General features: G+C 42.2%; 105 protein-coding genes (2 of these 105 cut by a window edge). 38 read left to right on the top strand and 67 right to left on the bottom strand.

Features of this window, described 5'->3' with window-relative positions; all coding sequences use genetic code 11:
• The 7 genes from WFY05_RS05310 to WFY05_RS05280 form a co-directional block, all read right to left on the bottom strand.
• Positions 1–789, bottom strand: the start of a protein-coding gene (locus WFY05_RS05310; RefSeq protein ID WP_340111696.1) for a YfhO family protein. 1779 nt of this gene lie to the left of the window's left edge; 789 of the gene's 2568 nt are visible here — the first part of the coding sequence; the start codon lies at positions 787–789; its stop codon lies beyond the left edge, outside the window.
• Between the two features lie 104 nt (positions 790–893).
• Positions 894–2429 (bottom strand): glycine--tRNA ligase, encoded by a 1536-nt coding sequence (locus tag WFY05_RS05305; RefSeq protein ID WP_340111695.1) that lies wholly within the window; start codon positions 2427–2429, stop codon positions 894–896.
• Between the two features lie 226 nt (positions 2430–2655).
• A complete protein-coding gene (locus WFY05_RS05300; RefSeq protein WP_340111694.1) occupies positions 2656–2934 on the bottom strand; it encodes a DUF4834 family protein in 279 nt (92 codons plus the stop codon).
• A 7-nt stretch (positions 2935–2941) separates the two neighbouring features.
• Positions 2942–4315: a DUF5723 family protein gene (locus WFY05_RS05295; protein WP_340111693.1), complete on the bottom strand. Its 1374-nt coding sequence runs from the start codon at positions 4313–4315 to the stop codon at positions 2942–2944.
• A 104-nt stretch (positions 4316–4419) separates the two neighbouring features.
• Positions 4420–5124 (bottom strand): head GIN domain-containing protein, encoded by a 705-nt coding sequence (locus WFY05_RS05290; RefSeq protein ID WP_340111692.1) that lies wholly within the window; start codon positions 5122–5124, stop codon positions 4420–4422.
• Between the two features lie 64 nt (positions 5125–5188).
• The gene (locus tag WFY05_RS05285) at positions 5189–5899 is read right to left on the bottom strand and encodes a head GIN domain-containing protein (RefSeq protein WP_340111691.1); all 711 of its coding nucleotides are present in this window, start codon (positions 5897–5899) and stop codon (positions 5189–5191) included.
• A 359-nt stretch (positions 5900–6258) separates the two neighbouring features.
• Positions 6259–6747, bottom strand: coding sequence for a Spy/CpxP family protein refolding chaperone (locus tag WFY05_RS05280; protein ID WP_340111690.1), 489 nt, complete (start codon positions 6745–6747; stop codon positions 6259–6261).
• Between the two features lie 283 nt (positions 6748–7030).
• Here WFY05_RS05280 and WFY05_RS05275 point away from each other — a divergent pair, with 283 nt between their 5' ends.
• From WFY05_RS05275 to WFY05_RS05260, 4 genes are all read left to right on the top strand, one after another.
• On the top strand, positions 7031–8701 hold the full coding sequence (locus WFY05_RS05275) for a S41 family peptidase (protein ID WP_340111689.1): 1671 nt from the start codon (positions 7031–7033) through the stop codon (positions 8699–8701).
• Positions 8702–8919: 218 nt separating this feature from the next.
• Positions 8920–9885: a mechanosensitive ion channel family protein gene (locus WFY05_RS05270; protein ID WP_340111687.1), complete on the top strand. Its 966-nt coding sequence runs from the start codon at positions 8920–8922 to the stop codon at positions 9883–9885.
• 2 nt (positions 9886–9887) lie between these two features.
• Entirely contained in the window at positions 9888–10301 is a 414-nt protein-coding gene (locus WFY05_RS05265) for a nucleoside 2-deoxyribosyltransferase (protein ID WP_340111686.1), read from the top strand.
• A gap of 306 nt (positions 10302–10607) precedes the next feature.
• On the top strand, positions 10608–15077 hold the full coding sequence (locus WFY05_RS05260; protein ID WP_340111685.1) for a lamin tail domain-containing protein: 4470 nt from the start codon (positions 10608–10610) through the stop codon (positions 15075–15077).
• A gap of 35 nt (positions 15078–15112) precedes the next feature.
• Here the strand turns inward: WFY05_RS05260 and WFY05_RS05255 are convergent, their stop codons facing one another.
• The 26 genes from WFY05_RS05255 to WFY05_RS05130 all read right to left on the bottom strand — a co-directional run bounded on the left by WFY05_RS05255 (position 15113) and on the right by WFY05_RS05130 (position 41478).
• Entirely contained in the window at positions 15113–16015 is a 903-nt protein-coding gene (locus WFY05_RS05255; protein WP_340111684.1) for a cation diffusion facilitator family transporter, read from the bottom strand.
• A 21-nt stretch (positions 16016–16036) separates the two neighbouring features.
• Positions 16037–17215 (bottom strand): TolC family protein, encoded by a 1179-nt coding sequence (locus WFY05_RS05250; protein WP_340111683.1) that lies wholly within the window; start codon positions 17213–17215, stop codon positions 16037–16039.
• 142 nt (positions 17216–17357) lie between these two features.
• A complete protein-coding gene (locus tag WFY05_RS05245) occupies positions 17358–20465 on the bottom strand; it encodes an efflux RND transporter permease subunit (protein WP_340111682.1) in 3108 nt (1035 codons plus the stop codon).
• A gap of 11 nt (positions 20466–20476) precedes the next feature.
• Complete coding sequence (locus WFY05_RS05240; protein WP_340111681.1) at positions 20477–22024, bottom strand: efflux RND transporter periplasmic adaptor subunit; 1548 nt, start codon at positions 22022–22024, stop codon at positions 20477–20479.
• Positions 22025–22103: 79 nt separating this feature from the next.
• The gene (locus WFY05_RS05235) at positions 22104–22538 is read right to left on the bottom strand and encodes a DUF6769 family protein (RefSeq protein WP_340111680.1); all 435 of its coding nucleotides are present in this window, start codon (positions 22536–22538) and stop codon (positions 22104–22106) included.
• Positions 22539–22591: 53 nt separating this feature from the next.
• Complete coding sequence (locus tag WFY05_RS05230; protein WP_340111679.1) at positions 22592–23896, bottom strand: APC family permease; 1305 nt, start codon at positions 23894–23896, stop codon at positions 22592–22594.
• The gene (locus tag WFY05_RS05225) at positions 23897–24286 is read right to left on the bottom strand and encodes a DUF302 domain-containing protein (protein ID WP_340111678.1); all 390 of its coding nucleotides are present in this window, start codon (positions 24284–24286) and stop codon (positions 23897–23899) included.
• A 200-nt stretch (positions 24287–24486) separates the two neighbouring features.
• Complete coding sequence (locus WFY05_RS05220; RefSeq protein WP_340111677.1) at positions 24487–24861, bottom strand: heavy-metal-associated domain-containing protein; 375 nt, start codon at positions 24859–24861, stop codon at positions 24487–24489.
• Between the two features lie 48 nt (positions 24862–24909).
• Complete coding sequence (locus WFY05_RS05215; protein ID WP_340111676.1) at positions 24910–27360, bottom strand: copper-transporting P-type ATPase; 2451 nt, start codon at positions 27358–27360, stop codon at positions 24910–24912.
• Between the two features lie 21 nt (positions 27361–27381).
• Entirely contained in the window at positions 27382–27603 is a 222-nt protein-coding gene (locus tag WFY05_RS05210) for an SHOCT domain-containing protein (RefSeq protein ID WP_340111675.1), read from the bottom strand.
• 19 nt (positions 27604–27622) lie between these two features.
• Positions 27623–28117, bottom strand: a complete 495-nt coding sequence (locus WFY05_RS05205; RefSeq protein ID WP_340111674.1) for a hypothetical protein — start codon at positions 28115–28117, stop codon at positions 27623–27625.
• A gap of 32 nt (positions 28118–28149) precedes the next feature.
• A complete protein-coding gene (locus WFY05_RS05200; protein WP_340111673.1) occupies positions 28150–28380 on the bottom strand; it encodes a heavy metal-binding domain-containing protein in 231 nt (76 codons plus the stop codon).
• A gap of 94 nt (positions 28381–28474) precedes the next feature.
• Positions 28475–29035, bottom strand: a complete 561-nt coding sequence (locus tag WFY05_RS05195) for a helix-turn-helix domain-containing protein (protein ID WP_340111672.1) — start codon at positions 29033–29035, stop codon at positions 28475–28477.
• 31 nt (positions 29036–29066) lie between these two features.
• On the bottom strand, positions 29067–29519 hold the full coding sequence (locus tag WFY05_RS05190) for a heme-binding domain-containing protein (protein ID WP_340111671.1): 453 nt from the start codon (positions 29517–29519) through the stop codon (positions 29067–29069).
• Positions 29516–30106: a DUF3347 domain-containing protein gene (locus tag WFY05_RS05185; RefSeq protein ID WP_340111670.1), complete on the bottom strand. Its 591-nt coding sequence runs from the start codon at positions 30104–30106 to the stop codon at positions 29516–29518. The genes WFY05_RS05190 and WFY05_RS05185 overlap by 4 nt, the downstream gene beginning before the upstream one ends.
• Positions 30107–30153: 47 nt before the next feature.
• The gene (locus WFY05_RS05180) at positions 30154–30495 is read right to left on the bottom strand and encodes a P-II family nitrogen regulator (RefSeq protein ID WP_340111669.1); all 342 of its coding nucleotides are present in this window, start codon (positions 30493–30495) and stop codon (positions 30154–30156) included.
• A 94-nt stretch (positions 30496–30589) separates the two neighbouring features.
• A complete protein-coding gene (locus WFY05_RS05175) occupies positions 30590–30787 on the bottom strand; it encodes a hypothetical protein (protein WP_340111668.1) in 198 nt (65 codons plus the stop codon).
• Positions 30788–30904: 117 nt separating this feature from the next.
• Positions 30905–31438 carry a hypothetical protein gene (locus WFY05_RS05170; protein ID WP_340111667.1) on the bottom strand — a complete coding sequence of 178 codons (534 nt, stop codon included), beginning with the start codon at positions 31436–31438 and terminating at the stop codon, positions 30905–30907.
• Positions 31439–31493: 55 nt separating this feature from the next.
• Entirely contained in the window at positions 31494–31814 is a 321-nt protein-coding gene (locus WFY05_RS05165) for an LDCC motif putative metal-binding protein (protein WP_340111666.1), read from the bottom strand.
• A gap of 63 nt (positions 31815–31877) precedes the next feature.
• Positions 31878–33659 carry an efflux RND transporter periplasmic adaptor subunit gene (locus tag WFY05_RS05160; RefSeq protein WP_340111665.1) on the bottom strand — a complete coding sequence of 594 codons (1782 nt, stop codon included), beginning with the start codon at positions 33657–33659 and terminating at the stop codon, positions 31878–31880.
• Positions 33660–33755: 96 nt separating this feature from the next.
• Complete coding sequence (locus tag WFY05_RS05155; protein ID WP_340111664.1) at positions 33756–34988, bottom strand: TolC family protein; 1233 nt, start codon at positions 34986–34988, stop codon at positions 33756–33758.
• A gap of 2 nt (positions 34989–34990) precedes the next feature.
• The gene (locus WFY05_RS05150) at positions 34991–38845 is read right to left on the bottom strand and encodes an efflux RND transporter permease subunit (RefSeq protein WP_340111663.1); all 3855 of its coding nucleotides are present in this window, start codon (positions 38843–38845) and stop codon (positions 34991–34993) included.
• An 80-nt stretch (positions 38846–38925) separates the two neighbouring features.
• Positions 38926–39297 (bottom strand): HYC_CC_PP family protein, encoded by a 372-nt coding sequence (locus WFY05_RS05145; protein WP_340111662.1) that lies wholly within the window; start codon positions 39295–39297, stop codon positions 38926–38928.
• 59 nt (positions 39298–39356) lie between these two features.
• Complete coding sequence (locus WFY05_RS05140) at positions 39357–39566, bottom strand: heavy-metal-associated domain-containing protein (RefSeq protein WP_340111661.1); 210 nt, start codon at positions 39564–39566, stop codon at positions 39357–39359.
• Positions 39567–39653: 87 nt separating this feature from the next.
• Complete coding sequence (locus WFY05_RS05135) at positions 39654–40226, bottom strand: helix-turn-helix domain-containing protein (protein ID WP_340111660.1); 573 nt, start codon at positions 40224–40226, stop codon at positions 39654–39656.
• A 76-nt stretch (positions 40227–40302) separates the two neighbouring features.
• Positions 40303–41478 (bottom strand): hypothetical protein, encoded by a 1176-nt coding sequence (locus WFY05_RS05130; protein WP_340111659.1) that lies wholly within the window; start codon positions 41476–41478, stop codon positions 40303–40305.
• Positions 41479–41686: 208 nt separating this feature from the next.
• Here WFY05_RS05130 and WFY05_RS05125 point away from each other — a divergent pair, with 208 nt between their 5' ends.
• Together WFY05_RS05125 and WFY05_RS05120 are read left to right on the top strand one after the other, a co-directional pair.
• Positions 41687–43093 carry a Gfo/Idh/MocA family protein gene (locus WFY05_RS05125; RefSeq protein WP_340111658.1) on the top strand — a complete coding sequence of 469 codons (1407 nt, stop codon included), beginning with the start codon at positions 41687–41689 and terminating at the stop codon, positions 43091–43093.
• A 203-nt stretch (positions 43094–43296) separates the two neighbouring features.
• Complete coding sequence (locus tag WFY05_RS05120; RefSeq protein ID WP_340111657.1) at positions 43297–44238, top strand: sugar phosphate isomerase/epimerase family protein; 942 nt, start codon at positions 43297–43299, stop codon at positions 44236–44238.
• Positions 44239–44312: 74 nt separating this feature from the next.
• Here the strand turns inward: WFY05_RS05120 and WFY05_RS05115 are convergent, their stop codons facing one another.
• Entirely contained in the window at positions 44313–44759 is a 447-nt protein-coding gene (locus tag WFY05_RS05115; protein ID WP_340111656.1) for a hypothetical protein, read from the bottom strand.
• Between the two features lie 370 nt (positions 44760–45129).
• Positions 45130–47133: an FAD-dependent oxidoreductase gene (locus tag WFY05_RS05110; protein ID WP_340111655.1), complete on the bottom strand. Its 2004-nt coding sequence runs from the start codon at positions 47131–47133 to the stop codon at positions 45130–45132.
• Positions 47134–47631: 498 nt separating this feature from the next.
• On the opposite strand from WFY05_RS05110, the gene WFY05_RS05105 reads away from it, so the two are divergent.
• Genes WFY05_RS05105 through WFY05_RS05095 form a run of 3 tightly spaced genes read left to right on the top strand, consistent with a single transcriptional unit; the run spans position 47632 to position 53204 of the window.
• Positions 47632–48873, top strand: a complete 1242-nt coding sequence (locus tag WFY05_RS05105) for a TolC family protein (protein ID WP_340111654.1) — start codon at positions 47632–47634, stop codon at positions 48871–48873.
• A gap of 20 nt (positions 48874–48893) precedes the next feature.
• Positions 48894–50090, top strand: a complete 1197-nt coding sequence (locus tag WFY05_RS05100) for an efflux RND transporter periplasmic adaptor subunit (RefSeq protein WP_340111653.1) — start codon at positions 48894–48896, stop codon at positions 50088–50090.
• Between the two features lie 18 nt (positions 50091–50108).
• A complete protein-coding gene (locus WFY05_RS05095) occupies positions 50109–53204 on the top strand; it encodes an efflux RND transporter permease subunit (protein WP_340111652.1) in 3096 nt (1031 codons plus the stop codon).
• A gap of 526 nt (positions 53205–53730) precedes the next feature.
• On the opposite strand, the gene WFY05_RS05090 is transcribed toward WFY05_RS05095, so the two are convergent.
• The 4 genes from WFY05_RS05090 to WFY05_RS05075 form a co-directional block, all read right to left on the bottom strand.
• Positions 53731–54159, bottom strand: coding sequence for an RrF2 family transcriptional regulator (locus WFY05_RS05090; protein ID WP_340111651.1), 429 nt, complete (start codon positions 54157–54159; stop codon positions 53731–53733).
• A gap of 22 nt (positions 54160–54181) precedes the next feature.
• Positions 54182–54757, bottom strand: a complete 576-nt coding sequence (locus WFY05_RS05085) for a YceI family protein (protein ID WP_340111650.1) — start codon at positions 54755–54757, stop codon at positions 54182–54184.
• A 66-nt stretch (positions 54758–54823) separates the two neighbouring features.
• Positions 54824–55990 (bottom strand): porin family protein, encoded by a 1167-nt coding sequence (locus WFY05_RS05080; RefSeq protein ID WP_340111649.1) that lies wholly within the window; start codon positions 55988–55990, stop codon positions 54824–54826.
• A gap of 60 nt (positions 55991–56050) precedes the next feature.
• The gene (locus tag WFY05_RS05075) at positions 56051–56638 is read right to left on the bottom strand and encodes a YceI family protein (RefSeq protein ID WP_340111648.1); all 588 of its coding nucleotides are present in this window, start codon (positions 56636–56638) and stop codon (positions 56051–56053) included.
• Positions 56639–56874: 236 nt separating this feature from the next.
• Between WFY05_RS05075 and WFY05_RS05070 the strand changes: the two genes are divergently transcribed.
• The 7 genes from WFY05_RS05070 to WFY05_RS05040 all read left to right on the top strand — a co-directional run bounded on the left by WFY05_RS05070 (position 56875) and on the right by WFY05_RS05040 (position 65458).
• Positions 56875–57597 (top strand): protein-L-isoaspartate(D-aspartate) O-methyltransferase, encoded by a 723-nt coding sequence (locus tag WFY05_RS05070; protein WP_340111647.1) that lies wholly within the window; start codon positions 56875–56877, stop codon positions 57595–57597.
• 54 nt (positions 57598–57651) lie between these two features.
• Positions 57652–59010 carry an outer membrane protein assembly factor BamB family protein gene (locus tag WFY05_RS05065; protein WP_340111646.1) on the top strand — a complete coding sequence of 453 codons (1359 nt, stop codon included), beginning with the start codon at positions 57652–57654 and terminating at the stop codon, positions 59008–59010.
• Between the two features lie 105 nt (positions 59011–59115).
• Positions 59116–61512, top strand: coding sequence for an efflux RND transporter permease subunit (locus WFY05_RS05060; RefSeq protein ID WP_340111645.1), 2397 nt, complete (start codon positions 59116–59118; stop codon positions 61510–61512).
• Positions 61512–62495: a polyprenyl synthetase family protein gene (locus WFY05_RS05055; protein WP_340111644.1), complete on the top strand. Its 984-nt coding sequence runs from the start codon at positions 61512–61514 to the stop codon at positions 62493–62495. Before WFY05_RS05060 ends, WFY05_RS05055 begins: the two co-directional genes overlap by 1 nt.
• A gap of 135 nt (positions 62496–62630) precedes the next feature.
• Positions 62631–64136: a F0F1 ATP synthase subunit beta gene (gene atpD / locus WFY05_RS05050; RefSeq protein ID WP_340111643.1), complete on the top strand. Its 1506-nt coding sequence runs from the start codon at positions 62631–62633 to the stop codon at positions 64134–64136.
• A gap of 16 nt (positions 64137–64152) precedes the next feature.
• Positions 64153–64395 (top strand): ATP synthase F1 subunit epsilon, encoded by a 243-nt coding sequence (atpC, locus tag WFY05_RS05045; protein ID WP_340111642.1) that lies wholly within the window; start codon positions 64153–64155, stop codon positions 64393–64395.
• 79 nt (positions 64396–64474) lie between these two features.
• Positions 64475–65458, top strand: a complete 984-nt coding sequence (locus tag WFY05_RS05040) for a glycosyltransferase family 9 protein (protein WP_340111641.1) — start codon at positions 64475–64477, stop codon at positions 65456–65458.
• 2 nt (positions 65459–65460) lie between these two features.
• Here WFY05_RS05040 and WFY05_RS05035 read toward each other — a convergent pair whose 3' ends face one another.
• The 3 genes from WFY05_RS05035 to WFY05_RS05025 all read right to left on the bottom strand — a co-directional run bounded on the left by WFY05_RS05035 (position 65461) and on the right by WFY05_RS05025 (position 68565).
• Positions 65461–66627 carry a MalY/PatB family protein gene (locus WFY05_RS05035; RefSeq protein WP_340111640.1) on the bottom strand — a complete coding sequence of 389 codons (1167 nt, stop codon included), beginning with the start codon at positions 66625–66627 and terminating at the stop codon, positions 65461–65463.
• Between the two features lie 55 nt (positions 66628–66682).
• Positions 66683–67801: an acyloxyacyl hydrolase gene (locus tag WFY05_RS05030; RefSeq protein ID WP_340111639.1), complete on the bottom strand. Its 1119-nt coding sequence runs from the start codon at positions 67799–67801 to the stop codon at positions 66683–66685.
• A gap of 86 nt (positions 67802–67887) precedes the next feature.
• A complete protein-coding gene (locus WFY05_RS05025; RefSeq protein ID WP_340112264.1) occupies positions 67888–68565 on the bottom strand; it encodes a 2-phosphosulfolactate phosphatase in 678 nt (225 codons plus the stop codon).
• A gap of 274 nt (positions 68566–68839) precedes the next feature.
• Between WFY05_RS05025 and WFY05_RS05020 the strand changes: the two genes are divergently transcribed.
• Positions 68840–69424 (top strand): T9SS type A sorting domain-containing protein, encoded by a 585-nt coding sequence (locus WFY05_RS05020; protein WP_340111638.1) that lies wholly within the window; start codon positions 68840–68842, stop codon positions 69422–69424.
• A 411-nt stretch (positions 69425–69835) separates the two neighbouring features.
• A complete protein-coding gene (locus tag WFY05_RS05015) occupies positions 69836–71338 on the top strand; it encodes a glycoside hydrolase family 10-like protein (protein ID WP_340111637.1) in 1503 nt (500 codons plus the stop codon).
• Positions 71339–71341: 3 nt separating this feature from the next.
• Here WFY05_RS05015 and WFY05_RS05010 read toward each other — a convergent pair whose 3' ends face one another.
• The 4 genes from WFY05_RS05010 to WFY05_RS04995 all read right to left on the bottom strand — a co-directional run bounded on the left by WFY05_RS05010 (position 71342) and on the right by WFY05_RS04995 (position 75283).
• A complete protein-coding gene (locus WFY05_RS05010) occupies positions 71342–71740 on the bottom strand; it encodes a DUF2752 domain-containing protein (protein WP_340111636.1) in 399 nt (132 codons plus the stop codon).
• 3 nt (positions 71741–71743) lie between these two features.
• The gene (locus tag WFY05_RS05005) at positions 71744–72037 is read right to left on the bottom strand and encodes a CD225/dispanin family protein (RefSeq protein ID WP_340111635.1); all 294 of its coding nucleotides are present in this window, start codon (positions 72035–72037) and stop codon (positions 71744–71746) included.
• Between the two features lie 197 nt (positions 72038–72234).
• Positions 72235–72762, bottom strand: a complete 528-nt coding sequence (locus tag WFY05_RS05000; protein WP_340111634.1) for a HEAT repeat domain-containing protein — start codon at positions 72760–72762, stop codon at positions 72235–72237.
• A gap of 37 nt (positions 72763–72799) precedes the next feature.
• Positions 72800–75283: a plasma-membrane proton-efflux P-type ATPase gene (locus tag WFY05_RS04995; RefSeq protein ID WP_340111633.1), complete on the bottom strand. Its 2484-nt coding sequence runs from the start codon at positions 75281–75283 to the stop codon at positions 72800–72802.
• 507 nt (positions 75284–75790) lie between these two features.
• Here WFY05_RS04995 and WFY05_RS04990 point away from each other — a divergent pair.
• The 3 genes from WFY05_RS04990 to WFY05_RS04980 all read left to right on the top strand — a co-directional run bounded on the left by WFY05_RS04990 (position 75791) and on the right by WFY05_RS04980 (position 82550).
• Positions 75791–78277, top strand: a complete 2487-nt coding sequence (locus WFY05_RS04990) for a TonB-dependent receptor (RefSeq protein WP_340111632.1) — start codon at positions 75791–75793, stop codon at positions 78275–78277.
• A 614-nt stretch (positions 78278–78891) separates the two neighbouring features.
• Positions 78892–79251 (top strand): BlaI/MecI/CopY family transcriptional regulator, encoded by a 360-nt coding sequence (locus WFY05_RS04985; RefSeq protein ID WP_340111631.1) that lies wholly within the window; start codon positions 78892–78894, stop codon positions 79249–79251.
• On the top strand, positions 79251–82550 hold the full coding sequence (locus WFY05_RS04980) for a T9SS type B sorting domain-containing protein (protein ID WP_340111630.1): 3300 nt from the start codon (positions 79251–79253) through the stop codon (positions 82548–82550). The genes WFY05_RS04985 and WFY05_RS04980 overlap by 1 nt, the downstream gene beginning before the upstream one ends.
• Positions 82551–82673: 123 nt before the next feature.
• Here the strand turns inward: WFY05_RS04980 and WFY05_RS04975 are convergent, their stop codons facing one another.
• Positions 82674–84623 carry a glycoside hydrolase family 97 protein gene (locus tag WFY05_RS04975; RefSeq protein ID WP_340111629.1) on the bottom strand — a complete coding sequence of 650 codons (1950 nt, stop codon included), beginning with the start codon at positions 84621–84623 and terminating at the stop codon, positions 82674–82676.
• 130 nt (positions 84624–84753) lie between these two features.
• Here WFY05_RS04975 and WFY05_RS04970 point away from each other — a divergent pair, with 130 nt between their 5' ends.
• Entirely contained in the window at positions 84754–85488 is a 735-nt protein-coding gene (locus tag WFY05_RS04970; RefSeq protein WP_340111628.1) for an MBL fold metallo-hydrolase, read from the top strand.
• An 88-nt stretch (positions 85489–85576) separates the two neighbouring features.
• On the opposite strand, the gene WFY05_RS04965 is transcribed toward WFY05_RS04970, so the two are convergent.
• Positions 85577–85783: a hypothetical protein gene (locus tag WFY05_RS04965; protein ID WP_340111627.1), complete on the bottom strand. Its 207-nt coding sequence runs from the start codon at positions 85781–85783 to the stop codon at positions 85577–85579.
• A 221-nt stretch (positions 85784–86004) separates the two neighbouring features.
• On the opposite strand from WFY05_RS04965, the gene WFY05_RS04960 reads away from it, so the two are divergent.
• Entirely contained in the window at positions 86005–86697 is a 693-nt protein-coding gene (locus WFY05_RS04960; protein ID WP_340111626.1) for a Crp/Fnr family transcriptional regulator, read from the top strand.
• Positions 86698–86785: 88 nt separating this feature from the next.
• On the opposite strand, the gene WFY05_RS04955 is transcribed toward WFY05_RS04960, so the two are convergent.
• From WFY05_RS04955 to WFY05_RS04945, 3 genes are all read right to left on the bottom strand, one after another.
• The gene (locus WFY05_RS04955) at positions 86786–87367 is read right to left on the bottom strand and encodes a hypothetical protein (RefSeq protein WP_340111625.1); all 582 of its coding nucleotides are present in this window, start codon (positions 87365–87367) and stop codon (positions 86786–86788) included.
• Positions 87368–87479: 112 nt separating this feature from the next.
• Complete coding sequence (locus WFY05_RS04950) at positions 87480–88832, bottom strand: Gfo/Idh/MocA family protein (RefSeq protein WP_340111624.1); 1353 nt, start codon at positions 88830–88832, stop codon at positions 87480–87482.
• A gap of 41 nt (positions 88833–88873) precedes the next feature.
• Positions 88874–90406, bottom strand: coding sequence for an SUMF1/EgtB/PvdO family nonheme iron enzyme (locus tag WFY05_RS04945; RefSeq protein WP_340111623.1), 1533 nt, complete (start codon positions 90404–90406; stop codon positions 88874–88876).
• Positions 90407–90762: 356 nt separating this feature from the next.
• Here WFY05_RS04945 and WFY05_RS04940 point away from each other — a divergent pair, with 356 nt between their 5' ends.
• From WFY05_RS04940 to WFY05_RS04930, 3 genes are all read left to right on the top strand, one after another.
• Entirely contained in the window at positions 90763–91464 is a 702-nt protein-coding gene (locus WFY05_RS04940) for a ComF family protein (RefSeq protein ID WP_340111622.1), read from the top strand.
• A gap of 119 nt (positions 91465–91583) precedes the next feature.
• Positions 91584–92630: a BRO1 domain-containing protein gene (locus tag WFY05_RS04935; RefSeq protein WP_340111621.1), complete on the top strand. Its 1047-nt coding sequence runs from the start codon at positions 91584–91586 to the stop codon at positions 92628–92630.
• A 19-nt stretch (positions 92631–92649) separates the two neighbouring features.
• Positions 92650–93693 carry a rhodanese-like domain-containing protein gene (locus WFY05_RS04930; RefSeq protein ID WP_340111620.1) on the top strand — a complete coding sequence of 348 codons (1044 nt, stop codon included), beginning with the start codon at positions 92650–92652 and terminating at the stop codon, positions 93691–93693.
• A gap of 23 nt (positions 93694–93716) precedes the next feature.
• Here WFY05_RS04930 and WFY05_RS04925 read toward each other — a convergent pair whose 3' ends face one another.
• Genes WFY05_RS04925 through WFY05_RS04910 form a run of 4 tightly spaced genes read right to left on the bottom strand, consistent with a single transcriptional unit; the run spans position 93717 to position 95936 of the window.
• Positions 93717–94157, bottom strand: coding sequence for a rhodanese-like domain-containing protein (locus tag WFY05_RS04925; RefSeq protein WP_340111619.1), 441 nt, complete (start codon positions 94155–94157; stop codon positions 93717–93719).
• Between the two features lie 12 nt (positions 94158–94169).
• A complete protein-coding gene (locus tag WFY05_RS04920; RefSeq protein ID WP_340111618.1) occupies positions 94170–94781 on the bottom strand; it encodes a rhodanese-like domain-containing protein in 612 nt (203 codons plus the stop codon).
• Positions 94782–94787: 6 nt separating this feature from the next.
• Positions 94788–95390: a YeeE/YedE thiosulfate transporter family protein gene (locus tag WFY05_RS04915; RefSeq protein ID WP_340111617.1), complete on the bottom strand. Its 603-nt coding sequence runs from the start codon at positions 95388–95390 to the stop codon at positions 94788–94790.
• Between the two features lie 36 nt (positions 95391–95426).
• Positions 95427–95936, bottom strand: a complete 510-nt coding sequence (locus WFY05_RS04910) for a YeeE/YedE thiosulfate transporter family protein (protein WP_340111616.1) — start codon at positions 95934–95936, stop codon at positions 95427–95429.
• Between the two features lie 184 nt (positions 95937–96120).
• Between WFY05_RS04910 and WFY05_RS04905 the strand changes: the two genes are divergently transcribed.
• Complete coding sequence (locus WFY05_RS04905) at positions 96121–96984, top strand: hypothetical protein (protein ID WP_340111615.1); 864 nt, start codon at positions 96121–96123, stop codon at positions 96982–96984.
• Positions 96985–97048: 64 nt separating this feature from the next.
• Positions 97049–97474 carry a globin domain-containing protein gene (locus WFY05_RS04900; RefSeq protein ID WP_340111614.1) on the top strand — a complete coding sequence of 142 codons (426 nt, stop codon included), beginning with the start codon at positions 97049–97051 and terminating at the stop codon, positions 97472–97474.
• A gap of 9 nt (positions 97475–97483) precedes the next feature.
• Here the strand turns inward: WFY05_RS04900 and WFY05_RS04895 are convergent, their stop codons facing one another.
• The gene (locus WFY05_RS04895) at positions 97484–98086 is read right to left on the bottom strand and encodes a porin family protein (protein ID WP_340111613.1); all 603 of its coding nucleotides are present in this window, start codon (positions 98084–98086) and stop codon (positions 97484–97486) included.
• 10 nt (positions 98087–98096) lie between these two features.
• On the bottom strand, positions 98097–98786 hold the full coding sequence (locus WFY05_RS04890) for an SIR2 family NAD-dependent protein deacylase (protein ID WP_340111612.1): 690 nt from the start codon (positions 98784–98786) through the stop codon (positions 98097–98099).
• 65 nt (positions 98787–98851) lie between these two features.
• Between WFY05_RS04890 and dnaG the strand changes: the two genes are divergently transcribed.
• From dnaG to WFY05_RS04870, 4 genes are all read left to right on the top strand, one after another.
• Positions 98852–100831, top strand: a complete 1980-nt coding sequence (gene dnaG / locus WFY05_RS04885; protein ID WP_340111611.1) for a DNA primase — start codon at positions 98852–98854, stop codon at positions 100829–100831.
• A gap of 5 nt (positions 100832–100836) precedes the next feature.
• The gene (locus WFY05_RS04880) at positions 100837–101319 is read left to right on the top strand and encodes a pyridoxamine 5'-phosphate oxidase family protein (RefSeq protein WP_340111610.1); all 483 of its coding nucleotides are present in this window, start codon (positions 100837–100839) and stop codon (positions 101317–101319) included.
• A 10-nt stretch (positions 101320–101329) separates the two neighbouring features.
• Positions 101330–102352 (top strand): NAD-dependent epimerase/dehydratase family protein, encoded by a 1023-nt coding sequence (locus WFY05_RS04875; RefSeq protein WP_340111609.1) that lies wholly within the window; start codon positions 101330–101332, stop codon positions 102350–102352.
• Positions 102353–102850: 498 nt separating this feature from the next.
• Positions 102851–103471, top strand: coding sequence for an HAD family hydrolase (locus WFY05_RS04870; RefSeq protein ID WP_340111608.1), 621 nt, complete (start codon positions 102851–102853; stop codon positions 103469–103471).
• Here WFY05_RS04870 and WFY05_RS04865 read toward each other — a convergent pair.
• The 3 genes from WFY05_RS04865 to WFY05_RS04855 are packed head-to-tail and all read right to left on the bottom strand — an operon-like array spanning position 103463 to position 106428.
• A complete protein-coding gene (locus tag WFY05_RS04865; RefSeq protein WP_340111607.1) occupies positions 103463–104797 on the bottom strand; it encodes a peptidylprolyl isomerase in 1335 nt (444 codons plus the stop codon). The two genes, WFY05_RS04870 and WFY05_RS04865, sit on opposite strands and share 9 nt — an antisense overlap.
• The gene (locus tag WFY05_RS04860; protein ID WP_340111606.1) at positions 104794–105603 is read right to left on the bottom strand and encodes a peptidylprolyl isomerase; all 810 of its coding nucleotides are present in this window, start codon (positions 105601–105603) and stop codon (positions 104794–104796) included. The genes WFY05_RS04865 and WFY05_RS04860 overlap by 4 nt, the downstream gene beginning before the upstream one ends.
• A 3-nt stretch (positions 105604–105606) precedes the next feature.
• The gene (locus WFY05_RS04855; protein WP_340111605.1) at positions 105607–106428 is read right to left on the bottom strand and encodes a peptidylprolyl isomerase; all 822 of its coding nucleotides are present in this window, start codon (positions 106426–106428) and stop codon (positions 105607–105609) included.
• A 57-nt stretch (positions 106429–106485) separates the two neighbouring features.
• On the opposite strand from WFY05_RS04855, the gene WFY05_RS04850 reads away from it, so the two are divergent.
• The 5 genes from WFY05_RS04850 to WFY05_RS04830 all read left to right on the top strand — a co-directional run bounded on the left by WFY05_RS04850 (position 106486) and on the right by WFY05_RS04830 (position 109873).
• The gene (locus WFY05_RS04850) at positions 106486–107409 is read left to right on the top strand and encodes a hypothetical protein (RefSeq protein WP_340111604.1); all 924 of its coding nucleotides are present in this window, start codon (positions 106486–106488) and stop codon (positions 107407–107409) included.
• Complete coding sequence (locus WFY05_RS04845; protein ID WP_340111603.1) at positions 107396–107932, top strand: GNAT family N-acetyltransferase; 537 nt, start codon at positions 107396–107398, stop codon at positions 107930–107932. Before WFY05_RS04850 ends, WFY05_RS04845 begins: the two co-directional genes overlap by 14 nt.
• A gap of 138 nt (positions 107933–108070) precedes the next feature.
• Positions 108071–108337, top strand: coding sequence for an acyl carrier protein (locus tag WFY05_RS04840; RefSeq protein ID WP_340111602.1), 267 nt, complete (start codon positions 108071–108073; stop codon positions 108335–108337).
• A gap of 112 nt (positions 108338–108449) precedes the next feature.
• The gene (locus WFY05_RS04835) at positions 108450–109256 is read left to right on the top strand and encodes a mechanosensitive ion channel family protein (protein ID WP_340111601.1); all 807 of its coding nucleotides are present in this window, start codon (positions 108450–108452) and stop codon (positions 109254–109256) included.
• 212 nt (positions 109257–109468) lie between these two features.
• A complete protein-coding gene (locus WFY05_RS04830) occupies positions 109469–109873 on the top strand; it encodes a hypothetical protein (RefSeq protein WP_340111600.1) in 405 nt (134 codons plus the stop codon).
• A 7-nt stretch (positions 109874–109880) separates the two neighbouring features.
• Here WFY05_RS04830 and WFY05_RS04825 read toward each other — a convergent pair whose 3' ends face one another.
• From WFY05_RS04825 to WFY05_RS04795, 7 genes are all read right to left on the bottom strand, one after another.
• Positions 109881–110087 (bottom strand): RNA-binding S4 domain-containing protein, encoded by a 207-nt coding sequence (locus WFY05_RS04825; RefSeq protein ID WP_340111599.1) that lies wholly within the window; start codon positions 110085–110087, stop codon positions 109881–109883.
• Positions 110087–111175, bottom strand: coding sequence for a C1 family peptidase (locus tag WFY05_RS04820; RefSeq protein WP_340111598.1), 1089 nt, complete (start codon positions 111173–111175; stop codon positions 110087–110089). Before WFY05_RS04820 ends, WFY05_RS04825 begins: the two co-directional genes overlap by 1 nt.
• A gap of 3 nt (positions 111176–111178) precedes the next feature.
• The gene (locus WFY05_RS04815) at positions 111179–111529 is read right to left on the bottom strand and encodes an MmcQ/YjbR family DNA-binding protein (protein WP_340111597.1); all 351 of its coding nucleotides are present in this window, start codon (positions 111527–111529) and stop codon (positions 111179–111181) included.
• An 88-nt stretch (positions 111530–111617) separates the two neighbouring features.
• Positions 111618–111980 carry a YraN family protein gene (locus WFY05_RS04810; RefSeq protein ID WP_340111596.1) on the bottom strand — a complete coding sequence of 121 codons (363 nt, stop codon included), beginning with the start codon at positions 111978–111980 and terminating at the stop codon, positions 111618–111620.
• Between the two features lie 27 nt (positions 111981–112007).
• Positions 112008–112916, bottom strand: a complete 909-nt coding sequence (locus WFY05_RS04805) for a S66 peptidase family protein (RefSeq protein ID WP_340111595.1) — start codon at positions 112914–112916, stop codon at positions 112008–112010.
• Positions 112917–112924: 8 nt separating this feature from the next.
• On the bottom strand, positions 112925–114142 hold the full coding sequence (locus tag WFY05_RS04800; protein WP_340111594.1) for a hypothetical protein: 1218 nt from the start codon (positions 114140–114142) through the stop codon (positions 112925–112927).
• Between the two features lie 18 nt (positions 114143–114160).
• Complete coding sequence (locus WFY05_RS04795) at positions 114161–114889, bottom strand: HAD hydrolase-like protein (RefSeq protein WP_340111593.1); 729 nt, start codon at positions 114887–114889, stop codon at positions 114161–114163.
• An 83-nt stretch (positions 114890–114972) separates the two neighbouring features.
• Here WFY05_RS04795 and metG point away from each other — a divergent pair, with 83 nt between their 5' ends.
• A protein-coding gene (gene metG / locus WFY05_RS04790; RefSeq protein WP_340111592.1) for a methionine--tRNA ligase crosses the window boundary here: on the top strand, positions 114973–115343 show its start. The gene runs 1663 nt beyond the window's last position; the window shows 371 of its 2034 coding nt (coding positions 1–371); the start codon lies at positions 114973–114975; the stop codon falls past the right edge of the window.

Below are 115343 nucleotides of genomic sequence, written 5' to 3'. Positions count from 1 at the left end.
GGTAAGTTCACTACTCCCACGAATAGTGTAATCGTTGAACATGTAATAGTTGATTAACCGGGAGTAATTGGGAGCAATACCTAAAACGGCTGCTGCCAGCAGAACCAGTACCGTTTTTGAAAATTGGTTAAGCGTTTTTTCTCTTATTTGAAAAACCAGCTCAACAATTCCAAACACGAGGAGAGCGATAAAAAAGTAGTACATCATTTGTACGTGTGCCATAGTAATTTGCATGGCCAGAAAAAACGATGTCAGAATCAGCCCCCACCGGTATTTGCCTCTGAATATTAAAATGATACCGGCCAGAGTTGGCGGGATCAATGCAAGTGTATAGACCTTCATGTAATGGCCGGCGAGAATGATGATAATATTGTAGGAGCCAAGGGCAAAGGCCATTGCTCCACCTGCAGCGAATTGAGGTGAAATTCCAACTGCAACCAGCAAAATATAAAAGCCCAGCATGTACCAGAAAATGGAAGCAACTTCCCGGGGCATTCCAAACCGCATGGGTAAATAGAAGACCTTTTTCAACGCCGATGCACCTTTGTATTTTGCATGCACATATTCAGGCATTCCACTAAATATCGAGCCATTCCAGATTACTGTCTCATCTTCGTATTTCTTGAAATCACGGGCTTCGCGGCCTTTTCCATAGCCTCCAACAACGTCCTCTCCCTGGAGTGTTTTTCCTTCCCAGGCGGGATAAAAGTAAACAGAGGAGACAATGATCATCGCCAGCACAGCAATGACATGCGGAACAAGACTTTTCAGGATAGGCTTGATATTCATGGATTGTGGATTTTATTCTTTAATAAAATTTATCCGATAAAGTTGCATAAACTTTAGCATTTACCAAAGGGGAATTGCAATATGTAGGAACAGTAATGGAATTACTAAATTTTCCCAAACAACTTCTTGTAACTTACCTGCTCGCCGATAATCTTTCCAAGTTCTGCAATGGCAACGCGTTCCTGTTCCATGGTGTTGCGATAGCGGATGGTCACGGTACTGTCTTCAGCCGTTTGGTGATCCACTGTTACACAGAATGGAGTACCGATAGCATCCTGACGACGGTAACGTTTACCGATCGAGTCTTTTTCGTCGTACTGACAGTTGAAATCAAATTTCAGTTCATCGATGATCTCGCGTGCTTTTTCGGGCAGACCGTCTTTTTTTACCAGCGGCAATACGGCAAGCTTAATTGGAGCCAATACCGGTGGTAATTTCAGCACTACGCGTGTATCTTTTTCCAATTGTTCTTCGCAGTAAGAAGCTGAAATAACCTGAAGGAACATGCGATCGACACCGATCGAGGTTTCCACGACAAATGGTACATACGATTCGTTGAGTTCAGGATCGAAGTATCGGATCTTTTTGCCCGAGTATTTCTCGTGTTGCGACAGGTCGAAATCAGTACGAGAATGAATTCCTTCCACTTCTTTAAATCCAAACGGGAATTTGTATTCCACATCAACAGCAGCATTGGCATAGTGTGCCAGCTTTTCGTGCTCGTGGAAACGGTAATTTTCGTCGCCGAAACCAAGGGCGTGGTGCCATTTCATGCGTGTTTCTTTCCATTTCTCGAACCAGTCGAGTTCGGTGCCGGGGCGAACAAAAAACTGCATCTCCATTTGTTCGAACTCGCGCATACGAAAAATAAACTGACGGGCTACGATTTCGTTACGGAAAGCTTTACCGATTTGTGCAATTCCGAATGGAATTTTCATGCGTCCGGTTTTTTGCACGTTTAGGTAGTTTACAAAAATACCCTGTGCTGTTTCCGGGCGTAAGAAGATTTTTGATGCACCTTCAGCAGTCGATCCCATTTCGGTGGCAAACATCAGGTTGAACTGACGAACATCGGTCCAGTTTCGTGATCCTGAAATTGGACAAACAATTCCCTGGTCTTCGATGATTTGCTTTAATTCTGCCAGATCATTATCGTTCAATGCTTTGGCAAAACGTGCATGCAACTCGTCGTATTTTTTCTGATTGGCTAGTACACGTGAATTGGTTTCACGAAACTGTTTTTCGTCGAAAGCATCGCCAAAACGTTTGGCAGCTTTGGCCACCTCCTTGTTCATTTTTTCTTCGTACTTGGCCAGTTGGTCTTCAATCAGAACATCGGCACGGTAGCGTTTTTTCGAGTCTTTGTTGTCGATAAGCGGATCGTTAAAAGCATCAACGTGGCCCGATGCTTTCCAGATGGTTGGATGCATAAAAATTGCTGAGTCTAAACCAACCACATTTTCGTGCAATAGTACCATGCTGTCCCACCAGTATTTTTTGATGTTGTTTTTCAGTTCAACACCGTATTGTCCGTAATCGTAAACCGCTCCAAGTCCGTCGTAAATCTCACTCGATTGAAATACATAACCGTATTCTTTGCAGTGCGCTACCAGTTTCTTGAAAATATCTTCTTGTGCCATTTCGTCTATAAATTCTGAATTGAAGCACAAATGTAAACGATTTTTTTTATTTAGCTGCGAGCCGTGGGTTATGAGCTACAAGCGTTGAGATTCTTTTAAAATGGGAACTGAATTCAGATGCCAGATTCTGGATGTAGATGCCTAACTGAAGTTGACCAGGTTACAATTTATTGCAGTTTCCTCCTAAATTCTAACCTTCTATGATTCTACTATTCAAATCTTCCGTTTAATCTACTTCCTCAAAATCGATGTATTCACCGCTGTCGCCCTGCTTGTTCTTTTTGTGCTGAGGTTGGCCTTCAATGGTTACTTCGCCTTCGGGACGGCTTGGTGGCTGCTTGCCCCTTTGCTGATCCTGCATTTTCTGCTGCATATTTTTAATCCCTTTATCGATCAGGAGTGGAAGTACGTAACGCGAGAAAATTCGAATCCCGTAATATATCAGCAAAATTACGGCAACGGTAATGATCAGTTTTGGAATATATAATAAAACGAAGGCAATCATTTATCTGCTATTTTTCTGTGGTGGAAAATAAAAAATTCACACCAAACGACAAATTTAGATATTTTGCTGATGTGGGTTTTACAAAACCGGTGATATTATTGGTCGAGATGTAATATTGTACCCACCTGCCGGTATAACTTGCAGCAATTCCTGGTAGAAATTTATTGAAGTTTAACAAATTCACAGTGGCAGCCAGGTTCACTTTTTCGCCCAGTTGAGTATGCATAAATCCACTAATGTAATTATCGGTGTAGCTTTTTGTGTGGGTTAATTGTGCGGATAATCCCAACTCCATTTTATTTGAAATTTCCTGTTTTAAGCTGCCGGCGATTTTTAGCGGAATCTGTTCAATCACTCTGTTATCAATACTTTCTGCAAGGGTTACAAAAGGGATGGAGTCGCTAAAATCCTGCAATGCCAGCTTGGGTTCCTTGTAGCTGGGCTGATCGGGATATTTAGATTGGTAGAGGTCTGCTTCATTGTAGCGAATTGCATCAGTAAATTCAATGTCATAGGTATTGTGTTTAAAACCCACATAGCCAAGGTCCAGGACTGATGCAGAAATTTCGGGACCGTTATCAAATTTGTAGTTTAAACCCAGATCAATTGCCGGACTCAGGTTATGAAAGTTGAAAATGTAATCGGTCGGGCGCGGATTTGGGCGAATGGTTGTGGCTCCGATCTCTTCGATGTAGTTTACATCAACCGGTGCTGAAAGTGTGTAGGTTCCGTTTGGTGTCATCAATAATTGTTCTTGTTCCGTGTCGGTTGAAACACTGATGTACAATTCCGGTACATCGTAGTAGAAACGTGCAAACAAAAGTTTTGGTCGGATGCCTACCGAAAATCCATCCCATATTTTATAGGAATAGCCAAGCGCCAATTCGCGGTAATAGATGCTTTTAAAGGTTATTGGGCCAAACTCCTCGCTTTTCCCGTAATAGGGTTGAATTCCCAGGTCGAGAAAGTTCAGGATTTCGTCGTCGAAGTAGGCTGTTGCATACACACGATCACGAATGGAGAAACTGAAATTGTGCTCTTCTGTTCTCCAGCTGAGATAGATCATCGGAATCTCCAGATTGGCAACGGCATCGCCGGGTTCGCCAAGTTCGTTATAGAAATTCGCAAAGCTGTAGGCGAAGTTTTTTGAAAAGATATAATCGATGGAAAAATTTGCTTTCCAGTCGAAGGTGCTTCCCGAAATCAGGGGTATACCAATGACCAGTTTTTCGGTTTTATTTTGATGAGCAGGATTGAAAAGAGACGACTGACTAACGCCCGGGAGAAACTGTAATGGATTACCGTCCTGCGATTTGCCGGGAATAACAAATGCCAGAATAGAAAGTACAATTAGAATTAAGCTCTTGCTTGCCTTTTTCATCAGCGTGAAAATATGAACGCAAAAATATGGTTTATATTGGATTAGCTGAAAATAGGTACAAAAAAAGGCGGAATGATCCGCCTTGATATATTACGAGATTCAAATTATCTTCCTCTTACATCGCCACCACTTGATTCATCAATATCTCTCATTTGAGGATTTCCGTGATAAACGATATCCGCACCACTGCTGGCATTGGCTTCCAACTCGTCGGTTACGGTTAAGCTAATGTCGGAACCACTGCTGGCACTTACTTTGCAATATTGCGATTCCAGTTCTGCAGCATCGATGTCGCTGCCGCTGCTGGCCGACAATTTCAGGTATTTTACTTTTCCACGAAGTTCTGCATCGGAGCCGCTGCTGGTATCGAGCGAGAGGTTTTTGTAGTGTACATCCAGTTCAATATCCGAGCCGCTGCTGGCCGAAATATCCAGTTTCTCGCCATCCAATGTGTTTTCCGATTCCACGTCGGAGCCCGATGAAGCATCAATTCCTTCCAGTTTGGTAACGGTTACGTATACTTTACGTGTTTTATTATCGCCCCAGTTTAACCAGTTATTCCTTTTTGTGTAAATATGCAGTGTACCGTTTCTTACTTCGGTTTTCAGGTCATCGATTACATCGTCGTCGGCCACTACTTTTACGGCTTCCGAACTGCCCATGGAAATGTAGAGGTCGATCCCGGTTGATACATCGATCGCATTAAAACCACTCAGGTTCCTGTTTTCAGTTTTATCACTGTTCCCGGCCAATACCGGAATCGAAATGGTGATCATTGCGATCAGAAAAATTGCTTTAAGTTTTCTCATTTTTTTGAATTGTTTGTGTTGATCTCTGTAAGGACGAATGATAATATTGAAAGTTACAGGGAAACTACATTTTAATTACGTTTCCGCCCGACGATTTATGAACATCAGTATCAGAAGGTTCACCCGCGTAAAAAATATTTCCGCCGCTGTTGGCGTTGGCTTCCAGCCTTTTGCTGGCAGTTATCCAAATGTTGGCTCCGCTGCTCACTTTTACCTCGGCCTTTGTTGATTTCAGATCCTCGGCTTTTATGTTCGATCCTGAACTTGCCTTTCCATAAAAATCTTCTGCCAGACCTTTCAATTTCATATTTGAACCGGCTGATGCCGAGACATCCACTGTTTTAGCACTTATTTCAAGGTTGAAATTTGAACCTGCAGAGGCCCGCAATACAAGTTCACTGGTAGAAAGTTCAGTTTCAGAAAAAATATTGCAACCCGCCAATCCTTTTATCGCTTCAAATTCGGGAGCTGTTACGAAGACTTTAAAAGATTTAGCACTTTTTACATTGGCAGTCGATCGGATGATCAGTTCGTCGCCTGCAACTTCAGTTTCAATCACTTCAAGCAGGTTTTCATCCGCTTCAATAATAAGTGCGAATGATTCTCCCTGGGTGAGGTACAGGTTTATTCCCCTGCTTACTTTTATTTCATCAAAAGGATCTACCTCTCTTTCTTGTTTAACGACGTTTTCGTTGCCTCTCATTGATGGAGAAAAGATGCACGAAGAAAAAAGTAGCGGGACGCTGAGCAAAGCGAGTAATAATTTCCGTTTCATTTTTAGCGCAATTGTTTGGTTTAAAGCTGTAAGTTAATTGGAATGATTCACAAGCGGAGTAATTTTTCGTTGAACACGGGAATTTAGTCGGTAAATAGAAAAAGAGTATAAAAATTTCTTCGAGTGGAAGCTGATTTAAAAGTCATTGGTTTGTCATCCTGAACTTGATTCAGAATCTTCAGCGGCTTATCTATGACGATAGATTCTGAAATATCCCGATAATTATTAGAACACAATGACTTTTTGGGGACTAATGAAACAACCACCTGCAAATTTTCGGCGAATAAAATTTGCTGAATCATAAAAAAAAGGCCGATCCATAATCGGATCGACCTCATAAACTACCAGTTCCCCTCTTGTTATCCTCTGTTGTTGCGTGGTGGTCGTTCGCCTCTGAAACGATCACCCCTGCGGTCTTTCATTCTGTCTTTTCGGGCATCAAATTTCAGGCGTTGTTCTTCGGTCAGTATCGACCGGATCTCCTGGTGTTGTTTGGCCATAATTTTCTGTATATCCGCTTTTACATCCGAAATTTTATCAATGTTCTGATAAATGGCGTTCAAGTCGGCTTTTTCAGCCGTTGTCAACGTTTGCTGACGAGCTTCCAGTTCGTTTAACTGGTTGCGAAGCGGTTTAATTTGTTTCGCGGTTTCAAGGCGAAGCGCTTTCATTTGTTCCTGTTGTTCTTCAGTAAAGAAATTGTCCATCCGTTCGGCCCTCAGGTCGTGGCGTTTCATCATTTCACCTTTCTTTTCCAAATCCCGTTTTCCTCTTTCAGCATTTTGGGCATTTACACTGCCAACTGCAAAAATGGCAAGTACTGCTAATGTTAAAAATTTGATCTTCATGACTTTAATGTTTGTTATAATTGAATTCGTTCATTTGACATCGGGGACTTTTCAGGGTTTAATTCAAAAAATGAAAAGGAGATCAGCGAAAAAAGCGATTAAATTTGCTAACTCGTTGAACAACATGGTGTATTGACGACTTCTATTTAAGACAAACTCACCTGTTTTTAATATAAATTAACGTAATGAATAGTTCGTATTGTTAACTTATATCGGGTAAGAATTGTTACTTTTGGCAGTTCATAACTGAATTTAAGGCCAACAAATTCAGAAAGGAGAAAAGATGATGAAGAAAAAAATTTGGATTGGAATAGCTCTCGTGGCTGTATTAAGCGTTTCGTTTTTCAGCTTTACGCGCGATGAGAAAAACTTTGAAATTGCAAAAAACCTGGACATCTATCATACACTTTTCAGGGAACTGAATATGTTTTATGTGGATGAGATCAACCCGAATAAACTGGTAAAAACCAGTATCGACGATATGTTGCAGTCGCTCGATCCGTACACCAATTACATTTCAGAAGATCAGATTGAGGATTTTCGATTTATGACCACCGGCGAGTATGCCGGAATTGGAGCCTTGATCGGGAAGCATGGCGATAACATTATTATTTCGGAACCCTACGAAGGATTTCCGGCGCAAAAATCCGGGCTAAAAGCGGGTGATGTTATTCTTGAGGTTTCGGGGAAAGATACTAAGGAAATGACTACTGAAGATGTGAGTAGTCTGCTGAAGGGTCCGGCAAATAAACCCGTGACGATAAAGATTGAACGTGTGGGAGAGAAAAAACCACTCAATTTTGAAGTGGTTCGCGAAAAAGTATCCATCGATGCGGTTCCTTATTACGGGATGCTCGACGATAACACGGCCTACATTCGTTTGTCGAATTTTACGGCAAACTGCGGCGAGGATGTAAAGAAAGCTTTTCTTGATTTAAAAGAAAACGATCCGGATGCATTGGTGCTTGATCTTCGTGGGAATCCCGGCGGATTGTTGATGGAAGCCGTGAAAATTGTAAACTTCTTTGTCCCTAAAGGCGAAGAAATTGTAAGCACACGCGGAAAGGTAAAGCAGTGGGACAAAGTGTATAAAGCTACTTCAGAGCCTATCGATACCACCATTAAAATTGCCGTTCTGGTGAATCGTGGTTCAGCCTCAGCTTCCGAAATTGTTTCGGGAGCCATACAAGACCTCGATCGTGGAATTATTGTAGGTTCGCGAACTTTTGGTAAAGGGCTCGTGCAAACTACCCGCGACCTGAGTTACAATACCAAGTTGAAAGTAACCACCGCAAAATATTACATCCCCAGTGGCCGCTGTATTCAGGCTCTGGATTATTCGCACCGCAACGAGGATGGCAGTGTTGGTCATGTACCTGATTCGCTGATTACGGAATTTACCACTAAACACGGACGAAAAGTGTACGACGGGGGAGGTATTGTTCCGGATATGAAAGTGGATGTTGAAAACCTCGGAACCCTAGCGATTGAGTTAGCAACGCAGTTTAAAATTTTCGATTTTGCGACTAAATATGCCAATGAAAATGAATCGATCGCTCAGCCTGAAGATTTCAAAATTACCGATGATATTTACCGACAATTTACCGATTTTGTAAAAGCTTCTGATTTTCATTATGATTCGCAGTCGCAGACTGATTTTGAAACGCTGCTGAAAACTGCGAAAAACGAAAAATATTACGGTTTGGCAAAAGAAGAGTTTGAAGCCTTAAAAGCCAAACTGGTGCCTGATCTAGATAAGGACCTTAGTGGTTTCCGCGACGAAATAAGCGATTTACTGGAAGACGAAATCGTAACCAGGTATTACTACCAAAAAGGCGCTATACGTGCTGCTATTACCGACGATGAAGGCATTAGGAAAACCATTGATGCACTGCATTCCGAAACGTCTTATGCGGGCTACTTCCAGCCAGGTCTGGTAATTTCAATGAATTAATCGAAATAACATATAATTTTGAAAGGAGGCGATGAGCCTCCTTTTTTTGTGCCTCATTCAACATATTGGTTTTTCAGGTGTTAAGAAAAGTAGAAGCCCAATCAACCCAGTAAACTAATTCAATCTAATTTTTGTAAATTAAAGGCAAAAAAAGGTCGTTTCACGAAATTATGACCGTTCAATTTGCGAAGTAGAACAACAACCAAATCGGAAAAATTATGAAGCACTTTAAACGATTTATCCTACCCATTCTATTGTTACTGATTTCTATTTTTCTTAAATATTTTATCGAGAAATACGACTTTACCTACGAGGAATCTTACCCAATTTTTGATACCGTAGGATCCATCCTTATGATAGTTAGTATTGCATGGTTGCTTATTTCCTCACTCCGAACAATCAAACGTATTTTCCTTGAAAGATTCAATACCGCGGCCGAAGATAATTTACGGTCGCGCAAATTCCAGACACAGTTTAATATTCTCGAAAGTGTTTTTATAGCACTCATTATTGTCATTGCAATCGGGGCGGTTCTAATGTTGTTCGACGATGTAAGAAAGTTGGGAGTCAGCCTGTTTGCCTCGGCCGGTGTTGCCGGTATTATTGTTGGTTTTGCAGCTCAGAAATTTATCGGGGCCGTTATTGCGGGTTTGCAGATTGCTATTACCCAGCCCATCCGGCTCGATGATGTGGTAGTTATTGAAGGCGAGTGGGGAAGAATTGAAGAAATTACACTGACCTATGTGGTGGTTAAAATCTGGGATTTGCGGCGTTTGGTAGTTCCTTCGACCTATTTTTTCGAAAAGCCTTTTCAGAACTGGACACGCACTTCGGCCGATATATTGGGTACAGTTTTTATTTACACCGACTACAAAGTATCGTTCGATGCCCTACGCGAAGAATTGACCAGGGTGCTGGAAGCAACACCATTGTGGGATAAAAAAGTAAATGTATTGCAGGTAACAGATGCCAAACAAAATGGCGTAGAAGTACGTGCACTGATGAGTGCCAAAGATTCGCCAACGGCCTGGGACCTGCGCGTTCATGTGCGTGAAAAACTAATCCAGTTCCTGCAGAAAAATTATCCAGAAAGCTTACCAAAAACAAGGATTCTGGTTCAGAGTGAAGGCGAACCTGGTGTAGCGATTGGTGGATTTGGTAAAGTTCCGGATGTAAATAAATAGCGATGAAGATTTATTTTGCAGGCTCCATTCGCGGAGGTCGTGAAGATGCAGAATTGTATTTTGAAATTATTAATTCCCTCAAAAACTTTGGTAAAGTGCTTACCGAGCATGTTGGCGATAAAGCGCTTAGTAGCCTGGGCGACGATGGTCCAACCGATCGTTTTATCCACGACCGCGATCTGGAATGGCTGAAGACCGCCGATGTTTTGGTGGCCGAAGTAACTACCATTTCAATGGGTGTTGGGTATGAAATTGGCCGGGCCGTTGAAGCCGGGAAACGGGTACTCTGTTTATTCCGACCAGAATCAGGGAAAAACCTTTCGGCGATGATCGCAGGTTGCCCGGATATTGAACTGATCAACTATAAAACTTTCGAAGACGCTCAGTTAGCCATTTCCTCATTTCTGGAGCGATAAAGTTGCTTTATATTTTAAGTTCATCTGGAATCAACTTAACAATTGTTTCCATTAAACAACTGCCATAAATCGGTGTTAGAGACATCGAAAAGATCATCGAAAAGCTTTCTGGTTCAATAACTGAAATAGTTGATTGTTTAAATTATTGTACAAGAAAATTTCTTCTAAACGGATAATTATGTGATCCAAAAGATCAATTCAATTGTTTGGATCAGTGATTTCAAATATTTTCATAGTTTTGACAGAACTAAACACGAATGAACTTGGACATATTTTGCCCGGTTTTAGACTTTTTTACTATATCGCATGAAACAGATACCACGATTGGCCGCTTTTTATATTGCATTATTACTTTTCCCTGTAATGGCTAAAGCTCAGGTAGTTATTAACGAATTTCTGGCGTCGAATACCGGGGTAATTGTTGATCCTGATTATGGTGAGAGTGCCGATTGGCTTGAACTTTACAATGCTGGGAATTCCATTGTCGACCTTGGAGCTTATTACCTGACCGATAATTTTAACAACCTTACCAAGTGGCAGATTCCGTCGGGAACGCAAATTGAACCAAAAGGATTTTTAATCATTTGGGCTGATGGTTTCGATAACGGGCTGCACACCAATTTTAAAATTTCGGCTGATGGAGAGGAGCTGGCCATTCTAAATTCAGACGGAATATTTATTGATTCGGTGTCGTTCGGTGTTCAGGAGCCCAACATTTCAATGGGGCGCACACCTGATGGCGGTCCCGAATGGAATTTTTTTACAGAATCCTCACCTGGTTTATCGAATTACACACAGAATTTTGAAGGTATCGTAAAAAATAAGCCACACTTTAACCCATTGGGAGGAATTTTTACTTCGCCGCTTACGGTGTCGGTTTCGAACACCTTTGGAGGAGATTTGCGCTATACGCTCGATGGTTCGGAACCCACAGAAAGCTCACCGATATTAAATGCTGATCTTCAGATTGAAAAAACCACTGTGGTTCGGGCCCGCATTTTCAAGGCGAACCAGGTTCCCGGAGAAACCGTAACAAACACCTATTTTATCGATGAAAATGATTCGATCGGAGAACTTCCGGTAGTTTCGCTGGCTTCGGACCCCGATAATTTCTGGGATTCAATAACGGGGATCTATGTACAGGACTTTAAACCTGAATGGGAAATTCCGGTCAACATTGAGCTCTTTGAAAACGATGGCAGCGATCGCGCCGGGTTTAACCTGACTGCGGGAACAAAAGTAAACGGTTTGTACTCCTGGCAGCTTCCACAGAAAATGCTGGGAATTTACTTTCGAAAAGAATACGGAAAGGGAAAGCTTGAGTATCCGCTTTTGTTTGATCACGACCGGAGTGTTTTCGACGATTTTGCCCTGCGTGCTTCAGGCAGCGACTGGGCTTATACCTTGTTCAGGGATGGAATGGCACAATCGCTTACTGCTGAGAATATGGACGTTGATTTTCAGGGATTCAGAGCTTGTGTGGTTTACTTTAACGGTGAGTACATGGGCATTCACAATATGCGCTCCAAAGTCAACGAGGATTTTATTGTTCAAAATCACAAACTTGGCGACCGGAAAATTGACATGATTGAGAATGAAAATTATGTGGAAACAGGTTCACTTGATCAGTATGCTGCATTTGAAGCCTTGTATCACAAAGATTTGTCGAATCAGGAGAACTACGATGCCGTAGCTGAATTAATGGATATTGAAAATTTTACTGATTTTATCATCACTGAAATTTATGCACAAAATGTTTCGGTCGACCATAACATAATGGCCTGGAAACCGCAGGACGGGGGAAAATGGAAATGGATTTTGAATGACCTGGACCGTACCTTTTTTAATGCCGGCAACAACATGATCGATTATTATGCCGACCGGAAAGTCATACCGCTGTCTGCGCTTCTTGAGAATGACGACTACCGACACTATTTCGGAAAACGCCTGGCCGATCACCTCTTTACGACCTTTGATCCTGATCGGGTAAAGAAAATGATCGATGATTTTAGTTCTAACATCGAAGAAGAAGTTCCAAAACATATTGAAAGGTGGAGGGGAACCACCTCCGATTATGGTGATGCGATCCCTTCTGTGGGATACTGGAATAAAGAAGTCGACGATATGAAAGTATTTGCCGATCACCGGCCTCCGGCCCTGTTAAATGATTTGCAAAACTATGGTTTTCAAGAGAGCCAAACTTTAGCGCTGCTCATATCTCCTGAAAATGAAGGTACAGTCAATTTCAACGGCATCAAAATTAAGCAAGCTGAAAGTCAGGGGGCGTATCCAAAAAATGAGGAAATTGAATTGTTTGCCGAAGCAAAAAGTGGGAGTGATTTTGTAGGTTGGAAAATACTTCGCAGTAATGTAATTATTGATAAAGAAGAAGTTTGGAAATATAACGATTCGGGATCGGCAGCCCCGGTCACCTGGAAGAATACGGATTTTGACGATAGCGAATGGAAAGAAGGACAGGCTGAACTGGGTTATGGCGATGGCGACGAAAATACGGTGGTCGATTTTGGCGGAAACAGCAATGATAAACACATTACTACCTATTTCAGGAAAAAGTTTACCATTGAAGATCCGGGGAATCTGGATAATTTGAAGGTTAACCTGAAGTGCGACGATGGTGCTGTAGTTTACCTGAACGGTGTTGAGGTAACACGCGATAACATGCCGGAAGGGGAAATTATGTATTCAACACGGGCAAGCACTGCCATTGGCGGTGGAGATGAAAGCGATTTTTTAGTTTACCCGGTTGATAAAGCGCTCTTAGATTCAGGTGTTAATGTTATTGCTGTTGAAGTTCACCAGGCAAATCCAACCAGTTCCGACATCAGTTTTGATGTACAACTGACCGCATTTACATCCGACAGTTCAGGTTTGATCACCAGTACAACTTTGAACTTAACGCACACTGAAGATCTTGAGGTGATCGCACTTTTTGAAAGCGATGGAAGTTGCATTGTTCCTGAAGTGATTGCCGAAGAACTGATTTTGAAGAAAGCATGTTCACCTTACCGTGTTCCCGATGATGTTATTATTACCGAAACGGGTAATCTCATTGTTGAGCCGGGAGTTGAAATCTGGTTTTCGGATGATGTTTCAATGACTGTAAATGGGAAACTCGAAACCAGAGGAACAATGGAAGAACAGGTTGTTTTCAGAAGTAATCCGGACAGTAAAAATCACAAATGGGGGAACCTGAATTTTGTAAGTGCCGATACTTCATATTTAAACCATATTATTGTTGAAGACGCTTCCAAAGGAGCAAATCCGATACGGGAAATTGCCGCAGTTTCTGCATTCAATTCAGTGTTGTTAATCGATGGGGCAGTGATTGAAAATGTGCATGAGAATCCGGTTCTGGGACGATATTCTGATATCACGATGAAAAACAGTAGGCTGCATTCAGAGATTACAGGCGACCTCATCAATATCAAATACGGAAAAGGTTTTATCGACAGTTGCGAATTTACAGGTAACGACATGCCGGATACCGACGCAATTGATTATGATGATGTTAAAAACGGGGTGATAAGAAATTCCTTAATTCGCGATTTTCACGGTTTCAACAGCGATGCGATTGACATTGGCGAACGCGCCGAGAATATTTTGATCGAAAATATGTTGGTGTATAACATTACCGACAAGGGAGTTTCGGTGGGTCAGCAATCGTCGGCCAATATTTCAAATTCGGTGTTTGTTAACTGCAACCTTGGTGCCGGGTTGAAAGATTCAAGCCGGGTGACTATTGATCATAGTACCTACTACGGAAACGGAACTCCGGTGGCCACTTATGAAAAAAATGAAGGTGATGCCGGCGCAAATGTGAAGGTTACAAATTCAATTTTATCGAATGCCTACGATGTCAGCTATTTCAGCGATTCAAAATCTACTATAAAAATTTCACATTCCACCTCCGATAATGATGAACTACCAGTGGCAGAAAGCAATTTGTTTGTCGATCCTCAATTTGCCAATCCCACTTTATTCGATTTTAGTCTGGATGCTTCTTCACCTTGTATTGGAACCGCATCTTCCGGAAATATAGGGGCAAATCTTTCGATTCAGCTTGACTTCAACCAGGTTATTATCAGTGGAATAGCCTTTAAATCGAATACCATTTCAGAGATCAACGAGTTTATAAAATTAAGCAATCCCGGCAGTACGGAGCTTGATATCTCCGGATACGTGTTTACAAAAGGCATCACTTTCACTTTTCCTGATAATACAATTATTGATCCCGGTAAAGATGTTTACGTGGCATACAACAGGAATTCTGATTTCTGGCTAAATAAAAACAGAAATGTTTACCAGTGGGAAAGCGGAAGACTGGCGGATGAAGGGGAAGCAGTCAGGCTGGAAACTCCCCAGGGAATTATTATTGATCAGGTGCATTACAATTTGGATGAAAGCTGGCCGGAGATCGCAAATGGAGAAGGAATTACCTTAAAATCGAATGTTCTTGACAATCACTTTGGTAAAAACTGGAAGAAGAATAATTTGAGCATTTTGCTGAATGTTAAAACAGAGAATTTACCCGATAGTAAGCTGGCATTTTATCCAAATCCTACCACGGGAGTAATCAATGTTTCAGGACTGGAGGTTGAAGAGGCGGTTATAACCATTTACAATTTGACCGGAGTACCCGTGAAAAGCAGAACCATCAATACTAATCAGGCTCAAATTGATTTAAGTAATTTGCCGGAAGGAATGTATGTGTTGCGTTGTGGCTCTTATTCTCAACAAATTATTTTACTGAAATAAATAGCAAGCGAAGAAGCAGTTTTCCTTTTTTCAATTTAACAGTCGGTGTTACAATTGGCTTCTACTTGTTCTTTTTCAATCTGAAAAGTAGTATGGCCAATTGCAAATTTATGCTCGAGGTCATCCTGTAAACGGGCTAAAAACTCATCATCGTTGCCACCCGGCATGATCAGGTGGGCGGTAAGTGCCACTTTTGTCGTGCTCATGGCCCAAATGTGCAGGTCGTGTACATCGATGACTCCTGCCTGACTTTCGAGGAAAGCCCGCACTTCATCAACTTCAATGTGTTCGGGAACGGCGTCAAGTGCCAGTTTCAGTGAGTCGGTGAATAAGTGCCAGGTACCCCAAAGTACCACGCCAATGATCAGAAAACTGGTCAGTGGGTCGATCCAAAGTGCACCGGTGTATATTATTAGCAGCCCGGCAATGACAACACCAAGCGATACACTTGCATCGGCTGCCATGTGAAGAAAAGCACCTTTTATGTTCAGGTCTTCCTTTTGTCCTTTCATAAACAGCAGGGCGGTAATCGTATTGATTACTACGCCTATTCCGGCTACGATCATCACCTGTGTTCCGGCCACCGGTTCCGGATTTTTGATTTTCCCAATTGCATCCCAGGCAATAAAACCAACTGCCCCAAATAACAACAAAGCATTAAGAATGGAAACAAGAATGGTTGTTTTGCGGAGACCGTAGGTGTATTTCCCGGTTGGGCGGATGGTGGCCATCCAGGCAGCGGTCCAGGCAAACACAAGGCTCAGTACATCGCTGGCATTGTGGCCGGCATCGGCAAGTAGAGCCGATGAATTTGCCAGCAAACCATAAACCACCTCAACAGCCACAAAAACCACATTAAGCGCAATACCAATGGCAAAGGCTTTTCCGTGTCGGTTTCCCGACTCGTGATGATGATTATGTGAGTGCGAATGTGACATTCTTTGTTTTTATCGTTAAAATTAACTGTATATCAACAAACGTGAATAAGTGATGCTTAGTTCGAGTTGCATTTCCAGTAATTTCTCCAGGCTATCGTAATAAACCGTTAGTTCGAACAAATATTCGCCGAGCGAAATAGCACCTTTGTCCAATGCTTTTTTCAGCAATTCCAGGTCGTTTTGCAGGGTCAGCTGTTCGCGAAATTTTGCGATGTTTTCCTGCAGTGCGATGGCTTTGTCATGTTGCATTTTCATTTCATTGTAAAAGCGCAATTTCTCATCTATCACACGTTGCTGTGCTGCTTCGCTTCTTAATCGGGCATATTTAACGGTGTTTTTATTTTCAAATAACGGTATGGAAATCCCAACAGTGACACCCTGAAAATGTTCGCCAACTACTTTTTCGCTCATATAGCCTGCATTTAATTTTGGCAGGCTCTGCGCCGTTTGTAAGCGGGCATTTTTATCTGAGATTTCTATATCCTGTTTTAACCAGGCGAGCATCGGATTGTTCACGGCTGCCTGTGTCATCCACTGGTCAAAATCAGCGGTGATCACTACATTTTCAAAATCAGCATTTTCAAAATCAACGGTTTTGCCTCCATTTAGTGTTGCCAGCTGTTGCAGCAATGTTTGCCTTTGAATTTCAATGTGGCGAAGTTCGGCTTCCGTATTTAAAAGCGTAACTTTTGCTTTGTTATGATCCAGAATGTTAGCTTCTCCGGCATTCAGTTTTGTTTCAACCGACTTTGCAATCCGGCTGGCATTTTTCTGTCGTTTTTGGTATTCTGTCCGCAGTGCATTCTGATAGGTAAGTTCGGCGCAAATCATTCGTGTCTGAAGGAAAATATCCATTTTTTGCCTTTTGTACTCCAGCTCGGCCTGCTCATTTTTTAGGTCTGCAATCTGATTGCGGTATGCATAAGCCGATGGAAAATCAAACGACTGTTGAACGCTGATATCTGTCCGGTTACCAATGGCCGACGGATCGCCCCACAAATAATGAAATTCCACCTCAGGATTTTGAAGTTGAATACCTGTTTTGTTTCCCATTTTTTCAGCTTCAACCGTTTTCTGTATCGCCGAAAGCGAGGTATTGTTCTGCTCAATTTCGGTCAGCAGGGCATCAATGTAACTTTGTGCCGACACAAATTGGCCAATTGTCAGAACAGCAATAATTGTGAATATTAGTTGTTTCATTTTTATACTATTTTGTATCCAAGAATTACGCGTTTAATAAGAAAACCATTCGTTTCAATAACCCCAAAACCCCCTAAAGGGGACTTTTTCGGCTCCCCTTTAGGGGCTGGGGGTGATTTTAGTCTTCGTGCAATTCGAGTAATTAGTGGACATTATCTTTCTTTTTAGAGTTTCCATTTTTGCTTAAGGCATAGTAAACGATTGGCACCACATAAATATTCAGGATGGTCGATGTGAGCAAACCACCTAAAATTACCTGCGCCATCGGGCTTTGGATTTCATTACCGGGCAAATCGCCGTTGACTGCCAGCGGAATCAGCGCCAGTGCTGCCGTTAACGCCGTCATTAAAATCGGTAACAAACGATCTTTCGAGCCGTGTACCAGCGTGTCGTACAGTTTTTCGCCCTGTTGCTCCAGACTTTGGTAGCGCGAAACCAACAGAATTCCGTTTCGGGTAGCGATTCCAAAAAGTGTGATGAAACCAATAATTGCCGGGATACTCAGCATTCCTGACGTTAGCATAATGGCGAAAATTCCTCCGATCAGTGCCAGCGGCAAGTTCAGCAAAATGATACCTGCCAGTTTGAAGTTTTTGAATTCCTGGAATAAAAGCAGGAAGATGACAAAAAGAGCTGCGATTGATGTTAGCAGCAACATTCGCGAAGCTTTTTCTTCGCTTTCGAATTGGCCGCCGTATTCAACGCGGTAACCTTCCGGCAAGTCGATATTTTCGTTTACACTTTGTTTGATTTCTTCTACCACGCTATGCAAATCGCGACCAGCAACGTTGGCAGAAACCACCAGTTTTCGTTTTACATTTTCGCGACTTATAGAATTTGGGCCACTGGCTGAAACGATTTCTGCTACCTCGCTCAATGGTACTTTTTTATCGTCGTGTGTGTCGATCAATACATTTTTAATGCCTTCCAACTGCTCGGTATAATCGGTATTGTAGCGAAGAATCAAATCATAAGTTTGCTGACCCTCGTATATATCAGCCATCTTTTCACCGCCCAGTGCGACATCAACAAATTTATTGAATTCGTGAATTGAAATGCCATAAAAAGCCAACATATCACGATTGGGCCGGATTTGTATCTGTGGAATTTCAACCTGCTGTTCAACGTTTACGTCTACAAGTCCGTCGATGTCTACAATGTGTGATTTAATTTCGTTGCCTATTTGGAACATCCGGTTTAAATCGGAGCCAAACAGTTTAATGGCAATGTTAGCACGGGTTCCAGATAACATGTGGTCGATGCGGTGCCCCAAAGGTTGGCCTACGGTAAATGCAATTCCCGGAATTCCGGAAAGTTTGCTGCGAACATCTTTTAAAAATGTTTCCAGCTCACGCTCCTTCAGTGTAAAATTCACATCGATCTCGGCACTGTTGGTGCTTTGCGAGTGTGTGTCGAGTTCACCGCGTCCGGTACGTCGGGCAGTGCTGTTTACCTCAGGAATAGATAGCATCTCAGTTTCAACCAGATCACCCAATTTGTCGCTTTCGTGCAACGAAGTTCCGGGTTGCGTAATTACCGAGAGCGTTAATGCTCCTTCGTTAAATTCCGGTAGGAAACTTCGTCCAAATCCCGAGAAAATAAACAGTGAAACCACAAACAAACCAAGAATTGGGAATACCACAACTTTTTTATGCTTTAGCACCCAAATAAGCGAACGTTCGTAACCCGCAGAAAGATTTCGTGCCAGCCAGCTTTCTTTTGATTTTCGCGATAGATATTTATCGCCTGATAACATCAGTTTTGAAAGCAACGGGGTGAGTGTCATGGCCACGATCAAGGACATAAATAACGATACGATGTAAGCAATTCCAAGCGGTTTGAGCATGCGGCCTTCCATTCCCGAAAGGAAAAACAGCGGCATAAACGCAACAATAATGATCAGGGTTGCATTTAAAATTGAAGCCCTGATTTCTTTCGATGCCTCGTAAACCACCGAGAAGGAACTTAGCCTTTCCCCTTTTGGCAGCTGAAAATTTTGCCGGAGACGTTTGTATACGTTCTCCACGTCGATGATGGCATCATCGACCAGCGAACCAATGGCAATGGTCATTCCACCCAAACTCATGGTGTTGATATTGAGCCCAAGCAGGTTCAGTACAATTACCGATCCCAACAGCGAAAGCGGGATAGCAAGCAGTGAGATCAGTGTTGTTCTGAAACTGCCCAAAAACAGGAACAGGATGACGATAACCAACACCGCACCTTCAAGTAAAGCGCGTTGAACGTTACTAACCGAGGTTTCGATAAAATCGGCCTGACGGAAGATCTTGGTATCGATGCTTACATCGGGCGGCAGCGTCGCTTTCATGGCAGCCAGTTTTTGCTCGATATTTTCGGTAACCTCCAAGGTATTGGTGTTCGGTTGTTTCGAAACCGATATGATAATCGATTTCCTGGCATTATGCGATGCATAACCCATTTTTACGGCACTCCCGATTTTAACCTCGGCAACATCGTTTACCCGAACCGGTTTCCCATCCACCGTTTTTATAAAAGTATTTCCGAGCTCTTCGGGATTTGACGTTCGTGCCACTCCGCGAACGAGGTATTCGTTACCGTGTTCACGTACGATCTTACCGGTTGAATTCTGGCTCATTTCGCGGCAGGCATCCGCCAGCTCGCTGATCGAAACGTTGTAAAAATTCATTTTCAGCGGATCAGCCAGCACCTGGTATTGTTTGTAATCGCCACCAATTATAGTAACCTGCGAAACGCCTCCTGTCGCCAGTATCAATGGCTGGATGTCCCATTCAGCAATCGTGCGAAGGGTCATCAGATCGGTTGAGTCTGCATTCAGACTCATAAAAAATATTTCGCCCATTACACTCGATTGCGGTGCCAGAATGGGTTCTCCTACATTATCGGGCATGGCTTCCTGTACGGTAATCAGTTTTTCACTTACTACCTGACGTGCCTTGTAAACGTCGGTTCCCCAATCGAAATCGACCCAGACAAATGAAAAGCCGAGTCCCGATGACGAACGTACCCGACGCACACCCATTGCTCCGTTTACTGCTGTTTCTATAGGATAAGTGACCAAACGTTCTACCTCTTCCGGAGCCATGCCGTGTGAATCGGTCATTACAATTACGGTAGGCGCTGTAAGGTCGGGAAACACGTCAATATCCATATTTTTTGCCGTGTAGATCCCGAACACCAGCAACACCACCGAACTCAAAATAATCAGGTATTTGTTGTTCAGCGAGAACTTTATAATGTTGTTAATCATTGCTTCTGTTTTTAATGAACATGACCTGCGTGTGGATCTAAAGCTCCGGTGGATTGTGCCAGTTTAACCTGCATCGCACCTTCGGTAACAATTCGATCGTCGGCACTCAATCCCGAAATCACTTCGGTTAGCAGTCCATCCGTTCCTCCAATTTTAACCTCTCGTTTCTCAAACATTTCGGGTGTTACCTGAACAAATACAGAGTAGATCCCCTGTTCTTCGAGCAGCGCACTGTTCGGAATGGTGAGCGCCTTCGAATTGGTCGTTGTTTTCAGGTAAACTTCGACAAAAGTGCCAGGAACAAAACCGGCATGATTGGCAATTTCAAGACTTACGGGGAAAAGGTATGAATTGTCGGTAGCCGATTTCCCAAACGAAATGATCTTCCCATTCAAAGCTTCCAGGGTATATGTTTCGTGGCTATTGGGCGTGGTAAGGTTGGCCGAAACTACTGACGGTAAAAGTGGCAGGTACTTTTGCTGTACCTGTGCGGTGAGCAGCAGCCTGTTGTTTTGCGAGATGCTTACCAAGGGCTGACCGGCAGCCACATACTGTCCGTTGCTCACAAAAATTTGTTTTACAAAACCACTCAAATTGCTTCGCACCATTTGCCCGGATGTGTTGAAATTCTTTGAAAGGTTCTCGTATACAGCCTTACTGGTTTCGTAAGCATTTTTAGCATTCAACAATTCCTGCTCCGAAACCAGGTGGTCTTTCACCAACTCCGATTTACGTTCGTAATTGGCTTTGCTGGTTTCGTAATTGCTTTTGGCTCCAGCCAGCTGCACGCCAAAATTGTTTTCCGCCATTTCGCTCGATGAAATGGAGAAAAGTTTCTCACCGTTGGTTACTGTTTTTCCTTCAACCAAATTGTTATTGGTGAAAACTACCAATCCTGCGGCTTTGGCAGCAACGATTTCTTCTTCGCCACGAGCAGGCTCAATTTTTGCGACAGTTTTAATTACCGGACCAAAAGCGTTCTCCTGTGGCTTGGCAGTGGCGAAATCGATTTTCCATGATTGCTCCTTGGTGAATACAGTTGTGTTTACGGCTGAAGTTTCAGCTTCATGGTCGTGCTGTTCGTTCATTTCTCCATCGCTGGCAAAAACATCCATGTCTGATACTACAACTACAAATCTATTGTTGCCGGTTTCAATATCGAAACGCAGTTGACCTTCTCCGGAAGTTGTCGGTTCAAGCGTAAAATTGTAAATACCCTTCTGTACCGGTTCATCAAGGGTTTGACTTACCGTTTTTCCATTCACGATAAGATGAGCAGTTACTTTCCCTGCCTCAAGGGGTTTGAAATTTTTGAGGTGTGTAAAATGAGCAAGGATTTCTGCACTTTCGCCTATAACCATGGCATCCGATTCGGCGAACAACTCGAACTCGTCGCTGTAAGCAATATACTGGATTTTTTCGTGTTCGTGTTCGCTTTCTGCAGCCACTGTTTCCTGTTCATGATCGTGGTCTGCCTCTTCGCTTTGTGTTGAATGTGTTTGATGGCATGAGAAAAGCAGAAATGCGATTACTGCCACCCATAAATATTTGATATTCATTTTGTATGTTGTTTAATTTTCCAAATAAATAGACAAGGCTCCGAATCAAACGAACCTGGAATTTGCTATGCGGGGAAAATTAAACGGTTGGAGGTGCACGAAGCCCTTTTGTTGAAGCGTAAAGGCTGGTGGGCAAGGGGATGGTACCTTCAATATGGAAGAGCCATTCGCTTGCGTTTTTATTTAAATCGGAGGTAAGAAATTCGTGGTTTAACAAGTCACAAGAGCTGTTCAGCAGTGTACTTGAAATAACGGGTTGCTCAGCCCTGACCTGTTTCCCGGGCAGGACAAGCAGATGATGAAGCACACAGTCGGTACTTTCACTGTCAGAATGATTTTGATTACAAACTGGTGAGTGGTTGCTTGATTCATGATGGTGCAGGTAATTGCATTCGGTCGTTTCTATAAAGGCTTGTCCGTTGTGCAAATGATGAGGCACCATGGCATGCGCTAAAATGATGACCCCGGCCAAAGCCAGAAACAAAATTCCGATATGATTAACTGTCCTTTTCAAGAATTCTAAACTTAATGTTCGCTTCAGAGTTCAGCAAAAATAATAAAAAGTTGCTAATGGCCTTCTTCTTCCCTCGTCGACAGAAACCATTTCTCCCCAAAGTAAATCAGCAACATGGCAGCCAGGGCAATAAAAAGAATCATTTTGTCTGTTTGGATCTTTGTCCAGATAAACCCGGCGAGTACTGCAGCATCCAGAAATATGGCGGCGATAACAACAACCGGATTGAATTCAACTTTATCCCGTAATTTCCTTAATAATCCGTAATGAATGCCGATGTCCATGACCAGGTAAAAAATGGCGCCCAACGAGGCAATTCTTGAAAGATCTAGAAATATGGTCAGAACAATGGTTGTGGCAGCGATATAAACCAGCATGTGTTTCTGAATTCTTCCGGACAATCCGAGGTGGCTGTGGGGAATCAGTTTCATTTTGGTGAGCATGGCCGTCATCCGCGAAACAGCAAAAATGCTGGCGATAATCCCTGAAATGGTAGCAATAATAGCTACACCCACAGTAACCCAAACACCGAAATCGCCAAAAGTTGGGCGAGCAGCTTCAGCAAGTGAGTAGTCGCGTGCTTCGATAATTTGTTCGATGGAGAGCGATGAAGCAACCGAAATGGCAACGACATAATAGAGAACAACGCATATTGCAATGGCAATAATAATGGCGCGACCGACATTTTTATGTGGCTTTTTTATTTCATCACCACTGTTGGTAATGGTTGTAAAACCTTTGTATGCCAGAATGGTAAGGGCAAGCGCACCAATAAAGCTGAAAAACGGCTTGTCGGGCATGGCGGAAGGAATTGTTTCCCCGAATGCAAATTCCGAAGCCCACAAGCCACCGACTGCCAGAATAGCCAGGCCTATAACTTTCAAAACAGCCATCGTAAACGAGGATCGTTCGATGAATTTGTTCCCGGAAATATTAACGATAAAGGCAAGTATGATCAATCCAACACCGAGGGCAGGGATCCAAAACGAATTATCCCCATTTCCAAACAACTGCATGGTGTAGGTCCCAAATGTTCGTGCCACAAGACTTTCGTTTATGACCATCGAAAAAGCCATCAGCAGGGCAGCGAAAGCTGTGAAGGTAGTTTTGCCGTATTCTTTTACAAGGTACATTCCTATTCCTCCGGCCGAAGGAAATGTATTCGACAATTTGATGTACGAATAGGCACTAAACGCTGAAATAATGGCCCCAACAACAAAAGCTATTGGGAATAGCTTTCCCGAAAGTTCGGCAACCTGTCCGAGCAAAGCAAAAATCCCTGCTCCGATCATTACACCCGTTCCGAGCGAAACTGCGCCTAAGAGCGACAGGCTGTTCTTTTTATATTCTGCAGCCATCTAGAGGTTCCTAATTACATTGGTAAGCTTTTCTTTGATTTCTTTGGCAATGGGCTCTATGATTTTGTTATCGACAGCCATCATTGAAGCTACCGGGTTGATGGCTGATACATTTATTTTTTTAGAATGTGAAGACTCCTGCACCACCACGTTGCAGGGAAGCATTAACCCAATATGGTCTTCCAGTTTGAGTGCTTCAAATGCACTTGGCGGATTGCAGGCTCCAAGTATTTTGTATTTTTTGAAATCTACATCCAGTTTTTCTTTCAGCTTTTCGTTAATGTTAATTTCGGTGAGCACTCCAAAGCCTTCTTTTTTTAATTCGTTAGTTACTTTTTCAACTGCCGTGTCAAAGTCGGCATCAACGTTTGTTTCGAAATAATACTTCATTTTTAATTTTTTTTGTTAACGAATATTCAAAAGAGAAAACTGTGCCAATGCATTGCAAATTTCTAAAAGACCTCTTTCAAGTTGATTGCAGAGCATAAGGGATCCGGGCGTGTAGAACAAATTGCTCAATCTGTAGAATTAGTGCGCAAAAAAAGAGGATTTCATTGCTATGAAATCCTCTTCATCAGTTGTAATTTTCTTTAATGCATGTGTCCGCTGTGCCCTTCTCCTGATTTTTCTTCTACTTTTCGATCGTATTTGCAACAACCGGGAAGGTCCTTATAAACTTCATCTTTGGCGGTGTAATGCGGTGTGTCGTGCCCAACCTTTGCAATGGCTTTTTCAACCTTATCGACGTTGGTTTTAGCATCGTCGAAGGTCACTTCCATCATTTTGGTTTCTTTGTTCCAGTCGGCTTTGGAAACGCCTTCAACCGATTTAGCTGCTTTTTCGATGCGTGATTCACACATGCCGCAATTACCGTATGCTTTAAATTTCTCCGTTTTGTTTGCTGCGAAAACGGTAAATGCGCCCATCATAAAAAGGGCTACTAAACTTAAAACTTTTGTTTTCATTTTGTTGAATTTTAAATGGTTAATAAATCAAATTGTTTTATATCGTTGTTATTTCTTTCTTAATCGCAAGGCATTGGTAATTACTGAAACCGAACTAAAACTCATGGCCGTTGCGGCAATAATGGGACTTAGCAGAATGCCAAAAAACGGGAACAGGATCCCGGCGGCTACCGGGACTCCAACGGAGTTGTACACAAAGGCAAAAAACAGGTTTTGTTTAATGTTTTTCATTACTTTATGACTTAGCTCGCGAGCCCGCACAATTCCGTTCAAATCGCCTTTAACGAGTGTTATCTCTGCACTTTCCATGGCAATGTCGGTGCCGGTTCCCATAGCAATACCAATGTTTGCACGGGTAAGTGCAGGTGCGTCATTAATTCCATCGCCTGCCATTGCCACAATACGTCCGCGTTCCTGCAACTCTTTCACTTTTTTGTTTTTATCCTCAGGAAGGCAGTTGGCAACATAACTGTCGAGGCCAATTTCATCGGCCACAGCTTTTGCCGTGTTTTCATTATCGCCGGTAAGCATGTGTACTTTTATCCCCTGCTTCTGCAATTCATGAATGGCTTTTTTTGAAGTGGATTTTACGGTGTCGGCTACACCGATTAATCCTTCTATATTTTTAGTAGAAACCAGGTACATCACAGTCTGACCCAACGATTGCCACTCTTTGGCTTTGGCTTGAACATCATCGTTCAGACTAATTCCGTAATCTTCCAGCAAGCGATGATTTCCCAAACCAAATCTTTCATTTTTATATTTGCCCTGAACTCCTTTTCCGGTTACCGATTCAAAATCTTCTAGTTTTTCAGTTTTAAACTGTTTCTCTTTTGCCCCGGCAATAATGGCAGCTGCAATCGGGTGTTCGCTGTTTGCTTCCAAAGAAGCTGCCAGCTTCAGCACGTCTTCATCGCTCATTTTACCAAACGACTTGTACTTTTTTAATGCCGGTTTTCCCTCGGTAATGGTTCCGGTTTTATCGATAATCAGCGTATCTACTTTATTCATCTCTTCGATGGCCCGTGCATCTTTTACCAGCACGCCGGATTGTGCCATTCTTCCTGAACCCACCATGATGGACATAGGTGTGGCTAATCCAAGTGCACAGGGGCAGGCAACAATTAATACCGCAACCGCATTTACAAAGGCGTAAACGTAGGCTGGTTCCGGTCCCCAGATTGCCCACATAATAAATGTTATTACTGCAATAGAAACAACGATTTGGACAAAGTATTTTGAAATCGTGTCGGCCAGACTTTGAATGGGAGCCCTTGATCGCCCTGCTTCGTTGACCATGTCCACAATCTGCGATAGCAGTGTTTCGTCACCCACTTTTTCGGCTTTCATTTCGAAGGCCGTTTTTCCGTTCACCGTACCGCCGGTAACTTTGTCGTTTTCCTGTTTATCTACCGGAATAGATTCGCCGGTGATCATGCTTTCGTCGATTACAGCATTACAACTGGAAATTACTCCGTCAACCGGTACTTTTTCACCCGGTTTCACTTTCAATATATCGCCCGTTTTCACTTCTTCAAGAGGCATATCGTGTTCTTCGCCATCGCGGATAACATGTGCTACAGGAGGCACTAGTTCCAATAATGCTTTTATGGCTGAATTGGTTTTGCTGTGGGCACGCAATTCAAGCACTTGCCCCAAAAGAACCAGTGTAAGGATCACGGCGGCAGCTTCGAAATACACGTGAACATTTCCCTGTTCGTCTTTAAACTGCCCCGGGAAAATACCAGGAAGTAGCATTGCAAATACACTAAACAGGTAGGCTGCACCCACACCAATGGAAATGAGTGTCCACATGTTTGGGCTGTACCGCACAATCGAACTCCATCCGCGTTTAAAGAATTCCCACCCGGCATAAAATACCACCGGTGTAGCCAGTGCGAACTCTATCCAGTTCCATACTTTTTCAGATGCGATGTTGTTCAGGTTTAAAAAGGGAATCATTCCCGACATAGCAATGATCAGTACGGGAAGGCTAAAGCCAACCGCCAGCCAGAATTTATTCCGCATTTTTTTATAGGCCTTTTCTTCTTCGCTGATTTCACCTCCTTTTTCAGGTACCAGGTCCATTCCGCATTTCGGACAGCTTCCGGGGTGGTCTAGTTTCACCTCCGGGTGCATCGGGCAGGTGTAGGTTGTATTTTTATTACTGCTTGTTGTGCGACTTTCTTCTTTTTTCAAATCCATACCACAAACCGGACAAGAGCCGGGATCATCGTATGTTTTGTCGCCTTCGCAACGCATGGGGCAGTAGTATTTACCTTTTCCGTTTAATGATTCTTTATGTTGATGGTCGTGTTGTTTATGATGCTCATGATGCTGGTGCGAACTACCACCGGCCGAATGATTGTCGTGGCTTTTTTGTTCTGCTTCTTCAACAGGAACAAGGTGCATGTTGCACACCGGACAATCACCCGGCTGGTCGTAGGTTTTATCTCCTTCGCAGCGCATCGGGCAAACATATTCTTTGTGTTTATCCATATTCAATGTATTCAGATCGGGTTAGTGCGAAAGAGCGTTTTTCTTTTCTTCAAACTCTTCCTGATTGATCTCACCCCTGGCATAGCGTTCTTTTAAGATGTCAAGAGCAGACTTCTGTACAGAAGAGTTTGAGCTTCCTGAATTCACGTTTTTGGTAATGGCCCAAATAACAAGGACTAATATTATCAGTCCGGCTATCCAGCCGATACCCATTCCCCAACTCATTCCATTCATTCCATACATAATGTGCCTCCTTTCTTGATTATTTATTTTGTTGATGCATGTTCATTGTATTTGAACCGTGCATATTCATTCCATTGTTTCTTATCATTTTCATCATTTTTGGGTGATTGGAGATGATGTCTGACATTTCGCTTCTTAATGTTGAATCCCCGTCACAAACACTTAACATGTTCTCCATCATTTTTTGCATTTGTTGCGGATTGTTTATCATGCCCCCCATCGTGTTTCCGTTACCCATCATCTGATGGTTTCCCTGCATCTGGCCTTGATTCTGATTCATGTTCATTTGATGTTGTTGTCCCATCATTCCATTGTTCATCATCATCATGGCGTGGTCGTTATTCTTTGCCATATTCATAAAATCACTCATGTACTGGTGATTGTTAACCATGGCATTAAATATTTCAGTTCTTGTTTCTTTGTTTTGCATCATTTTCTGTACGTCGGTTTTTTGACTGTAACCGTTTACAGCGAACAGAAAAAGCATTGTTGTTAAAAGCACTAAAGTTTTCATGGCGTTTCATTTTAAATGGTTAATAAATTATTTTACGAACAGCAAGCATGTTGACTGTGCCGGCTGTGTTCGCGCTCAACAGATGTTGAGCCCTGCGTACCTACCGGAGCCAGTTTCATGTTGCATACCGGGCAGTTCCCGGGAGCATTGTAAAGTTTGTCGCCTTCACACTTCATCGGGCACTGGTACCTGGTGCCAGCCACTGCCGTTTGTTTGCTTTTTTTCGTCGTACTGAGTTTTAATATGTTTCCAAGTGTTTTCATAATCTGTTATTTTAAAATTTTACTACTGTAAAGGTACAATGCCGGCCTGCTGAATGCATTACATCTTTTTTAAATTGATTTACAGTATTTTAAGTTACACCTCGTCGATAGAATTTCGTTTCTGTTCACCCAGCTTTTTGAAGTAGGATGGTGTAAATCCGGTCACTTTTTTGAACTGTCCCGAAAGGTGGGCTACACTGCTGTAACCCAGTTCCCAGGCAATTTCGCTTAAAGTCTTCTCGTCGTATACCAGTAATTCCTTGGCCCTTTCAATCTTCAGACTGATGAGGTGTTTCTCAATGGTTGTTCCCACCACCGACGAGAACAGCGAACTCAGATACGGATAATCGAGATTCAGTCTACGGGTAAGAAACTCCGAAAAGTTCATTTCGTGCTCTCCATTGTGCCGGTACACATATTCTATGCAGGCATTTTTTATCCCTTCGATCAGGCGGCTTTTGGTATTGTTAATGATCTCGAATCCGGCGTTTTTTAACGCTCCGTCGATTTGCTCCAGCTTCTCATCTGCCACCTCGCCTGTGGTTGTTACTTTTCCCAGCTGAATGTTTTCGACCTCAATTCCGGCCTTGTCGAAGATTTGCGAAACCACCATCACGCAGCGCTGGCAAACCATGTTTTTAATGTTGATATCCATGCCTTTTGTTCTTTAAGATCCGAATCATTTTTTAATACCCTTTAATTGAATCCATGTAATCGATAAATGCTTTTTTGTCTTCTTCCGACAGTCGTGCATCGCGATGCATTAAAGTGTAGGCCGGTAATGGCATTTCATCCTCCCGTACCTGGTTAATAATCCCGTTGATTTTGCTGTTCTGCTGGCGATCGGAATAATTTCCAAACTCGCTGAAATTTAAGTCTTCCTTGGCTTTGTTAATGTGATTTTGCAGGTACCATCCTACCGGTTGAACCTTGCTGTACCAGGGATAACGGGTATTGTTACTGTGGCAATCGTAGCAGGCATCACGAAGTACGTGCTGCACTTTCTCCGGTACGTCAAAATTGTTAACGAAGTCGGTGACCGGCACCTCTTCAGTTGTATCTTTTTCCGGCGGGAAAAACTGGATGATCACCAATCCCAGAACAATAACCAACCCTGATATTTTTAGAATTTTTATCACTTAACAGCTAATTCTTTTTGAACATTTCCGCATTTCATCATTTTGCTCCCATAAAACGGATTTTTTATTTCACGCGAATCACTCAACCACATTCCACCCTCTTTATTATTGTACATGGGGCAGTAAATCTGAAACATGTTTCGATCGGCACCGGTGATCACGATCAGGTCTTCCACATCTTTACTCAAGAGCTCAAAATGTTCGCGCTGATGTTCGATGTCTCCACTGTTTTCCGAGATGTGTTCGGCGTGTTCGCTTGCATCAACAATAATATTTTTCAGTTCTTTTTGGTGTTCTGCAGGCTGATTCGAAATATTGAAATCATCAAATGCATCGTATAATGCGCCTCCCGAACTGGCGGCTTTGTCGCCGTTATCTTTTACCAGCGCAGTTTTAAGTGCGAGGTAATTGTCGATGATTGACGATGCCGCTTTTGTATTGTCGATGTTAACAACTGACATTTCTTTATTCTGATCAGACATGTTTGAATTCATCATGTTATTATGATTCATGTTCGAATGATCGTGTTGGGCAAAAGCTCCCCAGCTTATCAAAGCCAGGCAAATTGTTATTATTTTAGATTTCATATCTTATAAATTTAAGTGAATACTATGTTGTATGTAAAATCTCATTTTCAGATGGCAAGGATTCCCTTTTCATCTGTTCGGACCTTAAATACTTCATCTACAGGAGACACAATTACCATTCCATCGCCCCGGTAACCCGTTCTGCCGTTTTCGCGAATTAGTTGAATTACCGGATCAACATGTTCGTTCGCCACGAGCATTTCGAGTTTAACCACACGATAGGCATCGGCGTATGGATATTTGTCGCTTATGTGTTCCTTTTCATGATCCGAGTATCTTCCTGTTCCTTCGCATTCTACAAAGGTCATGCAGCAATAACCCTCATTGTTTAGCGCGTTGTACACCTCTTCTGTTTTTCGGTGACGTATGTATGCTTTTATTAGTTTCATGATTTATTCCTTTCATTTCTTATTCAGGAAATAAAAGACCGAAATTTTCTCTCCATCAGTGGCAGTATCGCATTCCGGCCTTTATTCTTCCCCTCTAACTTTCTTCTGCACAGTTTGCAATCTCTTTGATTTCGCAATTCAAGCAACCTCCAACGTTATTTAACTTTTCGTCGTCGAGCGCACATGAATGATGTGGAAAAGTTGCTTCTTTATCGAAGAGTAATTTTATGCCCAGCGCCAGCATCGTGAAGGCTACCAGGATCAGTGTCAATATAAAAATGTGTAAATACATAACGTAATATTTTAAATTGAACATCCTTTGTTTTTTATTACCATAAAGTTACTAACACATTGATGATCAGTTGTTATGTAATTTTTAAAAAACATTACACTATTTTAAAATCCTATATTAGTTACTTGTTTTTGTCCCCTCGAAATGCACGCCGTAGTGGTCGTTCCCTTCCACCATGTCGAAAGTGTATCCAAATGAATGATTCATCCTGTCGAATCCTCCAAAATGTTCATCTCCCTGTTTGTGTTCGTCACTCAAATGATGTCGCCATTCGGTCTGATTCGGGCCGATATCTCCCATCATTCCACCCATGTGGCCCTGACCGAGCATGTGTCCATACATTTCCCCAAATGCACCACCGGTGAGGCAAACCATCACACTATCGTTATTCTCATAATAGTTCAGCATAAAGGTGGTATCCATCTCATCTGTAAAGCAGTGAACTTCGATCAAGTCATCGCCCGATTTGGTTACCACTGCTGTTGCATCGGTACTTCCTGGAAAGATGCTCGAGGCGCTTTTTAAGCCAGAAGTTAATGTGCCGGTATAAGTTCCTTCAATACTGTTGTCGAGGAGTGTTTCGTCGTTTTGATTGCATGCAATAAATCCTGCAACAAGGACCATTGCCAACAATACATTAATGCGTTTCATTTTTTGTAATTTTTAAGTTTGTATTCGTTTCTAAATCTCTTCATAGTGAATCGTTCTAATGATTCATGTCGCAACAATCCAGTCGCTGACTTCCTAAATTCTTTTTATTCTGTTGTGCCAGGTTCGAAATCCACTTTTTAAATCCTTTTTCCTTTTTCTGACAGGTGCAGGGTTGAATTCCCGATTCCTCCATTTCGTGAATAATTTCATCCTTACTAATTACGTATGGATTGAAATCGATGGAAAATGTATGATTTTCAAATAGTACATTTCGTATTCCCTTTTCTTTTGTCAACGAAGAGGTAAAAGTGCGTATCAAGTCATGGCTTGGGAGTCCTTCAACTTTTAAACTGATGTTTTTAATGAAATCTTCCATGACATTTAATTTTAATAGTTTAAACCTGAACGAGAGCTTGAGCTCCTGTTCGGCAAAATTTGCTTATTGCAGTGTATCTTTCGTTTCCCCGCAACTCAGCATCATATCTCCAAAATAGGGATTTCGGATCTCTTTTGTCTTGCTTAGCCAGAAAGCTCCCTGGTCGCCATTGGCCATGGGGCAGTACTGGTAATATGCAGTGTCGTTATCCAGTCCGAACATCTTCAGGCTTTTGTAGAATGCCGGGTTAAATGTGGCGTATTCTAATCTTTGTTCGTCGATGTCGCTGCTATTGCCAATTTTTTGCAACGATGGTTTCAGAATATTAAGTTGATCCATCCACGCCATGTGTGTATCGCCTTTTAACAATTCCATTTGAATAGCTGCAAGCGCATTTGATGTGTTCTTTGCTTCTGCACTCACTTTGGCTGCATCTGTTGCAATAAAGGCCTCATTCATTTTCAGGTAAGCTTCATAAAAGGCGGTAAGCTGTTTTACAAATGTTGGATCAACTTCTACCGATTCTATTGTAGTACTTTGCTCGTTACTGTCCGTATTCATCCCGCCGTGATTGTGGCCTGTTGGAGCAGCACCTCCTTCCGGGCTCATCATACTTGGCTTACCTGCCAGCTGTGCTGCTGCATCAATGCTGAATGTGCCGTTGACAGCAATTTCTTCACCTTCCTGAACGCCGTTCTCAATAATGTAACTTTCGCCCAGTGCAGGACCAAGATCCACCTCGCGCATGTTAAAATATACGCCTTGATCGGTTTGCGATTTTACGTACACCACCGAACGTGCTCCGGTCCACATTACCGCTGTTTTCGGAACCACCACAGCATCGGTCTGAGGCAGTTTAGCCTCAACTTTCCCTGAGACAAACATTTCGGGTTTCAGTTTCATTCCCGGATTGGTTTTAACCACCCGTGCTTTGGCTACCCTGGTTTTTGGATTTATCACCGGATCGAGGTAATCGATTTTTCCCTCAAAAGTTTCGCCGGGAAGCGACTCTACTGTAAATGTGACTTTGTCGCCTTTTTTAATCCATGTCAGATCCGATTCGTACACATCGAAAAGCACCCAAACCTTAGACAGATCAGCTACTTCGTAAATGGCTTGGCCTCTTTTGACGTAATCGCCGGTGTTTACCTTTTTTTGTGTGACATAACCCGATACTTCGGCCTGAACATTGAATTTTTCCCGGGCTTTTCCTGAAGTCAGAAGTTTGTCGATTTGCTCGTCAGTCAGCTTCCAGTTCTTCAGTTTTTCTTTGGCTGCTTCGAAAAGCTGTGGCTGCGAATCTTTTATCTTTTGTGCCTCAAACAACTCTTCCTGTGCGGTTACCAGATCGGGCGAATAAATCGAGGCAATCACCTGTCCTTTTTGAACATATTCGCCTGTAAAATTTACCATCAGTTCTTCTATCCTGCCTGGGATGTGCGACGATTGTGAAAACATCAAGCGTTCATCTTCCTGTACTTTTCCATCGAGCCGAACAACTTTTACCGGTTCTGAAGAACCAACAACAGTTGTTTTAATGCTGGCGAGCTGCATGGCAGTAGGCGACATGCTTACGGCATTTGGATCGATCTCGTCGTTCTGCTCTTCTTCCAGCGGAATTAGATCCATTCCGCAGATAGGGCAGTCCCCGGGTTCGCTCTGGCGAATTTGCGGGTGCATCGAGCAGGTCCAGATGGTTTCTCCGGCCACTTCCTCTACACTGTGTTCGTGCTGGTGTTCTTCGATAAGCTGAGGCTCCGAATCACCAAATATCAACCATCCCAGCAAGAGTCCAATTGCCAGTGTAGACAGCACCATGATTATTGTTTTTGTATTTGATTTCATCTCTTTATTGTTTTTTAATTATTCGATATTCGATGGAACTCACCATGTTCGCAATACATCTTTCAGTAGAATATTTTCTCATGATTCGTTTCATCGTTAATATGTTTTTGCAGTGATGTAATTTAGTTGTGCAACAGCGGTTTGGTATTGTGTTTCTGCCACGGCTTTCATTTTTTCATATTTCAGCAGTTGCTGCTGCATGCGTAAAACTTCTTCAAAATCTTTCCCCGAATTGGCGTAAGCACTAAACAAGAGGTTAAGTGTTTGTTCGGATTCAAGAATTTGCTCCTGATACAATTCAATTAAATCTTTTTGCTGCTCAATTTGAAACCAAACCAACTCGTAGTTTGAAGTCAGTGAATTGATGGTTTCCTCTTTTTGCAGGGAATACTTTTCCTGCATCAACTGTGCTTCCTTGCGGGCGGCCACGTATCTTTTCGTAAACAGCGGGATGCTTACCGAAACCATGGGCATCAGAATGTCTTTACCGTTGTCTTCCACATCCATGTCGTTACGTTTCCCCACGATGGTATAATCCAGCCCGAATCCCACTTTTGGAAGCCCTTGTCGTTGTGTTGCAATTTCGCTGGCTTCGCTGGCTTGCCTTTTTAAATCGAGTGCATCGAGCATCGGATTGTTTGTAAGCAGGGAATCTCTCCTGAAATTTTCAGGCAATAATTCTATGGTAAGCGAATCCCGGATCAGCACGGTTTCGTTCCTTTCTCTGTTGAGCAAACTGTTAAATGAAGCCCGCAGTGGTTTTTCTTTTTTATTCAGGATACCAAGATTGGTTTGTGCATCTTTTAGCATGATGTCCACCCGCAATGCATCGGTCATTGGCGAAACGCCATTTTTAAACTTGGCGTTGACAATGGATTTGTACGATTGCAGGATCTCGATATTTTCCTGTTCAATTTCTTTTAACCTGTTCAACTCAACCAGCGGATAGTAGGCGGCCGCTACGCTGTAATACAGTTTGTTCCGGGCATCCAGAAATGCCTGGTATTTTGCTTCGGCCATCAGTGATGCTGCATCTGATTGCGCCTCGAGCGTTCCAAACCAGGGCAGCATTTGACTGAGCGAGAATTTTGCCCGTTGCGGACCTACACGTGTTTCCACCGGCGAAATAAAATAGCCGAAAGAAAAAGTAGGGTCGGGAAGAGCGCGATACTGCGTCACTTTTTGCAGGGCGGCCTCAAAATCCTTGTACTGCGCCTGCAAGCCCGGGTTATTTTCGGCCGCCAGCTGGAAATAATCTTCCAACGTTTGAGCCTTTAAAGTGAAACTTACCACGAGCAGTGTAATGAATATTATTAGTATTTTCTTCATGGTTACAGTTTTTTAATTTTTCGTTCTTCCCGGAAGCTGTAAAATACCGGCACCACAAAGATGCTGATGAGCGCCACAGCCATTCCTCCAAACGACGGGATGGCCATCGGAATCATAATATCTGAGCCACGCCCGGTGGAAGTAAGTACCGGCAGCAGAGCGATCATGGTCGTTCCCACGGTCATTAGTGCCGGGCGAATTCTGCGTAATCCGGCTTCAACCACAGCGGCTCTAACTTCTTTTAAATTTTTGGGACGGTTGCGCTCGAAACTCTGATCGAGGTAAGTGGCAATCAGAACACCATCGTCGGTGGCAATGCCGAAAAGTGCAATAAATCCGACCCACACTGCCACACTCAGGTTGATGGTGTGCATCTGGAAGAGATCGCGGAAATTGGTGCCGAACACCGAAAAATCCATAAACCAGCCTTGACCGTACAGCCAGATCATCAGAAACCCTCCGCTGAATGCCATGGCAATTCCGGAGAAAACCATCATGGATGTGGACACCGATTTAAACTGGAAGTACAGGATCAGGAAGACGATGACCAGCACAATCGGTACTATGATCGACAGCCGTTTTTCGGCACGAATCTGGTTTTCGTAACTTCCAGAGAATTTATAGGTAACTCCGGCCGGAACCGTCAATTCTCCGGAATCAATTTTATCCCGGATCACTTGCTGTGCGTCGTTTACCACGGTTACTTCCGAGAATCCTTCATTTTTATCGAAAAGCACGTAGCCCACCAGGAATGTTTCCTCGCTTTTGATGGCCTGCGGACCACGCTGGTATCGGATATGAACCAGTTGGTTTAGCGGAATTTGAGCACCGGTAGGCGTTTGCAAGAGGATCTTTCCCAAAGACTCCGGATCGTCTCGCAGTTCACGCGGGTAACGCACCCTTACCGGGAAACGTTCACGTCCTTCTACCGTGGAAGTTATTTTCATGCCGCCAATTGCCGTTTCAATGGTCTGCTGCACATCTTCCACATTCAATCCATAGCGTGAAATTTTATCCCGATCGATATCGAAGAGTAAGTACGGTTTTCCAACGATCCGGTCGGCAAATACCGCCTGCGCTTTTACCGAAGGAACCGTTTTCAGAATTTCTTCGAGTTGAATTCCGAAGTTTTCGATCGTAGTCAAATCGGGTCCGTAAACTTTAATTCCCATCGGGGCGCGCATTCCGGTTTGCAGCATCACCAAGCGGGTTTCAATCGGTTGCAGTTTCGGTGCTGAAGTCACACCCGGAATTTTCGTTGCATTAACAATTTCTGTCCAGATATCGTCGGGTGATTTGATTTTATCGCGCCAGTTGCGGTAGAAATTTCCTTTATCATCCGTAATCAGATCTTCCCTGGTTATTCCGCGTTGTAAGGCTTCTTCGTTCGTGAGCGTATCGCCGTTTGTCAAAATAAAACGCTTGTCTTTATCTACTTTAAACCGTACACGATGCCCTTTTTCATTCAGCATGTATTCCGATTTGTAGTTGATCACGTTTTCGTACATCGAAATAGGTGCGGGGTCGAGTGCTGATTCAACACGTCCCATTTTCCCGACCGACAGATCAACCTCGGGAATATTGGTGAGCAACATATCGAGCTGACCCACTACTTTTCGGTTGTAGGCAATACCTGAGTGGGGCATCGAAGTAGGCATCAACAAAAAGCTTCCTTCGTCGAGCGATGGCATAAATTCTTTGCCAATTCCCGGGAAAGCATGTGTCAGCCCCGACCAAACTTTGGTAGTGCGCACATTCCATCCCAGTTTATCAACGCTTTTTGGAACGAATCCAAACAGGTTGTTGAATCCCATCCACGAGGTAATTCCAACCAAAATCAGGAAAGAGGGGATGAGCAAAAATGCCACTTTATGATTCAGGCACCATGTTAATATGCGTTTGTAGAAATGCTCGAGAAGCAGGAAGCCTCCCAAAATAATTCCGACCAGCAACCCAACAAAAATGAAGTTGGTGACAATACTTCTTGATGCACCCAGCGGCAGCCAGTATTTAGCCAACAGCCATACAACCGCAATAACTGAAATAATAATGCTGGCGTGTTTTAAAACCAGCAGGCCAAATTTTTTCAGCCAGGACGTGATTTTCAAATTTTCTGTTGGTTTTGTTACCTGCGATTTATCGATGTAAATCTGGTTGAGCAAGCCTGAAATACCAAAGGCGATCAGGATCGATCCGGCCCATAAATACCCGGCAATAAGGGCAACTATTCCGCCCGGAACAATAACGATGTTCAACCAACGTACAATGTTTTTCTTTTTGATTTTGGCTCCAAAAACCCAGTGTGAAAAGGCCGGTAAAAATATTAGCGAAACAATGAGTGCAGCAACCAATGCAAATGTTTTGGTAAAAGCCAGCGGGCCAAACAATTTTCCTTCGGCAGCCTGCATGGTGAATACCGGAATAAAACTTACAATGGTTGTGGAAACAGCAGTTAAAATAGCTGAACTTACTTCGGCAGCACCGTCGTAAACCGTTGTAATGAGTTTTTGTCCGGGCGGCGCTTCATCGATGTGTTTTATAATGTTTTCGGAGAGAATAATCCCCAGATCTACCATGGTTCCGATGGCAATGGCAATACCCGAAAGGGCCACAATATTAGCATCGACACCAAAGTAGCGCATGGCAATAAACACCATGAGCACCGCGATAGGCAATAAACTCGAAATCAGGAATGAAGCCCGCAGGTTCAGTACCATAACAATCACCACCAAGATGGCGATCAGAATTTCGAGCGACAGCGCTTCTTCCAGTGTTCCAAGAGTCTCATGAATTAAAGTGGAACGATCGTAAAACGGAACGATGGTAAGCTGGCTTTCCACGCCGTTGTCCAGTGTCTTTTGGGGCAGTCCCGGCGCAATTTCAGCAATCTTATCTTTTACATTGTTGATGACTTCCAGCGGATTGGCACCGTACCGGGCCACTACAACTCCGCCAACTACTTCGGCACCGTCTTTATCTAGTGCTCCACGGCGGTTGGCCGGGCCAAGACTGACAATCCCAACATCCTTCACGCGTATCGGGACGTTATCCTGAACAGCGACCACGGCTTTTTCAATGTCTTCGGTGTTTTTAATGTAACCCAGACCGCGAACCAGGTATTCCGCCTGGTTGATCTCTATGGTTTTGGCACCCACATCACGATTCGATTTTCGAACGGCCTCCATCACTTTATGCAGTGGAATGTTGTAGGCTTTTAGTGCATCGGGATTGACATTGATCTGGTATTCCTGCACAAAACCGCCAATCGAAGCCACTTCAGAAACACCTTCAGCGGCATTCAAAGCATATTTCACAAAGAAATCCTGCACGGTTCGTATTTCGTGCAAATCCCAGCCACCGGTCGCATTCCCGTCTTTGTCGCGCCCTTCTATGGTGTACCAGTACACCTGTCCGAGTGCTGTTGCATCGGGCCCAAGTGCCGGCTGCACACCTTCTGGCAACAAGCCGGATGGCAATGAATTCAGCTTTTCCAGTATCCGCGACCGTGACCAGTAAAACTCTACATCTTCGTTAAAAATGATGTAAATGCTGGAGAATCCGAAAATGGATGAACTCCGAATGGATTTTACGCCGGGTATTCCCAGCAAATACGTGGTTAGCGGATAGGAAATCTGGTCTTCGATATCCTGTGGCGAGCGCCCCATCCATTGTGTGAAAACAATCTGCTGGTTTTCGCCGATATCGGGGATAGCATCCACCGGGACAGGATCTTTGGGTAAAAATCCGGTATCCCAGCTAAAGGGAGATGTTACAATTCCCCAGCTAATGAAGAGAATTAAAACCAATAATGTAACCAGTTTATTCTCGAGAAAAAATCGTATGGTTTTATTGAGCATATCTTTTAAACATGTGAAATTTATACAATAGAAAATCCTGATCATGAGTGCTCATGATCCAGTAATTTATCATAATAATGTCACAAAAGATATACTTGTTCCCAGGCCAAAAGCTCGGGAACCGTAGGCGGGGGTGGATCGCTTGTTAATGTAAATTCTTCGGTTAATTCGTTGGGAGTGAGAACATCAAAGTCGAATAATGTTTGCTGCAAAACCTCAAGTTCCGCCAAAATTGGAACCGTTGAAATTACGGGTGCCGAAAAATCTTCTTTTATCTGATAAAATTGATTTTCATTCGTGCAGCATCCACCGTCATCACAGCACGAATCGGCCTGGCTGAAAAAGGACACGCCAACCAGCGAGTTGTGGCAGTAATGTTTGCTCACAGCCATTCCTATTGTTGATACCAACAACAAGGTTGCAAAAACGATATGGCTGAGCTTTTTAATCATACTTTACTCTAAAAACAGTCGATCCATTTAAATGTTTAAAATTGAAAGACCGCACCAATTTACAGTTTTTCTGCAATATAGCCTGCTTTTTTAAAACTGGCGATCACGGAATCAATATCAGCACCTTCCGAAGAAAAGCTAACCAGTTTATCGGGATGTTGCAGATCGATCGTATAATCAACTATTCCCCGGGTTTCTTTGAGGATCGGCTCTACTTTCATTGCACAATGCGGGCAACTCAAATCTGTTTTTAGTTTAACTTGTTCCATTTCAAATCTTTTCCACAAAGGTAGAATGCAATCAAACAGGAGTTTTTATATAATTTTTGAAAAGTATTGTAAGATTATGGCAATCGACTATCCAATATGATCCAGGGGATTACGATTTTTGTCCTTTAGCTTTTTGTATTGACCCGGTGTCATGCCGGTTTCTTTTTTGAATTGCGAAGAAAGATGAGCCGCGCTGCTGTAACCCATTTTAAAGGCAATTTCGCTGGCGGTAAGTTCGCCATACGAAAGCAGTTCTTTTACTTTTTCAATCTTTTGAAGGATGGTAAACCGCTCGATGGTAAGTCCTTCCGAGGATGAAAACAATGAAGAAATTGACGAATAATCAGCACCGACCAGCGAGGAAAGATGACTGGAAAGGTTGACATTCAGAATTTCGTTTTCGCTGTGGTGGACCAGTTTTATGATCTCCGATTTCACCTGATCGGCAACAATCTTTTTTTTGTTGTGCAAGAGTTCAAATCCTCTGCTATGCAATAGTTTCGAAATTTTTTCGAGTCGATCTGCGGAGGGTTGCCGGTCGATTTCGACTTCACCCAGTTTAATTTGCTGGACCTCGAATCCTTCATATGTCAGTACTTCCTGAACCGATTCGATACAACGCGGGCAAACCATATTTTTGATGTGTAACAGTGTTGACATGGTTTCACATTTTTGCATTCCACAATTGTAACCGATTACCGGAATTAATGTTTAGGAATTGGTGTAATGAATGCGATTATTGTACTTGTAATTCCGAAAATTTTATGATCCAGCCATCGCTGCGTGGATTCAGGCGTTCGTTCATTCCAGGACCAATCACAACAATTCCTCCATCGGGTGCGATAATGGCTTTACTGGCCTGTTCCAATCGCATATTCAGCAGCGTTTCGTCGATAACATTTCCGCTCTGATCAATCCGCAATAACCATGGACCAACTTTTCCTGAAAATGAAGTTGCCTTGGTGCCGGCAATAATAAAATCTCCATCGGGTAAAATGTTGATATTGTTGCCTCCTTCGGATCCTTCTCCGTCGATGCTTTTGGTCCAGATCAGTTTCCCGTCGGCGCTCAATTTTTTAACTACCACATCAAAATCGAAAACCGGGTACTCACTGGTAATGTCATTCAGGCAAAGTCCTCCCCAGCCAACCATAATAAATGAGCTATCAATCGGAGAACAACAAACGCATTGTGGCCATTCTTTGCTGTTAGGCGATGGCAGGTGGCTAAACCAAATTTCATTTCCATCGCTATCGGTTCGGATAACTGCTGCGTCGCAATCGTTTTTCACTTTACCGGCAATTTGGGCACCAATTATAAACTGCCCATTCGGCATTTGTTTAATGGAGTTGGCACAACCTTTTCCTGCGTATGTCTTCTCCCTGATGATCTCTCCTTTTTCATTAATTTTTGCCAGCCAGATATGTGGAGTTTCAGCGCCGCTTTCGGTTTTACTTCCGACGATCATAAATTCACTTTCCGAAACGGAAACAATGTCGTTGCCCGTGTATGCATTTTCTAAAGTCGATTCCCATTTTAACTGACCGTTTTTACCGGTTCGTTTTAAATGGGTGCTTGTTTTTTCATCTTCTGTAGATTTTGAAAGAATCAGCAAATCATCGTTTGGCAGACAGATAAGTTTTCCGGGAATGTTGTTGCCGGGAGAAACCAGTGTTCGGGACCACAAAGTATCGCCTTCCGAATTGTACTTTACCAGGTATAAATCAGCTGCCGATCCTGCTCCAACCGATCCGAGAACAATGAATCCACCGTCCGGGGCCAGGGTAATGTCAGAATAAAAATCCTGTGTATTAATTCCCGATAATTTTTCCCACTCCATGTTCCACGATTGCGAAACTACAGGAGTTGTAAGCACCAGCAATATCAGTGCAGAGAAACAAATTGATTTCATGTTTTTTCAAAGATTAAGTTGATTTTTCACTGTATACGGATATTATCCCGGCGGGTTTAGAATGAATATATATTGTCGAAAGTACACAAAGACCCTTATTGATTCTTTTTCCGAAAAAAGAAAATTCTTATCTTGCTAAGCCTTGACTAAAACTATTGCTTTACAGCAACGACAGGGAAAACCGAAATTCTAAACTAAAATTTACCACATGAATAACAATGAATCTAATCAACTGAACCGTAGGAAATTCCTTAGTCTTTCAGCACTTGGTTTAACTGGATTGACCATTCTTCCGAGTTGGACCATAAACGGAATTAAAATTGCTCCGAGCGATCGTGTAACGATGGGTTTTATTGGCCTCGGCCAGCAGGGGATGAACGACTTCCTGAGTTTTTCATCGGTTCCCGGTGTTGAGGTTGTTGCCGGCTGCGATGTCGACAGCATGAAAACCGAACGTTTTAAACGCAGGGTAGAAGAGTGGCAAAAATCGAACGGACTGGCTCCTCGTTGCGACAAATACGAACAGTACGAAGAACTGCTGGAACGCAAAGATATTGATGCTGTGGAAGTTTGTACGCCTGACCACTGGCATGCGCTGATGACCATTCATGCCTGCCAGGCAGGAAAAGACGTTTATGTACAAAAGCCATTATCGTTTACCATTACCGAAGCACAAAAAATGCTGCGTGTTGCCAACGATAACAAGCGCATTGTTCAGGTGGGCAGCCAGCAACGATCGAGCGGCGAATTTCAGAAAGCTATCGAACTGGTCAGGAACGGTGCCATTGGGCACATCGATAAAATTTATGCCCGGGTAGGAGCACCGCCAAAACCTTTGGATCTGCCCGAAGAGAAAGTTCCCGGAAACCTGAATTTCAACCTGTGGATGGGACCGCTGAATGATCCGAATATTCATTATCACCCCGATCTGTGTCCACCAATTTCGCTCGATCCGCCAGAAAAAGAAAAACTGTGGGGAGCCTGGCGCTGGTACTGCGAAACCGGAAACGGATTTACTGCCGATTGGGGAGCTCATATGTTTGATATTGCGCAGGCCGCCATTGGAATGGATGGATCGGGTCCAGCCGAAATTATTCCAAAAGGTTACGACGGAGCAGAATATTTGACCTTTAAATATTTGAACGGAATTGTAATGACCGAGCAACCCTATCTGGAAGATATGCCGGATGCGCAGGGCATTAAATTTATTGGCGACAATGGCTGGATAGAGGTGGCTCGCGGTTACCTGGGATGTTCAGATTCATCGCTGGTTCCGGAAGAATTGGCTGGACGCCGCCCACGAAATCTGACGCCTGAAGAGCGCAAGAAAATGTATGAAGAAATGCAAAAAGCGCAGGCTAAAGGTGGTGGTAGTTTCGAGATCAGTGCACCACATATGGAAGACTTTATCAACAGTGTTCGTTCGCGTCAGAAACCGATTGCACCAATTGAAGTGGGTGCAAGTACGGCCATTGTCTGCTGTCTTGGCAATATGGCGACCGAACTTGAAAGACCGGTTAAATGGAACCCGGCTACTCAAAGTTTTGGTCAAGACAAGGAAGCTTGGAACCACCGTTTGTATCACTACAAATACAGAGGATCGTATAAATTGTAATTGAAAAAAAATCTTTAGAAGTAATTGCCTAAAAATTTTCAAAAGGCGTCATTCTGTCCCGATTATTATCGGGATATTTCAGAATCTAAACTATCGGATAATGAATGCAAAAAGATCCTGAATCAAGTTCAGGATGACGTTGCGACGAAACTTTGGGCAATCACTTTTGAATAATACAAATAACCTAAAACAATATTAAATCAATGAACAAAAGAGAATTTTTAAAAGGACTTGGCTTAATCACAGCCGGCGGAATAGTGACAAGTGCGCTTAATCCGTTGTCTGCCGCATCGAGTGTCAGCAGTTTTGCTGCTAAAAAGAAAATAGGTCTGCAATTGTATTCGCTTGGTAGTGAACTAACCGATGACGTTCCAGCCGGATTGAAAAAGGTGGCTAAAATTGGTTATGCTACGGCCGAAGCAGCCGGATACCGCGAGCAAAAAATGTATGGTTACGATGTTACCGAATTCAAAAAAGTAGCCGACGACGCCGGACTGAAAGTATCAGGATCGCATGTAAATCCGCCGGTGCGCAAGTACACCAAAGAAAACAAAAGTGAAATTGCCGATTTCTGGAAGGCGACGGTTGAAGATCACGTCAAGCTGGGTGTTTCATCCCTGGTTCAGCCCGGAATGCCACAGGTAGAAAGCCACTATGATGCTGCAATGGTTTGCGAGGTGTTCAATAATGCTGGAGAAATTGCCAAGTCAGCAGGAATTAAATGGGGCTATCACAATCACAGCCATGAGTTTGAGCGTGTTGTAAAACCTGAAGATAATGAGAAACAGCAAAATCGGTGGAGACCAGCAGGCGATGTGATCTACGATCTTTTCCTGAACGGAACTGATCCGGACCTGGTATTCTTCGAAATGGATGTATACTGGACGGTGATGGGACAAAACGATCCGTTGGAATATTTTAAAAAGTACGCGGGCAGGTTCCCGATTTTACACATTAAAGACCGCAAAGTGCTTGGACAGTCAGGCATGATGAATTTCAAGAATATTTTCAGCAAAGCTTACGAAAACGGGCTCGATGAATTTTATGTGGAACTGGAAGGTATTGGAGAAGCGGATAACATGACACAGTTTGAAGGCGTAAAAGCTTGTTTCGACTACCTGAACAAAGCTTCATTTGTAAAATAGAATAAACAAAATATCAAGAAAGTTAAAAGGCTCCGGTCCCACTCAGGGATCGGAGCCTTTATTTTTTTAACCTGCTAATTCTCTATCGGCAATGCATTATTGTAATCTTCTTCGGTGATGAGGTAAGTATAGCGGTATTTTTTATGCCCGAATTCAGTATATTCGTAACTTTCGCCTTCACCATATGCTAAAATATTTCTTTGAACATCCCAACAAGCAGACAATTCAGGTTCCCCACAACTTTGTATGATTATTTTTTCACTATCGAAGATAATATTTACAGAATCAATTAAATACGCTTGAAATAAACTAAAGTCCGGGCCTCCTTCTATATCAATATATTGCGAATTAGTGTAGCTCTCAAAAGCTTTAAGTATTATCTCTTCCTGTTTCTCTTTCTCATGAAATGCTTCAATAACTATATCGTGTTCGGTAATATTCTCAACAATAATTTCGTAGTATGATAATTTTTGACAAGCTGAGAAAGCAAAGAGTATAACAAGAATAATTGTATTTTTCATATTCATATTAATTTAATTCTTGGAAGAGTGTGGACACAATCACTTCGGTTGGATTATTATAGTCTTCTACTAAATGATCGCGCCATGTCCACCAGCAGCCAAATATGGTTGGCACGGCACATTCAAATTGTAACTGTATTTTGGTGGATTTCATAATTGTAATTCGGAATTGAGGTTCATTATTCGTTGTGAAATTAGAAGATTTATTTTATTAAAACAACATTCTGATAATTAGGGGGGCATTTAGAGTTGTTCAAAATAAAAGAATCCGACTTTTTAAAGGAGATAAATACTAAATAGAAAGAGGCTGTCAGATTAATTTCTAACAGCCTCTTTGATATATAAAAATTGGGTTTTTTCTTTTTCCGAATTAGTACCTCGACATCATGGCCGAAATACCACCACCGTTTTTAACGTTTGAAAAGCCGCGGCTCATCAATACCTGCTGGGCATAAGCCGAGCGGGCACCGGTGGCGCAATACACAATAATCTCGCGATCAGTATCCTCACCCAAATCGGCATTGCCCGACATCAGGTCGTCCAGCGGAATATTTACAGCATCGGGGAAAGCACCGCTTCTGAACTCTCCAGGAGTACGCACGTCAACAACAAGGCGTTCCAGTTCTTCGGTACTCACATTGTTATTGGTCTCGGTTTCCTCCATTACTTTCTCGTTGATGCTCTTTTTATCAATTGGCAGAGGAACCATTTCAATATTCTTGAATCCAACGGTCACTGTATGACGTTGCAATGAGGTGTGACCACCTGAAATGTTCTTCACTTCCTTGCAGCCGGCTCCCATCAATATTCGAACAGCCTGGTGACCTTTTTTACCGGTTTCGTCGTAAATCAGCACCGGAACATCTTTTGGGATTCTTTCGAGGTTGGGTTGCAGATTCTCGAGCGGTAAGTGATAGGCACCATTCATGTTGCTTTTCTGGTGGGCGAAAACGTCGCGGATATCCAGAACGATTAACTGTTGTTTTTCCTCGATGTAAGCATCAAGTTCCGAAGCCAGAATACTTGGTCCGTATCCACTCATTTTGTTTTCGGCCGCGTAAGCTGCCATGTTCATGGCATCGTTGGCAGTTCCGATTGGTGGCGAATAGGCAAAGTCGATATCAGCTATCTCGCTTACCGGAAGTTTGGCTGCGCAAGCCGTTGCAATCACATCCAGACGTTTGTCGGCGCCTTTGTATCCTGCAGTCTGACCACCCAAAACAACACCGGTGTTTTTATCGTAAACGAGCATTACACTTACGGTTTCTGCTCCCGGGTAATACGAAGTGTGGTGTTCTTTATGCACCACAACTGCATCGGCATCGATACCGGCAGCGCGGGCTTGTTTGAGTGAAAGTCCTGTAGTTCCGGCAACGGCTTCAAATACACGAACAACTGAAGTTCCAATAGATCCTTTGTAGCTATGATTTCCACCCAATGCGTTTTCAGCGGCAATCCTTCCCTGGCGGTTGGCAGGTCCTGCCAGCGGGATTCGTACTTTTTTATCGTTTACGCGATGTTCAATTTCCACCATATCTCCGGCGGCAAAAATATCGGGATCCGAAGTTTGCAGTTTGTCGTTTACGAGCAAACCGCCGGCTTCGCCAATTTCAAGTCCGGCATCTTTAGCCAGTTGCAGGGTTGGACGAACACCGATTGACAACAACACCATATTGGCATTGATGGTTTTTCCGTTATCCAGTTCAACCATATTGTGGTTAATTTTTGTAACCGCAGTTTCGGTATGAACACCAACGCCGTATGCTTTCAGTTCGCGGGTGATAAACCCAGAGGTTTCAGCTTCCATTATCGACATAACGTGCTGCATTTTCTCCACCACATGCACTTTCAATCCTCTTTTAACCAGCGCTTCCACCATCTCTAGGCCGATAAAACCACCGCCAACAACTACCGCAGTTTGAGGCTCTTTGTTTTTCAGATGGCTGTCAATCTTATCCATGTCCTCTAGTGTCCACAAACTAAAAACATGGTCGGCAACTGCACCCGGAATATCAGGCTGAATCGGGCGACCACCCTGGGCCAAAATAAGTTTGGTGTATTCGAAATTATTTTTTGATCCATCACGGCCATCGATGGTATGAACGATCTTATTCTCACGGTCGATTGAATTTACTAAAGTGTGTGTGTGCACTTTCACCTGGTATTGTTCATCAAAACTCTCAGGGCTTTGCAGAATCAGCTTTGAACGGCTATCGATATCGCCTGCAATGTAGTAGGGTAATCCACAGTTAGCGAACGAAATATCCGGACCGGCTTCCAGCATCGTAATTTCAGCATCGGGCGATAAGCGGCGCGCTTTGGCTGCCGCAGTTGCCCCGGCAGCAACTCCTCCAATGATTAAGATCTTTTCCATTTTTCTATTTTCTGTTTTTAATTTTTCCTTGGTATTTAATAATCCAGATATCTAGATATGTGGCGGCGAAAATAGAGAACATTATTCAAAGGAGCTGCAAAGAAAAGCCAATGTTAAGTTATTGTTTAGTGCCAAAAAACCGATTTTGAATGTGTTTTTGGAGCCGATTAATTTTTTCGATTAAGCATCAGATATGGTAAAAAATACGGATCATCAAATAAAGTTTTTCATTATTTAATATTTGGTTTTGTGTTTGAAAATCAGATTCTTAATTTAGTAGAAAAATGGTTTAGATTTTTGAGTTCAGTACTTTAACTGCGTTCGTAAATAAGTTAATTTCCGCGCAAGGTTTTTCAACATTTGGTGTCGAATAAACATGAGGCTGAAATTAGACAGGAAAAAAGCTGTTAAATTTCAGGAGCTCGCAACAAACATATTTTAACATAAGAATGTTTAGGATACAAAACTTTTAAACTTAAAAAAATCAACTTGCAGTAAATGAACAAATACACATTACTATTATTTGGTCTGTTCTTATTTTGTATTCAGGCTTTTGGTCAGGATTCCCTGTTAACAATAAACATGGCGGTTCAATCGGCCTACGATCGCAACGCCGAGCTACAGCAACTATATGCGCAGCTTAAGCAAAAAGAGAACGCCAGGCGCATGGAGACAGGAATCTCTGCTCCGGAGATCAGCTATTTTAAAGAGGGAATTTCGTCGGGGCCGGGAGATGCTTTTGACGAACAACGAATCACCATTTCACAGGAGATCGATTTTCCGCTCACCACAGCTTACCGAATGAAGGGACTGGCTGAGGAAGTTAAGGCCGTTGAACTTAGGATAAAAGCAAGGGAGAACGAAATTAAGGCGGCAGTGAAAAGCAAGTATGTGGAGGTACTTTATGCACTTCGCCTGCAAAAGTCGCGACAAAATCAGTTAAAACTTTCGCAGGAGCTGTACAACGCCGTGTATACCAAATTTGAAACCGGAATGGGAAACGGGATCGATCTGGCGAATGCCGAATTGCAGCTCGAGCAGTCGAAAAACGATCTCGACCAAACCGAATGGACCTTGCATCAGGCTCGGTACGGCTTGTTTTTTGCCATGGGATTACCTGTTGAAGAACAAAAATACAGCATCCAGTTTTCGGATACGCTGGCAGCCACTGATATTGAAATTTCGCAGATTATGACCCTGGCCGTTCAGGAAAATCAACCTGATTATTTGTCGGCTGAGCATGAGTTAATGGCCACCGACTTTTATATAAAAGAAGCCCGAAGTAATATTCTTCCTGATATCCGGCTGAATTTGTACACCCAGGATTACGGATCAGGCTACGATTACAAGGGTTTTGAAGTAGGGTTAAGAATTCCCATCTGGTATCCTTTGGATCAGCGCGGAAAAATCAACACGGCACTAGCCCGGCAGGAAGAAATTCAGTGGAAGCAACAGGAAATTCGCCTCGATATGAAAAAGCAGATCGAATATGCCTGGCACAACTATTCGGTTAGCCGAAAAATTATTGAACGCTACAACAATACGATGCAGGATAAAGCAGCGCATTTACAGAGCCTTACTTTAAGAGCATATCAACTTGGCGAAGTTGACCTTTTGAACCTGCTAAATGCACAGCGAACTTATTTAATGAGCGAAGAAAGTTATCTGGTGGCGTTGCGCGATTATTACCTGCAACTGATTGCACTGGAAAAATACCTCGATGAAGACCTGGTCTATTAAACACAAACAAATTTAATCTCATGAGAAAAATACTATTACTCCTGGCATTTGTAGGAATTTCAACATTGTTGCTGTCCTGCCATTCTTCCGAAAATCAAGAACAAACAAAACCCGCAGAACAAACAGAGTTGCCACCTTCGCTGAAGGGAGAAAGCGAAAATTCCAACCTGATCCACTTATCAGAAAAAGAACAAAAAGAACTGAGTATAGAGACGCTGAGAGTCAGCAACAATTTTATCGATTATACAGTATCGGCACCGGGAGTGGTTTTTCCGGCACCTAATCATGGGAGCATCATTAGCACTCCAATAAACGGGCAAATTAGCAAAGTGAATAAATTCGAAGGGCAGTGGGTACGAAAAGGTGAAGTGCTTTTCGAGATTCAAAGCCTCGAATTTGGAACACTGGTTTCGGAATACCTCCAGGCTTTTGCCGAAGAGCGTTACCAGACCAACCGATTGAGCCGGATAAAACAACTGGTGGAAGAAACCATTACTTCGACCAGTGAATTGGAGCGGGCAACTGCCGAGTACGATCGGGCGTATGCTTCCGCCCGGGCAAGTTATTCAAAACTCAAGGCAGTTGGTGTTTCCGATCAGGAGATTAAAGCGTTTACTGAAGCGGAAAACATTGATCCTGTGCTCAAAATTTCGGCTCCCATCGATGGAATAATCGAGAAAAACTTTGTTGAACTCGGGCAGTCGGTGAATGCACTCGAAAATTTGTCTAGGGTACTCGATACCCGCGATGTGCTCATCAGAGCTTACCTGTCGCCTGACGATGCACGGATGATTAATGTCGGCGATTCTGTTGACGTCTCGAAACGTGAGAAACAGGAGAATTTACTGGTTGCCACCATTACATCGGTTAATCCCGGTCTGGATGAAAGTAGCCGTTCGGTTATTGCAAATATTTTGGTACCCACAAAAGACGGCTGGCCAAAACCCGGTGAGAATGTACGCTTGTCAATTTCCACATCGTCGAAAAAAGAAATTATTGCTATCCCGGTGAAAGCATTGACATACGATGGAAACGATCCGGTGGTGTTTGTAAAAAAGGCTAATGGTGTTTTTGAAAAACGTTATATCGGAGTTTCCGAAATGAGGGATCAAAATGTTTTTGTCGATCGCGGTTTGGAAAAAGGTGAAGAAGTGGCTGTGTCAAATGTGTTCAGTTTGAAGGCACTTTCGCGCTTTGATATTATCTCTGAAGAATAACCAGGAAAAGAAAACACCATGCTTAAACAGATCATAACATTTAGTGTTCGTCAGAAATTTGTAGCCCTGGCTTTGGTTATTCTCATGGCAGTTGCCGGGTATTTCTCATTGATTCAGTTGCCCATCAACTCGCTGCCCGATGTAACTCCGGTGCAGGTTTTGGTGATTACAAAGGCGGGCCGGTACTCGCCGTACGATGTGGAGAAACTGGTGAGTTATCCCATTGAAACAGCCATGAACGGCTTACCCGATGTGGCCGAAGTCCGCTCGATCTCTCAATTCGGATTATCGGCCGTTACCGTAGAATTCGAGGAGAACACCGATATTTATTTTGCCCGGCAAATGGTGAGCCAGCGTTTGCAATCGATAACCGACGAACTGCCTCCCGATGTTTCCAGTCCGCAACTGGGGCCCATAACAACGGCTTTAGGCGAAATTTATCAGTACGTTGTTCGGGGCGAAAATTATTCGCTTACCGAACTGCGCGAAATCCAGGATTGGCTGATCGCTCCGCAGTTAAAAGTGGTGAAGGGCGTCACCGAGATCAATTCATTTGGTGGATTTGTAAAGCAATACAATGTAGTAGTTCAACCCGGACGAATGCGAATGTTCGATATTGGAATATCAGATGTGATTACCGCGATCTCAGCAAATAACAGTGTTTCTGGAGGAAATTATCTTGAACACAATGGTGAGCAGTTTATCATTCGAGGAGTGGGGCAAATCAATAAAGTCGACGATCTTGAAAATATTGTAATCACCAACATCGACAACAAGCCGGTTTTTATTAAAGATGTGGCTTCGGTTGAAATTGGCACACAAATCAGGCAAGGCGGCGTCACCCAGGACGGTAAAGGTGAAATTGTTACCGGAATTGTAATGATGCTGCGCGGAGGAAATGGCCGAAAAGTAATTGCAGCCATCGAAGAAAAAATTGATAATATCAACCAAAATTTACCTGAAGGGGTCAGCATCGAAAAATTCTACGATCAGTCGGATTTGATCAGCCGCACAACCTCTACCATTTCTACCAACCTGCTGGAAGGTGGTTTCCTGGTGATTGTGGTTTTATTGCTATTGCTCGGCGAAATCTCAGGTGCACTGATCGTTGCCATGGTCATTCCTTTTTCCATGCTTTTTGCGTTTATTGGCATGCGTGAATTCGGACTGGCAGCCAATCTTATGAGTTTGGGTGCCATCGACTTTGGTATGGTGGTCGATGGATCGGTGGTGATGGTGGAAAACATCGTTCACGGACTTCAAAAAGATAAAAGTGCCAATAAAAGTGAGGTCATCCGAAAATCGGCACAACAAGTGGTTCGACCCATATTTTTTGGGGTGCTGATTATTCTGATGGTTTATGTCCCGATTATGACTTTCAGCGGAATGGAGGGAATTTTGTTCCGCCCGATGGCAATTACCGTGGCCGCAGCTGTGTTGGGATCGCTATTGCTGGCACTGATATTTGTTCCGGCAATATCCTCCATCGTTTTCCGAAAAGGAGTGAAAGTGAGAAGGAATTTTCTGATCGACTTTTTGAGGCCGCTTTATAAATCGCAGCTGGCACTGTATATGAACCGAAAGTGGTTTGTTGCAACATGGGCCGGATTGCTCTTCGCAGCTTCAGCATTTTTAATGACACGATTGGGAACAGAATTTATTCCCGAACTGGATGAGGGTTCCATTCTTATCGAGCAGGTCAGGATGCCTTCGGTAACGCTCGACGAATCGATTGAAAATGCCAACTGGCTCGCCGGGAAACTGGTTCAAAATATCCCGGAGATTCAAACCGTGGTGCCGAAAACAGGACGTTCGGATTTGGCCAACGACTGGATGGGAGTACACCAAACCGATGTGTGGGTTATTCTTAAACCGGCAGAAGATTGGCGGGAAGGAATCAGCAAAGAGGATATCATTGCTCAGATCCAACCCTACTTGGAAACAGAACCCGGACTTTCGTACAATTTTACACAACCCATTGCTATGCGTGTTGATGAATTGACCAGTGGGGTAAAATCCGATTTGGCCGTGAAAATTTATGGTGAAGAGCTTGATGTGCTCAGTGCAGTTGGTGAGAATATTTCGAACTTGCTCCCCGAATTGAAAGGAACCGATAACTTTTATGTGGAGCAAACAGTGGGACAACCTTACATTACCATCGAAATTGATCGCGAAGCTGTAGCCTCATTTGGTTTGAATGTAGACGATGTTCAACAGGTAATTGAAGCCGGAATAGGCGGCCAGGAGGTTGGTCAACTTTACGAAGGTCAGCGCCGCTTTGGTATTGCAGTGCGCTATCCGGAAGATATTCGGGACGAATTGCATAAAATTCAGGATGTTCCGGTGCATTTACCCAACGGCGATTATGTGCAGTTAAAACGGGTGGCTAAAATTATTTTACAGGAAGGTCCCCGCGAAATTCAACGCGAAAATGGCTGGCGCCGCTTAATTGTTGGAATCAATATTAAGGACATCGACCTTGGATCTTATGTTTCGAACCTTCAGGAGGAAATTCAGAACAAGGCAAATATACCGGCCGGTTATTTTATCGATTACGGGGGAACATTCGAAAATCAACGTCGTGCAATGCGCCACCTTTTGCTGGTTGTGCCACTCTCCATCTTTATTATTATCGGCTTGCTGTACCTCAATTTCGGTAAGATGAAATATGCCATTCTTATTTTACTGAACCTGCCATTTGCGTTGTCCGGCGGAATTTTTCTATTATGGGTTCGCGGAATGTACCTTTCAGTTTCGGCAAGTATTGGTTTTGTAGCCCTGTTCGGAGTGGCAGTGTTAAACGGTATTGTATTGATCGATCACATAAACGAACTTCGAAAGGAGAAAAAAGGATCGTTGAAAGACCTGATTATTCAAGGTTCTGCCGATCGTCTGCGTCCGGTACTTATGACGGCTTTGGTGGCCAGTCTTGGTTTTATCCCGATGGCTTTTAACACCGGTCCGGGTTCCGAAGTACAGCGTCCGCTGGCCACGGTAGTTATCGGAGGATTGATCACATCAACCTTACTTACTCTAATGGTGCTGCCTATTGTTTATCATTGGATGGAACAGAAAAAAGGAAAGAAAAAGCAATCAATTGAAATTTCTGGTTGATTAAACGTTGATCAAATTAGTTAAAGTTTACTGTGTCAATTATATGCATCTGTCTTTCCAGACAGGAAATACTTTTTCCTATAGCTGAAAAAGTATTCAAAAAAGCCACCGCTGACATGAAAATTGCTAAAATCAAGTTCATTCCGCTAAAAGAAAAGAACTCACCCCGATTTAAGCATCGGGGCTCAAACAGCTTTTCTTTTACAGCGCTACATGATCTTGATTTCTTAACGCATTTTCCTGAAGGCGGGCCTGAGGGAAAGCTTGTGCGGTCTCGTCAAAAATCCGTCAGTCGGGCTAATGTGTTCCATTGAATAAACGCAAAGGTTATTTTTGACAAGATTTTTGGTCCCTTTTGATCGAATGCAAAAGGGGCTGCCTGTCTGGCATTAAGACAAAAGAATGACCGTTCAAAAAAATCAATTTATTAGGAATAAGCTAAATATCAGGAAGCTAACCTAAATGCAACATTATGAAATAAACTATAATTGCTACGATTTACAAGGAGGTTCCCAAATAATGAAAATTAATTCACAATATCGTCCAGCTTAACCTGGTTCTCCATCAGGTCCTGGATGGTAGTGGCTTTCAGGTATTCAATGATCTGGTTGTTCAGTTGTCCCCAGAAACCTTTTGATGCACATCTTCCTTCGCGTTTGCACGAGTAATTGTGCGATAAACAGTCCACGACACAAACGCCGGGTTCAAATGCATTGTGAATATCGTTGATGGTAATTTCAGTAGGTTTTTTGGTGAGAATGTAACCGCTTTTTCGGCCCGCAGCTTTACTTACCAGGCCGGCAACTTTTAGCGCATTCATAATATGGTCGAGGTATTTGTAAGAAATGTTCTGATTTTTGGCAATGTCTTTTTGATAGATGCCATTTTCAGAATCGTTCATAGCTATTTCAAGAATAGCACGAACCCCGTACCTGGTTTTTGTACTGAATTTCACTTGCGGTCAGTTGAATATGCTTTCAAATATAATTAAAAGAAAAAGTAATAAAAACCTCATCATCAACTTTTACGGTCCCCAAAACTTTTCGCGGTGCTTCAATATTAAATGCCGAGAGCTTCACTTCGAGGTTGCCTTTTATAACCATGCCTTTATTTTCGCAATGATCTATTTCACAGGGGATAATATAATCGCGGGTTTCACCGGCAATGGTAATTTCAGTTTTAAGCAAGGTTCCTCCGGTTTCTTCATCAAACTCAGCGGTATCGTACGATTCAAGTTTTATATTGATGAATGGGAAATTACGGGCATCGAGCAGTTGGTAAAAATCTTTGAGCATTAATTTATTGGGGCCTGAAAAATCGTATACGGGAATGTAAATGTTTCTGGTGTGCGGCTCGTATTTTTCCGAAGAATCTGTTTTTTTGATGTTGGGGTTGTGGTTAACAAATTCGAACTTGTTGATGTTCGATGAACCCTGGATTAGCACATAATTGCTGCAATCGTCGGGTTTTTCAGAACTGTTTTCGTCAGCAGAAAGTTGAAAACAAAAAACTAAAAGCAGGAATATTAAACGGTATTTTTTGTGGATATACAATGTTTGATTTTTTTGAAAGAAGATTGTCCGGTTGAATGACCGGACAATCTTGCATTATTCCGGAGTTTAAAACGAAATAGCAGCTTCAATTACTACTCCATTAAACTTGCCCCCATCAATCTCTCCGTGAGCCGGTCCATCATATTTTTGATTAACATAGTCGAGTTTAACCAGAACATTCGGAGTCATAAACCAACCTCCGCCAAAATTGGTACGGTCAACTTTCGATCCGTCGTTGTTATCAACATGGTTGTAACGGGTTCCGATGTAGAAACTTCCCAGGCGGTAAAGTGCTTGTGCCGCAGTTTGTGTAAAATGCTGATCGGCATCGTTTCTTATACCTTTCATGTTTTCGTAGATACCGAAAACTTCCAACCCGTGGAATTTTACGAATAAGTTAGCCATGTAGCTGTTCATTTGCGACTGGCCGCTACCCGGATCCCAACGTCCTGAGCGGAAGTTGTCGCCCTCGCCCTCGGCAGTTTGCATTACGTTGTAGTAACGGGCACCACCGCGGTCGCCGCCCCAAAGGTACGATCCGCTGTGGCCTTCGCCAACGTGGTAACCCGACAAGGTTGCTCTTACTCTTAAATCGTCGGTAATGTTTTTGTCGTAACCTACTTTCCAGTTAAATACCAGGTCTTCAAGAAGGTCGCCGCCACGGCCATAGTTCAAACGTCCGTTGTTGGTTCCTACCAAAGCCAGAAATCCATCTTTACGGAACATCACTTCCATTCCCGGATTGGTGGTGTAGGCATCCATAATCCAGTTTCCAACAAACGGGTTGTTCAAAACACTCGCGTTGGTACTGCGGAAATAATGCGCATCACCATAGTCGGGCATCATAACACCAACTTTAAGCGTAAGGTACTTCATTACGTTATCGGCAGCCGGCAAAAACGGCATGTTGTCGATAAGCAGGTATCCGCCTTCAACCCATGCTTCGTTGTGGTGTCGCGACGACAAGTACGTGTTCATGTGCAACTGAATACCAGGTGCTAAATCGGAGATTATACTAAGGTTGGCAGTTGGTAGATTGAAATTGTGTTTCAGATCAATCAATTCCACATCTGCCTCATGGTCGAGCGCTTGCATTTGTATGGCGAAATCGGCTCCAACTTTTACTTTCAGTTTTTCAAAAGTACTTGGATCCAGTTTGGCCTGTTCGAATTGCTGGCCAAACGATAACATGCTTACAAAAGCAGCAGTAATTACAAGAATAAATCTTTTCATTTTAATAGAATTAGATAATTTACGTTATTACTAAAGCCGAAGAATTCCGGCTCCTTTTTATTATTTCGCAGGTTTTTGCAGAACAATGTCGTAGCTGATCACCACTTCGTCGCCGGTTTTTAGAGCGCCCATCATAGCTGTCGGAGGTTCAATGCCGTAATCGCTCATTTTTACCGGTATTTTACCGTTTAATTTTACTGATGAATCGTTTTCGCCGGCCACAGTGAAAGGCAAGACAACTTCTTTTGATATGCCTGCTATATTCAGCTTCCCTTTAATACTGGCTTTACCATTTTCCGATATGGTAACTTGTTCGGTACTTTTAAATGTAATCTTCGGGTGATCTTTGCCATCGAGTGCTTTGTAGGTTTTGTTGTCCATTATTTTGTTATGGCTCTTCACATTTTCCACTTCGCAAACCACGTTTACATCTGATATTGAAAATGTTTCATTTTCATCGGTTTTAACAACCGCATCACATTCAAATTCCGAAACTTCGATCTCCCAGTCGTGAACTGATGAGGTGCCGGAAATAACCATTTTACTCGCTGCTCCATCTAAACGAAAAGGAACATCTGCGTTGGCAACTAATTGCGCTGATATAATTAAAGCGCTTAAAATCAGGTATCTAAAATTCAATTTTTTCATGATATTTAATTTAACTATTAATCCTATCGGAATAGTAGGACAAAGATAAATTGGAAAAACGATTACTCAAACTGAGAAAAGTCATGAATTCCGGGATTATAAATAATCCGAAGGCTTCCGGACTTCCCTTGGATATTGGTTAATAAACAATTTTTGCGATGGAATTTTGATTGTTAATCAGGATTTTATTCAGGAACTTTTTGAAATTAATTTCGTTAATTTTTGAAAGTTACGGGATGAAATTAAAGTTACAATTATTGGTTATTTATATCCATTCTGTTAGCTTTTTCTTAACAATGGCGGTTTTTGGACAGGGAAATAACTATTCGACGGAGCGTTACCACATGGTTAAAAAGCAAATCGAAGCGCGTGGTATAACTAATAAAACTGTTTTGGATGCTTTTCTTTTGGTGCCCCGGCACGAATTTGTTTTACCCGAATATGTTCGGTATGCCTATAACGATTATCCTTTACCCATTGACGAAGGCCAGACCATTTCGCAACCATTTATTGTGGCTTTTATGACCGATGCGTTAAATCTGCAGCACACCGATCGCGTGTTGGAAGTTGGTACCGGATCAGGATATCAGGCTGCTATTCTCGCTCAAATCTGTGATTCAGTTTTCACCATCGAAATTTTTGAAGCCCTTACCCGAAAAGCCAAAGCCACATTTAAAAAATTAGGCTACCGGAACATCTTCTGTAAAGTTGGTGACGGTTACCTGGGCTGGAAGGAAAAAGCACCTTTTGATGCCATTATTGTCACCTGCGCACCTACTCACATACCAAAAGCGCTGGAAGAACAGCTCGCTGAAGGTGGCCGAATGATTATTCCGGTGGGTGAAAACCAGGTTCAGCATCTGGTACTTATGCAAAAGAGAAAAGGAAAATTGAGGCAAAAAAAGATCTTGCCCGTACGTTTTGTGCCCATGCTCGACGACGAAGGAGATAAGTATTGATTTAATTTAACGGGCTTTCGAAAATTGATTATTTTAGGGTGCAAAAATCAGATCATGACTAAATCAACCTTCCTTTGTTTTTTAACACTTATTGCATTGTTTTTTACAGCCTGCAGTCAGCAGGTTGATCCCGCCCGACAATGGAGTATGTACCGTGGAAATTTTGTGTCGGGTGTGCTCGATGAAGCCAATCTTCCTGAAAGTTGGAATATTGAAACCGGAGAAAATATTGCCTGGATAGCCGAAATACCCGGTTTGGGACATTCGTGCCCGATTGTGTGGGGCGATAAGGTTTTTGTGACAACCGCAGTAAGTGAATCGGATAGTAGCGAAATAAAAACCGGTATTTACGGATCGATCGGTTCGGTGCCCGATGCTTCTGTTCACCAATGGGAAGTTTATTGTCTGGATAAAAAGAGTGGAGAAATCAAATGGAAACAAACTGCCTGTTCCGGGATTCCAGAACAGAAACGTCATCCAATGTCGTCGCATGCCAATTGTACCCCGGCAACCAACGGTAAGTATGTGGTCGCTTTTTTTGGCTCCGAAGGACTCTACTGTTATGATATGAATGGAAAACTACAGTGGGAAAAAGACTTTGGCGTGTTGAAATCGAATTTTTTCCTGGTACCCGATGCCGAGTGGGAATTTTCGAGCTCACCGCTTATTTATAAAAATGTGGTCATTATTCAATGCGATGTACACGAAAACTCGTTTGTTGCAGCATTCGATTTAAAAACCGGCAAAGAACTCTGGAAGCAGGAACGCGATGAATATCCGGGATGGTGTACACCAAACATTTATTCCGATGGCGAGCGTGATATTGTTACAGTAAACGGTTATAAACATCGTGGCGGTTATGATTTTCAAACCGGAGAAGAAGTGTGGCGCATGTCGGGAGGTGGCGACATTCCTATACCTTCGCCTGTTGTTGGCGAAAACCTGGTTTATTTTAACAGTGCCCATGGAAAGGTATCGCCAATACTGGCCATTGATAAAGAAGCTTCCGGAGATCTTACACTGGCTGAAGATGAAACTTCGTATGACTATGTAAAATGGGCAAAACTTCGCGGTGGCGCGTATATGGGAACCATGCTGCTTTATGGTGATTATTTGTACAATGCCCGATGGAACGGCAATTTAACATGTTACAACGCATCAACCGGAGAAGAAATATATTCAGAGAAAGTGGGGCATGGTAACAGTTACACTTCCTCGCCCGTAGCATCCGACGGAATCATATATATTGTAGATAACGACGGTGTGGTTTATCAGGTAAAAGCCGGCGAAAAATACGAACTGCTGGCTGAAAATAACCTAAACGAAGTGTGCATGTCTACACCTGCTATTGCAGAAGATTACCTGTTGTTTCGTACTTCAAGACATCTTATTGCGGTTTCGGCAAACAAATAATATCACTCTGTAAAAAGACTTTTAAATAGCGGGTTTCACGGGGCTTCACTTTTCATAAATCGGAGAAATTGTACTACTTTCGCTGGGTGATATAGATTTAAAAGCATGTGGGTCAGGGTTTCCCGAATTATTCTTAGAAATCGTATTTTATTGATTAGTGCACTGGCGCTGATTACCGTCTTTTTTGGTTATCATGCCCGAAAGGTGGAAATGTCGTACGAATATGCTTCATTATTACCCAAGAAAGACCCGGCCTACAAAGATTACCTGAAATTTGTTGATGTTTTTGGCGAAGAGGGAAACCTGATCATTGTTGGGATCAAAGACTCTTCGTTTTTTAACCTGGATCATTTTAACCGGTGGAAACGCCTGAGTACTGAAATCTCAAAAATTGATGGCGTTGAAAACCTTCTTTCTGTAACCAACACTTACAACCTGGTAAAAGATATTGATAAGAAGCAATTCAGGGTGGTGTCTGCTTTCCCCGACAGCATTAGCAGCCAGGAAGAATTGGATGAATACACAAAAGAATTCAAGCGCTTACCTTTTTATCGCGACCTCGTTTATAACCCCGAAACCGATGCATACATCCTTGCCATTACGGTGAACAAGGAGAAAATGAAAAGCAAGGAACGTGAGGATGTGGTCGCTGATATCCAGAGAGTATGTAAGTCGTTTGAACAGGACGAGAACGTAAAACTGCATTATTCCGGCCTACCATATATCCGGGTTGTGAATTCGGTGAAAATTAAAAAGGAACTTTACATGTTCAGCGCCCTGGCACTGGCCATTTGTATTGTGGTTTTGTTCTTCTTTTTTCGCTCATTCAAAGCCGTATTTGTTCCCGTACTTATTGTGATAACCGGAGTGATCTGGGCTATGGGAATGCTTTCGTTGTTTGGCTACAAAATTACTTTGCTTTCGGGAATGATCCCGCCTTTATTGATCGTGATCGGAATCCCGAACAGCATTTACATGCTCAACAAGTTTCATCACGAATACGTGAGCCACGGCAATAAAGTGAAAGCCCTGCAGCGCGTGATAATAAAAATTGGTAATGCCACTTTTTTAACTAACCTTACAACGGCTTCGGGTTTTGCCACATTTATGATCGTTAAGAGTGATATTTTAAGGCAATTTGGAATTATTGCTTCACTGAATATACTTGGACTGTTTGTGTTGTCGCTGCTCTTAATCCCGATTATTTTTAGTTTGATCGGCCCGCCATCATCAAAACACGTGGGGCATTTGGATAACAAGATTGTTTCGTCCATTATTGATAAACTGATGTACATTACACGGTATCACAGGAAAACAGTTTACATTGTTACCATTTCCATTCTCATTGTGGGATTTTATGGAATATCGCGTATGAAAAGCTCGGGTTACATGGTGGATGATATCCCGGAAACCGATCCGGTGTATGTCGATCTGAAGTTTTTTGAAAATAACTTCCATGGCCTGATGCCGCTCGAAATTATGGTGGATACCAAAAAGCCTCAGGGAGTGATGCAACTTACTACTTTTCGAAAAATCGAACAGCTTGAAAAACGTCTGGAAGCTTATCCCGAGTTATCCCGGCCGACTTCGTTGCTCGATCTGCTAAAATTCTCAAAACAGGCTTTTTACAACGGATTTGAGAGGTATTACAGCCTGCCCAACAATCGTGAAAAAAACTTTATCCTTCAATATGCTGCAACCGGTGAAGAAAATGCACAGTTGCTTCACTCATTCCTCGACAGTACGCGGCAAACCACTCGGATCAGCATCCGTGTAAAAGATGTTGGTGTGAAGCGAATGAAGGAATTATATACTGATTTCAATAACGATATTGATTCGGTTTTCACATCCGATAAATACGATATTACGGTTACCGGTTCGAGCATCACAGCGTTTAAGGGAACGCAGTATCTATTGCGAAATTTATTTACCAGTCTGGGGCTGGCCATTTTGCTGATCTCCCTTTTTATGGCCTTTATGTTCTCTTCGTGGCGAATGGTGATTATGAGCCTCACACCAAATGTTATTCCACTGATTTTTACAGCGGCCGTTATGGGCTTTACAGGAATTCCGATCAAAGCTTCAACCATTTTGGTTTTTAGTATTGCTTTTGGAATTTCGGTGGACAACACCATTCATTTTCTGGCCAAATACCGCCAGGAACTTAACCTTACGAACTGGGATATACGTGAGTCGGTTGTGCTGGCTTTAAAAGAAACCGGGGTAAGTATAATCTACACCTCGGTTGTGCTATTTTTTGGTTTCGGAATATTTAGCATTTCCAGTTTTGGCGGAACGCAGGCCATGGGAATTCTGGTTTCGCTGACGCTGTTGGTTGCGGTAACTTCAAACCTGATTTTACTGCCATCGTTGCTCACCGGACTTGAAAGACTGACCACGACCGAAGCATTTAAAGAGCCGCTGTTGCACATTTACGACGAAGAAGAAGACATTGAGCTGGAAGAGTTAGAGATTGCAAACGATGACGAAAATAAAAACTGATGTACACTGTTGAAGATCTTCAGAAACGGGTTGAGAAGGAACTCGAAAAACGGTCGGCAGAGCTTTTAGACCGAATGCCGGTAGAACTTTATAAGCCAGTTACCTACTCGCTTGGAATGGGCGGCAAACGATTGCGTCCCGTGCTGCTGTTAATGGCCTATAATATTTTTTCAGAAGAGATTGAGAATGTACTTCCTTCTGCGCTTGCAATTGAAGTTTTTCACAATTTCACGCTCCTGCACGACGACATCATGGATAAAGCCGAAGTGCGCAGGAATAAGCCCACGGTGCATATCGAGTTTAACGAGAACAGTGCCATTCTTTCGGGCGATGCCATGGCCTTTCAGTCGTATAAATACCTTGCTGAATGTAAGTCGCCGCGACTGCTGGAGACAATCGATTTATTCACAACCACTGCCATCGAAGTTTGCGAAGGGCAGCAATACGATATGGATTTCGAAAATCGTTTGGATGTCCGGGCGAAAGAATACCTGGAAATGATTCGGCTGAAAACCGCGGTATTGATCGCTTGTGCCTTAAAAGGAGGAGCCCTGCTCGCCGATGCATCAACAGAAGTGGCCAACGAATTCTACCGGTTCGGTGAAAACCTCGGACTGGCTTTTCAGCTTCAGGACGATCTGCTGGATACCTTTGGCGATCAGCGTACCTTCGGAAAGAAAATAGGTGGTGATATTCTGGCCAATAAAAAAACTTACCTGCTGATAAAAGCGCTTGAAAATGCCTCTGAAGTTAAAAGGAAAAAACTGCTGAAGTGGATCGAAAAAACAGACTTTATTCCGGAAGAAAAAATAGAAGCTGTGACAACCATTTTCCATGAAACCGGAGCAAAAAAAGATGCAGAACAAAAAGCCGACGAATATTTTAATCGGGCCATTGCTATTCTCGATGGTTTACCCTTTCAAAATGTTGTGAAACAGCCGCTTCGGAATTTGACACTGAAAATGTTGACCAGAGAGCAGTAGCGCACGTTTAATTCTGCAAAACGACTCAAAAATAAATAATGCCCGGTTGTGTAAAACCAAAACAATGCTAAATTTGTTAGCTGTTTAAAATTTTAAAGAAAAACCGGAAATAACGTTATAAAAATCTAATCCAATATGGCTCAAAGCATAGGAAAAATCATACAGGTTATTGGACCTGTTGTTGATGTTAGTTTTGAAAATGAAGGAAGTGAGCTTCCTGCAATTTACGATGCACTTGAAATTCCGCGTGAAGGCAAAGATAGTCTGATCGTTGAGTGTCAGCAACACATCGGTGAAAATACCATTCGCTGTGTTGCCATGGACTCTACCGACGGATTGCGACGCGGAACCAAAGTAAATGCTTTGGGTAGTCCGATAAGAATGCCAAAGGGCGAAATTTCGCTTGGTCGACTACTGAATGTAGTAGGTAACTCAATTGATGGTTTGGAACAATTGCCAAAAGAAGGTGGAAATATTCATAACGAGCCACCAAAATACGAAGACCTGACAACAGAAACCGAGGTTCTTTATACCGGGATCAAAGTAATCGACTTGATCGAGCCTTATGCAAAAGGAGGTAAAATTGGATTATTTGGTGGAGCCGGTGTAGGTAAAACTGTACTTATTCAGGAGTTGATCAATAACATTGCTCTTGCTCACTCCGGTCTTTCTGTATTTGCAGGAGTTGGTGAACGTACACGCGAAGGAAACGACCTTCTTCGTGAAATGATTGAAGCCAACATTGTGGATTATGGCGAAGAGTTTAAGGAGTCGATGGAGAAGGGAAGCTGGGATTTGTCGAAAGTAGATGAAAAGAAACTGAAGGAGTCGAAACTGGCCATGGTTTTTGGGCAGATGAACGAACCTCCCGGTGCACGCGCCCGTGTTGCACTCTCGGGACTGACCATTGCTGAAAGTTTGCGCGATGGCGACGGAAGTTCGGGTGGTGGTCGCGACATTTTGTTTTTTGTCGATAATATTTTCCGTTTTACACAGGCAGGTTCCGAAGTGTCGGCCTTGCTTGGTCGTATGCCTTCGGCGGTAGGTTACCAGCCAACGCTGGCTACCGAGATGGGTGTGATGCAGGAACGGATTACTTCAACTAAAAATGGTTCCATTACATCAGTTCAGGCAGTTTACGTGCCTGCAGATGACCTTACTGACCCGGCCCCGGCAACAACCTTTGCTCACCTTGATGCAACAACCGTATTAAGCCGTAAAATTGCAGAGCTGGGTATTTATCCGGCTGTGGATCCGCTCGATTCAAGTTCGAGGATCCTGACACCGGAAATTGTAGGTGACGAACACTACAATTGTGCGCAGGATGTAATTATGTTGTTGCAGCGTTACACCGAGCTTCAGGATATTATTGCTATTCTGGGTATGGACGAACTTTCGGAAGAAGATAAACTGGTGGTTCACCGTGCCCGTCGTGTGCAGCGCTTCCTGTCGCAGCCATTCTTTGTGGCTTCGGCATTTACCGGTCTCGAAGGAAAACTGGTTTCGATTGAAGATACCATCAAAGGTTTCCGCATGATTATGAATGGCGAAGTGGATAAATATCCTGAATCGGCGTTCAACCTCGTTGGAACCATTGAAGAAGCTATCGAGAAAGGCGAAAAGATGTTGGCTGAAAATTAATTCAGAAAGGAAAAACATGTACCTTGAAATTATTACACCCGATAAAAAGGTTTTTGAAGGAGAAGTAAAACTGATACAGCTTCCGGGAAGTAAAGGAGGCTTCGAGATGCTGAAAAATCACGCTCCGCTTATTTCTACCCTCGAAAAAGGAACCATTAAAATCGAGGATATGAATAGCAGAGAGCAGTTTTTTGAAATTGATGGTGGTGTAGTAGAAAACAAGGCCAACAAAATTATTGTACTTGTTGAATCAGTTTAAGAATAAGAATATGCTTATATTTCCCCGTAGAGGTTTCTGCGGGGATTTTTATTTTTTAAGAGGATTTTAAGTGTAGTGAATGAAGGTTAAGTTTCTGGTCATACGATTTAGTTCTATTGGCGATATTGTTTTGACAACGCCTGTAGTGCGCGGTCTGAAACAGCAGGTTGAAAATGCCGAAGTTCATTTCGTTACCAAGAAGAAACATGCTTCACTTGTTAGCTCAAATCCTTACATCGATAAAGTACTTCTGTTTGGAGATAATATAAATGAGCTGGTCGCTCAGCTTCAGGAAGAGCAGTTCGATTATATTGTCGATCTTCATCAGAACATCAGGAGTAACCGATTGAAACGCCGTCTGGATGCCCCGTCCTTTTCCTTTCAAAAACTGAATTGGGAGAAGTGGCTGATGGTTAAATTTAAGATAAACCGGCTTCCCGATCAGCACATTGTAGAACGTTACCTGAAAACCGTTTCAGTTTTCGATGTAAAAGACGATGGTAAAGGCCTCGATTTTTTTATATCTGATAATGAAGCCTTTAATAATGATGATCTTCCGGCTACTTTTAAGGATGGCTATGTAGCTTTTGTTATAGCCGGCACTTATGCAACAAAGAAGTTACCGGTAGATAAAGTTTCACAGATTTGTCAACAGATTTCGTATCCCGTAATTTTGCTTGGGGGCAAAAGTGAACAGGCCGAAGGCGAAAAAATACTGTCAGAATCAAAAGGCAATGTATTGAATTACGCCGGCAAGATCAGCTTGAATCAGTCAGCATCGCTGGTGCGCGATGCGAGGCTGGTGCTTAGTAACGATACAGGATTGATGCACATTGCGGCAGCTTTTAAAAAGAAGATCCTTTCGTTTTGGGGGAACACAATTCCAAGCTTCGGAATGACTCCTTATCTGGCTCATTCTGAATCGCAAAAGCTTGAAGTTGCCGGTCTGAAATGTCGTCCGTGTTCGAAACTGGGCTATCAGAAATGCCCCAAAAAACATTTCAGGTGCATGAACGATATTGAAATTGCTGCCGCTGTAAAGTGGATCGAAAAAAACTATTAAAGCTATCCGAATGCTTTTCCCAAGCGCTGCAATGCCTCCTCAAGAATACTTCGCGGACAACCAATATTTATACGTAACCATCCGTCGCCACCTGTTCCAAAACGGCCACCATCGTTTAATGCCAGTTTGGCTCTGTCCATGGTGAATTTAATCAGTTCATCGTTATTCATACCATAGGCCGTAAAATCGAGCCAAACCAGATAGGTCGCTTCGGGCTTCATCACCTCAACTTTGGGAAGGTTTTTGGTCATGAAATCTTCAAGCAGAAGGTAGTTGTCCCATAAATAATCGAGCATCTGATCCAGCCAATCATCACCATTTGTGTAGGCGGCTTCCAAAGCAATCGATCCGAAAATATTACCCATTCCAAGGTGGCCGACGCCCAGCGTACGCTCGTAACGTGCAAATTTTGTTTTATCCGGAATAATGACCAGAGACGAGGACAAGCCGGCAACGTTAAATGTTTTGCTTGGTGCCATCGAGATCATGCAGTTGTTGGCCACTTCTTCCGAAATGCTGGCCAGTGGGATATGTTGATGTCCTTTGTATACTAGGTCGGAATGAATTTCATCTGAAATGATCATGATGTCGTTTTCGAGGCAGATGTTGCTTAGTGCGGTCAACTCCTCGCGTGTCCAAACCATACCGCCCGGATTTTGCGGATTGCAAAGCAGCAACAGTTTGGTGTTTTCATCGATTTTATTTTTCAGATCTTCCAGATCGAAAGTGTATCGTCCGTTTTCTTTTTTTAGCGGATTCTCGATCATTTTACGTTTCGTTCCTTTTATACAATCGAAAAACGGAAAGTAAACCGGGGGCATTACCACCACGCCGTCTCCGGGTTTCGAGAAGGTTTCTATGCCAAGTGTAAGACCGGCAACCACACCCGGGCTAAAGTTGATCCATTCTTTCTGAATCTCCCAGCCAAAGCGTCGTTTCATCCAGTTTACAACGGCTTCGAAATAAGAGTCGGGCCTGAATGTGTAGCCAAATATTTCGTGTTCCATCCTGCTTTTCATGGCATCGATAATAAAGTCGGGTGTACGGAAGTCCATGTCGGCGACCCAAAGCGGAAGCAGACCATCTTTCTTAAAAAACTTTTTTAAGCCATCGTGCTTGATGCAGTTGGTTCCCTCGCGCGGAATTATTTCGTCAAAATTGTATTTCATTACAGGTAATATTTTAGAGAATTCGAAGATAATCGAAATCTTTTCCTGTAAAAAATTAATCCGGGCTTGGATTCTTTCCGTTTATGCGGTAGCCAACACCAAACAGCAAAGCTTCGGCCCGAAATAGCGGGATCGCGCGTATCAGTGCAATTGCGAAGAAATTGTTGAAGTAGATTTTTGTTCCCACTTTGTAGTATGCCCGGGTAGTGTAATAGTCGGTGTTGCCTAGATAAAAGCCATAAGCTGCAAAAAAGTTGGTTCTTCCAAATAAAAATTCTGTCTGAAGATTAGGACCACAGCGGAAGTTGAGATCTTCTGTGCCCGAGTAATGGTAGTTCTCGCGTGCATATTTCGTGGCAGCTCCGTCGCGCACAAAATCAAAACCGAATCCTAGTTTATTGATCATGCTTATTTGTCTTGAATAATTCAACGACATGGTCACGAATCCAAATCTTTTATCGTGATCTTTAACCTCTTTTGTACCAAAAACGGTGTATATCCAGTATTCATTTTTTATGTAAGGCTCCCGGGGTCGAAGAGGCACGGTGTATTTGTCGATTGGATTTTCCAGTTCATATCCAACTGAAAACTGATGATTTAAACTGTTGATTCCCAGGTTGGGTGCTTTTACAAGGCCATTAGAGAAATGATTCAGTCCGTAGGAATATTCAAAAAATACGGGATGCAAACGAATTTTTGAATAAAACTGTGTTTCGGCTGCAATATTGAGATGCGAACTGATGGCAGTGTTCAGCGGATTAGTATCCTGATCGTAGGTTTTGTTCAGGTACGCCAATCCGATTTTTCCCCTGAACCCCAAATCAAAAATCCGGCGCCGCTTTAAAAATGATAATTGTAGAAATGTGGTGAATGAATGCGCATGTCCTAAAACTTCCGGATAGTTATAAGATTTGTATTTATAGGTAAATCCGTAATTGGGGTAATTGTAATAGCGTTTCCATTGCGCGCCCAGTTTATTTTTTGTGGTATAAGTTAGTGAGAAACCATCTACACGATTCCCCGCAATGGGCTCGATTTGTGCTGTATGTACCAATATTGATCCGAAAGAATAAGAGACATCGATGCTTTCCTGGGCAAACAATCCCGATAGCGGTAAGCCCACGAGGATAATCGATAAGAGATTCAGCCGATAGGAAATTGTTTTAATCGACATAAAAAGATCAAGTTCTGGTTAGATTCAATGTTTTAAGATAAAGTTTTTTGCGCAGATTTATCGGTAATATTAAAATGGGAAGAATACTAACACTCTATTTTTCGTAATACCTGCAGATCGCCTTCCTTTTCAGCCTTAAGGATAAAATTAAAACGGTTCAGATCGAGACACAGATCAAAATCGCTTTTGGGCGACCACTCCTGTTTTGATTCTTCGAAAAAACGTGCGCCATCACGATTTCTGATAGTTTCAATCATCGATTCAAAATCGTTAGGTTGATTTTCCAGTTCATTCTTTATATAAGTTGCGCAAAGTGTATCCTCATCGGTAGGATACTGGCAGGCGTAGCCCATACATACTAACGATACTGTTAATGGATTTTTGTTTCTTATATAGCGTACAATGGCTCGGGCATTTACAAAACTGCCGGTAATTATTTCATCGGCATTTACTGCATTTACAATGCCTTGCGTTCCGGAACTGGTGGTATGGATCATGCTTTTGGCAGAAATGTCGGCATTTAATAAATGGGTAGGTGAATTTCCAAAATCAAATCCTTCAGGTTTTTGTTCGTTTCTTTCGCCTGCAAGAAGATAATCAGGATTAGCTCTTTTTAGGGCGTAAGCCTGTTCAATATCGCCAACCGGGCAGATTTTTTCAATGCCCCGGTCAATTGCATAGCAAGCAGTTGAGAAGGCTCTGAAAACATCAATTATAATTGTTAAGCCTTCTGCATCTCTTGCACCGCCTGTAAGTTGGAGGATTTTAATGTTTATTTTTACGTGTTTTTGTGAAAGTATATAAAATTAACTTAATATTGGAAATAAATAAATGGCATGAAATTTGTTATATCAAAATGTCCAAATAACATAAAGTCTGTAAATAAAAGGATATAAAGAAATCCTATCGCTTATATAAGAATCCTATGTTAAGCTTATATTTAATCTTTCAAGATAGTTGACATGTTTTATAGCATTTATGTTGAAAAACATATATGTTTGTATCGACATTCATGTTAAACATTAAAATTGAATGGTTATGAAAACAATTAAATTTTTATCTACAGTAGTAGCGGTATCAATTGTAGCAATTGCAACCGCAGTTGAAAAACCCAAAATGAACGTAGTCCCCTTAACCCCGGACAGAGCCGTTGTGTCGATTCACAATAATGAAGCTGCTGTGTTCGAGTTAAGTATTGTCGCTAACAATGGTGATTTGGTATATTATAAGCAAAGCGCCAAACCATTAAATAGTTATCAGAAAGTTTACGATTTTAAAGAGTTGGAAAACGGTAACTACACGTTGACGCTGAAAGTTAACGATACCAGATTATCAAAAGAGTTTGAAGTAGCTACTTCAGGTATTTACGTTGGAGAATCTAAAATGCGCTTCGATCCGTACTTCGCATTTTCAGATGACGTATTAAAACTTTCTTACCTGAATTTCGATGGTGAGAATTATGCTTTGAACATCTACGATGAAAACGGTTTGGTATACAAAACCAAATTGGGCAGCGATTTCAACATGGTAAACGGATACGACCTGTCGGCACTGGCAAGTGGTTCTTACAATGTTGTATTGAGCTCTGCAAACAACGAATTTACTTATAGTTTAGTGAAATAGATTAGGAAAATGTTATTGGTTTAGAAAGGCCGGTTCGATTGTGAACCGGCCTTTTTTTGGCCTTAAACTGCAGGTGATGAATTTGGCGAAAACCTGAAATCGATAGCCTTTAAGAATAAAATAGTAAAATGTAGGATGAAGGATTGAGAATCTGTGTTGGTGCAGCAGTAAAAGAAAAGGCTGCCCTACTGACAGCCTTTTTAACCTAAACCAACTAAACCTAATAAACCGCAGGCACGCCAGAAAAGCATGCCCGGTTTTTCATAAATATCTTATTACCTTTTTATAGCTTTTCTACACAGCAAAGATAGAATTTTTTTTGGCCACAGGAAATCAACTTAGAATTTAAGCGTTCAACTTTAATTAATCGTGTTATTGTTTAAGTTTGTACTACATAATACCACTTAATTTATGAAAGTACATTTGCTGTTTTTAACCCTTTTTTTTCTGGTTGTATGCAAGGTAAATGCGCAGCCAAAATACGAGTTTCGGGCCACCTGGGTAGCCACTGTTGTTAATATCGACTGGCCAACAAAACCCGGGTTGCACAGTGATACTCAGAAAAAGGAGGCCATTCAAATTATCGAGGCACAAAGGGCACTGGGAATGAATGCTATTATTTTGCAGATCCGTCCCACTGCCGATGCTTTTTATCCTTCACACCTCGAACCGTGGTCGCGTTACCTGAGTGGGAGTCAGGGAACAGCACCGGCACCTTACTACGATCCGCTAAAATTTTGGATTGATGAGTGTCACAAGAGAGGTATGGAGTTGCATGCCTGGTTAAATCCTTACCGTGTGGCACAAAATACTGAAGATCCACTGGCAACAACACACATTGCGTTTCAGCACCCCGACTGGATTCTTAAATATGGCAACAAATTGTATTTCGATCCGGGTGTTCAGGGTGTGCGCAGTTTTATTACAAAAGTGGTACAGGATATTGTACGACGATACGATCTCGATGCCATTCACATGGATGATTACTTTTATCCGTATCCTCTTGCAGAACCGTTTCCCGACAGCGCTTCTTTTTTTCTTTACAACCGTGGATTTTTGCCTGAAGATATTGCCGACTGGAGGCGCGAGAATGTGGATATCACCATAAAAATGTTGAACGATTCGATTAAAGCAACAAAGCCCTGGGTGAAATTTGGTATCAGTCCGTTTGGAGTCTGGCGCAACATTGCCGATGATCCAACCGGTTCGGATACAAGAGCCGGTGCTACCAATTACGACCATTTGTATGCCAATATAATAAAATGGCAGAAAGAAGGCTGGATCGATTACTGTTTGCCTCAATTGTACTGGTACATTGGTCACCCGGCAGCCGATTTTGAAGTGCTGGTTAACTGGTGGGACAAGCACACTTACGGGCGCTCGATGTACATTGGTTTGGCTCCGTATCGTATCGATCCGCAATCTCAAACACCCGTATGGCGCGATCCGGGACAGTTACCCAAACAAATCAGGTTGTTGCGAACCATACCCGAAATCCAGGGAGAAGCGTATTTTAGCAGCAAATCATTTAATAAAAACCTGCTGGGTTTTCAAGACAGTTTGAAACTCGATCTGTACCGCAAACCGGCAATAATTCCGCCAATGCCCTGGCTCGACAATACTCCTCCGGCACCCATTTCAGCATTAAAAAAACGCGGACGAAAAATTAAATGGGAGAGTACCGAAACTCAAAACGAACTGGACAAAGCCTGGCAATATGTGGTTTATTTAAATCAAGTAGGTGAAAGTTTTGATCCGGAGGATGGAACGTTTATTTACGCCATTCAAAAAGATCAGGAGATAAAGCTGGAGCGGCTGAACAAAAAAAGAAAGAAATATGAAGTCCGGGTATCTGTGCTCGATCGCTTAAACAACGAAAGTAAAATAAGTGTGCCGGTGGTATTGAAGTTATAAAAGTTAAGCGGGAGCAAGTACCGAAAATGGATACCACGGCAGATTACGGAAGATCCAGAATAAAATTACCACCACAAAAATCACCCAGGGCGTACTTTTCAGGTAAAACAGATTAGGAAGTTTCCATTTAAAATATTTGTTGAGTAAAGGGTGGATGTAATGGTATAAAATGAGTAGCGCAGCGGGTAAAAACAGGAAGTTGTAGTTCACTACGCCTGCAATGTCGAAATGCAAAAGGCTGTGCAGTGCGCGCTGCGAACCGCATCCCGGGCAATAGGCACCGGTGAGCGAATGAAACATACATTTGGGGAAAATGGAGTGTTTGGTAGGATCGAGAACAAAAAAAACAACTGCTACTCCCAAAATCAGGAATAGCAGTATGATGTTCAAAATTTTCTTCATGTATTAAAAATCGAATGCATCGAGAGATAATCCGGCAATAATGCCAAATGCTGAAAGTATAAATGCAATAATAACAATGGCAAATGCACTGGCAAATCCAACCCATGCCCACAGTTTAGCATTTTTACTTGCATTTAAAGCTCCTTCATAATCACCTGCGTTCCATTTCGTATTTACCTGTGCAGCAAATACAATTGAAACAATTCCTAAAATCTGGCAGCAAAAAATTGTTACTAAAATGGCAAAAACCAAGTAGTTGGGTGGAGGTGATTGTGGCTTCGAAATTTGTTCGTTCATAACATTTGTTTTAATTCGGTTCTTTAGTATTGAGAATAACCAAATTTAAGTGAAGTAATCTAAAAATAAAATAAAATGCTGTCTTTTAATTCCATGGGAAAACTGCATAGTTACAAGGAATTGATTTGCCAATTTTCAGAAAAAAGAACAGACTTTTAGCCTGTTCTTATTTTTGTTAGAAATGCCGATATAAATTCTTATTCACTAATTTTTAGCACTTCAAGTGTTTTATGAACCAGTACTTTCAGTTTCGACGGATTACCTGAGACTTTAAGCTGATCAAGCATTTCTTCAGTAGGGAAGTTATCAGGCAACAATTTTTTGGTGCTTAATTCACTAAAAATATGGTGAGCACCGTTCAATACAAACACCGAATCATGCTTGTCGAGGATTAGTTTGAGCAATGGTTTTACTGTGGATTTGCCGATACGGACTAGGCCCTCTGATGCAATCCAGCGAAAATCTCCACTTTCATCAACCAATGCCTCAAGTAATATTGGAATGGATTCCGGCGAACCAATTTCTGCGATTACTTTTAGAGCTTCCCATCGGAAAATATGCTTTGGACTATCCAGCAGATCCATTACAAGTGGTATCGAGCTTGATCCTATTTCTACGAGAGATTTGCGGGCTTCCTTACGTCTTAATCCATTGTCAGAACAAAGGTTATCCAGAGAATTCTGAATGATGGATGCTTCTTCTTTTGTTATTTTTTCTGTTTTCATGATTATTTATCTTTTAAAATTATGCACAGTTTATTATTCAATTTATTTGAGCTGGTTGAGCACTTTTGTGGAATTTGCTAAACGAAATATCATTGTGATCGAGCACTTTATACATCCGTATTTTCAGGAAATCGGTTATCAGGAATGCGACTATGGCATATCCCCAAACCAACGCAGCCAGTTTCCAGGAAATAGGTGTGATAAACCAGCCATAAACAGCAACAAATGTTGCCAGTATTTTGGTTGAAACCGCTGACCAGAACATGACCGGACTTGGTTTGATTGACCAGAACGGTCCACGGGTTCGTGTAACAAAAATGGTGAGGTGCCCGGCAATCGCCAGTTTCAGGAAAATAAATGTCTGGACCTGGTCGGCCGGCAATTTCAATACTGACTGCCCGATATAAAAGATGGTAAAGGAACTCACCACACCGATCAGCCCTAGGAAAGTAGCCATACTCAGCAGCACGCGCATGTTCCATCGTTCCGGTATGGGCGAGTATCGCACATTGTCGTAGGCAATGGCCATAATCGGTGCATCGTTAAACAGGGCCAGCAACACGATCATAATGGCAGTTACCGGGTAGAAATTGAATACCAGTATCGCCAGAGTGATAAAGAGTAAAACACGAATGGTTTCCGCAATCCGGTAAATGGCGTAACTGTTCATGCGTTGAAATATCTTCCTGCTTTCTTTTATAGCATCGATAATTACTGATAATCCCGGTAAAGTAAGTACAATATCGGCAGCTGATTTAGCAGCATCGGTGGCACCGGCTACAGCAATTCCCACATCAGCTTTTTTTAGTGCAGGGGCATCGTTTACGCCGTCACCTGTCATTCCTACAATGTGTTTTCGGTCTTGAAGAAGTTCAACTATACGGTACTTATGTTCCGGGAAAACTTGTGAAAATCCGTCGGCCTTTTCTACGATTCGTGCAGCTTCTCTTTCATTCTTTTTGAGAAAAATGGTTGCTTCACTGATTCGTGATTTAAGATTTACTTTTTGTGCGATCTGTTTAGCAATAGAAGTGTGATCGCCCGTTATCATTTTTACGTTTACTCCCATGGCGGAAGCCGTTTTTATAGTTTCGGCCGAATCTTCTCGTGGTGGATCAAACATCGGAATCAGTCCTACAAATTCCCAGTTTTCGTTTTTGTTTGTTCTTGCAATGCCAAGAGTTCGGTAGCCTTTTTGCGCCAGTTCATCTACCTGAATGTTAACGGTCTTGCCGATTTTTTCTTGTTCTTCTTTGGGGAGCAAAGACAGAATTACCTGCGGAGCTCCTTTTGAAACTGAGAAGGTTTCCTGCCCGGAAACAACACTTGCTTCACTTCGTTTAATCACCGGATCAAAAGGCTTGAACCCGGAAGCGGAAAAGTCCTTCAGTTTTTCCCTCGGAGCATCCAACGAATTTGTTTTATTAATAATTGCAGTGTCGATTGGATCGTTGTCTTCTTCGCGCGATGCCAGCGAGGCAAAGACCAGTACATCATCATTAGAATAATTTTCTTGCGAAAGAACGTCGTCGAGCGTTAATTCGTTTTTGGTGATGGTACCTGTTTTATCGGAGCAGAGAATATCCATCCCGGCCATTTCTTCGATGGCAACCAGTTTGCTGACAATGGCTTTCTTTTTGGCCAGGGCCGATGCACCTACGGCCATAGTCACTGAAAGAACTGCTGGCAAAGCCACGGGGATGGCCGCGATCGTAAGAACAAGTGCAAATTGAAGGGTGTCCAGAAAACTTTCATTTCGAAAGAAAGAAACGAGAAAAATCAAGGCGATCATAAAAGCAGCCATTACAATCAGGTAATGCCCAATTTTTACAACGGCCCGCTGGAAGTGGCTTACCGTTTTTGCTTCTTCCACCAATTTGGCAGTTCGGCCAAAAAATGTTTCACTTCCGGTGGCAACTACCAGGCCATCCATTTCACCTTGTCTTACTACAGAGCCTGAAAACGCGAGGTCTTTGGTGTGCTTTTCTACAGGAAGCGATTCTCCGGTCAGCGCCGATTCATCAGTGGATAAATAATCCCCGGTAAACAGTTTTAAATCGGCCGGGACCACATCGCCCAGTCGGACACGAACCACATCGCCGGGTACCAATTCACGGGCAGGAATGCTACTCCACTTGCCGGCGCGCTTTACCCGGGCATTCAACGCCAGTTTTTTCTTAAGTTGCTGAATAGCATCACCGGCTTTGTATTCCTGCCAAAATCCGACCGTAGCATTGAGTAGCAGCAACACAAAAATGATCCAAAAATCTTCCCAGTGACTGATGACTGCCGATAAAATGGCAGCAACCTCAATCATCCATGGAATAGGGCCCCAGAAATAACTCAAAAATTTGAGAATGGGATTTACACTTTTTTCTTCTAATTCGTTATAACCATATTTGTTATAACGTTCCTGAAGAGATGAAGCAGCCAGGCCGTCTTCACCAGAAGAGAATGTTTCAAACGTTTTTTTTATGGCAAGCTTTTTCAGCTCGCCAATGTCTTGAATTGACTTTTTCATACGATTATATTTTTATACAAAAGGAATCGTATGCCTGCCTGACGACAGACCGGGAATTCGGCCGGATATTCATCCGGTTTCATTTCATTTGTAATTCTCTTTGTTGGTTTTTCATCAGAATTTAGTTACCAAAATATTTCAGAACGTAAATGGATTTATTGGCTGTAGCTGTGGAATCAGAACTTTGCTTTAGTTCAACATTTCGGTCATGGTCCATCTAAAATGATTCCAAAAATCATGAATAGTGCATTCCAGAGGCATAATTTAAACTCTTTTAATACTAAATGCTCTTTTTTAGTGTTTGATAACGTTTCTCTCCTCGAAATATATGGAATTACGTAGGCTGGCGGTTGTTTTGTCATGGAATTGGAGAGAGGAGGACAATTGTAATCTTACCAGTTATTAACAACTCTTTAACAACTTCCGGATTAAACCAATAAAGGACAAAATGGTCTTATATACTATATTTGCGAGCTTAATGAAAACAGAAAAACAGGTCATTTACGTATGAAGAAAATAGTTTTATTGCTACTAATAATTAATTTCTCTGCAGCGTTTGCGCTCAGTCCGAGTGTTGAAGGTGAAGAAGAAAAAAGCGACGACGGAAAGGGAAAGATAAAGGGCGTAGTCATCGATGAAGACAGTGATTCGCCCATGGAATTTGCCAATATTGCCGTTTACGATCTGGCAGATTCATCGCTTGTCACCGGCGGTATAACCAACGAAAATGGTGAATTCGAGATTGATAATATTACTTATGGTGAATATTATATGCAGGTGAACTTTATTGGTTTTGATGCCCGCAACATTAAGGGTATTTCACTGAATAGAGAAAACAAGACAGAAGATTTGGGCGACATTAACCTTAGTGCCTCGGCTGTTGCACTGGGCGAAGTAAGTGTTGTTGCTGATAAAGCAGCAGTGGAATACAAACTCGATAAAAGAGTGGTGAATGTAAGCCAGGTAATTAGTGCCGTTGGAGGTACTGCCGTTGAGGTGCTTGAAAATACACCTTCGGTTCAGGTGGATATCGATGGAAATGTTTCCTTGCGCGGATCATCCAATTTTACGGTATTGATCGACGGGCGCCCCAGTGTGCTCACCGGGAGTGATGCCTTGCAGCAAATTCCGGCCTCGGCCATCGAAAATATCGAAATTATTACCAATCCATCGGCAAAATACGAACCCGATGGTACCACCGGTATCATCAACCTGGTCATGAAAAAGAATGCAATGAACGGGCTAAGTGGTATTTTCAATGCCTCGGTGGGTACCCGCGACAAATACCGTGGTGATTTCACATTGAGTTACCGCACCGAAAAATTCAACATTACCGGTGGGGCCGATTTCCGCGATGAACGCGGAAAGGGAGGTAGTGAATCGCGTTCTGAAACGTATTCGGGCGATACGATCAACTATCTGAATATGGATGGAACACGTTGGGACATCAGAAAAGGACACAACTTTAAAGGTGGTATTGAATGGTTTGCATCGGATAATACCACTTTTGGTTTGCAGGGACGGATTGGTAGTCGTGAGCGCTCCAACACAGGAGGTGGAAAAACGCATGCCTTTTCAACGGTAAATAATGGTGATCCGTTTGCAGAACTATTTTCGATCACCGAAGAAACTTCAACCCGTACCAACGATTATTACAGTGCCACATTAAGTTTTCATCAGAAATTTGAGGGCGAAGGTCATAAGCTGGATGCCATGGCATTTTACTCGGGCGAAACCGGCGACGACAACGAAATTGAAGGAGAAATCTGGTCGGATGAAAATTATGAATACGATGAACAGAATCCGGATTTTGCGGAACGTGTTTCAACCCTTGAAGGCGAGGATGAACGCGAGTTTCGTTTCCAGGTAGATTATGTGTATCCCTTCAGTGAAAACGGACAACTGGAAGCCGGAATGATGAGCCGTCTCGAATCGGAAGAGGAAAGTCTCGATTTCAGGGATTACAATCAGGAAACCGGCGAGTGGGTTCCCAACGAGCAATTCTCAAGTTCCACCGATTTTAGTCGCGACATTCATGCGGTTTACACCACTTTTAGTAACAAAGTTGGTAACCTGAGTTACATGGCAGGTTTGCGCGGAGAATATACATTGCGAAAAATCGATAACACAAACGCTGAAGCAGTATCCGAGCTCAACCGCTTCGATCTGTTTCCAACAGCACATATTTCTTACCCAGTTGGCGACAACAACGAATTTATGTCGAGTTTTAGCCGACGTATTAATCGTCCGCGTGGCTGGGATCTCGATCCTACACCGAATTATTACAACCGATATACCATCCGCTACGGAAATGCCGATTTGAAACCGGAATACACAAACTCTTACGAGCTGGGTTACATGCGTCGTTTCGGGCGTTCATACATTTCGCTCGATGCGTTTCATCGGGTAACCAACAACAAAATCGATCGTTACACGGTACTGGAAGACGATGGTACTTATTCGCTTTATACCGACAACTTTGATAAAGATTATGCCACCGGTCTTGAAATAACCGGGAATGTAAACATAAAGGAGTGGCTGATCATTAATGCAAGTACTTCGATGTACCATTACCGCATTACGGGTTCGCTGGATGAAGAATCGATTGATCGGACCAGCACCAATTGGTCGGGTCGTGTAAATACCACATTCCGTTTCACCGACAATTCAAGACTGCAAATACAGGGATTTTACAGTGGCCCCTCAGTGCAGGCACAGGGAGAGCGTAAGGCAATGATCCACAGCAATATTTCCTACCGCCAGGATTTTTTGAAGAAAAAACTTACGGCTACAGTAAGTGTTCGCGATCCGTTTGGAACTGCCCGCTACGAGGCTGAATCGTATGGCGACAACTTTAAACGCTGGTTTAAATGGGAGCGCGAACCACGTGTTGTAATGCTTACTCTTAGTTACAAACTGAACAATTTTAAAGAAGATAGAAACGGAAGTCGCGGCGACAGTGATGGAATGGACATGGGAGGAGGAGAGTATTAAAATACGCCATAAAAATTAACCAGGGAATGCCGTTCATCGTTTGATGAATGGCATTTTTGTTTGGGGAGGTCGGGTGAGTAATAGCTGTTTAAATATCATCATTGCTCAATTAAATTTAGATTACTTCGCTGCCAATTACAGATTTTTGTAGGATCCTGAAACGAGTTCTCCCAAAGGGATCACTACGTGGAGGATGACGTTCAAAACTTTTTTGCGGATTTTGGCTGGTTCGTCATGGTGAACTTGTTTCAGCATCTTTGTCATTGTCTCATTATGCCCTAAACCCTTTCAACCGTTAATGCAATAACCATTTTGGAATCACGATCCCGAGATTTCGGGAGAAGCAATCTCTTTCTTAATTAAAATACTAATCAATCATTTTTGTAAATATCAGAAAAACAGAAATATAGGTGATAGGTGCGAATGTTACAACTGAAAAATCAGTTCTAAAACTGAAAAAATAGTTGCAAAACTGAAAAATCAGTTGTAGGTTTGTTGTCAACTTGGTGGACCGTCATTCCGAACTTGTTTCGGAATCTGGTTGATAGATGCTGAAACAAGTTCAGCATGACGACTGACTCAATACTTAATACTCACGACTAAAAGTCTAAAAAATGAAACGACTCACGCGAAAAGAAGAAGAGGTGATGAAGATCCTCTGGAAACTCAAAAGAGCTTTTGTAAAGGATATCATTGAAGAGTACGACGATCCGAAACCACACTACAATACCATTTCGTCGTTAGTGCGTCTCTTACAGGACAAGGGAATTGTTGGCTACAAACAGTACGGCAATACCTACCAGTATTTCCCGCTCCTTTCAAAAGAAGAGTACCGAAGTACTTTTATGAAACAGGTGGTGAGCGACTATTTCGATAATTCGGTAAAAAGCGCCGTAGCCTATTTTGTAAAAGAAAAAGGATTGTCGGAAGAAGAGTTAAACGAACTGATTGAACTCATCAAAGAGAAAAAGTAATGGAAGATTTCCTGATTTATATTGCCAAGTCGTCGCTGGCGGCCGGGGCTTTTTACCTGCTTTACCTGGCTTTGTTTCAAAACCGAAAACACTTTGTATTTAACCGGATTTACCTGCCGGTTTCGCTGGCTTTGAGTTTTTTGATTCCGCTGCTTTCTTTTACGAGTGTTCGTTATATTGAAGCTGCACCGATTGAGTACAACGGATTTGCCTACCTGGCTGAAACATCTGCTATTCCTGTTGTGCCTGAATTTCAACTGCTGTGGTATCATTATCTGACCGGTCTGTATCTGCTCGGGTTGCTCGTTTTTTTCATCTACCTTATTCTTGGGCATTTGAAAGCACTTTCGATTGTGAAAAACAGTCGGATAACAAGGCTTTTCAATGTTAAGGTGAACGTAACTCTTAAGGATGTTCATCCCTTTTCGTTCTTCAATAAAATTGTGATCTCGGAAAAAACACTTGAAAATCCAAGCTTGCCGATGATCATTCAGCACGAGGAAATTCATGTGCGGGAAAAACACACCCTCGATATTCTTTTTTCCGAATTGCTTTTCCTTTTACAATGGTTTAATCCTTTTACCTGGCTGATTAAAAATGCCATTAAGGATAACCTGGAATATAAAACGGACCACGAAGTGGTAAAAACCAATAATCCGCAAGTCTATCAGGTGGCCATGCTTGAACTGGTTCATAAACAAGGTGTGGCTCCATTTTTAACGGCCCTGAACGGCTCGCAACTAAAAAACCGAATAATCATGATGAAGAAGAAAACAAAAAACAAATATGTTGTGCTCAAACAGTTGGTGGTGCTTCCTTTGCTGGCAGTTTTAATAATGGGACTATCGAATAAAGAAGTTAAAACCGAAATTATTCAGTCAGAAGTTAAAACAGAAAAAGCTTCTAAAGAGAATAAAGGGGAAGAAAATAGTTTTATCAAAGTAAATTCGAACAAGATAGATAGTTTGGTGAAAAAGCAGATCGATATGTACATACAATATCTTGGATCTGAATCGGCTGTCGAAAAATATTTTGATAAATCAATTGTTAATATTAAAGCTGAAATGCACGATGTAATTGAGGATCAGGTATTAAGAAAAGAAATTGAAACCAAAGAAGCAAAAATACTTAATGAGAAGTATGAAACGGCAACCATTTTGACCGGTGATGAAGCTGTTCAAAAATATGGCGAAGTGGCACGCGATGCCTCTGTTATTGATTTAGTAACCGGCGAACCGAATGTGACGATTTCTTCGGATACTTCGATAAAAGATATTTATGTTTCCGGTAAAATTACCGATTCATCGGGCAATCCGCTTTCAGGCGTTGCTGTTTTGGAAAAAGGAACAACCAGCGGTACTATTTCTGATCCCCAGGGGAAATATAAAATCTACCTAACCGACGAAGGAGCGAGTTTGGTTTATGTCATGGCAGGATTTGCTAAGCAGGAAATTCCGGTGGAAGGTCATGAAACAATTAATGTGCAACTGGAGTCCGAAAAAGAAACCAAGTCCGCTGCCACGATTCGAATTAACAGTCTCAATAGTAATGATCCTTTGTATGTTGTGGATGGAAAAGTGCAACCAGATATAGAGTACCTGAATCCCGATGGAATTCAATCGATTGATGTGTTAAAAGGAGAGTCGGCTACTTCTGCTTTTGGCGACTTAGGAAAGAATGGAGTGATTATTATTACGACCAAAAAACCTTCGATGACCGATGCTTTAGTCATTGTTGACGGGAAAAAGTATGACGGAGAAATTAATGACATATCACCCGAAGAAATCGAGTCCATATCGGTATTAAAAGGTTCTGCAGCTACGGAAGTTTATGGAGAAGCAGGAAAAAATGGGGTGATTATAATTACATCGAAAAAGGATAAAACAAAAAAAATTCTAAGCAGTGCACACGATTTTGGTAATCAAAAAAAGCACTTGGTTCTGATGGATGGAGAAAAAATTCACGACATCGGTCAAATTGATCCGCGGTATATTCGTTCTGTTAATGAATTGAAAGAAGAAGCGGCCGTAAAAAAGTATGGCGATTTGGGCAAAGACGGTGTAATTGAGGTAACCTTAAAAACGCCGGACGAATTAACCCAAAATGAAATTCCGGTTGTTCTAAACGGTAAATCTACAAGCAAAAAACTGAATGAGATTGACAGAAATTTAATTGAAAAAATTCAAAAAATCGAAGTTGATGAAGCTACCGAAAAATATGGCAACTATGGTCGATTTGGGGTATTGGAAGTTACTACCAAGGAAAACCAAGTTACATCAATGGATAATATTAAAATTCCTGAAGGTTTCACCCCGAATGGAGATGGTATTCATGATGTTTTTGAGGTCAGGGGACTTGAAAAAGTACATCCGGATTTCGAAATGCAAATATTTAACAGCGAAAAGGAACTCATCTGGAAATATAAACACAACGGAGATCCGAATACAAAACCTGAGTGGTGGAATGGGAAAAACAAAAAAAATGAAATTGAAAATGGAACTTATTCTTACGTCATAGAATATAATGACGGGTCTTGGGAAAAAAGTAAATCAGGGACTTTATTGTTGGCTACTTCAGAAATTCAAAATATCACCTCTGAATTGGACTTGCGCAGGTTTATTGCACGTAAGATTGCATATCCTGAAGCGGCGCGTTTAGCCGGGCGAACAGGAATTGTTAGTACTAAATTAAAGTTTGATGACACAGGGGAAAAAATTAAGGGCCCTATACATACGGAAGGGCCGCAAATAAGTTTGGATGAGGTAGTTGTTGTTGGGTATAAACCTGATAATTTGGTTGAAGGAGATTTTGAAACAGACCTGAAGTTACTAATGAGTGAAGTGGATCGCGTTACAGATATGCTTCCTGCCGTTGATATTCCCCGATTTAAAGGGAAAACAGTAGTAGTTAATGTGAAGTTTGTTTTGCAAGAGAAAACGGGCGGAGCCGCCATTGAACAGGATCAAAATCCAATTCAGTTGAATAAACATTACCAATTTGTTTCTAAGGTTAATGGAACATTCTTTTGTCGCGGAACATTTGTCTTTGAAAGCAAGGATGAAAATGGCTTATGGCATGGAACACAAATTAATGCAACACAGCATTCAGAAATAACTGTTACTGCTAAAGTGGTTAATAATAGTCTCGAAATTTATACGCCCTCTCCATGGAATGAGACCTGGAAAGTTACTGCAATGGAGAATGGCGTTTCCTCAGGTATTGTGAGTGGAGATTATAGTTTGGCTAGAAATAATACCATTACTTTTGAATTAAGTGAAATAATAAACAAAGGCGAATAAATTTAAAGTTTCACCTTTTTAGCTTGCCATTACTCATAAAAAGGGATCCGATCCGTGTCATCTACAACATATACGGATCGGATCCTTTTGGTTTGCTCGCAGCAAGAAGCTCGCGGCTCAAAGCTATTTCTTACTAATAATAGCCACCCAGCCTCCACCGGGAGCCATTTTTACGTTTACGCTTGAATCTGAACTTACTTCCAGCGTTTCCTGTGCAAAGTCGGCCGCGTGTTTATCGGCGTTTATTCCGTCTTTCCATACCTTCATGGTGTAATTACCATCGCCCAGGAAATCGAGTTTCAATTCCAGCTCACGCGGATCCCAGTCGGTTAGCGCGCCCACATACCAGGTATCGCCCAGGCGGCGAGCAATAGCTACATAATCGCTCACTTTAGCTTCCAGCACTTTGGTATCGTCCCATACCGACGGAACTGCAGAAAGGAATTCCATGCATTCCGGCTCGCGGTAATAGTTCGACGGATTGTCGGAAAGCATCTGCAGCGGGCTTTCAAACACCACATACAATCCCAACTGATGACAACGGGTGCCCATACTCATTGGCTCGGTAAATACCTGCGAGAAATTCTGTTTTGTTTTATTGATCATCGCACCCGGTGTATAATCCATCGGGCCGGCAACCATACGGATAAATGGCAGTGTTAAGTTATGTTCCGGATCGGGCAGATCGGACCATTTATTATTCTCCAATCCTTTTACACCTTCGTACGAAATTACATTGGGGTAGGCCCTATCGAGGCCAACCGGTTTGTAGGCCCCGTGGAAATCGACCAGCATTTCACGTTTGGCACATTCCTTTGCTATTTTTTCGTAGAAATTCACCATCCATTGGTCATCGCGCTGCATAAAGTCGATCTTAATTCCTTTTACGCCCCAGGCTTTAAACTGGTCGAGTGCTTCAATAAGTTTATCATCGAGTGTTTTCCACACCACCCAAAGAATAATATCCACATTTTTTTCTTTGCCGTAATCTACCAGTTCCTGCACATCAATGTCGTCCACAACATCCAAAATGTCGCCAAGGTGGTACCAGCCTTCATCCAAAATGATGTAATCAAGTCCGTATTTCGAGGCAAAGTCGATGTAGTATTTATAGGTAGCATTGTTTACTCCCGATTCAAAATCAACGCCATAAACATTCAGGGCATTCCACCAGTCCCACGCCACTTTCCCCGGTTTTATCCAGTCAGTCTTTTCAATAATTTGTTCAGGTGCCAGCTGATAGATCAGATCCGATTGAATCAGGTCTGCGTCCTTTTCAGTGATCAGCATAACACGCCACGGGAAATTTCTCGGGCCGCTGCATTCGGCAATGTAGTCGGCATATTTCGTGGGTTTCATATCGCGGTCTCTGATCAGTGTTTCTTCGAGTACCACTCCCGGAAATTTGCTCACCAGCGTATACGGATCTTCATCTGTTCCCTGCAACCACAAACCGGCGTAGTCTAATAATCCCGATTCCGATATGTAGGTTTTAACACCGTCGCCGCAATCCACCAGCATCCCGGTAGAGCAGAATCGGTCGCTTCCTACATTCGAAAGTTTCTCGCGCAGGTATTCACGTTCCTGGTGGCTCATCAGGCTTTCTTCTTCGGGAAACCAGATATTGCGATCGGCCGGAAAAGCAAAAGTTACTTGTTCGTTTTTTACTTTGTAGTCGCCTTTTTTAGCCGACACCCATCGATATGCAGCACCTTTATCGAAGGCACGAATTTCAAGCGAATGGTCTTTAAACGAAAGAGTCAGCTGGTTGTATTCGTCTTTTATGGTGGCAAATTTGCGATGTACCACAGGATTCAATTCCTGTGAAACCGAAATAGTTTTTACTTTTTTTACTTTTTCGTCATTGCCCCAGTTTGTTCCGTCATCAAATGACATTGATATTTGTGACGGCGAAATGATCTCTTTTCCATCCAGCAGAACGGAGTAAGTAGTTGTTTCATCTATTGCAATTTTTACGGTAATTTTTCCTGATGGCGATTCGAGGGTATAATCCTTGGCCGACAGGTTAAAGCCAAACACCAGAAGGCTTAAAAACAAGATGATCTGTTTCATTTTTATTAGGTTTTTTGTTCAATGCCCGAAAGTACAAAATTATTCCAGTGCCATGCTGTAACATATGCCTACATTTATAGTAAAATTGGTATTTTATACGTAATTTAAGAGAAAATCAACTTTTAGAATCATGAAGAGCAGCATTGTTTTATTACTATTGGTTATGGTCTTAAGCGTTCAACATACCTCGGCAACCGAGTTCGAAAAAGATGTTTTTCAAACCTCGCAAGGCGAGTTAACTATCACATTTATCGGGCATGGTACTTTGATGATGGAATACCAGGGTAAGGTGATTCATATCGATCCGGTTTCGTGGTATGCCGATTATGCAACTATGCCCAAAGCCGACCTGATCCTGATTACGCACGAACATGGCGATCACCTTGATTCCAAAGCCATTGATGCGGTAAAAAAAGATAACACAAGTATTGTGCTTACATCCATTTGCAACAAGAAGTATGCAGGAACCGATGTGATGAAAAACGGCGACACAAAAATGTTCGACGGGATTGAGGTGACAGCAGTTCCGGCCTACAACATAAAACACATGCGTGCCGAGGGGCAACCTTTCCATCCCAAAGGCGATGGTAACGGATATGTCATTCGTTTTGGCGATAAAAAAGTTTATGTGGCCGGCGATACCGAAAATATACCCGAAATGGCGAATCTGAAAGACATTGATATCGCATTTTTGCCCATGAATCTTCCGTACACCATGACTCCTGAAATGTGCGCAGATGCTGCACTTTCGTTCCATCCTAAAATATTATATCCTTATCATTTTGGCGAAACCAATACCGGTGAGTTGGCTGATTTGTTAAAAGATCAGCAGGCAATTGAAGTACGCTTGAGAAAGTTGAATTAGGGACAGGGACATACACTAATTGGCAATCGGACAATACGATTGACTAACTTTACTATTTCGTTTTCGTAAACACTTTATTAAGCTGTGGTTATTCCATGGTTTTTTTACAGCCTCGTGCAACGCAATATGAACTGGCAGCAATTCCGATTACAGCAAAGACAATTAAAGAACCATAAAATACATTTGCTGATAAATTAGCGCAGCATGATAAAAAACCAAGAAGAAGTGTTGCAAAGAAACCCAACAGACCCCAGAGTGCGAGGTTGTAACAAATTAATACCAAAATCTTTTTCATAATCGTATATTTTAATGAATAATTTCCTGGTATAAAAATACATGCTGTAATGAACGAATGATCAATAAATGTCGTGGCATTTAGCGTAATATATTGAGATATTTCGTATATTTGAAAGTGAAGAAAGTAACATTTAAATGTGATATTTAGCACATCGGGAATGTAGAATTAAGCGATTGAAACTCCCATATTGCAAATGTACATGGTTAAAAAATCAAGCGATGGAAAATAGAGGCGAAACCTGTTTAAACTGCACGATAAAATCGAATATTGTTGCTTTGCTAACAGAAAAGGAACTGGCACGTCTGGAGACCGGTTGCCTGCAAAATGTCTTTCAGAAAGGCGAGTTGATCTTTAAGGAAGGCATGCCCGCCAATCATATTGTGTACATTCGCGAGGGATTTGTAAAGCTCAGTAAAAGAGGTATCGGAGGGAAGGATTATATTCTGAGTATCGCTAAAAAGGGAGCTTACCTTGGTATCAATAACCTCAATAAAAAAACGCGGCTTTATTATACTTCGGCTACTGCATTAATCGATACACAGCTTTGTTTTATCGATATTGAAAAGTTTGGAATATTGTTAAAAGAGAATGGCAAATTCGCCACCGAAGTGATCTATTACATTTTTGATGATGAAATGAATTATTTCGAAAGGTTGGTGAACAACGTGCAGCAACAAGTGCCGGGTCGATTGGCCAACACCCTGTTCTATTTCAAAAACCAGGTTTATGGCACAAATCCTTTCAATATGAACATTACGAAGGTCGAACTGGCTTCACTGATCGGTACTTCGCGCGAGAGTGTTACCCGCTTGTTAAAGGAATTCCAGGAGGAAGGAATCATTCGGGTGGAGAAAAATAAATATACAATCCTGGATGAAAAGCGACTTGGGGCTATTCAAAAAAAGGGATAGTTCGCGAATAAAACATTTAATAAAATTTGACAAGAAAAAACCGCTAACCTGTTTCTGATTAGCGGTTTTAATTTATATGAACCTCGAATTATTTTATTTCCAGACCGGTATCAACAACACTTCCCAAATCAATTGTTCCCAACGATTTTAATTGGATGTCAGGTGAATTCAATATTGAATTCAAATCAGTGGCATCAGCGTTTGTCATACTCATAAAGTCAGACGGTACAACTACTATTCTGAAGGTTTGCCCCATCGTGTAATCGTTTGAAAGAGTAGATAAATCTACATCTCCATCTAAAAATACCGACATATCCACAATGCGATCGTTAGAAATATCAGCGGTAAAATCGAAATTATATTGCAGAATAGCTCCCGATAGGAAATATTCGGTTTGAGGAAGCGGGCGCCAGAAATCCAATCCGCTATCATCGGTCCACAGAATGTAGGCTAAAATCACATCCGATTCGTAGGGATCGAATCCGTTGTCCAGAAAATTAAAAACCAGCTGGTAATCGTTTGCAGGTGTAAAATTGCCGGTAAACTCGAATGTGGTTCCTAAAAAATTGTATCCGTCTTCTCCGGGAGGACCTATCGGACCTGCAGGACCTTCGCATGCACCAATCAACAAGGCTACTGCGATCAATAGAATGTTTGTAAGTTTTTTCATGATATTCTGAATTAATTGGTTAATAAATTGTTTTCAAAATTTTGTAAAACAAGTATAATGCCAAAAAAAACCTCCGACCATGGCCGAAGGTTCATTTATAACTTTAAAATGTTTACCTATCATCTGATCCGGGTACCGGAACGCTTGCTTTTTCCATGTAACCAATATCTCCCATAATGTAAGTATCGGGTCCCAGTTTCATGTCCGAATTCATCATTTCGTCCCAGGTAACTTCTTTTCCGGTGTATGCCGAAACACGTCCCATGATAGCTGTTAATACCGAGTTGGCAGTGTTTTCAGCTTCATTAAACGCAATGTTCTGGCGGATACAGGTAATCAAATCTTTATGTTCCTGAACGTAAGGGCTGGTTTCGTGCTCCTCATATGCGGTGATGATGTTTCCTTCAAGGTCGGTAATATTTCCGGCATTGGGGAAAGCGCGTCCTTTTGTTCCATGAATGATTTCGTGCACTGCGTTCGTGCATCCGTTTATTTGGCGGCAGGTACTTGTAATATGTCTTCCGTCTTCCAGGACGTAGTCCACTGCAAAGTTATCGTATTGGTCTCCGGTGGGTCTGCGTTGGCGAGATCCAAATCCAAGGGCTTTAACCGGATGCTTGCCAAAGAACCAGTTGGCAACATCGATATTGTGTACGTGCTGTTCTACAATATGGTCGCCCGACAGCCAGCACCAGTTTACCCAGTCGCGGATCATCCATTCCATTTCGCTCCATTCGGGCATGTTATTGCGGTACCACAATTGTCCGCCATTCCAGTATACTTCTGCTGTTGTTAAAGCGCCGATGGCATTATTTGTCAGGTCTTTATAAACATTAATGTATTTGTGCTGATGACGACGCTGAGTTCCTGTAACAACTTTCAGCCCCAGGCTATCGGCCATTTTCGCGGCGGCCAAAACTTGTCTTACTCCTTCCGTATCCACTGCCACAGGTTTTTCCATGAAAACGTGTTTCCTGGCTTTTACAGCAGCTTCAAATTGTGCAGGACGAAATTTTGGTGGAGTGGCAAGAATTACAATGTCAACACCCGAATCAATCACTTTTTCAAAAGCATCGAAACCAACGAAACAGCTTTCGTCTGGAATATCCAACTCGTGATTTTTCTTTATTCTTTCGCGGCAACCGTCGATTCTGTCTTGAAAAACATCACCAAGGGCAGTAATTGTAACTGTTGAACCTCCGGCTTCCAGAAAATTAAGGGCAGCGCCTGAACCACGGCCTCCGCATCCAATAACTCCTGCTTTTAAAGTATTGCCTGCCGGAACTTCATCCAGCATTGGCGGGAAATTGTATTCCCGTTCTTTCCAGTCGTAAATAGCACCGCCACCTGCAGAGCTATCGCCTGTTGAACATGATGATAAAGGGCCAATTCCCATGGCACCGGCGGCTCCTAATGCAGCAGCTCCGCCTAAAAACTTTCTTCTTGAAAAATTAGTTTCACTCATGATGTAGATTTATTTAGTTGAATTTAGGATACTAAATGTACTTATTTTTTGCCTGTTTTTTCATCAAATTCACAAACTACTCTAAAACTCATGTAATTGCAGTCGGATAACCACCAGATGGATTTTGGGATTTGAGGATCGGTTTTCATCCATGCCACCGACTGGGTATGATCGCGGGCAGCTGAACGAACTTCTCCGACCGGACTTTTAAATGTTCCGCCGCGAATTACCCGTTCTTCACCGCTTGCTGGGCCTTTCGGATCTGTTGTGCCGTCCTGCAATGTGTTATACGCATCTTCTGCATACCAATCCAGGCAATACTCGGCGGCGTTACCAAGCATGTTTTTCAAACCGTAAGGATTGGCTTCAACTGCATCCGGCAGACCGGTTTTCAAGCCGCTGTTATTTTCATATATCACGTAATTATTGATCGAATCGCTGCTTTTTCCAAATATTTTGCCCAAAAATCCTTTTTCCGCAAAATCTTTTGGCGATCCTTCAAAGAAGTAAGGTGTTCCGGTTCCTCCTCGTGCTGCATATTCCCATTCTGCTTCAGTAGGTAAACGATAAGTTTTTCCGGTTACCTGCGACAGCCATTCACAATACGTTTCGGCCGAATGGTAACTCATAGTAATAGCCGGCCGGCCACCCATTCCCCAGTTTTGGTCGGGTTGACCATACGGTGGTGTCGGTCCGGATATAGCATCCACATCTGCCGATGCGCGTGTTCCTTCCGTGTCAGTAGTTCTGCCTTCGGTAGCTGTGGCACCATAAAATGCCAAATATTCGTCCCAGGTAACTTCAACTTCCGCCATAAAGAACGGACTGATGTTTACTGTTTTTTGCGGACCCTCGTCTTCATCTCTGAATTGTTCATCTGCCGGGCTTCCAATTTTAAAACTTCCTCCCGGAATGGCTTTCATGTTAAATGATATAGTCGTTCCCGGAATTTGTTCCGTGTAATTTTCGTGAGTTGTTACCGTCGCAGGCTCAACAAATTTTTCGGCATTTTGATTGCCCGCACTGCCAAATTCAACGTTTTTAGCATGAATTGCATTTGGATCGTAATGTCCGACATTTAAGTGACAATTGATACAACGCAACTCTTCTTCGTTTTGCGTATAATAAAGGTGTGCATCCTGGCCTTTCCGGTTAAGTGTAATGGGGAACAAATTGGAATGACATTTTACACATGAAGCTTTAAAAACATGATGCTTGGCTTGGTCGAGACTTGATTTTGCTTCCCAGTTAAAATCAGCTGAATCTTTAAAGAAAAAACCATAGGCATCGCGTGCCGAGGCTTTTATTTTTTCTTTTAAATATCCTTCTCCTTTTGGCGGGAGGTGGCAATCGACACAACCGATCTGAATACCAACCCGCGTATCGTAATGCACCGACAATTTCCACGATTCGGTAACGTGCGGATGAACGTGGCACATTTCGCACGACTCGTTTGTTGAAGTAGCTTCGATGGCCTTATTTGAATAAATCGCTGCCAGCAGGCCAAATACAAATCCTATAAAGATTACCAGAAGAAGTTTTTGGCGAAGGAATTTCACAAACCGACTTAGCATATCAGTTAATTATTAGGTTTAAGTGTGGTTTAAAGCATTCAAATTTATAAAAATATTGCAGGAATACATATAGTAATATTTAAAACAAAAGAAATATTTTGTGGTATTGCGTGTAATCTTTTCGAAAATATTAGGAATTGCGCAGAAAGGTTGCCAGTGAAGCGACAACCTTGGGAGAGTTTTTGAAAATAACAGGAATACAAGAGAGATAAGAATTATCTCGATTGCAAGGTAGATCGTTTCGCACGAAAAGGGATTAACCTAAGATTATGAGAGTTTTAAACGATTGTTAAGCAGGATAAAATAAGAATAACTTAATTTTAAGCCTATCTCGGTTATTTATCGTAAATTCGGGTATGATTAGCCTTCATCAAAACATCTCCGATTTTCTGGAACTATTATTCCCGACAATTTGTGTGACTTGTGGAGAGCGACTGATTACACAGGAAAAATACGTTTGTTTTAAGTGCTGGAGCGATCTTCCGGTAACACATTTTCATCTGGAACCGGAGAATAAAGTGGCGCAGTTGTTTTGGGGGCGGGTGAATATTGAAAATGCAGCATCTTATTTTTCCTACAAGAAGGGAAGTAAATACCAGCAGCTTATCCATTATACGAAATACAAAGGTTTGAAAGAATTGGGTTATGCTGCAGGCAGAAAATACGGTTATGTACTCGGTGATTCGGAGGCTTTTAAAATTGTGGATTTGGTCGTTCCGGTGCCGCTTCATCCCAAAAAGCATAAAAAGCGGGGATACAACCAGTGTGAATGGATTGCAAAAGGAGTTGCCGAAGGTTTGAAAAAAGAAGTTTCAATCGGCAACTTGTTCCGAAAGACTTTTACGAGCACTCAAACCCGCAAGAACCGATACGAGCGTTGGCAAAATGTGGAGGGCATTTTTGGGATCAATCGTCCCGAAGAGTTTGCCAACAAACACCTGCTTTTAATCGACGATGTGGTGACTACCGGTTCTACCCTGGAAGCGTGTGCGTCTGAAACTCTAAAAATTCCGAATACTAAAGTGAGCATTGCAACACTTGCTTTTGCCGATATCTAACACTTATTTCCGATCATTTAATTAAAGTCAATTCTTCGTTAAGCACCATTAAACAATGTTTCCCTTCAATCTGTTAAAGCAACAGAATGAATGTGTTTAACATTATAAAAAATAGAAGAATGAAAATTACAAATTTATTTGTGCTTGCCCTGGTAGTTCTGGGTTTTGTGGCATGTAACCAGAAACCGGCAAGCGAAGAAGATGCTAACGTAAAGTATTACAGGCAGTTGTTGTTTAGTGAAACGCCCTGGGATCTGGAACGGGGTGCGCATGAAATTTCAGCTGATGAAGCCGAAAAAGTGAACAACTACAAATTCACCTGGAACGACGATGGAACATTGGTATCGGTGGAATACAACCGTAACGGTGTTTTGCTTGGTTATTCCAGTTTGCGTGCCGCAAAAATTACCTACACTTACGAAGGCAACAAACAGCTCAAGCATTTCTTTAACAAAGAAGGTGAGCCCATTGAAAGCGGAGGTGCTTTTACCCAGGAATATACCCTCGACGATTCAGGAATGCGCGTTGCCATGCGTTTCCTCGATAAAGAAGGAAATCCAACGGAGAACCGCAATAACATTCATAATTTTGAGTGGTCGAAACTTGCCGATGGAATGATACGCGAGTTGCGTTACAACCTGGCAGAAGAAGAAACGATCATGAATCCGTTTTGTCCTTTTTATGAGTTGCGTTTTACTTACGACGATAATGGATACGTAACCCGAATGGCGAACTTCGAAGCGGATACCATGTACAATTGTACAGCAGAAAATTGTGGCGATGTTGGTGTTTCGTACTTCTTATTCGAGAATAACGACAAAGGCGATTTGCTAAGCTTTTCGGTACACAGTACAACCGGTCAGCTTTCGAATTTATACTGGGGTTGGGCCAAACGCAGTAATACTGTGGATGAAAACGGCAACCTGTTAAAAATGGTTATTTACGACCAGGACGATGAATTGCTTGGCGGAAAAGGGATTCCCGTAACCGAGAATGTATACGATGAACATGGTGCGCTGGTGAAAAGTGTTTCGAAAGATAGAGACGGGAATGTGGTCAACAACCCGAACAATGGTGTGGCCATTGTTGAATACAAATACGATGAGCAGGGCCGCAGAACGGAAACCCTTCGCTACGACAAAGAAATGAATCCTGTTGAAAGTTAGAACCAACTCGTTTTAATTTATGATCAAGATAAAACCGATTTTAAGATTTTTTTCACTGGTAGCGTTTGTCGTTTCTCTATCCTGTTCGGGAGGGCAGAAAAAGACGGAACAGACTTCAACCAGTGTAAATGAAACCACCCCAAAAGTTGAGATAAATACCGAGGCCAAATTATTGCTGAAAACGCTTAATGAAATGGGCGATTATGCCAATAGCCGTGATTTCCCGTCGCTGATAAAACCATCTTCGGTTTATGAAGAACTGGATGGCAACATTCTCATTCTCGATCTGCGCAGTGAAAGTGCTTTCGATGACGGTCATATAAAAGGTGCTGTTCGTGTTGATTTTAGCGATTTACCGGCGTATTTCACCAATGATATCAAGCCCTTTGAATACGACAAAATTGTGTTGGCATGTTATGCCGGGCAGATTGCAAGTTATGCTGCCTCGTTGTTGCGCTTAGCCGGCTATGGGAATGTTTATGCCATGCGTTGGGGAATGAGTGGCTGGAACCAGCATTTTGCTGAAGATTCCTGGCTCGCCAATGTTTCGTCCGATTTTCAGGATCAGCTCGAAACGGAAGATCACGATAAAGCACCGCTTACGGATTTTCCACAGTTGAATACCGGTTTGAGTAGTGGCGATGAGATTTTACAGCAACGCATCGATTCGCTTTTTGCCGCCGGTTATTCCGATGCTTTGATCCATGCTGACGACGTGTTTGAAGATCCCGAGCATTATTATACGATTAATTACGACAGAAGAGACAAATACGAATCGGGACATATTCCTGGCGCGATCCGTTACAAACCAGGTGGTACGCTTGGAATTGTTTCTGAGATGCAAACCATTCCGGTTGACAAGGAAGTGGTTTTGTACTGCAATACCGGACACAATTCGGGATTTGCAACGGCTTACCTGCGTTTGTTTGGATACGATGCCAAAACACTGACCTTTGGAAATAACGCTTTTATGTACGATAAAATGAAAGAGGAGGAAAGCTCGTTATCGTGGCTGCCGTTTACCGAAGCCGAAATTCACGACTATCCTTACGTCCAGGATTAATTGCAACTTAATTCAAAAAGATATTATTCCAGCCTGATCGTTGTATCGGGCTGGAATTTATATTTTAAGTGCTCCGGATTTTCTTCATCGGAGAGGATGTAAATAGAATCAAATTCCAGTTGATTTAGAATTACCCACGCTTTCGAACTTGTAGCAATATCGTTGGAATAAAGCAGGATTTTACCATCAAGCGAAGCCAGTTTCTCCTTATTTTCTTTCTGAAGCAGTTGATCAAAAGGAATCACCACTGAATTTGGGAAGTGTTGGTTTTCCGCCTCCAGTTCAACAATAGAATAGTTATCTTTTAATCCGTTTAAATCTTGCACAGAAACCGTCATTTCGCTTGTAGCTTTTAATGCCTCGCTTACGTTTCTTTTAAACAAGTTCGGATTAAATGTTCGCACTAAAACCATTAAAAGAAGTAAGATCAGAGCACCTGAAATCCAAAGTATATTTTTCTTCATTTTATTTTGGTTTTATTCACAACCTCCGTCGAGTTGCGATTCTTCCAGTCGCTTTGCTTCAAGGTATTGCATTTTCAAACTGTCGGGCAAACTGTTGATTTGAGTAAAGGTTTTTCTTGCTTTGTAGCGGTTTTCGAACAGCGCATTTTCGCGTGATGTAATTCGTTCACCATAAAATTCACTCAGCATCACCGTAAGGTACCATTCATTCATTCCGCCTTTCATTACAAAAGAATTTGAATAGCCTAATCCGCTTACAATGGTCCAGGCCAGATTGGCTTTTTCATCTCCGTTGGCGTAATAAACATTTCTTACTTTGTCCTGATTCAGGTAACCTTCCCAATTTGGATTGAGCAAATCGTTGAACGGAATATTGATCGATCCCGGAATGTTACTTTCCATAAATTCTGAAGCACTGCGTAAATCGATAAGTTGAATGGTGCTGTCTTCGTTATTTACAAAACGAGCTACCTCGTCAACCGAAAAATAAATGTCAGGATTCAACGAAATTTCCAGCAATTCGGTGGGTTTAAGTTGAAAAGATTTAGCCGCATTAAAAGGCAGAAAAGCCAGGATCAATCCAACTCCTGCAAGTAGTACTGATATTTTTATTCGTGCATTCATCGCTAATTAAATTTCGGATGTGATGTCGTTTCGTGAAAATTTCTTCTCGGCCAGTTCTGCCAGCCAGAACATTGCAATTGCAGCCGCTATCAGCAGAAAGGTAAAAACTCCGGGAGAAACTCCCAGCCATTCATCCACTCGTATCGGACCTTTGTAATTCGCTCCGGCCAGTGTCTGGATCATCGGATAAGTTTCAGCAAAAAGAAACGCGCCACTCAGTCCTCCAACCAGAAAGAACAAAGCATCGATTTTCCCGATCGACAGAGCGCTGATCCCTGTTCCCGGACAAAAACCACCCATGACAAATCCGGCTCCCATAATTACTCCGCCCACCAGTGTGGCTGTTACGTAGTAAGGATTTACATACACCAGGTTTAAATCGAGTAAGCCAAAATAGCTGAGTAATTGCGAACCTGCCAGCGCCACGATTGCGGCTGTAAAAAATACTTTCAAAACGGTGGTGTCGTAGCCATAAAACATGCCGGCCAGTTTGCGGCTCGAAGAAAAACCGGCCTGCTCGAGCGCAAATCCAAAGCCAATTCCAATAAGAAATCCGATGCCGAGGTTCATCCATTCACGAAGGTCGTTAAGTAGTGTAATCGGTCCCATAATTATTAATTAAATGAAGGATTGATGGACTGAATTTTAAATCCAAAGTTTTCTAAAAAACCATGCGAAGAAAAAAGCCGAGCCAAAAATACTAATCATGGTCATAAATCCGGCTACCGAAAGTACCGCCATTCCGGAGAGCGCAGCGCCACTGGTACATCCACGGGCCAGTTGTGCACCGTAAACAAAAAACACACCTCCCAGAAACGCAAACAGCAATCGCTTCCCATTCGATATTTTGGGCGATTTTTCAATTTTGAATTTTAAACGGCCCGAGAGAGCTCCCGAAATAAATCCTCCTAAAAACATGCCGAGTACTTCAAGTGCCAGCCAGCTTTTTAATGGATTTTTACCATCTTCGAAATATTTTCGGTAATAAGGCGATTCCATGGCATGTTGATGATCAACCGTTTCAACAGCCGCAACAACGGCATATTTCAATCCACCACTGGCTCCCAGTCCGCGCCCCGAAAAAAACATGGCACTTAAAAGGACCAGACCAAGCAGTACTCCTGCCAGGTATGAATTCATGTATTTCTTCTTCATAGTAGTTAAAGGTTTTGGTTAAATATAACCAGTATTCGTTAAGACAAATTAATCGAGTTTATTGTTCTGAGGAAATGTGGCGGAACGAATATTTTTTGCATGTGATTGGCAGGTACGGCAACTAATGTGGTAATTTTGTGGCAAGATGTTTGAAAGATATTCCTGAAACCAAAATCGTGAAACAATGAAAGCGCTAACCTTTATTTTGCTGTTCTTCATGGCTCTTGCTGCCACTGCTCAAGACAAAATCTTCAAGAAAAATGCTGAAATAATTGATTGCAAAGTGACTGAAATAGGTGCCGATGAGGTTAAATACTATTATGCCGACAGCCCAAAACTTATTTTTGGAATTGACAAAGCACTGGTTGACCGTATCGAATTTGGAACGGGCGAGATCATAGAAGTAGTAGAAAGTACCTTCAGAAATCCGGAATACTATGCGAACCAATCGAAAAATGCTTTAAAAGTCAATTTCTTGTCTCCGCTGTTTGGTACTACGGAGTTTGTGTACGAGCGAAGCTTAAAACCTGGTAAATCGTGGGAAATGGCTTTGGGAATTGTTGGTCTTGGGTTCGATATTGACGATATCGATCCGTTTGGATTGTATGGTAAATTTGCCTGGAAATTTATGCGCGATCCGGATTTTTACTTGCACCGCATGCATTACTCACACATTTTAAAAGGTGCTTATTTCGCTCCCGAGATTGCTCTGCGGTTTATCGCTTATGATGTTTATAACGTAACCTACACCGGATATGGGAATTATAGTCCATATGGTTATTCCAGCAGCTATTATTACGGAGGATATGGCTATAATTACGAAACTACTACCGAAAGAGAAAATCGTACTACACTTGCTTTAATGCTGAAATTTGGGAAACAATGGGTTTTTGACGATTCTTTTCTGATTGACACATACGTTGGTGTTGGGTACGGATTTGGTGCCGACGATTATGAAGGTCTGGCTTACGGATTTTTTGTAGCTCCCGATGAATTCCCGATTGCCCTAACTGCCGGATTAAGAATCGGTTGGGTTTTTGGGAAATAGAATCTATCTGCTAATTTCAACATCTTTTCAATTTCTTTGTTTGGGGTAAAAACAGGAATTAGGAATGGAATTTACAATCAGTAAATATTTCCCGGGTGTGCGGCCCGGTGTTACTTTGCCGTCGAAACAAATGTATGAGTTGCTGGGTGAGGAAGGAATGCGGCAAATGGTGAGCGATCATTACGATTTGGTGGTACAAAGTCCGATTAAGGATCTGTTCCCGATAAACCCGATTGCGTTGGAAAAAGCCAAAGAACATTCAGCCGATTTTTTTATTCAAATTTGCGGAGGCCCCGAATATTTTAACCAAAACCGCGGACGTCCGCAATTGAATCGCCGCCATCAGCCTTTTTCAATTACTGCTGAAGGTCGTATTGAATGGCTCAAATGCTATCAGCAGGTTCTGTCCAAACTTGATCTTCCCAAAAACGTTTTGCTTTCGTTTTGGAACTACCTCGACGTTTTCTCAAAATGGATGGTAAACAGGTAGTTTGCCAAATCAGAGCCGGTAATAAAAGGCCAGTGAGATAACATTGTTGAATAGTCCGTTGTGGAAATAATAGTTACTTCCCGCCTGGTCGCTGCATGGAATTACCGAAATCGCAAGTCTCAGATCAAGAGAAACTCGCTCCAGAAAATCGAACTGGAAGCCAACAAAAGGTTGCAGATCAAATGTGTTAAAGGTTTGTCGGTCCTGTTCCGGTATTTCACCATCGCTGTTCAATTCTTTGGAATGGATTAAAATGCCCGGTGCAATACCGCCAATGATCATGCTCCGTTCATTGGCTCTGAAGCCCATAAAAAGCGGTATGTCGATGTAGCCTAAACGCATCACATATTTATCGACATCGGGTTTTTTGGGATCGTACTTTTTACGGGCACCTTTTTGTGAATATTTGATTTCCATACCGGCAACAATAGCAGGGGCAATATCGGTTTGAACATAAATTCCGCCAAGTGCTCCCACTTTGTGGTATCCCCTCAATTCGTCGCCTTCTACCTGCGTACCGTTAAATCCGGCAATCAATCCGGCATCAAAACGTTGAGCAAAAATTAAGTTTGCTGTCAGTACAAGAAATGAGATCAGTAAAAGTCTTTTCATAAGGTCCAATTTACATCAATTTTTTGAGTTCTTCCTTTAATCGCACCGCACCTTTTCCGGCTTTTTCAACAATGTAAGTCACATTATCCTGATACACCTCGGGTTTCCCGGGATCAACAACAAATATCGGAGTTCCCCGTTTCACGTAGTTCACAAGGCTGGCCGCAGGATAAACCGCCAGCGAAGTTCCGATGACCACCAAAATTTCTGCTTGTTCAACAATTCCAATCGCGCGTGGAATTTCGGGAACTGCTTCACCAAACCAAACGATGTGTGGCCGCAATTGACTTCCTTTTTCACACACATCACCCAGCTTGAGTGCCCAGTGATCGAGTTCATACACCAAAAACGGATCAATGGTACTTCGGGCTTTCATTAGTTCGCCATGAAGATGAAGTACTTTTGTGCTTCCGGCTCGTTCATGCAGATTATCTACATTTTGAGTGACCACCTCCACATCAAACCAATTTTCAAGTTCAGAAACCGTGCGATGCCCGGCATTTGGTTCGGCAGAAAAAAGTTGTTTTCGCCGCTCGTTGTAAAAACGTAGAACAAGCTCCGGATCTCGCTGCCAGGCTTCGGGTGTAGCAACTATGGTTACATCATAACTCTCCCAAAGTCCGCCCATGTCGCGAAAGGTTTTTAGGCCACTTTCCTGACTCATACCCGCTCCCGAAAGAACCACCAGTTTTTTCTTCATCGAAATAAGATTTCTTTAAAAATACAATTTATGAAGTATTGGCTCAAAAAAAAGATTTTGATCACATGTTTCAGACGATTTCTGATATTTTTGCAGTTGTGATCGATCCGGCTACCATAGAACGTATTTTAGATGCAGCAGAAATTTCCGATGTGGTTTCTGATTTTGTAACGCTTCGAAAAAGAGGTGTCAACATGCTTGGATTGTGCCCGTTTCATAACGAAAAAACACCGTCGTTTACGGTTTCGCCGGCAAAAGGGATCTTCAAATGTTTTGGCTGTGGGAAAGGGGGAAACTCCGTGAATTTTATCATGGAACACGAAAATCTTTCTTACCCAGAAGCTTTGAAATGGCTGGCGAAGAAGTACGGAATTACCGTTGTGGAAGAAGAGGAAACCGAGGAACAAAAGCAGCTAAAAGACGAACGCGAAAGTTTGATGATCGTAACCGGGTTTGCTCAAAAATATTTCACGCGTTATTTGTGGGAAGAAAACGAAGGACGAACGATCGGATTGAGTTATTTTCGCGAGCGAAGTTTTCGCGACGATATTCTGAAAAAATTTGAAGTGGGATTTGCTCCCGATGGTAAAACTCCGTTTACCGATGCCGCACAAAAGCAGGGTTACCGTATGGAATACCTCGAAAAAACGGGGCTGACTATTAAACGCGATAACTGGTTGCGCGATCGTTTTGCGGGCCGCGTTATTTTCCCGATTCACAACCTGGCTGGTCGCGTAATTGCTTTTGGTGGCCGTATTTTAACAGAAGATAAAAAAACGGCTAAATACCTGAATTCCCCTGAGTCGGAGATTTACCACAAGAGCCGTGTTTTGTATGGTATTTATCAGGCCAAACGCGAAATTACACAGCTCGATAAATGTTACCTGGTTGAAGGTTACACCGATGTGCTTTCGATGCATCAGGCGGGTATAACAAACGTAGTTGCCTCGTCGGGAACGGCTTTAACTCCCGACCAGATCCGTATGGTCAGACGTTTTTCGCAAAACATTACAATTATTTACGATGGCGATGCTGCCGGAATAAAGGCATCGCTGCGCGGGATCGACCTTGTGCTGGAAGAAGGAATGAACGTGAAAGTACTTTTGCTTCCCGATGGTGAAGATCCGGACTCGTTTGCAAAACAACAGGGCGCCAGTGCTTTTCTGGAGTACATTAATAAAAATGAAACCGATTTTATTCGTTTCAAAACCCAGTTGCTTTTAAAGGTAACTGAAAATGATCCGATTGCAAAAGCAAAGTTGATCACTGAAGTGATCCGCTCGGTAGCTGTAATTCCGGAAGCCATAACTCGCTCGGTTTACATTAAGGACTGTAGTCGCCTGCTTGATGTTGATGAGGAAGTGTTGTATACCGAAGTGCGCCGTCAAAAAAGGAAAAAGGACGAAGATTTCAGGAGAAAGGAAGAGCGAAAAAAACTTTCGGATCAGAAAGCACCAAAGCAAGAGGTAAAAACGGTTGCACTTCCTTCTGATATGTTAACCGAAGACCTGCAGTTTTTGCGTTTCTTGCTGAAGCATGCCAATGCAGTTATTGAACTGAAGAATGCAGAGAGTCAGGAAAATTTTGAAACTACCGTGAAGGATTTTATGATTTCGGAAATTGAAGCTGACGAGTTGGTTTCGGAAAATCCCTTGTTCCAAAAGATCTTTTTCGATGTGGCTGATCATATTGAAGATGAAGGATTTGATCCGTGGAAATATTTTGTCTACCACACTGATGGAGAATTGAGTAAACTGGCTACCGATTTGTTGTCGGATAAATACACAGAGAGTAAGCGTTGGCGGAAATCGGGTGCTTATACTGAAGCGGAAGAAGATATTCTGGATTTGCTGATTCCACGCATTGTAAATGAATATAAACTAAGCAAAGTGAAGCTGATGCTTACTGAGATTGAAAAAGCGATCGATGAAGCAGCCGCAGCCAATGATTTCGATAAAGTAATAGAAGAACAATCGATGTATATGAACCTGAAACGGGTACAAAAAGAACTTTCGGAGGCACTTGGGCGAAGAGCCATTAACTAAAACTTATGCGAACAAATAGTATTGAAGACAGAAAGGAAATTGATGATGTGATCAGGGCATGTAAAACCTGTTATCTGGCCATGTCATTAGATGATAAACCCTATGTTCTGCCTATGAATTTTGCCCTAGATGGAGACCTTGTGATTCTACATTCGGCTCAGGAAGGTCGCTTGTGGGAGAGCATTTTGAAGAATCCGAACGTTTGTATCAACTGGACTCTGGGCGAAGAACTTGCGTGGCAGGATGTGCGCGTTGGTTGCAGCTACCGGGTAAAATCGAAATCGGTAGTTTGGGAAGGACCCGTTGAAATTGTTGAAGATTACGACGAGAAATACCGTTGCCTGGAAGTTTTAATGAAGCAATACAGCGACCGCGAATTCAAATTTGGGGAACCGGCAGTAAAAAATGTAGGAATTTTTAAGGTGAGTATTAAAGAGCTTTCGGCTAAAGAGTTCGGAGCGAAGGCAGTTACGCCATGGAACAGCTAGTAAAATAGATATGATATTTGTAACCGGAGGTACAGGATTGGTGGGGGCTCACCTGCTTTTTGAACTCACAAAAAGAGGACAACAAGTGCGGGCATTGAAACGAAACACGAGTAATCTTGACCAGGTTTTAAGGACTTTCTCTTATTATACGAAAGAACCTCAGCCATTTTTCAATTCGATTGAATGGGTTGAAGGAGACATTTTCGACTATTTTTCACTGGAAGAGTTGTTGCGCGGAATTGACGAAATTTATCACTGCGCGGCCATTGTTTCTTTTGATGAAAAAGAACGCAGCCATACCATAGGTAATAATGTGGAAGGAACTTCTAACCTGGTAAATGCAGCGTTGGAAAACGGAGTAAAACGAATTTGCCACGTAAGTTCGATTGCTGCCCTGGGGAAGCGCGAAAATGGTGAAATGGTGTCCGAAAAAACTAACTGGATACCGGCAAAAAAACATTCGGCCTACTCTGAAAGCAAGTTTTATTCCGAAGCTGAAATTTGGCGAGGCGTGGAAGAAGGACTGGATGCTGTGATTGTAAATCCATCGATTATTTTAGGTCCGGGGAATTGGGAAAACAGTAGTGCACGATTCTTTAAAACCATTTGGGATGGAATGAAATTTTACACCAAAGGTGTTACGGGTTATGTCGATGTAAATGATGTAGTTAGCATTATAGTGCAGTTGATGGAGGAAGAGAATTTTGAAAGGGTAAAAAACGAGCGCTACCTGTTAAATGCCGAAAACCTGAGTTACGAAGACATTTTTAACCACATTGCCGTTGCATTGGGAAAACCACAACCTTCGGTTTATGCTTCAGATTTTATGATGGGGATGGCCTGGCGTTTGGCTAAGTTTGCTAGTTGGTTCACAGGGAAAAAACCGTTAATTACCAGAGAAGTGGCAACCGGAAGAAACGACATTAACAATTTCGACGGATCGAAAATTACAGGAGTTCTGAATTTTCAGTATACACCAATTTCTGACTCGATTCAAAAAACAGCAAAATTATTTTTGGAGGAGGCAAAATAAAAAAGGGCAGAAAAATCTGCCCTTTGAATAAATACGTCCTTTTTTTATCATCCGAGATGAAATGCCCTATTTCAAGCACACGGACTTCTTAATGCCCGATTTGTTCCAATTAACTTGGTATGGTTACAATCAATAAGTAGCCAAATTCCATAACTTACTGTACGCGAACACTTTCGCATACGGGAAAGGGGGCAACTCTTGTTCAAAAAGCTGCCCATTAAAAAAACAAAAAGATAAAAAATAAGGGTTTGTGCCGTTAAAGTAAAGGTACCTTTTTCAAAAATCCAAATTTTTCCATAAAAAAATTATGTAAGTGATATAAAATTTATGGATTATAAGGGCCTGCTATTCATGCATTTAATTCAGAATGATTTTTAATTGGCTAAAAAACTTAAACCTTGATCAAGTAATAATTTATATAAAAGTCATATTTAACTTAATTAAAATAAATCTGTTGGTTAGATAGAATGCATATCTTCGTGAAAAATAAAAAATGTAATGCCAGACCCGTCAACTATTAAAAATATTATTTTCGATTTGGGGAATGTTTTGCTAAATCTTGATTTCGATGCCACCATCAAGGCTTTTCATAAACTGGGATTGAGTGGTACAGCTGTAACACCAAAACAAGCTTATGCCGATCCGGTGTTTTATCAACTGGAAACAGGGCGGATTTCGCCTGAAGAATTCAGAATCCGCGTCCGAGAGTTACTTCAAAACCCGGAAGCGACCGATCAGCAAATCGATGATGCGTGGTACGCAATGATTCGAGATATTCCGGCAAAACGGGTACAAGCTCTGCAAAAGCTGCGTGTGTACTACAAAATATATCTTTTTAGCAATACCAATGCCATTCATATTAGCAGGTTGCTAATCTGGTTTCAGAAGGAATACGGTTTTGATTTACCGTCTTTATTCGAAAAAGATTTTTATTCGCATGAAATTCATGCCCGGAAACCGGAGATCGAGGCTTTCGAAAAGGTGATTAAACTCTCTGGTGTTCAACCGGAAGAAACGCTTTTTGTTGATGACCTTGTTGAAAATACGCAAGCCGCAGAAAAGGTCGGATTAAAAACCTTATGGCTACGTGAAGACATGGAAATGTCGGAGCTATTTTAATATCCGGACTCGTTTAATGCGAATATCTTTCACCGGACGCCAGTTTTTGTCAGTTTCCACTTTAACAATTCTATCCACGACATCCATTCCCGAGATTACCTGGCCAAAAACGGTATATGAGCCGTCAAGGTGAGGAGCCCCGCCAACCGTTTTATAGGCCTGTCGCTGTGCAGCAGAAAACGTATAATTGTTCTGTTCTTCCATGTCATCCAATTCATTGTCGAAATATCGTCTTCCTGTAACAATGTAAAACTGCGATCCGTCGGAGCGACGACGGCTGTTTTTGGTATCGGGTTTTCTGGGCGAACCGATCATTCCCCGTTTGTGATAGAGGCCGGGAACAAAGTGTGCCGGAATGGTATAACCTGGTCCTTTCCATCCCACATTATCGCCGGGATTGGCATAACGTGTATCGGCAGCACCGCTCTGAATTCCAAAATCGGCAATAACCCTGTGGATCAACAAACTATCGAAATAATGTTCTTTGGCCAGGCGAATAAAATTATCACGGTACTCCGGTGTTTCGTTAAAGAGTTTTATGGTAATGTTACCGGCATCGGTTTCCAAAACCACTCCCTTTATTTTTGCATTTTCAGCCGAAACTTTTGCATTGGTACTTTTCAAAGATTCCAGTTTCTCGGGATTTTCCTTTTTATGGCGCAGCATTTCTGCCAGGTACATCGAAGGAATTGTAAAACTTTGTGGCTCGTACATTACTGTTCCTGAGTAGGCGATACCAATGGATTTTTTATTCGACACAAAAACCGGCGCTCCAAATTGCGATGGCCGGATTCGGTTGGTGATGCGATATAGTTTTAATCCCTGGACAGTAGTCAAATTAAGTACTTTCCCGGTTAAAAGTTGCAGCGTCTCGGTTGGCTGCGACGAAATCAGCATGGTTTTGGCCGAGTTTGGGACTTTGCCTTCTACCAGTTTTATTGGCGTCCGGTTAATGCTATCGACCTGGAGAATGATGAGGTCGTTAATACGGTCGAAAGCAACAAATTTATCGGCTATGTATATTTTATCTTCATTGAGTGGTTTTACCTGAACGTTGGTGGCCTGGTTTACCAGTGAGTATTTGGTAGCCAACAGGTTTTTGCCTACAAAAAATCCTTGCCCGCCTTCGAGAATTCGTGTGCCATCATACGATTCGATTTTTGCCACCGATGCAGAAATTTCTTTCCACTCGTTATTCTCTTTTTCTGCAGCAGTGTTTTGGCTTTTAGGAGTTGCTTTTCCACTTGAAGCCTGCTCTTTTTTGCCTCCGCCACATGCAGTCAGTAACACCATAAAAATCAATATGCTATAAAAGCTTTTCATCATTTCAGCACTTTAACGGTAATTTTTACATCGGTATACGGCCGGTTATTTTCGTCGGTTTTTAGCGATGCAATCTTGTCGATTACTTCAAATCCTGAAATACACTCCCCAAAAATGGTGTATTTCCCGTCCAGGTCGGGGTAGCCACCAATAGTGGTGTAGGCCTTTCTTTGTGCTTCTGAAAATTCAAGAATTCCGGGATTAAGATTGTATTCCGTTTCTATTTTACTTTTTATTTCACCTGCCAGCTCACGAAACTCTTCCACCTTTTTTTCTTCTTTCAGATTTTTTAACTCTTCACGAACTTCCGGAGTCATGTATTTTTGAACAATTTTATTTCGGATGGGACGGTTTACGGCCATTTCCATGGTGTCGAGTGCACCTTCGGTATAAACACTGCCTTCGATAATAAAGAATTGCGAAATGTCGGATTGTTTAAACGGATTTATTTCATCGGGCTGGCGCGGGGCACAGAGCGATCCTTTTTTATGAAAGTGATTCGAAAGAATTTCGTCGTCTACTGTTTTGTCTGGATCGCCATACCCAATGCGTTTCCCCGGTGGTGCATTTCGGCTGCTTTTCGATCCGCCCTGGATGAGGAAATCGTGGATGACACGGTAAAAAAGCGTCCCGTTGTAATACCCCTCTTTTGCTAATTGAATAAAGGCATCACGATGTTTGGGCGTGTCATCGTACAGCTTAAATTTCATACTTCCCATATTGGTTGAAATTTCAACTTCATGCGACTGAGCCAAGCCTGAAAAAATGAATGAAAAACTAAAAAAAGATATCAGAATTAATCGAATCATAAGCTACTCCACTACTTCAATTTTCATTTTAATGTCGCCAACCGGCCGGTCATACTGATCGGTCTGAACAGCGGCTATTTTATCCAAAACATCAAATCCTTCAACCAATTCACCAAAAACAGTATAATCGCCATCGAGCGAGGGATAACCACCAATCGTGGTGTATACTTCGCGCTGTTCGGGAGTGAATTTCTTAAGCGCTTGTTGTTCCCATAAGCTGTCAGTTTCTGCCCTGATTTCGGCAACCCGTGCATTAAAACCGTCACGGTCGTTGTTTTGTCGGTAAGCATCCAGCTCGTCGTTTGCTTTGGCAAAACACTCTCTGTAAAATTCATTTTTCGCCCGGGTGTTCATCATCATTTCCATGGTATCGAGCGCGCCGTCAGTCATTACTTCTCCCTGTACAATATAAAATTGCGAGCCACTCGATCTTTTCTCCGGATTTGAGGAACCACCTCGTCGTGCAGCTGCCAAAGCACCTTTTTTATGAAAATGCGGTGGATTGATCTCTGAAGGTATGGTATAACCTGGATTGCCACCACCCAGACGCTTGCCCGCCTGAGCATTTTTTGAATCGGGATCGCCACCCTGAATCATAAAGTTCTGCATCACCCGATGAAAAAGCAATCCATCGTAAAAACCTTCATTTATCAGTTTCAGAAAGTTCTTTTTATGTTCGGGTGTATCGTTGTACAACTTTAACTTCATATCTCCAAAATCGGTCGTAATCAGCACCAGGGTCTCTTTTTCTGCCTTTTGGGCACTACTGTTTGTAAATACCGCCCCGGCAACAATAAGCAACAGAAAAGTGAGAAACTTCTTCATAGGAATAATAAATTGTTTAATATTTGACCTTTCAAAAATTCCCGTAAAGATATAAAGATGACTAAGATTGTCACAATGCTATTCTTATTGATGTTTCTTTCTTCTTGTACCTCTTCAGCAAAGAAGACCGAAAATAAGGGACATAGACAGGTGCAAGAGGCGGTATCGATTGACGTGATTCCTTTTATCCCTGAGCTTTCGGATAAATTGCACGAGATATCGGGTCTGATGGTTTACGACGATCTTTTTTGGGGATTTAACGATAGTGGTGGTGACGAAAGCCTTTTTGGTTTTGACAAGACCGGAGAAATTAAAAAAGAGGTGAAGCTTAAGGATGTAAAAAATCACGATTGGGAATCGATTACTCAAGACAATAAACACATATACATTGGCGATTTTGGGAACAACACAGGCAATCGCAAAAACCTGAACATTCTGAAGATTAAAAAGAAAGACATCGACAACGATAAAAAGCAAAAGATTAAAGCAAAGACAATTGGTTTTGAATATAAAGAGCAGAAGCAATTTGGATACAGCCATTTAAGAACTCCTTTTGATTGCGAGGCCATGGTTGCTTTCGGCGATTCGCTGTATATTTTTAGTAAAGACTGGGCATCAGGAACCACCGTTATTTATGAAATTCCGAAGAAAAAAGGAGATTACAAACTTGCCTCGGCAGATACTTTTGATGTGAAGGGTTTAATAACAGGCGCCGATATAAATCCTTCGAAAAACAAACTGGCTCTGGTTGGTTACGAAAACTACCATTCGTTTATCTGGTTGTTTACCGATTTTGAAGGATCGGATTTCTTTGGTGGCAAAAGTTTATTGATCCGGCTATCGAATCTCGATGATGCTCAAACTGAAGGGATCAGTTTTTTGGGAAACGATTCCTTGCTGGTTTCTTGCGAACATTCGAGGGGAATAAAACAACAGGTTTTTGTAGTAAATTTAAATAAACTAAACAGTGGAACACATTAGGATAAACGACAAACTTCGGCTGGAACTGCTAAAACCGGAAATGGCTTCCGTGGTTTTCGAAACCATTAATCACGACCGTGACTACCTTAAAGAGTGGTTGCCTTTTGTGAATCATACTTTTGATATTTCTGATACCGAGCGCTTTATTGAAAGTGTTAGCGGTAACAACAGAGACCAGGTTTTTAGTATTTGGTACCGGGAGGAATTTGCCGGATTGATAGGTTTTAAAGACACCGACTGGATCAACCGAAAAACTGAAATTGGATACTGGCTGGCAAAAAATATGCAGGGAAAAGGAATAATTACTTCTTGTGTACAGACCTTATGCAACCATACCTTTCGAAAAATGAAATTGAACCGCATCCAGATAAAAGCAGCTGTTGAGAATTTGAAAAGTCAGGCGATTCCCGAAAAACTGAACTTTAAATACGAGGGCATTGAACGCTGCGGTGAATTGCACGAAAACAAATACATCGACCTGAGAATATACAGTTTGCTTGCAAATGAACGTTTTGATGAATAGGCCACAAATTCAGAAGTGAGTGAGGGCAGTATTTTCGGGTAGCAGTTGGCATTTAATCGGATGTAAAGAATTCATAATTCGCTGATTATTCTTATATTTGACCCGAAAATTCATTTGTTCGAATTTTAAAGAGGAAACATGAAAACAGAAATTTTAGAAGAAAAGTCGATTCGCAGGAACCTCTACCGTGTTTTGCGTAAGACAGGTGTAAACAGAAGCAACATCTGTTTAAGTGCTTCTTTTATTGAGGATCTGCATTTCGATAAAATCGACTGGACCATATTTACTTATTACCTCGAAAAGATCTTTAACATTAATATCAAGGACGAGGAATTAAGCAAATTTGACGATGTAAACGACACGCTGCATTACTTACGTGGAGAGTTGCTCTACTTAAGTAATTAGAATGAAAAATGAGTTTATTTGATAAAGGACCTTATTGTTGAGGTCCTTTTTTTATGAACTTTTCAGGAATAAAATTGTAATTTGGGTAATTGTTAACATTAAAAAAATAAAGATGGAAAACCTTTCAGAACAAATTTATGGGATTGTAATGGAGTACGGCCCAAAGTTGATCGGTGCGATTGTTACCCTGATTATAGGTATGTGGGTCATTTCAATTATTCGCGGTGTACTCAGAAAAAATTTCGAAAAAAGGGAAGTTGATCCTTCGTTGCGCGGATTTCTAAACAGCATGATTGGTATTGGTTTGAAAGTGATGCTGTGGATGGCTGTAATCGGTATGATGGGGGTTGAAATGACTTCATTTATTGCCATTCTTGGTGCCGTTGGTTTGGCCGTTGGTATGGCGCTTTCGGGAACGCTGCAGAATTTTGCCGGAGGTGTAATGATTCTTCTCTTTAAGCCTTTTAAAGTAGGTAATTATATTAGTGCCCAGGGCCACGCCGGAATTGTGAATGAGATTCAGATTTTTAATACGATTCTGAAAACTCCCGACAACAAAACCATTATTATTCCAAACGGTGGTTTGTCGACCAATTCGATGATAAATTTCTCGGCAGAGCCGAAACGACGTGTTGATTTTACTTTTGGAATTGCTTATGGCGACGACGTTGACAAGGCAAAACAAGTATTGATGAAACTGATAAAAGCCGATGAACGAATTATCAATGATCCGGCTGAACCGTTTATTGCTGTTAGCGAACTTGCCGACAGTTCGGTTAACCTGGTAGTTCGTGTTTGGGCTGAAGCATCAAATTATTGGGGAATTTATTTCGATTTGCACGAAAACGTATACAAAACATTTGCCAAGGAAGGTCTCAATATCCCATTCCCGCAAATGGATGTTCACGTTCAGAAATAGTTATTACTTTGAAAATATACTTAAGGCTGTCGGCTTGTTTGCCGACGGCCTTTTTTGACTCATTAAAAGTAAGCATAACATTAATAGGTAATTAGCCGTAGTGATTGCCGGAAATAAAATTTAGATTACATTTGTGCGCTCAAAAACCGATAGGCTCTGATCAAAACTACTTTCTCGATTGTTGTTTAGAAATAGAAAATTGAAAAACAGGCATGAAGGTTATAGTCGGAATTCTTTTATTATTTGGTGTATTGCTTGCACTTGGAACGTGGATCAGCAATAAATTCTCAAGAAACAACAAGGAGTCGGAACCTGAAGAGGAAGATAAACTGGAAATACCTTCTGATTGTTGTGGTGCCCACGAAGTTTGCGAATTTGAAGAAATGCTGCAAAATCCGGAAGAGATCGTGTATTACGAAGACGAGGAACTGGATCGATTCAAAGGGATTTCTGCCAATGCCTATAACGATGAACAGATCGATGAATTCCGCGAAGTTCTGTATACCTTAAAAAACGACGAAATCAGAATGTGGCTGTTAAGTATTGAGCGCAGGAAGCTTCAATTACCGGCAATTTTGCGCCAGGAAGCTATGTTGATGGTTGCCGAAGCCTCATGAATACGTCTCAAACGATTTTAATTTGATCTCCTGACACTTCAATTACGTCACCTTTAATTAGTTTGGCCCGCTTCCGGTATTCCGGTTCACCATTGCGAATTACCTCACCATTTTCAACAATTATTTTTGCATGCCCGCCGGTTTGAGCTATCCTTAAAAGTTTAAGAAGTTTAAGCAATTCAATGTAATCTTCGGTAAGTGTAAATTCACGCATTATAAACCCAGTTTCGTTTTAATCTCTTGTGGAATAGCATCTTTGTGTACCAGTATCGCTATGGTTTTCAAACGAACATAGTCATCGGTCATGTGCAAATAACCGCCAAAATCGTTACTTTCGGCACCCCACGAATTTTTGGTGTAAAAGCAGTCTCTGCCTTCCGAATCTTTCGACAAACCTACGAGGTGCATCAGGTGATCGTCGGTAGTAGTTCGATCGTAAAAGGTTTGCTGGCGTAACTTCTGATCTACTTTCCCAATTTGTTTTTCAACCACATCGGCTTTTCCCTTTTTATGCTGAAATGTTTTTTCGCTGGTGTCTCCATCCCAGGCAACTGTGTAACCGTTGTTCAGCGAATAGTACATCACTTCCATCAACTCGTCAATGGGCAGATTGTAGTATAATCCGTGGGCCCAGTTATCGGGGATCTCCAGCACAAACTGCTGATAAAAAGGATGATGGCTGAACGAAGACAGTTCAACATAGTCGTCCGTATCGATCTCGAATTTGTCCCTCAATTCGGTTGGCGAGTATTTTCCGTCATCAGTTTTAATGTTTTTTGGAAGCTTGCCCACAAGGTCTTTTAAAACTTTATCATAGCTTTCTAAATCCGACACATCAATCTCGTCCTGTTTCATTTTATTGATGTCGATTGCCTGGCTTTTGAGTTTGGCCACTAGTTCACGGTGTTTGTATTCACCGTCGACCATAATTCCGGGGTAAGCTTCGTAGCTTGATATTCCTTGCTCGCCAACAATTTTCAGTACATCGTGAGATACACTGCCCTGGCCATAGTTGTTGTTTCCGTGATAGAGCAAATACTGAAATGCCTTGTTTTTATAATTGTAATAAACGAAATACATTTCCGAAAGATTGGTCTCTGGAAATCCTTTGCGCATTATTTCCGACTCCAGGAAACTTGTTGTGGCAAAACTCCAGCAGGTGCCCGTACTGCCCTGGTCTATAACAGGAGTGTGGGGGAGTTCCTTTACGATTGTAAATTGTTCGTATTTTGTTTCATCCTGTGCCGAAATTACTCCGGTAACAAATAACAGAATTGCTGTTAAGGCCAATAACTTCTTCATATTTTATAACTTTTTATATTCTTCTTTTACCTTCCTCGGCAAACTTTCTAAAATGAGTCGATACGAGTCGTCAATCATTTCGCGAAACAAGGCGGGAGGCACTGTCCCGTTTAATTCAATGGTATTCCAGAGTTGTTTGTTCAAATGATAGCCCTGAGTAATCGCGGGGTAATGTGCCCTGAGTTCGATATTTTTTTCGGGATCATTTTTTAAACTTACCCGTGAATTATCTAGGCCCAGCAGGCAAAACATTTTATTCATTACCTTAAAAACCAAGGTGGTTTCGTTAAACGGAAAACTTTCGGTAACAGCTTTCTTCGTAATACAATATTCTCTTATTTCTTCAACGTTCATGTTAAAATCGCAAGGTTTAAAAATAACAGAATTAGGTAGAATTAAGAATTATATTTGACGTCATTTTTTTTGACGTGTCTGCATATCATTACATGGTGGGGTAAAAAGCATCTTTAAAATGCTCGAGTTCAAACTTCTGGTGAACAAAAATTACCGTGATCACATCGAAACGTGTTTCTACATCGAGGTCGTTTTCAACAATGTATGCATCGGCTGCCTCAACAATGTGCTTTATCTTGGTATTGGTTACTGCTTCCGAGGGGTGCTCATAACGCAGACCTGTGCGGGCTTTCACCTCAACAATAACCAGTTCCTCACCATCTTTGGCAATAATGTCGAGTTCGAGGTGACCGTGGTACCAGTTGGTTGCTACAATTTCGTAGCCCAGTTTAACCAAATGTTGCAAGGCGAGTCCTTCAGCCATTTCTCCAAGTTCGCGGGTGCTAACCATAACAGATTTGAGTTTAAAGTTTCATATTTATCGTAGCAGCTTAAGTGTGGTTTCGTTTTTTGAGACATCCAGTTCCCACTTTTTTCCGAACATCAATGCCAGGTTTTTTTTATCGTGTCCGGCTTGAAATCCGTAACAAACCGGATACGAATAATCGCTGGTTACTTCGGAAATAATTTGGTGTACCGATTGCCCGAAAGGTGAGTCGTTATCTTTCATGTCGGTAAAATCTCCGATGATCAATCCTGCCAGATTATCCAGTTTGCCATTAAGTCTCAACTGGTGCATCATTCGGTCGGTGTGGTACAAGTATTCATCAATGTCTTCGATGAAAAGAATTTTTCCATCGGTATCCAAATCGTAAAAAGTGCCCTGAAGGCTGCACACTATCGACAGATTTCCACCCACAAGTTCGCCGCTTGCTTTTCCTGTCCGGTTAAAACTTGAGGAATCTATTTTGTATTGAATCGAATTCCCTGTAAGGAGCTGCATCAACGTTGTGAGGTCTTCTTTTGGTTGACCGTTTTCATCGAAAAAATAGCGGGGCATTACACCATGGATACTTGGTACCTGGTAATTGTTAAGGCAACAATGCAGGATGGTAATATCGCTAAATCCTACCAGCCATTTTGGATATTCCAGAAAGCTGTTGAAATTGAGTCGGTCGATAATTCGCACTGTTCCGTAACCACCCCTCGAACAAATAATAGCGCCGCAATCCGGATCGTCGAGTGCTTCCTGTAAATCGGCCAGCCGCTGTTCATCGGTTCCTGCAAACTGAAAATGTTCGGCAAAAATATGCTTGCCCAGAACAACTTCGTATCCCTGATCTTTCAGCCAGTTAACGGCAGGAAGAACATGCTTTTTTTCGATCTTTCCTGCCGGAGATACGATTCGTATTTTTAATCCGGGTTGTATTGGCGATGGCTCTATCATTTTATCTTTTAGTTCAAAGTTAGTTCAATTTCAGAACAAAAGAATTGTTCCGGATCGTTACGTTCGTTAAGTGTTTTCCACACCGTGGAAACCGTTCTGTCGGGTGTATCGTTGTATACAATTTTGCCGCTATAAACCACCTTTACCTTTTTGTCCAGATCCATCATTTTATCATTAAGTCGGATAATCAGATTGTTGACCAATTCGGCTTTTTCAATGGTAATGGTTTGCCCTTTTATACTGGCTTTTATTTCGGAATCTTTTTTACCTTTTCCGGCAGGCACGGCCAGCCAGTAAAAACGATCGTGAGTCACTCCACTTTGAAACCAGACTACTTTCTCGGGATAAGGACGACGGCTGCACTGCGCCATCCAGTAGATAGCAGCGGTATCTTTCTTTTCCATCCAGTGTCCCATTCCTTCATGGATCTCTACATCGTGAATATAGCCTTCAGGATCGGCTTGTTGTAGCGAATCCAGCATCAGTCCCCATTCTGCTGCAATTTTATTTCTGTTGTATGCGCCATCTTCAGCGCCCATGTGGATCGCAAAAGGAAGGTTTCGCAAACCCAGTGGCGACGCATCGTTGGGATGCCCGGCCATCATAGCGGCAGCAGCCAGCTGGTCGGCCATTCGCGGAGCCAGCTGATATGTGCCATCGCCACCGGCGGAATATCCTGTCAGGTATACGCGGTTGGTATTGATGTCCTCAAATACATCGGCCAGTTGAAGGTACCTTGAAAAGAATTCGTCGATATGGGGTTGATGCCAAAGGTTCCAGGTGTTGGTTGGTGCCCGGGGAGCCATGTAAATTCCTTCTGCGGGCTCGTACAATTTTTTCTGGTTTTCCCATTGCTGGTCATTTACCTCAACCGGTGCATTCCCGCCACCGTGCATCGAAATGTACAAAGTCCAGCCTGTTTCCGGTTTTTTACCAAACTTCTTGTAGCTGAATTTAAGTTGATAGTCATCTAAAAGCAGGGTTTCATTTTCCCATTGGTCACGGAAGTCTGTTCTTAACTTTTCATCCAAATATTCATGGATCAACTTACCTGCCAGTTCACTTTCTTCTTTTGAAATTGAATGATTTAGACCTGCAATCATCTCCGGATTTTCAACCAGATAATTTTTTAAGGATTGAATTTCTTCTGAATTTTCGGGAGAGTTGCTCCGGCAAGCCCATAAAAAGAGTAGCACGAGAACCAGTGGTAATATACGTTTTGCCATTGTACTTTTATTTATTTTTTATGCCGATAAAATATCGAATAATTCTTCCACATCCTCAACAAAATAATCAGGATCGGCATTTTTTAGTTCTTCTTCCTTTCCGAAGCCATAGCCCACAGCTATTGTCGACAAGCCATTTTCTTTACCTCCTTCAATGTCAAAGAGAGTATCGCCAATCATTACTATTTCTTTAGTAGAAGTCAGTTGCTGGCTTGTTATTAAGCTGCTGATAATTTGTGGTTTAGTGGCTTTTTTGCCGTTGTAATCAGCTCCTTTTAACTGCGCGATGTACCTGTCCATTTCGAAATGCTGCATGATTTTCAGCGCATATTTTTCGAGCTTCGAAGTGGCGATATACATTCTTTTCCCAAGGTGGTCGAGTTCGGCAATCATTTCGAGTACCCCATCGTATGGAACATTTTGGTGCCAGCCGCTTTCACTGTAATATTCTCTGAAATATTCAACGGCCAGTTTGGTATCGCGCTCATTTAGGCCAAATAGCTGGCTGAAGCCCCATTGCAGCGGTGGCCCGATAAATCCGTCAAGCAAATTTTCAGGATAATCGTCGATGTGCATTTTTTCGAGCGAATACTTCAGCGAATTGATGATGCCTTGCGTATTGTCGGTCAGGGTTCCGTCGAGATCGAATATAATGTGTGTGAAATGTGCCATAATTGTATATGTGCGAAGGTAAATGAAACGCATCACTTCTGAAAATAACCGGCAAATGTCTTGTAAATTTGCCATTCTGATGATGGTTTAAGCTCACTCCTTTTTATTATCTTTGCAGCCCTAAAAATGAATTTCAGCGAACATCAAAATATTTCAGAATGAGTAAGTTCAAACGTACCCTGATAACCACAGCACTTCCTTATGCCAATGGTCCGATTCATATTGGTCACCTTGCCGGCGTTTATGTACCGGCCGATATTTACGCTCGTTACCTTCGAATGAAGCACGAAGATGTTCTTATGATCGGTGGCTCTGATGAACACGGTGTGCCAATTACATTGAAGGCTAAAAACGAGGGTGTTACGCCACAGAATATTGTCGATAAATTTCACGGTATCATCAAGGATTCGTTTGAAAAATTTGGAATTTCATTTGATGTTTATTCCAGAACTTCCGCACCGGTCCATCACGAAACGGCATCAGAATTCTTTAAAAAACTTTACGATGACGGAAAATTCATCGAAAAAAC

The sequence above is a fragment of the Maribellus mangrovi genome (genome assembly GCF_037646455.1).
In the GTDB taxonomy this organism is placed as follows: Bacteria; Bacteroidota; Bacteroidia; order Bacteroidales; family Prolixibacteraceae; genus Draconibacterium; species Draconibacterium mangrovi_A.
The sequence above is the reverse complement of the archived record's forward strand: the minus strand, read 5'-3'. Positions and strand labels throughout refer to the sequence as shown.

Coding starts and splice junctions, on each gene's coding strand:
- WFY05_RS05000 (WP_340111634.1), bottom strand. CDS start 72,762: ATGAAAACAGAAAAAATAACAAAAGAAGAAGCATCCATCATTCAGAAT.
- WFY05_RS04995 (WP_340111633.1), bottom strand. CDS start 75,283: ATGAAAAAGTCAATTCAAGACATTGGCGAGCTGAAAAAGCTTGCCATA.
- WFY05_RS05125 (WP_340111658.1), top strand. CDS start 41,687: ATGAATAACAATGAATCTAATCAACTGAACCGTAGGAAATTCCTTAGT.
- WFY05_RS05250 (WP_340111683.1), bottom strand. CDS start 17,215: ATGAAACAACTAATATTCACAATTATTGCTGTTCTGACAATTGGCCAA.
- WFY05_RS05135 (WP_340111660.1), bottom strand. CDS start 40,226: ATGTCAACACTGTTACACATCAAAAATATGGTTTGCCCGCGTTGTATC.
- WFY05_RS05075 (WP_340111648.1), bottom strand. CDS start 56,638: ATGAAAAAATTGAATTTTAGATACCTGATTTTAAGCGCTTTAATTATA.
- WFY05_RS05095 (WP_340111652.1), top strand. CDS start 50,109: ATGCTTAAACAGATCATAACATTTAGTGTTCGTCAGAAATTTGTAGCC.
- atpD (WP_340111643.1), top strand. CDS start 62,631: ATGGCTCAAAGCATAGGAAAAATCATACAGGTTATTGGACCTGTTGTT.
- WFY05_RS05290 (WP_340111692.1), bottom strand. CDS start 5,124: ATGAGAAAACTTAAAGCAATTTTTCTGATCGCAATGATCACCATTTCG.
- WFY05_RS04940 (WP_340111622.1), top strand. CDS start 90,763: ATGATTAGCCTTCATCAAAACATCTCCGATTTTCTGGAACTATTATTC.
- WFY05_RS04925 (WP_340111619.1), bottom strand. CDS start 94,157: ATGAAGAAAAATATACTTTGGATTTCAGGTGCTCTGATCTTACTTCTT.
- WFY05_RS04955 (WP_340111625.1), bottom strand. CDS start 87,367: ATGAAAAAACTTACAAACATTCTATTGATCGCAGTAGCCTTGTTGATT.
- WFY05_RS04915 (WP_340111617.1), bottom strand. CDS start 95,390: ATGGGACCGATTACACTACTTAACGACCTTCGTGAATGGATGAACCTC.
- WFY05_RS04825 (WP_340111599.1), bottom strand. CDS start 110,087: ATGCGTGAATTTACACTTACCGAAGATTACATTGAATTGCTTAAACTT.
- WFY05_RS04920 (WP_340111618.1), bottom strand. CDS start 94,781: ATGAATGCACGAATAAAAATATCAGTACTACTTGCAGGAGTTGGATTG.
- WFY05_RS05155 (WP_340111664.1), bottom strand. CDS start 34,988: ATGAAGAAAATACTAATAATATTCATTACACTGCTCGTGGTAAGTTTC.
- WFY05_RS05140 (WP_340111661.1), bottom strand. CDS start 39,566: ATGGAACAAGTTAAACTAAAAACAGATTTGAGTTGCCCGCATTGTGCA.
- WFY05_RS05165 (WP_340111666.1), bottom strand. CDS start 31,814: ATGGAAGATTTCATTAAAAACATCAGTTTAAAAGTTGAAGGACTCCCA.
- WFY05_RS04905 (WP_340111615.1), top strand. CDS start 96,121: ATGAAAGCGCTAACCTTTATTTTGCTGTTCTTCATGGCTCTTGCTGCC.
- WFY05_RS05225 (WP_340111678.1), bottom strand. CDS start 24,286: ATGAAGTATTATTTCGAAACAAACGTTGATGCCGACTTTGACACGGCA.
- WFY05_RS04835 (WP_340111601.1), top strand. CDS start 108,450: ATGGAAAACCTTTCAGAACAAATTTATGGGATTGTAATGGAGTACGGC.
- WFY05_RS04970 (WP_340111628.1), top strand. CDS start 84,754: ATGAAGAGCAGCATTGTTTTATTACTATTGGTTATGGTCTTAAGCGTT.
- WFY05_RS05205 (WP_340111674.1), bottom strand. CDS start 28,117: ATGAAAACTTTAGTGCTTTTAACAACAATGCTTTTTCTGTTCGCTGTA.
- WFY05_RS04865 (WP_340111607.1), bottom strand. CDS start 104,797: ATGATGAAAAGCTTTTATAGCATATTGATTTTTATGGTGTTACTGACT.
- WFY05_RS04900 (WP_340111614.1), top strand. CDS start 97,049: ATGGAATTTACAATCAGTAAATATTTCCCGGGTGTGCGGCCCGGTGTT.
- WFY05_RS05110 (WP_340111655.1), bottom strand. CDS start 47,133: ATGGAAAAGATCTTAATCATTGGAGGAGTTGCTGCCGGGGCAACTGCG.
- WFY05_RS05170 (WP_340111667.1), bottom strand. CDS start 31,438: ATGAAACGCATTAATGTATTGTTGGCAATGGTCCTTGTTGCAGGATTT.
- WFY05_RS05020 (WP_340111638.1), top strand. CDS start 68,840: ATGAAAACAATTAAATTTTTATCTACAGTAGTAGCGGTATCAATTGTA.
- WFY05_RS04805 (WP_340111595.1), bottom strand. CDS start 112,916: ATGATAGAGCCATCGCCAATACAACCCGGATTAAAAATACGAATCGTA.
- WFY05_RS05215 (WP_340111676.1), bottom strand. CDS start 27,360: ATGGATAAACACAAAGAATATGTTTGCCCGATGCGCTGCGAAGGAGAT.
- WFY05_RS04945 (WP_340111623.1), bottom strand. CDS start 90,406: ATGCTAAGTCGGTTTGTGAAATTCCTTCGCCAAAAACTTCTTCTGGTA.
- WFY05_RS05115 (WP_340111656.1), bottom strand. CDS start 44,759: ATGAAAAATACAATTATTCTTGTTATACTCTTTGCTTTCTCAGCTTGT.
- WFY05_RS04800 (WP_340111594.1), bottom strand. CDS start 114,142: ATGGCAAAACGTATATTACCACTGGTTCTCGTGCTACTCTTTTTATGG.
- WFY05_RS05280 (WP_340111690.1), bottom strand. CDS start 6,747: ATGAAGATCAAATTTTTAACATTAGCAGTACTTGCCATTTTTGCAGTT.
- WFY05_RS04860 (WP_340111606.1), bottom strand. CDS start 105,603: ATGATTCGATTAATTCTGATATCTTTTTTTAGTTTTTCATTCATTTTT.
- WFY05_RS05120 (WP_340111657.1), top strand. CDS start 43,297: ATGAACAAAAGAGAATTTTTAAAAGGACTTGGCTTAATCACAGCCGGC.
- WFY05_RS05005 (WP_340111635.1), bottom strand. CDS start 72,037: ATGAACGAACAAATTTCGAAGCCACAATCACCTCCACCCAACTACTTG.
- WFY05_RS05200 (WP_340111673.1), bottom strand. CDS start 28,380: ATGAAAACACTTGGAAACATATTAAAACTCAGTACGACGAAAAAAAGC.
- WFY05_RS05040 (WP_340111641.1), top strand. CDS start 64,475: ATGAAGGTTAAGTTTCTGGTCATACGATTTAGTTCTATTGGCGATATT.
- WFY05_RS05080 (WP_340111649.1), bottom strand. CDS start 55,990: ATGAAAAGATTTATTCTTGTAATTACTGCTGCTTTTGTAAGCATGTTA.
- WFY05_RS05285 (WP_340111691.1), bottom strand. CDS start 5,899: ATGAAACGGAAATTATTACTCGCTTTGCTCAGCGTCCCGCTACTTTTT.
- WFY05_RS04850 (WP_340111604.1), top strand. CDS start 106,486: ATGACTAAGATTGTCACAATGCTATTCTTATTGATGTTTCTTTCTTCT.
- WFY05_RS05035 (WP_340111640.1), bottom strand. CDS start 66,627: ATGAAATACAATTTTGACGAAATAATTCCGCGCGAGGGAACCAACTGC.
- WFY05_RS05105 (WP_340111654.1), top strand. CDS start 47,632: ATGAACAAATACACATTACTATTATTTGGTCTGTTCTTATTTTGTATT.
- WFY05_RS05055 (WP_340111644.1), top strand. CDS start 61,512: ATGTACACTGTTGAAGATCTTCAGAAACGGGTTGAGAAGGAACTCGAA.
- WFY05_RS05265 (WP_340111686.1), top strand. CDS start 9,888: ATGAAGATTTATTTTGCAGGCTCCATTCGCGGAGGTCGTGAAGATGCA.
- WFY05_RS05300 (WP_340111694.1), bottom strand. CDS start 2,934: ATGATTGCCTTCGTTTTATTATATATTCCAAAACTGATCATTACCGTT.
- WFY05_RS04890 (WP_340111612.1), bottom strand. CDS start 98,786: ATGAAGAAAAAACTGGTGGTTCTTTCGGGAGCGGGTATGAGTCAGGAA.
- WFY05_RS05070 (WP_340111647.1), top strand. CDS start 56,875: ATGAAATTAAAGTTACAATTATTGGTTATTTATATCCATTCTGTTAGC.
- WFY05_RS04855 (WP_340111605.1), bottom strand. CDS start 106,428: ATGAAGAAGTTTCTCACTTTTCTGTTGCTTATTGTTGCCGGGGCGGTA.
- atpC (WP_340111642.1), top strand. CDS start 64,153: ATGTACCTTGAAATTATTACACCCGATAAAAAGGTTTTTGAAGGAGAA.
- WFY05_RS04895 (WP_340111613.1), bottom strand. CDS start 98,086: ATGAAAAGACTTTTACTGATCTCATTTCTTGTACTGACAGCAAACTTA.
- WFY05_RS05015 (WP_340111637.1), top strand. CDS start 69,836: ATGAAAGTACATTTGCTGTTTTTAACCCTTTTTTTTCTGGTTGTATGC.
- WFY05_RS05260 (WP_340111685.1), top strand. CDS start 10,608: ATGAAACAGATACCACGATTGGCCGCTTTTTATATTGCATTATTACTT.
- WFY05_RS05255 (WP_340111684.1), bottom strand. CDS start 16,015: ATGTCACATTCGCACTCACATAATCATCATCACGAGTCGGGAAACCGA.
- WFY05_RS05220 (WP_340111677.1), bottom strand. CDS start 24,861: ATGAAAACAAAAGTTTTAAGTTTAGTAGCCCTTTTTATGATGGGCGCA.
- WFY05_RS05145 (WP_340111662.1), bottom strand. CDS start 39,297: ATGATTAAAAAGCTCAGCCATATCGTTTTTGCAACCTTGTTGTTGGTA.
- WFY05_RS04830 (WP_340111600.1), top strand. CDS start 109,469: ATGAAGGTTATAGTCGGAATTCTTTTATTATTTGGTGTATTGCTTGCA.
- WFY05_RS05010 (WP_340111636.1), bottom strand. CDS start 71,740: ATGAAGAAAATTTTGAACATCATACTGCTATTCCTGATTTTGGGAGTA.
- WFY05_RS04930 (WP_340111620.1), top strand. CDS start 92,650: ATGATCAAGATAAAACCGATTTTAAGATTTTTTTCACTGGTAGCGTTT.
- WFY05_RS04880 (WP_340111610.1), top strand. CDS start 100,837: ATGCGAACAAATAGTATTGAAGACAGAAAGGAAATTGATGATGTGATC.
- WFY05_RS04870 (WP_340111608.1), top strand. CDS start 102,851: ATGCCAGACCCGTCAACTATTAAAAATATTATTTTCGATTTGGGGAAT.
- WFY05_RS05130 (WP_340111659.1), bottom strand. CDS start 41,478: ATGAAATCAATTTGTTTCTCTGCACTGATATTGCTGGTGCTTACAACT.
- WFY05_RS05270 (WP_340111687.1), top strand. CDS start 8,920: ATGAAGCACTTTAAACGATTTATCCTACCCATTCTATTGTTACTGATT.
- WFY05_RS05305 (WP_340111695.1), bottom strand. CDS start 2,429: ATGGCACAAGAAGATATTTTCAAGAAACTGGTAGCGCACTGCAAAGAA.
- WFY05_RS05230 (WP_340111679.1), bottom strand. CDS start 23,896: ATGGCTGCAGAATATAAAAAGAACAGCCTGTCGCTCTTAGGCGCAGTT.
- WFY05_RS04975 (WP_340111629.1), bottom strand. CDS start 84,623: ATGAAACAGATCATCTTGTTTTTAAGCCTTCTGGTGTTTGGCTTTAAC.
- WFY05_RS05195 (WP_340111672.1), bottom strand. CDS start 29,035: ATGGATATCAACATTAAAAACATGGTTTGCCAGCGCTGCGTGATGGTG.
- WFY05_RS05065 (WP_340111646.1), top strand. CDS start 57,652: ATGACTAAATCAACCTTCCTTTGTTTTTTAACACTTATTGCATTGTTT.
- WFY05_RS04810 (WP_340111596.1), bottom strand. CDS start 111,980: ATGGTTAGCACCCGCGAACTTGGAGAAATGGCTGAAGGACTCGCCTTG.
- WFY05_RS04960 (WP_340111626.1), top strand. CDS start 86,005: ATGGAAAATAGAGGCGAAACCTGTTTAAACTGCACGATAAAATCGAAT.
- WFY05_RS05185 (WP_340111670.1), bottom strand. CDS start 30,106: ATGAAATCTAAAATAATAACAATTTGCCTGGCTTTGATAAGCTGGGGA.
- WFY05_RS05180 (WP_340111669.1), bottom strand. CDS start 30,495: ATGAAACTAATAAAAGCATACATACGTCACCGAAAAACAGAAGAGGTG.
- WFY05_RS04795 (WP_340111593.1), bottom strand. CDS start 114,889: ATGGCAAATTTACAAGACATTTGCCGGTTATTTTCAGAAGTGATGCGT.
- WFY05_RS04840 (WP_340111602.1), top strand. CDS start 108,071: ATGAAAACAGAAATTTTAGAAGAAAAGTCGATTCGCAGGAACCTCTAC.
- WFY05_RS05060 (WP_340111645.1), top strand. CDS start 59,116: ATGTGGGTCAGGGTTTCCCGAATTATTCTTAGAAATCGTATTTTATTG.
- WFY05_RS04935 (WP_340111621.1), top strand. CDS start 91,584: ATGAAAATTACAAATTTATTTGTGCTTGCCCTGGTAGTTCTGGGTTTT.
- WFY05_RS05150 (WP_340111663.1), bottom strand. CDS start 38,845: ATGCTCAATAAAACCATACGATTTTTTCTCGAGAATAAACTGGTTACA.
- WFY05_RS05030 (WP_340111639.1), bottom strand. CDS start 67,801: ATGTCGATTAAAACAATTTCCTATCGGCTGAATCTCTTATCGATTATC.
- dnaG (WP_340111611.1), top strand. CDS start 98,852: ATGTTTCAGACGATTTCTGATATTTTTGCAGTTGTGATCGATCCGGCT.
- WFY05_RS05100 (WP_340111653.1), top strand. CDS start 48,894: ATGAGAAAAATACTATTACTCCTGGCATTTGTAGGAATTTCAACATTG.
- WFY05_RS04950 (WP_340111624.1), bottom strand. CDS start 88,832: ATGAGTGAAACTAATTTTTCAAGAAGAAAGTTTTTAGGCGGAGCTGCT.
- WFY05_RS04980 (WP_340111630.1), top strand. CDS start 79,251: ATGGAAGATTTCCTGATTTATATTGCCAAGTCGTCGCTGGCGGCCGGG.
- WFY05_RS05240 (WP_340111681.1), bottom strand. CDS start 22,024: ATGAATATCAAATATTTATGGGTGGCAGTAATCGCATTTCTGCTTTTC.
- WFY05_RS04985 (WP_340111631.1), top strand. CDS start 78,892: ATGAAACGACTCACGCGAAAAGAAGAAGAGGTGATGAAGATCCTCTGG.
- WFY05_RS04965 (WP_340111627.1), bottom strand. CDS start 85,783: ATGAAAAAGATTTTGGTATTAATTTGTTACAACCTCGCACTCTGGGGT.
- WFY05_RS04875 (WP_340111609.1), top strand. CDS start 101,330: ATGATATTTGTAACCGGAGGTACAGGATTGGTGGGGGCTCACCTGCTT.
- WFY05_RS04820 (WP_340111598.1), bottom strand. CDS start 111,175: ATGAAGAAGTTATTGGCCTTAACAGCAATTCTGTTATTTGTTACCGGA.
- WFY05_RS05175 (WP_340111668.1), bottom strand. CDS start 30,787: ATGTATTTACACATTTTTATATTGACACTGATCCTGGTAGCCTTCACG.
- WFY05_RS05160 (WP_340111665.1), bottom strand. CDS start 33,659: ATGAAATCAAATACAAAAACAATAATCATGGTGCTGTCTACACTGGCA.
- WFY05_RS05275 (WP_340111689.1), top strand. CDS start 7,031: ATGATGAAGAAAAAAATTTGGATTGGAATAGCTCTCGTGGCTGTATTA.
- WFY05_RS05295 (WP_340111693.1), bottom strand. CDS start 4,315: ATGAAAAAGGCAAGCAAGAGCTTAATTCTAATTGTACTTTCTATTCTG.
- WFY05_RS04910 (WP_340111616.1), bottom strand. CDS start 95,936: ATGAAGAAGAAATACATGAATTCATACCTGGCAGGAGTACTGCTTGGT.
- WFY05_RS05245 (WP_340111682.1), bottom strand. CDS start 20,465: ATGATTAACAACATTATAAAGTTCTCGCTGAACAACAAATACCTGATT.
- WFY05_RS04815 (WP_340111597.1), bottom strand. CDS start 111,529: ATGAACGTTGAAGAAATAAGAGAATATTGTATTACGAAGAAAGCTGTT.
- WFY05_RS05210 (WP_340111675.1), bottom strand. CDS start 27,603: ATGTATGGAATGAATGGAATGAGTTGGGGAATGGGTATCGGCTGGATA.
- WFY05_RS04990 (WP_340111632.1), top strand. CDS start 75,791: ATGAAGAAAATAGTTTTATTGCTACTAATAATTAATTTCTCTGCAGCG.